We start from the raw sequence: 115,343 nt of genomic DNA on the forward strand, positions 1-115,343 counted from the left end.
GGCGTCGCCGCGCCGCGTGTCCCCCTCGGCCACGGGGACGGGGTTCACCCGGCCTCCTCTGCGTCCAGCTGCAGGATGCGGCTCAGGACGTCGCGCTCGACGAGCTTGCGCTTCTTGCGCGCAGCGGCGCGGAGCGCGGCAGTGGCGAGTCGATCGGTGTCGCGCAGGCTGCCGGCGGCCGCCTCGTGCAGCATCGCGATGGCGTCCGAGGTGAAGAGCTCTTTCGTGCAGCCGACTCGGCCGAGACGTACACGCAGATAGTCGGCCGTATCGTCCGGCGTGAGCGGGTCGATGGTCAATCGGTAATGGAGGCGCGAATACAGGGAGCGATTGCGGCGCACGCGGAGCCGCTCGCCGAGCTCGGGCAAGCCAAGCAACACGAGCGAAAGCAATGCGCGGCTATCCCATGCGTAATTAAGGAGTATGTGAAGATGATCGAGTGTGTCCTGATGAAGCAGATGGGCCTCATCGAGGACGAAGACCGGAAATACGCGCTCCTTCGCGAGTTCCTCGACGTGCGTGCTGACCGCGTAGAAGACGTCTCCAGCGGTGCTGCAGCGAGCGAGACCGAGCGCCAGACAGAGCTGCCGATAGAAGTCCCGGCGTCCAAGCGTCACGTTGGCGCAGTAGGTCAGGCGAAACGTCTGCGGCGAAAGGGCATGACGGAGCGCGCGGAGCAGACACGTCTTGCCGACGCCGGGGTCACCGGCGAGCAGCACGCTCTTTCTGGCGTGCACCGCCTCGATGAGCGTCTCGAGTACCATCTGCTTGGACGGGGGGAGCCAGAGCTCGCCGTCTTCGACCTCCTTGGAAAATGGCTCTGCGGTGAAGCTGAAGTAGCTGCAGAAGTCCATGGTCATCCCTCCTCGTCATCGCGGGGCGTTCGTCCGAGAGCCTTGTCCAGGAGGGTCTTCGGCGGGTCAAAGGGGACGCGCGCCTCGTGAGCGACATCGAGGTTGCAGGCCGGTCGCGGCCGATGGGCGTTCTTCACCGGATCGACCCGGTGCAGGGCGAAGCGTTTGCCCTCGTGTTCAATCCAGGGCGGCTCGGTCGGCGTGACGAGGCACCTCGACACCGTGACGAGGCGGCCGGCGAGGAAGCCGAGATCGGTCTCCCAGTCCTCCCCATCCATCGAGAGCGTGCTGTCACGCCGCACGCGCCGGCGGGCCTGGGCCGTGAGCGCGTCGCGCAGCTTCCGCTCGTCGAGGTCGTCGGTGACGTGGGGATACTCCTCGTAGACCTGCGCGGGGGACTTGCCGAAGAGCGCCGCGTGCGGTGTGCGGTGATAGTGCTCGTCGACCCATGCGTAGAGCCGGACGTTGAGGTCGTGGAGCGACCCGAGCGCGCCGGTAAAGTCCAGGCACCTCTCGCGCAACGTCCTCCAGAAGCGCTCCATCTTGCCGCGCGCGGGGGCGTCGTACGGGCGGGCGTGGATCAGGGTGGTGCCGAGTCGCTCGCACGCAAGGTGCAAGGTGTGCCCGCGGTAGGTCGAGCCGTTGTCCAGGTAGAGGGCGTCGGGAGCGCCGTGCCTGCGCAGCGCCCGGATGAAGAGCGCCAGCATGTCGACCTCCCGCTCGGCGCTCATCGCCTCGAGCGCGAGGATGTACCGCGAGGCGTCGTCGAGCAGCGCGTGAATGCGCACCGGCGCCGGGCTGCCGTTGACGAGGATCGGCGACGCGTGACACACATCGCCGTGCCACAGGGCGCCGGGATGCTCGGCCTGCCAGCGCAGCCGCACCTTGCCGCCCGGGCGATCGCGCAGCGCGACGCGATCGAGGTGGTGTTCGGCATACAGCCGTCGCACCGTGGTGGCGGATATGGCGCCCTTGTCGATGCGGCCCGCCGCGATCAGGGTGTCGAGGATGAGCGAGACCGAGGCGCTCGGGTGCTCCTCTCGGATCTCGAGCAGCATCTGCCGTTGCTCGGGGGTGAGCTCGCGCGCCCGCCCCTTGTCCTTGCGGGGCTTGGGGCGTAAGCCCTCGAGACCTTCGGTCTTGTACGCGTAATACCAGCGCTCGAGCGTGGGGACGGAGTAGGTGCGCGGAGAATGGGCGCGTGGTGGGCGAAACCGCTGCTTGCTCAGGTCGGCGAGCGCTTCGGCGAGCTCTCCGCGGTCGAGCTCGCGGTGCATGAGCGAGCCGATGATCTCGCTGCGATAGAGCGCCACCGCTTCGGCGTGGTCCTTCGGCTGGAGGGGGTCTTGCACGTCGTGTCCTTTCCGCGCCGGTGACACCGCACCGGCCGCACAGCCATCCAAGCGCAAGGCGCTCCGCCGACCGAGGATCCAACCGGGTGGGGTCCGGCATGAGCTCGGCGAGCGGGCCGCTTGCCATCACGCGGCCCGCACGGCGCCTGCCATGACGGCGGCCTCGGGGACCTCGGCCGCAAAAGGCGCCATCGCGACGAGCGTCATCGCCGCCCGCTCGGCCCGCTGCCGCAGCGATGCAGCGAGGGGACTGGGGCGGACCGCCGCAAAGAGGCGCCTCTGGTCGATGGCGCGTAGCCAGCGCCGCACGGTCACCCAGCTGTCAGCATCGAAGCTGGCGGACCAAGGGCTGACGCGCCGCCGCACCTCGATGAGCGCTGCACCGGCGACGCCGACGAGCAGCAGGGCCAGACCGATCGCCGTCGCGGCGAAGTGCCGTCGCGGTGCGACGCCCCGCGGCACGACCGTGATCGCGGCGCTGCAGCGGCGGCATCGATAGCGGCGCGCCTCGATCGTGACGAGCCCGCCGCGCTCACCGGCAGCCAGCGGCCCGCGCACCTGCCGCGACCGCGTTCCGTGACCCCACAGCCCCAACCCGCCCCCCAGCGGGCACCCCGCCGCGCCGCAACGGGGGCAGCGGGCTGGCCGCGCGCGGTCTACGGTGGGCGGGGAACCAAGCCAGCCTTTGACATCGAGGTCCAAATGGACGATCTGTTGAGGGCTCCGCTCTTTCAAGCGATTCGGAGCACGACGGGAGGGGGCACGCGGCCAAACGAGCTCCTCCCGTCGCCTATTTTGTGGCCGGCGCCACGCCGATGCTCCACTCCTGCCGCTGACCTACTCCGTTCGTTACGCCGACGGGCGAGGAGTCGTGCTGGTAATTTTCGAGAGGAGAACGGAATGCGCGCTCCCTCTTTTCCTGTGCTCCTGGATTCGACCAGCGCGTTCGTGCTCGGGACGAGCTACAATGAGAATTTCATCGGACTCGGCGTAATGCATGGCCGGGGAGCGCTCCGGCAACTTGCTGCCCCCGGACACCTCTGTCATCGCGTCTGATCCGCCTCGACGATGGTGTTCTCCGGTGGGTCGAGCGCCCCGCCATCAAAGAGCTGGATCCACAGGCGCACCATGGGCATCAACGACGGTGCTCGGTAACACCCCGTCTGCGGCGCAGCGAGCTGTCCGCTGGGCGGCGCCATCCGGCTCCAAGGCCATGGCAGGCGCGAGCGACAGGTCTGGGGCCCCGCCAGCCCAGACCATCCCCCCGAGGTGCTCTCGGTGACGGCCCGCCGCTACCGCTGCCTCGGTTGCCGCGCTGTGCTGCTCGTCGTTCCTCGCGGAGTGCTCGGCCTTCGCGTGTACAGCGCCGCCGCGATCGGCTTCGCCCTCGCGCTCTGGGGTCTGGCGCTCGCGACGGCGGCCGAGGTCCGTCGGCGCGTTGGCCCGGCGAAGATCCTCGGCGACAGCGCCGTCGCCGGCTGGGCGATGCTGCGCCGGTGGGCGCGCGACGTCGCACAGCGACGTCTGTTTTCGGGTGCCCCCGACCCAGGCCCGTCTGTCTCGCTCCGAAAGAGCGCAGCCGCCGTCGCGACATCGCTCGCGGCAAGCGCGGACCCGACGACCCGGGCGCTGCCGATCGAGCAGCGCGCATTCTTTGGCGCCGCGCATGCGGCATGAGGGCCTTTGCCCCCGAGGAACCCCGATCGTACAGCCCACCTGAGAGGATCCCTGCCGAAAACGCCGCCGATCCCGGACAAGGACCGCGCGCCAACAAGGCGCAGAAAGGACCTGTCCGAATGGCCCTCGGCCCTGCCGACCACGCCGAGACCGTCGCGATCTATCGCGCCACGGTCATCGGCCCTCTCATGCACCGTGTACTCACCCACGGCCAGCTCGCCGCCGCGCTGCGTGCGCTGAGCGAGCAGCGGTTTCGACCGCCGGGCGCGCACAGCACCCGCACCTACTCGGTGCCCACGCTCGAGCGCTGGCTGTATGCGTATCGCTCCGCTGGCCTCGACGGCCTGCGCCCGCAGCCACGCAGCAATCGCGGCTTCGCGCAGGAGGTGTCGGAAGAGCTACGCACGTTGCTGCTCGACATCCGGCGCGAGCATCCCGACGCCTCGGTGCCGCTCATCCTCAAGACGCTCGTCGACGAGGGGCGACTCGAAGTGGGCAAGGTCTCCGAGCCCACCGTACGGCGCCTGTACGCCGCGCACGGCCTCCGCCGCCGCGCCGCGCGCGCAGAGGGAGAGCCGAGGACGCGACTGCGCTGGCAAGCCGAGCGCCCCGGCGCGCTCTGGCACGGTGACGTCTGCCACGTGACCGGCTGCACCGTCGGCGGCAAAGCGATGCCGCTCCGCATCCACGGGCTGCTCGACGACGCCTCTCGTTACGTCGTGGCGCTCGAGGCGCACACGACCGAGAAGGAGGTCGACATGCTCGCCATGACCGTCGACGCCCTGCGCCGCCACGGCAAGCCCGACGCGCTCTATCTCGACAACGGCTCCACCTAGCGCGGCGACGTCCTCAAAACCGCCTGCGCGAGGCTCGGCATCACGCTCCTGCATGCAAAACCGTACGACCCAGAGGCGCGCGGGAAGATGGAGCGTTTCTGGCGCACGCTGCGCGAAGGGTGCCTTACCTACCTCGGCGCCGTGGCGTCGCTCGCCGACATCAACACGACGCTCCGCGCCTTCCTCGACAGGCGTTACCACCCGGCGCCGCACGCGGGCCTGCTCGGCCACACGCCGGCGAAGGTCTATGCGGCCCGCCCCGCGGCCGAGGGGGTCGTCGACGAAAAGGCGCTACGCGTCGCGCTCACCGAGCGCACCCGGCGCCGCGTCTCGGGCGACAACATCGTTTCTGTCGACGGTGTCGCCTGGCAGCTCGATCAGGGCTACCTCGCTGGCCAGATCGTCTCCGTCGCCCGGTGCTTCGTCACCCCCGACGAGCCGCCGTGGGTCGAGCACGAGGGCAAGCGCCTGGTGCTGCATCCGGTCGACCCGCAGCGCAACGCGCGGCGCAAGCGGCTGCCGTGCGGCGGGCCTGCGGCGGACAAGCCGACACGCCCCGTGGACTTCAATCCCGCGCGGACGCTCGGCCGCGCCATGGGCTCCGGCGCCGACACGAGCGAGCGCGGAGGTGAAACGTGAGCGAGTCCTACGTCCGCTTCTTCACCCTCTCCGCCGCCCCCTTCTCCAAGGAGATCCAGGACGGCGACCTGTGGCTGCCGCCCTCCAAGGAGCAGCTCGTCGAGGAGGTGTGCGAGGCCGTGCACGAGCACGCCCAAGTGCTGCTGGTCGGCGAGCCGGGTGCCGGAAAGACGTGCGTGTTGCGGGCCGTGCGTCATCGGTTGCCGCAGGCAGGCTTCCGGCTGACCTACTGCCACAACGCCACGCTGGGCCGCCGCGACTTCTATCGCCAGCTCTGCCATGCTCTCGGCCTCAACCCCGCCGCAACCGCGGCGGCCGTCTTCTACGCTGTCAGCGCGCACATCGAGACCCTTGGCCGCGAGCGCATCCACCCCGTTTTCCTGCTGGACGAAGCGCACCTGCTCCACCAAGACACGCTCGATCATCTCCACATCCTGCTCAACTACGAATGGGACAGCCGCGCCCTGCTGTCGCTGATCCTGGTAGGGCTCTCTGACCTCCAAGACCGGCTTGAGCTGCGCAAAAACCGATCGCTGTACTCGCGCATCGAGCGGCGTCTCTCGATCGGTGCGATGGTCCCCGACGATACCGGAGAGTACGTGCGGCTCCGGATGAGCCGCGCCGGCGCCGACCGCGAGGTCTTCACCGCGGACGCTCTGACGCTGCTCCACGAGGCGGCTGGCTCGAGCCTGCGCGAGATCGACCGCATGGCCACCGCCGCGCTGCGCGAGGCGGCGCGACGGAAGAAGAAACTCGTCGAGCGTGACGTGATGGCGCGCATCGTCGGCGACCTGGGTGCAGACGGCAGCTGACGCTGACCGACACGACGAGCACCCCCCGGTGCTGGCGAAGGAACACCTCGCCGGCGTCGACGGCCACGAACGATGATGGCCATTGCTAACCGCCCTGCGGAACGCGTCCGAGCGATGGCCATCGCTCTCCTTGACCGCAACCGCGCACGCCTGCGATGGCCATCCAGCGGCCTGCTCGGCGGACCATCAGCCAGCCTGAGCGTCAACACCGTTCGGCGACCAGCATGCTGCCCTGGACGCATGTACCGTGTAGACACCCGCGCCGGAGCTGCCGATGGATCTGGCGCGACCGCGTAGCGCGCTGGGACCCGAGCGCGCAATCGGCCCGAGTATTCGCAGGCGAGGAGCCGCTGGCGCAGGCACACCCCCCGAAGCGTCGCCGACCGTTCCTAAATTCTCGCCATTGCCCCCATTGACGCGCCGCCGGTCCTCTGGTGACCTACGCCTCAGAAAGGAGCGTCCTAGATGCCGGAATCGGATCTTCTCTCGCGTCCCCACTCAGCGATACGGGGCGGGTGGCCGCACCAGATTCTTGACAATGTGGCTGGTACCATTGTGGACGTGTGGATTCGACTGGAAGGCCTGCAATGAAACATTCATTAGGAAAGACGCTAATCCGCCTCCATGAGGGGGGCGATGGACAGCCTGCTGGTGTCGCGGACACGGTGGATGATTCGAGCTTGAGTGCGCTCGGTGGAGCCACTGCAGTGCCTGCTCGTTCGGCAGAAGGCTCAGTCGCTGCACCGCTTTCGGGCGCAGGCGGTCCTATTCAGCGTGCGCCCATGGCTGGGACCATCGCGGCGAGGGCATTGACTCCTGCTCCTCCAGAGGTCCAGCCATCAGGTTCGGGCGTCGCTCGGACCGTCCCCGGCGCGCCTGTCCTCATCAACTTGTCGACGACCGGAATGCCCGCCGCAGGTGACGACGTTGGCGAGCAGTACAAGCTTGAAAGGAGTATCGGAGAAGGCTCCTTTGGCAAGGTATATCGTGCCCATCGCAAGGATTTCCCGAGTCATGTGGTTGCTCTGAAGATCGTGGCACTGGACGCCTACAAGAAGCGCGATGCCAGGAGAGAGCTTTCAATGCTCACGTCGGTGAACCATCCGCACGTTGTACAGCTTAAGGATCATGGTGTCGAGTCGAATTATGTCTGGTTCACGATGCCATTCTATAGTGGAAAGACTCTCGAGCAGATGTTGCGAGAACGCGATAGTTTGAGCCTTCGCGAGGCGTACGAGATATTTCTTCCTATCGCACGAGGGCTGAATGCCCTGCATGCAGTAGGTATTCGTCATCAGGATATTAAGCCGGAGAATATATTTATTGCAGAATTCGGAGGGCAGAAGCATCCAATCGTTCTTGATCTTGGTGCTGCGACGGAGAAGGCTGGCAGATTCGTGGCTTGTTCGCCAATTTTTGCAGCTCCCGAGCAGATCGATGCACTGCAGGGGAAGCGGGGCGCAGCTCAAAGGTTGAGTGAAAAGACGGATAGCTACTCATTCGGAACAACGTTGTTGTGCGCACTCATCGGAACCAAGGCATACTTCGGTGAAGATAGTGAGAGCACTGAGTTGAATTGGAAAGATGTTGTTGCCATGGTTACGGGCGTTATGGAGGATCGAGAGCGAAACCCTCTTCCTACAAAAATCCGAGGGCTTTGGGGGCCGACAAGGGCCAAGTTTACCGGAGCTCTCAAGCGTTGGCTTCATCAGGATCCAATGAAGCGCGCGTCCATGGACGAGATCATCAAGGAGCTCGAGATCCTCGTTGAGCCAGAGAAAACCAAGGCCTTCTGGATGAAGTTCGGCGCAGCGGCGCTCGCTGCTGCTGTTCCCGTGGCGGGTATAGTGGGATACTTTATCATGCAAAAAAATACAACGATAGACGTACAATCAGAACAAATTGCCAATCAGTCAATGCGACTGGTTGAGCAGTCAAAAGACCATGACGAATGCAAGTCGCGTGCGAAGGAGGCGGCTAAGCAATATGTGGAGGCGTTGGATACAAAGGATTTGCAGTTGTCAAAAGAAAAAACTGACTGTGCAAGGGACAAAGGGCTCTGTGCGAATGAAATAGATAGCTGTGAGTGGGGGAAAAATGTCTGCATAAAGGAGAGACTTGCGTGTAATGCAAATTACAGCAAATGTGCGGTGGACTTGGCAACATATAAGCCATTTGAGGCAAAGTACAACACGTGCGACGCCGATCTGCAGAGGTCTAAGCCATTTGAGGCAAAGTACAACACGTGCGACGCCGATCTGCAGAGGTCTAAGCCATTTGAGGCAAAGTACAACACGTGCGACGCCGATCTGCAGAGGTCTAAGCCATTTGAGGCAAAGTACAACACGTGCGACGCCGATCTGCAGAGGTCTAAGCCATTTGAGGCAAAGTACAACACGTGCGACGCCGATCTGCAGAGGTCTAAGCCATTTGAGGCAAAGTACAACACGTGCGACGCCGAGTTGAAGAAGTGTCAGCAGGCGCCTCCTTCCTCACCTCCTCCGCCTCCCGCACCTCCTACACCAGCCGCTGCTCCTACGTAAAGCGCGGCATCGATCGTGAACCGTGCCTGTCCATGAAGCCCTTACTTTGTGGGCAATATGCATTTCGATAGCGTTGGGCTGAACAGCGAGCCTTCGGAGATGTCCGGCTCTACCTTTTCCGCGCAGCAGACCTTTTCTGGGTCCCCTTCGAGCTCTTTTTTATCGCGGCTCTTGATGACTTCGATCACTTGCCCTGAACCATCACGTACCTCGCACCCCTCAGCATCCTGGACCGAATAGGACCTGACGCGCTCCCATAGCCGAGTCTTCGAGGCAACTGCAGGAATCAAGGCCACTGACACCACCACGATCCCCAGCAACGTGCCCGTCCGAGCGCCCCAGTGCTTGACGAGAGTCGCGCGCCACTTCGGGAACTGACCACGCGCCAGATCGAGTCCCCATCTCAGGAGAGCGAGGATACCGGCAACGCCGAACGCCGTAGCGAGTACATTCATGAACACGCGGAGGGGCAGCGCAGAGTGACAATAGTACCACACCCAATCAGCGAGGATCACCAGGGATGCCGACCAACTCATCAGTACGAGCGTTACAGCGTGGTGTTGCCATTCACGCGTGGGATTGCGTGTCCAAGCCTCGCGCAGCTCATCGATGTTTTTATAACGTTGAGCACTTCGCTCGGTCGATCCTAGCCAGGCGCGCCACAACCGGGCAAAGCGGTCGCGTAGCTCCGAAGAGGGGGCCCGAGAGCGCCTGCCGCTTTTTTTAGGGCCCAGCCCACCATAACACAACAGTGCGACGCGTTCGCGCAGCGCCGAAGACGACGCGCCGACAAGCTGACGGAACGCGTCCAGGCTGTCATCTGTTGGAAGTGTCGAGGGTGGGTCCACGAAGAGCTCGAAGACCACCATGCAAATTGAATACAGATCGTTCGCAGGATCTCGTATCAATTTCTTGAATTCGTCTGGTGACTGCGGCTTATGCAGTTCGGGAGGCGCATAATATGACAGCGGAAATCCCTCTGTTGTGGTTCTCTCAAGCGTGACATGTCTGAAGTATACCATGTCAAAATCTGCAAGGACGGCGCGATGTCGACCATGGTCTTTGCGAATGAGGATATTCTCCGGGCGAATGTCACGGTGAATGACGACTGGGTTGCGCTTGTGCGCTGCTTCAACCGCAGCGATGATATCGTCAATGATTTGCTCCCTGTCGTCGTCGGTTAAGTTTCTCGGGTTGTCAAGGAGATTTTTGAAGTTTCCCTCTGGAAAATAGTCCATCGCGAACCAGAGGTGGCCCAGGCTGAATGCTGGCGGGTGACGCAGCTTTGCGATCGATGGGCAGTCCTCGAGATTGCTCATGGCGGAAGCGCCATACCAGAATCGTTTGGCGGCCTTCGACCGGGCGTGCTGTGACGCTTCGCTCGTGTGAAACAGCTTGATTACGACCCTTGGACTGCCGAGGATTCCAGGGGTCTCCGCCAACCAGACCGTAATCTCCTGAGCCTGGCTGGGCTTCACGAAAAGAGGTTCCTTCAGGACATAAGGTCCCAGGCGGTCGCCGACGCTTAGGTTCCTCCACTGCACCCGGAGCGCCTGATCAATCTCCGCTTGGATCGCTAGCATCATGATGTATGGATAGCAAAATTAATGCCATAATGCAAGGCGAAAATGGCCCAGCCATGCGCAGCCGCTATTGACCATCAGCGCGGCTTCACCGGAGGTCATGGCAGCGGAGCTTTCCCTCTCGAGTCCCCCCCCCATCAAGCACCTTCGTGAGCAATGTCCTCGAATCCCATTGTGCGTCCTTCCGCGGCGGAGCACCGCTCGTCGCCCGCCACGCCCTCTACCAGCGGGCTTGCCGCAGGACGCCCTTGCGCTGGACCGGCCAGAATCGCCACTGGACGCACATCGGTCCGGTGACCCTCAACCCCGACGCTCACGAGGCTCAAGAACTCATGAGAATGCGACTAGTGCCGCCCGTCAGTTTTGACGATCCGTTTCGCTCGACTCGTGCGTCTAGGCGGTTGTGAGCGACAAACGAACGCAGCCGAGGCCCAGGTTCAAGGGGCTCCAACTCAACCAGGAGGACCAGCGGGCATTGCGCCAACGCGAGCGGGAGGGCCCCCTGGGCATGCTCGTCGCACGGCGAATCCAGGCGCTACGCCTGCTCGACAAGGGCTGGACGATCACCCAGGCAGCGGAGGCAACGGGAACGTACCGCCGCGAAGTGCGGCGTGTAGCCAACCGCTTCCTGGAGGGCGGCGTCGAGCACGCGCTGAGCGAGGAGCCCCGGCGACGCCGCTCCAAGCTGCTCGACAGCGCGCAGGCCGCTGCGCTCATCGCGATGGTCTGCGGTCCGCCGCCTGAGGGGCGGGCGCGATGGACCATCGCCTTGATTGTTGACGAAGTTGAGCGCAGAATAATCGTTCGCTCGGTCAGCCGAGAGACCATACGAAGACCCCTTGCCGACCAGGACATCAAGCCCTGGCGGGAAAGAATGTGGTGCGTTCCCAAGATCGACGAGCCGTTCGTCGAGCGGAAGTTCCGTGGCCAGTGGAGGGCGAGCTTGCCGTCCTACGCCGCTTGAGCTTTCGTGCGGTCCGATGTCGAAGCCGCACGCCTCCCCGGAGCACGCCGCCTCGGTCCGCACCTACCTCGAAGCCCAGGGACTGTCCCACCTGCGGGCCCGCAAGTACGGACAGCTGGTGATCATCGAGTCGGGTCCTGAAGCGGACCCAATCGCCCACGCCAGGCTGCGTCGCGACACCGTCCACCTCTGGACGCTCCAGTTCGCAACCCATACCGGCAGGTGGGAGAAGACGGGCTTCCGAGGTCTGTGGCAGGAACTGCTCAAGCTGTTAACGACGGCCTTCCCCTGGACGCTCCCGCCGCTCGAGTAACTCGTTCGGCAGCGTTGTCCTGCGACGAGCTCGCTCCGTTTCGGAGCCGGGCCAGCCCGGCTCGTGGCCGGGTGGCACAGCGCCGATCCACGGACGAACTTCGGGAACGCTGTACGAACAGGATCGCGCTGTCATCCGCCGGAGAGCCGCGACGCGAGCTTGCCCAGCGCCTCCGGGGTGCCGCGGACCGTGACGGAGACCTCGTCGCCGTACTCCTCCCGGACCACCTGGAGCCGATCGCGCAGCTCGGCGAGCACGCCGTGACGATCGTAGGGAATCGAGACGGTCTGCTCGACGAGGTGCTGCGCGAAGAAGGCGTCGATCCGCGCCCGGAGCGCGTCGCCGTCCCGGTGATCGAGGGCGCTCATCAGGAGCGCGCCCGGGTGCTCGCGGGCGAGCGCGTCGCGCTCCTCGCGACCCAGGCGGTCCGCCTTGTTGAGCAGGAGCAGCGCCGGCGTCTCCGCGGCGCCGATGTCCGCGAGGACCTGCTCCGTCACGCGGATCTGCGAGCGGAACGCCGGATCGGCGGCGTCGACCACGTGGAGCAGGAGCCACGCTTCCCGCGCCTCGGAGAGCGTGGAGTGGAACGAGGCGACCAGCGCATGGGGCAGCCGGTGGATGAACCCCACCGTGTCGGCGACGAGCACGGCCGGCGTCGCCGGCGGCGAGAGCTGGCGCACCGTCGTCCCGAGCGTGGCGAAGGGCCTGTCCTCGACGAGGACGTCGCTGCCCGTCAGCTGGCACATGATCGATGATTTGCCCGCGTTGGTGTAGCCGACGAGCGCCACCCGGAAGCTGTCTGCGCGGGCGAGGCGGCGCTGCTTGGCGCTCGCCTCGAGCTGCTCGAGCTCCCTGCGCGCCGCGGCCATCCGGTCCCGGGCGCGCTGCTTGGCGAGCTCGACGTTCGTGTGGCCGCGGGAGGCGCGGCCGCCGCCGCCTTCGCGATCGCCGAGCGTGTGATCGTCGCGGATCCGCGGGAGCTCGTACTCGATCCGGGCGAGCTTGCCTTCGTCCCTCCCGCTCGGTAGCGTCGGCCCCGGGTAGATTCTCGTGCCGGCCCCGATCGTCGTCGACATCGCGTCGGGCCCTGCCGTGCATGGCGAGCTCCCGGCGCTCCTCGTCGAGGCGTGCTCCCGCGCCGCCGGCGGCGGCGGGTGCGCGCTCGGCGACCCGACGCGCGCCGGGACCCCGGTCCGGGCGCTCGCCGTCGTCTGGCTGGACGGCCCGGACTACCGCCGCCTGCGGGTCGACGTCGCCTCCGTCGGCGCCCCGGAAGGCACGCTGTCGTCGCGCGAGATCGAGTTCCGCGAGGAGGATCCGCTGCCCGACCGCTACCGCACCGCGGGGCTCCTGGTCGCGGCCCTGGCGTCGGAGCGCGCCGGCGCCCCGGCGCCGCCCGAGCCGACCGGCGCGGCGGCGGCCGGCATCGAGCCGGCGGTCGCCGCCGCGCCGCCGCCGCGCCCGCTGGGCTGGTTCCTCGCCGCCGGCGGACTCGTCGGCAACGGGCTCGATAGCGGCCCCGCCGGCGCCGCGGGCCCCGCCCGCGCCGGCGCCTGGGTCATGGCCACAGCGCTCGACCGGCGCTCGGGGTTCTTCGGGACCCTCTCGGCGTCCTATGCCACGACCCTGCGCGAGCCGGCCCCGGGGCTGTCCGTCCAGTGGCTCGCGCTCGGGGGCGGCGGCGGCATCGCCGCGCCCATCGCGCCGCTCGACGCGCTCGTCCGGGCGAGGATCGAGGCCGCCGCCGACTGGGTGATGGCCTCCCCGGTCGATCCGAAGAAGCCCGAAGAGACAGGGCACGGGTGGAGCCTCGGGACGCGCACGGCGATCGACCTCGTATGGCCGGCCGAGGGCAGCGTGGCCCTGCTCGGGAGCGCCGAGGCGTTCGTGCGGATCCATCAGACCGACCTCCGCGTCCGCCCGAAGCCCGAGGCGGCGCTGCCGAAGGGCGGCGTCACGGGGATGCTGGGGGTGCAGCTGCGCCTGCGCTGATTCCGCGTGTCAGAAATCCCGCCAGAGAAATCGGTCGATGACGAGCGGTCGCCGAAAACGATAGCGATTTCCATAGCGTCCGCCTGTTTCGCCGCGGAGGGCGGGGCCGGAGTGGCCCAACGGGAAGCCCTTCGCCGCTGCATTGCCCGCGGTGAAGGGCCTATCAAGCGACAGTAACTTCTCTCCGGCGGAGATCCGCTCAGCCGCCCCCCTCGGCGCTGCCGTGCTTGCAAGAAACCGATCGCGTCAACACGCCGACGCTCACTCCACGGCGATATCGACCGCCCCTGCAGCGGGGAACGAGAACGTCTGCTGCTTGATCGCATGATCGATCCCCACACACATGCCGTTGGTGCAATCCTGGTCACCCCAGAAAGTTACATGCGCGGTCAAGGTGCCAGCATCGAGCGCGACGAGCTTGTCGCAGGCTGGGGGGAATTCGCGGCTGTCTTGACACTCGGCGGGCAGATCATGGTGCTCGAGGACCCGGCCATCCCAGGTGAGCTCGACGCTCTCGTTCGGCCCGAGGGTTTTCAGCTCGCTCGAGAGGCAATCGAGCGGGCCCTGGTCGTCATTGTCCATGTACCACCCGCAGGTGGGCCACCCGGTCAGGCCGGGCGATTGCGGCATCGCATCGCCCTCGCTGACCCTGAACGCCCTCGAACATTCGCCGTTGTCGTCGTAATAAATCGGCGTGGCGCGCTTGTTCGTGAGTTTGAAGACCACGTTCCCCGGCGACGCCTCGTCACGCAATGCGTCGCACTGGGATGAGGCCCCGCCATCGCCGCCACCGCCCTCACCGCCGCTGCAGCCAAGAAGCGCAATTCCCAAGAAGCTGAGCCAAACAACAGGATGATTTTTCACGGGGACGTACATAACCATGTTTCGTGCCATGTGTCACAATGAGCATCTAAGTGGCTGATTTTGCAGGGGTTCGCCCCTGGCGGCGACAAACACCCGTGTGCCAACGTGGGCCAGAACCGGCCGCGCTGCCCTCCTCAGACTTCTTGCTCGACGCGCGCACAGGTCTCGACGAAGTCTCGATTCCGCCACGAAGGATTTTTTCCAGACCTGGCGCAGCATCCATCGGGCACGATTGCGCGCATCGATGGCCAGCGGCAACGTCGCGAGCAGGCCGATCGCGCTCCCACGTCTGCCTGCAAGATCGAGTAGAAAAACCGGTCGATGACGAGCGGTCGCTGGAAACAGTAGCGATTCTCATGGCTTCCGCCTGATTCGCCGCCGAGGGCGGCTCCGGTGTGGCCCAACGCGGCGCCCTCTTCCGCCCCATCGCCCGCGGTGAAGGGCCCGCGGCATCACCGATCGGGGTCGGCGCCTGGCCTGGCGGCGCAGCGCCGAGGGATTCTCCTTCGCTCGCCGCCCTGTTGCCGGGCCCCTCGATGCGCTGCTGCCTGTTTCGGGATCGTGCCTGGGTGCCCGCACTCTGCCAGCCCAACGTTGAATTGACCTGCGGCGCGAAGCGCCGTCAGGTCCAATTCTGTGTTGGGCGGTGCCTGGTCGCGCATCATGGGATCAGACATCCCAGAGCCGCCTCTTGCCGGGCTGAGAGCCGCCGCTCGCCGGGCGCACGGACGGGCTCGGTCGGGTTCCCTCAGAGATTCGGCTCGAGCTTGAACGTTCACGTCCATTTTCACGCGATGGCAATCGACGGCGTTTTCGAGAAGACCGCCATGGGCGTGCGCTTCCAGGATGCGCCGCCGCCTTCAAAGGACGATGCCAGCGAGGTGGCGCGACGGGTGCGTGAGCGTGCGCTTCTTTGGCTACGGCGCCGCGGTTACCTCGACGAGCGCGCGGCCGAGGAGCGCAGCAACGAGACCATCGAGCCCCCCGCGCTCGATGCGTGTACCCAGCTCGCACTCGCAGGTGGAGCGTATCTTGCGCGGCCTTTCGAGCACAACGACAGTCCCGACGCGGCTTTCGAGCGCCGAGAGCGACGCTTCTCCGCGGCGTGCGACGGGTTCGACGTGCATTGCGCGGTGCGCATCGCAGCGGATGACGGCGGTCGACGACCCGCGCGCGAGAGGCTCGTGCGGTACTGCTCCCGCCCGGCCTTCGCGCTTGATCGAATCGAGCTCCTGCCCGACGGGCGACGCTCCGCCGGTGCTCTCAGCGAGGTCGCTCGCGCATGCCGAGCCCACGGTGCGAGTCGAGCCGACCCTGATCTCGGTCGTGCACTGGGGGCGGCTGCTCGAAGGGGAGTTGTTCGCAACGTCGCGCTACGTCGAGTGGGCCGTGCTCATGAAGCGTTCGTTCGGCTTCGATGCGCTCCGCTGCCCGAGATGCGAACGGAGGATGCGCGTGCTTTCCACGATCACCGACTCAGCGGTGGTGCGCTGCATCCTCGATCATCTGAACTTGCCCTCGCAGCCCCGAACGGCAGCACCCGCGCGCGATCCAACGTGGAACCGATGGCGTTCGGGTTCGACGCGGCGTAGGTGGGCACCCGGCCCGAGCCCGTCATGGCGAACGCACGTCGCGGTCCGTCGAGCCAGAGCTGCACCCAATGCACGGCGCGCGGGCCCTGCGACGGGGCGAGCGGGTGTTTGATGCGCGATAGACGGCTCGCCAGGCGCCGTTCCCGCGGCGCTTGAGACGCGCGAGAGCTCTATGGTTGCCTATCCGCTTAGATGGCTGTTCCGCAGGAGTAGCCGCTCCGCGGAGCGGCGACACGGCAACCCACAGCCAAGCGCATGTCAACCATCGCATGCAGCGTGGCTGTACGATTGGACGGCCGCTACGAGAGGAGCTTGACTTTCGGATCGAGTTTGGATTTCTTAGCCTATCGAGAGGATTGGAGGATGGCATGCAGCACGCAGGGGGCGCGGCCCCGGACATGGGCCCCGCGGCCCCGGACATGGGCGTCGCGATCCCGGACATCGGCGCCGCGACCCTGAAGCGGATCACCCGTGGCCTGATGCCGCTCTTCTGCCTGATGTACCTGATCGCGTACATCGACCGGCAGAACGTCTCCTATGCCAAGCTGGAGATGGTGGGCGCCCTGGGCCTCACCGAAGCCGCATACGGCCTCGGCGCCTCGCTGTTCTTCCTCGGCTACTTCCTGTTCGAGGCGCCGGCCAACCTGATCCTCGTCCGCGTCGGCGCCGGGGTCTGGTTCAGCCGGATCATGGGCACCTGGGGCCTCGTCACCATCGCGCTGGGGTTCACCCAGAGTCCGGCCATGTTCTTCGTCCTGCGCTTCCTGCTGGGCGTGACGGAGGCCGGCTTCTTCCCGGGCGTGCTCTACGTCCTGACCCTCTGGTACCCGCATGCGCACCGCGCCCGCATGATCGGCGCCTTCATGATGGCCAGCGCCGTGGCCAACGCGGTGGGCTCGGTCATCGGCGGCGCGCTGCTCGATCTCAACGGCCTCCTGGGACTGGCTGGCTGGCAGTGGGTGTTCGTGGCCACCGGCGCTCCCGCCGTCCTGCTCGCGCCCTACGTCCTCTGGCGCCTGCCGAGCCACCCCGAGCAGGCCCGCTTCCTCACCCCCGACCAGAAGGCCTGGCTCGCCAGGACCCTCGCCGCGGAGCCCCGCCAACAGGCGGAAGGCTCCCCCTGGCGGGCCTTGCTGGACATACGAGTGATGGCGCTCGCCGGCCTGTATGTCGGCTTGCCGCTCGGCGCTTACGGCCTCAGCTACTGGCTGCCCACCCTCGTGAAGGGCTTCGGCGCCTCGAACATCCAGAACGGCTTCATCAACGTCATCCCCTGGGTCTTCGTCGCCTTGGCGCTCTGGTGGGTGCCGCGCCATGCCGCCCGCAACGGCGTCAGCGCCTGGCACATCTCCGGCCCCATGCTGCTGGGCGCCGTCACCCTGGTGCTGAGCGTGGTCGTGCCGGGCGCAGCGCCCAAGTTCGCCCTGCTGTGCGTCGCCGCCGCCGCCATCTTCGCCGGCCAGCCGGTGTTCTGGAGCGTGCCCCAGAAGCTCCTCGCGGGCCCGCACGCCGCCGCTGGCATCGCCGCCATCAACTCGGTGGGCAACCTCGGCGGCTTCGTGGCCCAGAACGTGGTGCCGCGCATCTACGACGCGACCGGCAGCCAGCTCGCCCCCATGCTGTTTCTGGCCGGCTGCCTGCTCATCGCCGGCGTCAGCATCCGGGTGCTCGTCCCCCGGCTGGCAGGCTGGTAGGGCGCCGGCGGATCAGGCCTGGCGGCCGCAGGCCGCCGCCAGCATCCGCAACTTCTACCCAGCGTCCGCAAGGCCAGCGAGCGAATGTCGCGTGGCAGTGCAGTGGGCTCCGTCCGCGTGGCGGAGAGAGCGCTGACCTCGCCCGCGTCGCGCGGACGGTTCATGACGCAGTGATGGTGGTGCCGTGCGGCCTGGGCAGGCCAAGCCGATAACCACGGTCCTGCACCGCAAACTCGCCCGGAAGGAGCCTCGACCAACACGCGCCCTGCGCGGACGCGCGTGGCGAGGTGTCGCCTGGCCCTTTCCCGTTCGCTTCACGCGGTGCAGGACTTCTACGCACACCCGAACTGGGTCGAGCTCGGCGACGACGTCCTCGTGGACGAGTCGCTCACCGTCACGAGGAGCTCAACAAAGACAAGAGCACATTGCCCGGTCGCACGGCGCAGCATCGAGCGGAGAAGCCGCTCGCGATCCGACAGACACGCCATGAGTGGTGCCGACTCGATCAGCTCGCTCACGATGCGTGGGCGATGCCGGAGCTCGTGTCCGCGCAGGATCCGGAGCAGAAGATCTGCCCATCATCGCAAGCGGGCAAGCCGCCGCCCCCGCCGGACGTCCCCGTGCTCGTGGCGTCGGAGCTCGCTGTGAAGCGCGGAGACGTGGTCATTGTCGACGGCCTTGGCGCGCATCGCCTACGTGGCGTGCGCCAGGCGCTTCGTACCCGAGGCGTCCGCTACTGGATTCTGCCCGCCTACTCGCCGGACTTGTCGCCGGTGGAGAACTGCGGCTCCAAGGTCAAGGAGGCACTTCGCGCCGCCGCTCCGCGCACCGTGCCGGCGGTTTACGACGCGATGGTCCATGGGGTCGACAAGGTCTTCCGACAGGACGCGCAGGGCTGGTTCGCGCTGAAAGGCTACGTCCGGCAACCTCGTCGTCCTACTCGGCGGCGCCCAGTCCGGTCGCAGGCTCCTGCGCGCGTTGGTCGAGCCCGTCCCCCGCCGAATGCTGGGTGTACCGCACTCGAACGAAAACCGCTCTAACAACTTCTATGCGATCCGGCCCTCCTGGAAAGACGACGCTATATCAATAGTGTATCTATGAATCGAAGGCGCCACCTTCACTCCTCAGCCTGCGGGGCTCTTCACGGCCGCCTAGCTCGAGAACACCGGCTGTCAGTCGCAGGACCGGCCCATCGGCAGCGGTGAATCCAGCCCCGAAAACGAGGAATCCAGCGCGGCCGCGCTGTTCCTCGCGGGCTGGGAGGGATACGTCGGGAACTACAAATTCCCCTCGGGAACGGACGTGATCCAGATGAGTTCAGCTTCGATGTGGCCGTCGACGAGCAGGAGGCGAAGGGCAGCATCATGTTCGGGGGCAAACTCTACAGCGTCCAACGGACGCGCGACCCCTGACGGCGAGCTTGCTGGCACCTTGAGCCGCGCCGTCGCCCTCTGGTTGGCGCGATCGGACTGGTCGTGACGGCTCGACCTCGCTAGGTTCTTCGCGATGAACGGTGACGTCGTCCGCCTCTCGTCAGCGGTGCGCGCTCGGCTCGCGCGCCTCGGCGCGAACGTGCCCCACGCGACCGCCGCCGCGCGGGCGCCGTCCAGCGGCGAGCTGAGCACCGCGCAGTTTATCACCTTCTGGGAAGCGCTCGGCGCGTCGTCGCCGCACGACGTCGGGCTTCGTCTGGCGATCGAGACGCAGGTGCACGAGTACGACATCTCGTCGCTCGCGGCGCTGCACTCTCCCGACCTCGGCACCGCCTTGACCAAGCTCGCCCGCTACAAGCGGCTTTGCGGGCCGAAGGACATGGCCATCGACACGACGGGGAAAGAGGTGGTGATCCACACGACCTACCTGCACGCGCCAGGCCCCATGCCCCCGCGTCTGGTCGACGCATCGCTCGCCTCGCTCCTCGTGCTCTTGCAGCGAGGCAGCGGGCTCGCGCTCGCGCCGAAGCGCGTCGAGCTCTCTCGCGCGCGCAGCGACGAGCCGATGCTGCTGCGATTCTTCGGCTGTCCGCTGCGGTTCCGCGCGAAGCGCGACGCGCTCGTCCTCGAGGAGCGTCTCCTGACGACGCCGTTCATCACGCACAACGCCGACCTGTTGCAGGTGCTCGTCCCCAGCCTCGAGCAGCAGCTCGCGCCTCTCGAGCACGGTTCGTTCGTCGAGCAGGTCCGCGCGGTGGTCGCTCGCCGCATGGCGGGCGAGCGGCCGAGCATCGCGAAGGTGGCGCGCGAGCTGTCGCTCAGCACGCGCACGTTACAGCGGCGCCTGGGCGAGCTGGGGGTCAGCTATCAGCGCGTGCTCGACGAGGCCCGGCACCGCGCCGCGCTGCGCCTCCTGCGCACCGACGACATCGACGTCAACGAGATCGCCTTCCTGCTCGGCTTCGACGAGGTCAACTCCTTCACGCGGGCGTTCCGAGCCTGGGAGGGGACGACCCCGAACCGCTGGCGCGATTCGATTCATTTGTGGCGCGATCGGATTTGATCGCTGGCGCCTCGCGCACGATGTTTCGTGCATGACGGAGAACAACTCGCAAGTATGGTTCATCACCGGAAGCTCGCGGGGGCTCGGCCGCGCCCTCGCCCTCGCCGTGCTCGCCGCCGGGCACCGCGTCGTCGCCTCGGCGCGCAAGCCGGCCGATCTCGATGACCTCGTAAAACAGCACGGCGACCGCGTGAAGACGGTGGCGCTCGACGTCACGCAGCCCGAGCAGGCCGTGAGCGCGGTCAAGGAAGCGGTCGACGCCTTCGGTCGCATCGACGTGCTCGTCAACAATGCGGGCTACGCGAACGTCGACTCGGCTGAAGATATGCCGCTCGACGATTTCCGCGCGCAGATCGACACCAATTTCTACGGCGTAGTCCATGTCACGCGCGCGGTGCTGCCCGTGATGCGCGAGCAGCGCAGCGGGCGTATCCTGCAGATCAGATCCATCGGCGGACGGCGCGGCGGCACGCCGGGTCTGAGCGCGTATCAGGCGGCGAAGTTCGCCGTCGCGGGCTTCAGCGAGGTCGTCCTCAACGAGGTCGCGCCGCTCGGCATCCAGGTCACCATCGTCGAGCCGGGCGGCTTTGGCACCGACTGGGCTGGCAGCTCGATGACGATCTACCCGTCGCAGCTCGACTACGAAGCCACCGTGGGCGCGACCAACAAGCGGCTCCGGGGCAACCCCGGCGCGGCGCGCGGCGTGCCCGAGAAGGCCGCGAAGGCGCTGCTCGAGCTTGCGTCGATGGACAGGCAGCCGCGGCGCCTGCTGCTGGGGAGCGACGCGTACGTGCTCGCCAGGCTGACGCTGCAAGAGCTCGGTGCCAGCGATGATGCCCACCGGGCCCTCAGCGCGAGCACCGACGCCGACGGCATACCCGACTTCGCCGACACCGACGTGGGGCGAGCGATGCTGGAGCTGCACCACAACTGACGAGCGCGCAACGCGAGGACACCATGGACCTTCACTCACCCCCGGATGTCGCGAGGGGCTCTATCGAAGGACCGCGTTCCCTCCACAGCCTGTGGGGCAAGGCTATCCGGAGGCGCGCCGGGCGCCGCCGGGCGCTCTCGAGCGCGGGCGCGGGCCGCCCTTCGCAGCCCGCTTCGGCTTCGGCGCGTCCGCCCGCGGGAGGAGGTTCTCCCCTCCCCACGCCATCACCGCGTCGATGAAGGCGCGGAGCTGCGGCGGCATGAACTCCCGCTCCACGTAGACCACCGCGATGTGCGAGTCCGCCTGGATCGCGCCTGGCAGCACGTGCACGAGGGCGCCGCTCTCGAGGTGAGGGCGCACGACCTGCTCCGGCAAGAGCGCGATGCCGAGGCCCTGGAGCGCGGCGTCGCAGAGCAGGAGGAGGTCGTTCGTGAAGAGCGCGCCCTCGACCTGGAACTTGCCGCCGGAGGACGGCCAGTACGTCTGCGGCAGCTCCCCCCGGGCGAAGCCCATCATGCAGCGGTGGCTCCGCAGATCACGGCGCGTGCGCGGCGTGCCGCGGGCCTCGAGGTACGCGGGCGAGGCGACCGCGAGGAGCGGCATGCGCGCCAGCGTCCGGGCGACGAGGCCGGGCTCGAGCGCGCTGCTCGCGCGGAGCGCGACGTCGTAGCCGCCGCGCTGGAGGTCGACGTGCTGGGTCGCGCTGTAAACGTGGAGGCGGACCTCGGGGTAGCGCCGCGCGAAATCGCAGAGCATCGCGCTGAAGCTCGTGTCCACCATCGGCGGCACCGAGACGCGCAGCTCGCCGCGCACGGCGCCGTCGGCCTTGCGCACGCTCGCCTCGGCGTGGTGGACGGCGTCGAGCACGGCGCGGGCGTGGCGGTAGAGCGCCTCGCCCGCGTCGGTGGGGGCGAGGCTGCGCGTCGTCCGGCGGAGCAAGCGCACGCCGAGCCGCTCCTCCAGCCGCGCGAGGCGGCGGCTGATGGTGGCGCGAGGGACGCCGAGCTCGGCGGCGGCGCGGGACAGGGATCCGGCCTCCACGGTCTTCGAGAAGGCGAGGAGCTCGGAGGTCTCGAGGGGGTCGTCCATCTGGATCAAATCCTGGCAGGTGCTTCCAACTGTTGATGCATTGTTACAGGCGTGTCGAGGCCTCAGGATGCTCGCTCATGAACGACAAGGCACGCACCATCGGCTACTGGATCGCGACGGGCCTCCTCGGCTTCGCCTTCGCCGCAGGCGGGCTCGCCGATCTCTCTGGCTCCCCCCAGGTCCTCGAGGGCATGGCGCACCTCGGCTACCCGGCCTACTTCGCCACCCTCCTCGGCGCATGGAAGGTGCTCGGCGCCGTCGCCCTCTTCGCCCCGCGCTTCCCGCGCCTCAAGGAGTGGGCGTACGCCGGCATCTTCTTCGATCTCACCGGCGCCGCCGCCTCCCACGCCGCCGTGGGCGACGGCGCCGGCAAGGTGCTCACGCCCCTCTTCCTCGTCGCCATCGCCGCCGCCTCCTGGGCGCTGCGCCCAGAGAGCCGCAGGCTCGCGAGCTCCCCGAGGCCCGAGACCGAGGCCCGCGTCGGCGAGCACGCGCTCGCGACCTGAGGCGGGATCTCACGGCACGTTTCGCCCCACCTCACCCACGTACCACCGAGAAAGCATCATGAGCGACCAACTCCTCCAGCAAGTCCTCCTCGAAGCCCGCACGCACAATGGCTGGCTCGCCGAGTCCATCGACGACGCGACCCTGCACCGCCTCTACGAGGCCCTGCGCCTCGGCCCGACCGCGGCCAATAGCGTGCCGGCGCGGCTCGTCTTCGTGAAGAGCCCTGAGGCCAAGGAGCGCCTGCGCCCCTGCCTCGCGGAGGGCAACGTCGAGAAGACCATGAGCGCGCCCGTCACCGCGATCATCGCCTACGACACGCGCTTTCACGAGAAGATGCCGAAGCTCTTCCCGGCGCGCCCGACGATGGGCGAGGCCCTCGCCGGGATGCCGCCGGAGCAGCGCGACTTCTTTCTCCTCCAGAACGCCTCGCTCCAGGCCGGCTACCTGATCCTCGCGGCCCGCGCGCTCGGGCTCGACTGCGGGCCGATGGGCGGCTTCGACCGGGAGAAGGTCGACGCCGCGTTCTTCGCCGACGTGCCGTGGAGATCGATCCTCCTCATCAACCTGGGCCACGGCGATCCGGCGAAGCTCTACCCGCGCAACCCCCGCCTCGATTTCGAAGAGGCCTGCCGTATCGCGTAGTCGACGAGGATCTCGCGGCGCTCGGGGTCGAGGTCCTTCACGCGGAGCTCGGCGCATTCAAGCAGACGGAGGCCGGCACATCCCCGGATCAAGCCGCGCCCCTCCGGACCAGGGCCCGCAGGCGCGGCGAGAGGGCGCGGCCCGAGAAGAAGAGGTCGCGGAACCAGCGCTGCGCCGGGTCGTCGTCGTGGCGCTGCGACCACACGGCGACGACCTGGGCGGCGGGCAGCTCGAAGGGGGGCGCGAACACCCGAAGCCCGAAGAGCTCGCGGGCGCGGTGGGCGACGCTGCTCGGGATCGTGCAGAGGAGGTCGGAGCTGCGCACGGCGAGCGGCGCGGACATGAAGTGAGGCAGGCGCAGGGCCACGCGCCTGGTCTTGCCGAGGCGGGCCAGGGCGCGGTCGACGGCGCCGTCGCGGTGGCCCTCGACGCTGACGAGGACGTGGCCGAGGGCGACATAGGTGTCGAGATCGAGGCGGCGCTTGATCGCCGGGTGGCCTTTACGGGCCATGACGGCGAAGGGATCCTGGTAGAGCGGGGCGCGGCGGAGGCCGGCGGCCGGCACAGGCTGCGAGGCGCCGACCAGGGCCAGATCGATGTCGCCGAGGACCAGCGCGGGGGTGACGTCAGGGGAGAAGCGCTCGATCTCCAGGCGGACGAAGGGGGCGTGTTCGCCCAGGTGGTCGAGCACGTCGGGCAGCGTCGTGAGCTCGAAGTAGTCGACGGTGGCGACGCGGAAGGTGCGCGCCGAGGTGCGCGGATCGAAGGGCTCGGGGGAAGCGAGGGCGCGGCGGAGCTGCTCGAAGGCGGCGGGCAGGGCCGCGCGGAGCTGGAGCGCGCGCGGGGTGGGGGTGAGACCGCGGCCGAGCGGGACGAGGAGGGGATCGCCGAAGAGCTCGCGCAGGCGCGCGAGGGAGTGGCTCATCGCCGACTGGCTGACGTGGGCGCGGCGCGCCGCGGCGCTGACGCTGCCCTCGACGAGCAGCGCCTCGAGGGCGGGGAGGAGGTTCAGGTTGATGCTCCGGACATCGATCTCGCTCATGCCTGGCATGAGATACATCCCATTTTCCTCATGGGTCCAGCGGGGCATGCTGGGCGCCTATGAGAGCGTGCGATGTCGAGGTCATGGTGACGGGGGGTACGGGGTTCATCGGGCGCTGGCTGCTGGCCGAGCTGACCCGGACGAAGGCCGTGGCAGCGCCGGTGCGCCGGGCGCGGCAGCGGGCCGCCGAGCTTTCCGCGTTCGTCGACGCGCACGGCGGCGATTCGCGGCGGCTCCTGGTGGTCGAGGGCGATGTCGAGGCGGCGTCGCTCGGTCTGTCGGAGCGCTTCGAGCAGGTGCGCGACGTCTATCACCTGGCGGCGCGCTTCGCCTTCGGGCTCGGCGTGCAGGAGGCGCGGCGCTGCAATGTCGAGGGCTCGCTGCACGCGGCCGAGTGGGCGCTCGGGCGGCCCCACCTGCGGCGCTTCGTCTACCTCGGCGGCTACCGCATGATGCACGCGAGCGCCCGGCCGGGCGCGGAGAGCGTGCTGACGGAGCGAGCGCGGGACCGGCTCTACCGCCATCACGGCGCGTACGAGGGGTCGAAGCACGAGTCGTTCCTCGCCGTACGCCGCTTCGCGGCCGAGCGCGGGCTGCGCTGGACGGCCGTGCATCCGAGCAGCGTCATCGGCGACTCGCGCACCGGCGAGACCACGCAGCTCACGGGCGTCGGCGAGATGGTCGAGCAGCTCTGGCGGGGCCGCCTGCCGGCCCTTGTCGGCAGCGAGCGCACCTTCCTGCCGCTGGTGACCGTCGACTACCTGGCGCGCTTCCTGGCGAGCGTGCCCGAGCGCCCGGAGACCGCGGAACAGGACCTCTGCGTCCTCGACCAGGCGACTCCGCGGCTGCCCGCGCTGGTCCGCGGCATCGCCGCCCACCTGAGGCGCAGCCCCCCGGCGTGGGTGCTGCCCCTCGGCCTGGTGCGCCTGCTGCCGGAGGCGCTCACCGGGGTGAAGCGAGAGAGCCTGTCGTTCCTCGCCGAGGATGCGTATGACACGAGCGCGGCCGAAGCCCACGCCCGCGCGGTCGGTCTGGTGATGCCGCCGATCCACACCAGCGTGGAGCGCTGGTGCGACTACCTGGTGGCGACGCGCTTCGACGCCACACCCGGGAATGCGCCCGGCCGCCGGCCGGCGTCCTCCGTCGCCTGATCCGCGATCGGGGCTGCCGCCGGCGGCTCGGCGCCGCTCGCGCCCGGCCGCCGCTCCTCGGTCGAGGCGGGCGACGCGCGCCCGCGCTCGGGACGCCGATCAAGCACGCTTGCGTCGCCTGAAGGCGAGTCCGCCCGCGACCGTCATGAGGAGTAGACCTGGGCGCCCAGGTGCCTGGCCACCCGGCATCGAGCATTCGCACCCACCGTCCTCCTCGGGCGTGCCAGCGCCGCCGGCACCGGCACCGGCGCTGGATGCGCTCGTCTCACCGCCTGATCCCTGGCCGCCGTCGCCGCCGCCGTCGCCGCCCGCGCCGCCGTCGCCGCCCGCGCCGCCGTCGCCGCCCGCGCCGCCGTCGCCGCCGCCGTCGCCGCCCGCGCCGCCGTCGCCGCCCGCGCCGCCGTCGCCGCCCGCGCCGTCGCCGCCGCCCGCGCCGTCGCCGCCGCCCGCGCCTCCGTCGCTGCTTTTGACAAACGCCACGAACGTCTGCGAGCGCCCCAAGGAGAACGTGGTCACGCTGCTCAGCGTCTCGTCGGTCTGAATGACACCGCTGAGTCGACTGCCCACGACGATCTTCCCGTCATCGTTGAGATCGAGATCCGAGAGGCTACCGAGGTCCGCGATGATGCTTGCCACCAGCGCCCCCTCCGGATCGAAATGATAAATGCTCCCGTCCCAGGAGGCGCCGAAGACGTCTCCGGTGGCATTGACGGCGATCCCGCGGCAGGGGAAGGCCAGGTCGAAGGTCCGCACGCGCATGAGCGTGGACGGCGCATAGACCTCGACCCTGCGCTCCCCCGCGAGGACGTACAGCAGGCCGTCCAGCCCGAGCGTCAGATCGATGGGTGCGCTCCCGCTCGCGAAGCTGGTTGCGGTCCCGGTGGCCAGCTCGAACCGGACGACCCCTGTTGCGGGATCCCCCGCCGTCGACATGTTGGTGACGAAGGTGTAGCCGCGGAAGGTGGCGATTCCGCCGTAGGAGACATTGTTGGCCGTGCTCCACTCCGGGTCGGTCAATGCGGACCAGGTCGCGCCCACGGGGTCGAGGATGCTCAGGAACGGATCGAACGTCCCATCATAGGTGTGGACCAGCCCGGTCGCGTCCACCACGAGATCGCGGACCCACTCGGTTCCCGGCCGCGCGCCGCCGCCGCCGTAGGGCACCGCGAACGTTTGAACCACGTCGCCTGCCGTGGTGCACTCGATGATCATGTTGTCCTGCGATACGAGCAGGTTCCCCTCCGTGAGCGGGGCCGCGCCGGCGCTCGCGGAGGAGACGGAGAAGACAAGCGCAGTGACTGCGGCGTGCAGCGTGGGAAGGCCTCGGCGAAGATGCATCACTTTCATCCTACCGGACCTCGTGCCTCACGTCCGCAGGTTCGCCATGTCGTCGCCATGCAGCATCGCGGCGAGAGGGGCGTCGCCTGCGCACGCCGCCGCGCTTGCCTCCCGGCACAGGGGATCACGCGTCCGGTCGTCGGCCGTCGCCGATGTAGAGCGGCTCGTCGCCGGGTCGAAGCTCGATCGGCCGCGGCGACGCGCGATGGCCGTCCCGCTCGTCGTTCGCGTCGAGCCCGATCGAGGCGGCGGCGGTGCCCGCGACGAGCACGGGCTGCCCCACCTCGATGACCGTCTCCCGATAGCGAACCGCGCCGTGAAAGCCGGCGAAGAACGACGCGCGCTCGTGGCCGTAGCGCTTGCGAAAGGTGTCGACGTGGCCGGCGGCGTCCGGGGGCGGTTCGGCGTCCGCGAGGTCGAAGCGCACGTGGCCGCTCGGGCGGACGAGCGCCTGGCCCGTGCCGTCGTCGAGGGCGAAGTCGGGGGCCCACTCGGCGTCGTCGTCGACGACCCAGACGAAGCCCATGCCGTTGGGGCCGAAGCCGCCCTTGCGCTCCTGCCGCCAGCGCACGACCCGGAAGGCGACGCACGGGCGCCCGCTGAAGGGCGAAACGAGCGGCTCGCCGACGGGCACCGCTCGGCCCCTCGCGGCGGCAAAGCGGGCTGGCCGCAGCTGCGCGATCGATTCGACCCGCGCCCGGCGCAGGCGCTCTCGCTCGGCGCGCCCCAGCGCCCATCGAAGCCCGACCCCGCCGAGGCAGAGCGTCAGCGCGACACCCAGCGCGGAGAGGAGCAGGGCTTCCACGAGGGCATGATCGCTCAGAGGGCCCCGCCTGGCCAGGGCGAGAACCTTCGCGCCGGCACGGGTGGGCTCAAGGCCGCGGGCGGTGCGACAGAAAGCCCTGCCAATCGGATCGAAACCCCCGCCATGTCGAGGCTGCACGAGGGGTGATACTCCTCTGCTGGAGACGGTCCGGGCGACCGTCCGCCGAGGAGAAGGCGTGATGAAGACGGACGAGCACGGGAAACACGCAGTGAACTTCGGGCGCGAGCGAGCCTTGAGCTACGACGACCAGGTGCGCCGCTTCTGGCCGGGTTATGGCGTCATGCAGCAGGTCATCGCCGAGGTGATCGCCGCTGCGCTCCCCGACGAGGAAGCCGCGTCGCTGCTGATCGTCGGCGTCGGCACCGCGAGCGAGGTGAAGCCGCTCGCGCGCTACGCGGGGGCCGGCGTTCGTTTCACGGGCGTCGACCCCTCGCCGGAGATGGTCGCCGTCGCGAGCGAGAAGCTCGCGGCGGAAGGCCTCCTCGAGCGGACGAGCCTGCATGCCTGCGAGCTGCGCGATCTCGCGCGCGGGCCCTTGTTCGACGGCGCCCAGATGATCGGCGTCCTGCACCACGTCCCGGGCGATGAGGCGCGCCTCGAGCTCCTGCGGGAGGTCGCCGGGCGTCTGAAGCCGGGGGCGCCCTTCGTGATCGGCTGTCGGACGGGAGACGATCCGCTGCTGAGCGCCGTCGAGGACCGGCGGGCCCTCGCGGAGGGGCGGCCACCCGAGGCGGCGGAGCAACGACGGAAGGCCATGGCGTCGTTGAAGATGCCGGCCTCGGACGCCGAGGTCTTCGCGCTCCTGGCCCAGGCAGGCTTCATTGCGCCTCGCCTGATCTTCTGCGAGCTGCAAATCAAGACCTGGGTGACGCGCTACGAGCCATCCACGCTCGGCGCGTGACGCGGCGACACGCGGGGCCGCGGCTCCGCCCGATGTTGCTCCTGGTCAACCCGGCAGGGCTCGGCGCTGCGGTAAGGGAGAAGGGGAAGCGTGTGGCGGAATGCCGCAGTGAGGCACGCGTGCGGTTCGCGCGTGGAAGGGAATGACAGGCGATGAGGTGCGCTCATCGGGCGCGAGCGCGTTCACGCAAGCTCCTTCCGCGTGTCTCTCAATGAACGCTCAGCCCGCACGCCTGGACCGCGCTTTGCAGTCATACAAGGCATGCTGCAAGACATACATCAGCACGCTGCGTTCATCGTGGGAGTCATGGGGTTCTCGCTGACGCTCGGCTGCGCCGGCGAGCCTGGGACAGAAGAGGCGCTCCAGGAGAGCCGCGACGCGTTTTCAACGGCGCCGGGTGAGCCGAACCACGAAGAGATCACCAGCACCGCGCTGTCGTTCCTGAAGCCTGCGGTGATCAGCGCGCTGAAGATCGGCAATGTGTCGACGGACGCCGAGTTCCACTTCAGCAATGCTGCGCACTTCGATGACTGCAACTTCAGCGGAGGAGCCGCCTTCATCGCCGAGAAGCAAGCCGAGGCGGTGGCGGCGCTGGGCCCGGGCATCGCGCAGCTAAGTGGCGATGCGCTGGCATTGCTGGCGTTCTCCCGTTCGCTTCACGCGGTGCAGGACTTCTACGCACACACGAACTGGGTCGAGCTCGGCGGCGACGTCCTCGTGGACCAGTCGCTCACGGCGTTCCCCGCGCTCGCGCCGTACTCCGCGGTGCCGTCGACGGGCTTCATCGTCGTGCAGGGCCGACAGCCGAGGGGGGCGGCGGTGACTCGCGACGACGATGCGCCGTACCCGGAGTACGCGATCGTGACCTTCCGCCAGCGGCGGACGACCGCCCATGGCCTTGTCTCGGGCACGGTCGACTACGAGCCAGGCGACTACTGTCCGCCCCCGGTGGCGATGACCCACGACGAGCTCAGCAAGGACAAGACCTCCTTGACCGATCGCGTCGAGCAGCACCTCGCGGCGAAGTCGCTCGCCATCCAGCAGACGCGTCATGAGTGGTGCCGGCTCAATCAGCTCGCGCACGATGCGTGGGGCGACGCCGGGACCGCGCGCCTCGCGGCGTGGGTGGCCGACCCGAGCTCGGCGCCCGACTGCGCCACCGAATGAGGCGGAGGCGTTCTGACGCGCCCTCGCCCTTCTCTGGGGGGAGCCTCAGGCGAGCGCTTCGGCGATAAGGCCCGAAGCCATCACTCGACGACGATGGCGGAGATCTTGTCGTTCATGGCGCCCAGGGTCGGCGCATCGGAGGTATACTGCACCGAGGTGCCGGTGTACCCCGCGTCGTAGTACGCCGTGACCGTGTAGCCGGGGGGCACCTGGATCGAGGAGATCCAGTCGTTTGCGATCGCGCGGGCGCGCATGTCGAGAACGTCGTACTGCCCGCGGTCGAGCACGACAGCCCTGCCGCCGAAGCCGTCGTGCTCGTACACGGTGATGCCCGAGGTGGCAGGCGGCGGGGCGTTGTAGTTCGAGTACTGTTGCCACAGAGTCTCCAGATCGTAGCCCGTCAAGTCGACCCACGTCTCGCTCGAGTACGCCCCTTGACGCAGGATGTCGTCGAGCGCGTCGACCACTGGCGGCAGGCCCACGCGGTGCGTCGCGTCCATCCATTTGAAGAAGGCGGCCGCGTCACCGTAGCCGAAGAGGTAATGCGACCCGTACGTCCAGCCGCTCGGGATGGACCAGCCGGCCTCCTCGTTCTTGAGGCCGTAGGCGTCACGCACATAGTCGGCGCCCCCCTCGATGATCCAGCCGGGGACCTCGCCCCAGTACCCGAGCTGGACGACGTGCATCGTCTCGTGCACGACCACGTCCGCGCCCAGCGGGTTGTCGAGCATGAACTGCCTGTTATAGAACGTGTTGGTGCCGCTCGCCCAGGCGATGCCGGGCTGGTCGGTGATGTGCAGCCCCACCGTGGTGGCCGCGGCCGGGTTGAAGCGCTGCGCGAGCTGCGGGTACACGGTGTAGAACGTGCAAATCATGTCCTCGAGGATGACGTCATCGAAGTCCGGGACGGTGGTGACGTCGAGCGTGTAGGGGCTGCCGTCGCCGCAAGCCGGCGTTGGCGTGCCCCCCTCGAAGCGGAGGTTGTCGAGCACGGTGGCCGTGCTGGAGTACGGCACGTTCAGCGCCAGCGTGAACCGGAGATCCGAAACTTGCTGCTGAAACGCGCTCTCGAGGTGAGCCGGCACCGCAAACGAGAGCGTGCTCCACGTGTTTGACGGCACGTTCTCCAGCGAGGCCAGGCCCACCCAGGCCCTGTTCAAGCCGAGCGTCGGGCTGCTCACGTACATGTGCACCTGACCCCAGACCGAGCTCACGGGGACCCGGATGTCGAGCGCGAGCTCGTCCGTGACGCCCGAGAGGGTGGAGAGCGCCGAGGAGGTCAGCTCCGCGTACGAGAAGTCGCGCAGCCCGAGCGCGGCCGCGCCCTCCGTGTGGTGCGTCGAGGATTCTAGGATCCCGTCCGACGCCGTCCAGTCGGCCACGTTCTCGAACCCGAAGACCGAGTCCTGCTGCGTCAGCGCGAGCTCGGCTGTCTCGACCGGGGCCTCTTCATGAGGCTCCCCGGCGACGGCGCAGGCGCTCAGCGCCCAGCACGTCAGCAGCAGACTCGCTCGGCGCAGCAGCTTGCGTGTACTGTGATGAATCGATGATGTCATATTCCTCGTTGTGCGCGTCTAGAGGGCATACCCGCGCGAGCGAATCGTCGAATTCATGCGCTCGCCGCGAGCACGCCAGGACGGGATCCATCGCGATAGGCTCCCGCCAGCTCATCAATGCTGCCGGGGTTCATTGATTCAAGCGCCCTTTACATTACTTCACATTGCGCGCATCGCGAATCGCGACAGCTTTGTTACTCCCGCGGCGCTGCGGCGAAGCGTACGTTCTGAGCGAGCCCGAGGCTCGGCGAAAGGAAGGCACCCATGGCTCAGCACGAAATCACGAACCGCACCGCCTGGATCGAGAGACGCAAGGCGCTGCTCGATCAGGAGAAGGCTTTGAAGCGGGCGCAGGATGAGCTCGCTGCGGCTCGGCGCGCGCTGCCCTGGGTTCGGGTCGAGAAGAGTTATCTCTTCGATGGCCCCAACGGCACGGAGTCGCTCGCCGAGCTGTTCGGCCCGCGCTCGCAGCTGATCGTCTATCACTTCATGTTCGCGCCGACGTGGGAGGCGGGCTGCAAGAGTTGCTCGTTCTGGGCGGACAACTGGGGCGCCGCCGTGCAGCACCTCGAGGCCCGGGATGTGACGTTGCTCGCGGTTTCGCGGGCGCCGCTGGCCAAGCTGGACGCGTTCAAGCGGCGCCTGGGCTGGACGTTCAAGTGGGTCTCCTCGGGTCAGAGCGACTTCAACTACGACTTCCAGGCCTCGTCCCGGGACGACGAGCGCGAAGCGGGCCAGGCCGTCTACAATTTCGCGACCCTGCCACCGGGCAGTCCGCCCGACATGCCGGGGTTCAGCGTCTTCTACAAGGACGCTGACGGCACCGTGTTCCACACGTACTCGACTTTCGGGCGAGGCATCGAGGTCGCGAACACGACGTACCAGTTGCTCGACCTGGTGCCGAACGGCCGTGGCGAAGCCGGGCAGCGCGCTCCGGCCAGCATGTCGTGGGTGCGGTACCATGACGAGTATCCGAAGAGCGCCTGAGCGGGGGATCTCGACGTAGCTGCAGGCAGCCAGGGCGGCGGGGAGAGCAACGACATAGAGCACGTCGAGCGCGGATTGAGCGAGCGCCCGCGCAGTTGCGCAGCCGCGCGCGCAACGGCGCTCCACGGCTGGCGCGATGCCCAGGCTTTTCGGCCCGATCGCGCTGGTACACCCGTTGCTCATGGTGGGGACGGCGCCCGACGTAGAGGAGGGCAGAGCAGCTGTCGTCTGGACAGCGGAGCTCCGCCCTCGGGTCGTGCGGCCAGAGAAGGCCGCGATGGCAGCCATGGAGAAACACATGAAGACGAATCTCAAGATCGAGTCGCTCCGCCGTGGTCCCCGGTCCGTTCTCGCGCTGCTCCTCGCGGCGGCCGTGCCGGCGTGCGCCGCCGCGCCGGCGGAGGAGCCCATGGTGGAAGATCGCGCGGACGAGAGCGTTGATGCGAGCGAAGAAGCGCTGCGCTCGGGCGACGCCGCCGGCTGGGCTTTCTACAACGGATCCGGGCTCGTCCCGGTGCGATCGTTCAACTCGTCCGGGGGCGCGACGCGTGTCGTGAGCTCCGGCGTCGGGGTGTACACGGCCACGTTCGATGGCCTGAGCGGAAGCGGCGGCAACGTCCAGGTGAACGCGGCGGGGGGAGACGGCCAGCGGTGCAAGGTGGCCTCGTGGGGGACCGCCGGGGCGGCGCTCCAGGTCAACATCCGTTGCCACACGGCGGCTGGCCAGGCGGCGAACTCTCCCTTCATCGTCTCGTATGCTCGCTTCGCGGGGGGCACGGCGGTCTCAAGCGACGGAGCCTATGTGTGGGTAGACCGGCCCAGCACCGATGTGTTCACCCCCTCGCCGACGTATCAGTGGGGCGCGCCGTCGACCGTCAACCGGACCCGCACGGGCCGCTACATCGTCACGCTCGCCGGGCAGGCGTCGGACGGCGGATCCATGCTCGTGACGGCGTATGGGACCGGGGCCGAGTACTGCAAGACGGCGGAATGGCAGCGGGTGGGGACGGACACGGACGTCGAGGTGCGCTGCTTCGGTCCGGGCGGCGCGCCGGCGGACTCGCGCTTCTCGCTCAGGTACATCCGCGACGTGCGTGACGCGGCGACCGAGAGCGGCGGCTTCGTGTGGGCGCACGACCCGACCGCGGCGAGCTACACGCCCTCGCTCACGTTCCAGCACCACCGCATCACGTCCGAGTGCAACGACATCACGGAGGTCCTCACCGCGCAGCGGCTCTCGACCGGGCGCTATTTGATCAAATATCCGGAGATGGGCAGCGGCACGGCGGTCCCGAGCGGGGCGGCCCTGGCCACCGCGTACGGCACGGGTCCCGAATACTGCAACGTGACCGGCTGGAGCACTCCCGCCTCGGATCCGGACCTGCTCGACGTCGGTGTCCGGTGCTTCAACGCGAGCGGGTCTCTCGTGGACACGCAGTTCACGCAGACCTACTTCGCGAACCTGTTCCACGCCTGCTGACCTGCCGGGAGGCGGCCGTCCCGCGGCCGCCTCCCGGAGAGCGGACGCATGACTCGGATCCATCAGGCCGACGTGCTCTCCGGTACTGGCCGTGGGGCGCCGGGACGCCGTCGACTCCACGCTGTTCAGCTTCGGCTCGACGGGGCACAATGCTCGTCATGAGGATGGTCTTCCGAGGCGGCGCGGCGTACGGCCCGAACGGGCGGTTCGGCGCGTGGGTGGTGAGCGTCGACGCCGGGGGGAGCGTGACGCTCGCGGGCCAGGCGCTCGGGGAGGAGATCCACCGGGGACCGGAGCCCCTGTCGGAGTCGGAGCTGGCGGCGCTCGACGGATTGCTGGCCTCTGCCGCGACGGTCGACGCGGCGTCGAAGCGAATGGGCGTCCCCGGGGAGACGCAGGTTGATTTCGACATCGAGACGCCTTCCGGGCGCCGCGAGATCCAACGATGGCACCGGGAGGCGCAGGAGCAGCCGCCGCTGGCGGGTCTGCTGCGCTGGCTCGACGAGGTGATCCAGGCGCGGACGGGGCGGTTCGCGGCCTTCGGGAGCTGACAGGCAGCGGGGCGCACCATGGCGTCGTGAACGGCGGCAGACGGGCTCACGACGGCGCCGCCATGACAGCGGCCGACGTCTCCGTCGGCCACGCAGGGTCGACGTTGCGGACGCCACGTTCCCCCTCCGTCGGTCGGCAGCGCAACACCGCAGGTGGCATACTCGATGCCTGCTCCTTGCGAGCGTGACCAATTTTAACGACTCACGAGGAGGCCTGGTGCAAGGCGATGATGCCGGCCGAGGCTCGGCCGCAAAGGGACGGTCGCCGGCAACCGCCTACATCAACCGCATTGCCACGGCCGTGCCGCCGCATGACGTGCACTCCTCTTTTGTCCGCTTCGCGAGCACGCTGTTCAGCGACGAGCGCAGCCGCGTGCTGTTCGGGCGGATGGCGGACAAGGCGCAGATTTCACACCGGTTCTCCGTGCTGGCCCCGAGCGTCGAGGTGGGCGGCGCCTCGATCGACGCGGGGCGGTTCTACCTGCGCGGCAGCTTCCCGACGACCGCGGACCGCATGCGTTTGTACGAGCAGCACGCGCCGGAGCTCGCCGCGCAGGCCGTCTCCGGCCTCGACCTCGGGAGCACGGCGCGCCGGATCACCCATGTCATCGTGACGTCGTGCACCGGCTTTTCCGCGCCGGGCATCGACCTCGAGCTCGTCGAGCGCTTCGGCCTCGATCCATCGGTCGAGCGCACGATGATCGGCTTCATGGGGTGTTATGCGGCGATCAACGCGCTGAAGCTCGCGCGGCATATCGTGCGGTCGGCGCCCGAGGCGCGCGTGCTCGTGGTGAACGTCGAGCTGTGCACGCTGCACCTGCAGGAGGCCATCGCCATGGATCAGATGCTGTCGTTCCTCCTGTTCGGCGACGGCTGCGCCGCGGCCGTGGTCAGCGCCGAGCCGACAGGGCTCGCGCTCGACCGGCTCCACGCCGTCGTGGTGCCCGGGACGCGCGAGCTCATCACGTGGAACATCCGCGACCTCGGCTTCGAGATGTTCCTGTCCGGCCGCGTGCCGGGCGCGATCGACCGGGGGCTCAAGGCCGCCGCGGGCGCGATCCTCGACGGCGCCGCGCCAGGCGAGATCGACCTCTGGGCGGTGCACCCCGGCGGGCGGTCGGTGCTCGACGCGGTCGAGCACGCGCTCGAGCTCGGGCCGGTCGCGCTCGCGGCGTCGCGCGACGTGCTCGCGCGCTTCGGCAACATGTCCTCGGCGACCCTCATGTTCGTGCTCCAGTCGATCGTCGCTCACGCGCAACCGGGCATGCGCGGATGCGCCATGTCGTTCGGTCCAGGTTTGACCGCCGAGACCATGCTGTTCCATACGGCCTAGACCGATGAGCGCCCTCGACTTCTCGCGTCGATCCACGCTCGACGAGCTGATGGATACCCAGGCCGTGGGCTTCGAGGAATTCCGCGCTTGCCTCGTCGATCTGGCGCAGGTCAACCGGCTGACGCTCGCTTACCGGCCGACGTTCGCGTTCCTCGAGCGCCTCGTCGCGCGCGGCCTGCGCGGCCTGCCCGAGAACCGGCCGCTGGAGGTGATCGACGTCGGCAGCGGCCACGGCGACATGCTGCGGCGGATCGACGCGTGGGCCAGAGAGCGCGGCATCGCCGTCTCGCTCACCGGCGTCGACCTCAACCCGTGGTCGCGGCGGTCGGCCTCCGAGGCGACTCCGCCGGGCCGGCCGATCACCTGGGTCACCGCCGACGCCTTCGCGTACGAGCCGCCCGGCGGCATCGATGTCGTGTTGAGCTCGCTCTTCACGCATCATCTCCCCGATCCGGGGGTCGTCCGTTTCCTCGCCTGGATGGAGGCGAAGGCGCGGCTCGGCTGGTTCGTCAACGATCTGCACCGCCACCCGCTGCCGTATCACGTCTTCCGCCACCTCTCGCGCCTCGCGGGCTGGCACCGCTTCGTGCAGCACGATGGGCCGGTGTCGATCGCCCGCGCATTCTCGGCGAGCGACTGGCGGCGTCTCCTCGCCGAGGCCGGGCTCGATCCGCGCGCCGTCGAGGTTCGATGGTGGATGCCGTTCCGGCTCACCGTCGGGAGGCTCAAGATCCCGTGAACGACGCTGTCGTCGTCGGAGGAGGCCTGGCCGGGGCGGCGGTCGCGCTGCTCCTCTCGCAGGCGGGGCGCGAGGTCGCGCTGATCGAGCGCGAGGCCGGCCCGGTGGACAAGGTCTGCGGCGAGTTCCTGTCGCGCGAGGCCGCGCTCTACCTTGCCTCGTTCGGGCTCGATCTGCGGGCGCTCGGCGCGGTGCCTATCGAGGCTGTGCGCCTGGTCGAGCGCGATCGGGTCGCGGCCGCCGCGCTGCCGTTCCCCGCGCTCAGCCTGTCGCGCCGCGTGCTCGACGAGGCGCTGCTCGCGCGCGCCGCGGCGGCGGGCGCGTCGATCCGGCGGGGCGTCCGGGTCCAGGCGCTCACGCGGGCGGGCGCGGGCTGGGGCGCGCGGCTCGAGGACGGCAGCGCCATCGAGGCGCGCGCCGCGTTCCTCGCGACCGGCAAGCACGACGTCCGGGGCCTGAGGCGGCCTTCCGGGCTGCAGGACGATCTCGTCGCCTTCAAGCTGCACTGGCGGCTGTCGCCGCGGCAGGCGGCGGAGCTCGACAGGCACGTGGAGCTCGTGCTGTTCGAAGGCGGTTATGCCGGTCTGCAGCCGGTCGAGGGGGGGCGGGCGAATCTCTGTCTCCTCGTCCGCAAGAGCCGCTTCGCCGCGCTCGGGCAGCGCTGGGACCGCCTCCTTTGCGCGATGCGCGAGGGGTCGCCGCACCTCGACGCGCGGCTCGCGGGCGCGGAGCCGTGCCGGGAGCGGCCGCTCGCGCTCTCGGCGATCCCGTACGGCCATGTCCAGCGCCGCGCGGACGGGAGTTGGCGCCTCGGCGATCAGGCGGCGGTCATCCCCTCCTTCTCTGGAGACGGCATGTCGATCGCGCTGCACAGCGCGCGGCTCGCGACCACGGCGTACCTCGAAGGGGCGAGCGCGGAGGCGTTCCAGCGCCGGCTCTCGCGCGACGTGCTCGCGCAGGTGCTGCTCGCGACCGGCCTCTCTCACGGCCTCGTGCGGCGGCCCGGCCAGGCGGCGCTCGGCGCGGCGGCGCGCCTTTGCCCGGGCCTCATGGCGGCCGTGGCCGGGCGCACGCGCGTGTCCGAGGCGGCGCTCGTGCGCGGAGGGCTGCCGGTCGCCGCGTTGCAGGGCGGGCTCGGGCCGCTCTGCGCGACACGCTAGCACCAGACGCCGGATCTCGGCGCTCGAGGACAAGCTCGTAAAGCGCCCTGCGCGAGGTGCTGGAGGCCGTCCACGAGCGAGCGACGGCCGTTCTGCGCCGGTGCTGCGCCCTCACGGACGACCGCCGGGTCGGCTATCCTCCGCTTCGGACATGCTGCTTCCGCGACGTCCTTCATCATCCAGCCACGCTCCCTCGGCGCGGTCGCCGGCGCGCCTGTGCCGGGCCGCGCTCACCGCGCTCGCGCTCGCCGCGTGCGCTGCGCCGCCTGGACCTCGCGACCCGCCGCGGAGCGCGCTCCGCGCTGCCGGTGCGGCGCCGGCGGCGCGCCCGCCCCTCGCCGCTCCCGATGCGCGGACGCCTGTCGCACACGGCGAGACGGGCCCGCGGCCGCCTCGGCTGTCGCTGGTCCTCACATCCACCGTCGGCCAGGTGGAGGTGGCGCCGTTCCCCGGAGGAGCGGTGCTGTTGGATCGCTCGCTGATCGCCATCGTTCGTGGGCGCGAGGCGCGCCAGGATCCCGCCTGGCTCGCCGGCCTGCCGGAATACATCAACTGGTGGAACCTGCGCGGGGACGCCCGGTATAGAACTGACGCCGACCTCCGGCTGCCGCCCGATCCGCCGACGCCGACAGCCGACGCGCTTCCCCGCGGTGCCATCCTGGACGTCCAGGCAGGGCTCTCGGCCGCGGGTCGGTCCTGGGAGATGCCGCGCCATTTCTTCACATGGAACGGCGCTCGCTGGTCGCGCGCCGCCGCGAATGCCGCCGGCGGTCCGCCGACGGATCCCCGGCTGGGGAACGTCGCGCAGCGCTGGGAGCGCCATGAAGCGGCGGCGGTGACGGCTGGGCAGCTCCTGGTGATAAGCGACCCCAGCGTCGACGACAGGGCGGCGTTCTTGCTCGGTCCGGGGCGCGGGCCGGCGGTGCCGCTGTCGCTTCCGCTCGACGACGAGTCGCCGTGGAGCCTCGTGCAGCTCGCAGGCACGGAGGCGGGTGAGGCGTACCTGTGCACCCACGACGCGCTGTTCCGGTGGGGCGACGGTCGCTGGGAAGAGCAGGATCTCCCGGAAGGACGCATCGCGTCCTGCGCGGGCACCGCCGACGGGACGCAGTGGCTCGTCGTGACAAGAGAGGTGGCGGACGCCGCGCCGCCTCGCCGCAGGCCGGAGCTGCTTCACCGCCCGCGGGGAGGAGCGTGGAGCGCCGTGCCGCTGCCGGGCGGCGCCTGGCCGGTGCGCGTCGCAGCGTCCGGCGAGCGGCTCTGGATCAATGCGTCGGCGGGAGAGACGCGGTCGCCCTCTCGCTTCGAGGTTTACTCGAACGCGCCCGTCGAGGTCCCCCTGACGCTCGGCGAGGTGCAGATTCCATGGTGGCACGATCCGGAAGGGCGCGAGCGCGATCCGCCGGCCGTCGGCGACTGGCCCCCGGGTCCGGCCACGAGCGCGTGCACGTCGCCCGTCGTGTACCTCGGCAGATCACTCACGCCGGCGCTGCAGAGCGCGCTCCGCAAGCACACCGAGACCGAAGGCTTGCCGCTCGTCGAGGTCGAGGGGACCGCGGGCGGCAAGACATCCGAGGTCTGGAGCGGCCCCGACGAGCCTCGCGGCCTGCGTTACCACCCCACGCGCGCGCGGGTCCGGGGCGTCGTGATCCTCCCTGCGACGGCATCCGACGGGATCCGCATCGCCGAGCTGCTGGCGCCCGACCTTCCTGACCTGCCGCCGAGGGTCGTGTGCGCCAGGCCGCGCATTCGCTCATGACCAGGCCACAACCGCCTCGGCGCCGATGGGCCCCGCGCGGCTGAGGGCTGTCGCCCTGCCTCGGGCGAGGTGCTGCCCCGGAGCTGCTGACCTACCGCGTCAGGTCGACGTTGTAGTTACCGTCGCCGCTCGTGGCGGTGCCCGTGATGTGCGTCGTCCCCGGCTTTCGCTCGACCTCGGTCTCATCGACGGGCGACGGCTGCAGCTCACCCGTGAAGGTGAGCGAGAGGGTGAGGTCGCCCTCGAGAGCGCCCGCCATCGTGAAGCGACCGTTGAGGCTCCCTTCGAGCGTACCGGTCGGGACCTTGCTGAGCTTCATCGAGAGCACAGGCAGCGTTTCGCTCGTGTTGTAGGTGATCTCGCCGTCATCGGAGTAGTCTTTGAGCTCCTCGATGAGGTTCATTGTCTTGTTGGTCGAGGCGCCCTGATCGACCTGCCCGCTGATGGTGATCGTGCCCGTTTTCGCGCCATTCGCCGTCTGCGGCGCGACGTTCGCGCTCGTGGCGGCGTTGAAGCCTTGAAAGCCGAGCGTGATCGCCTTGTCAATCGAGTCATCAAGCCCCTCATAGGCGCGCCGGGCGTCCTCGTCCGAGCTGACGCCGCTCGAGCCGCAGCCGACAAGCACGAGGGAAAGTGCGATGACGAGCTGTGCTGTTCGAAACATTTGAGCCTCCTCCGCTGATAAATACCACGCCGACGCGCGGTGTCTCCGGAGTTGCTCGGCGGGTATCGTCTCGGCCCTCGGTTCGCTCGATACGAGCGAGCGGCCGCGGAGCAGCGCTACGGCCGACCGCGGCGGGGGGGGCCGCCCTCGAGAGGCGGCCAAGGAGCTGCGCCGGCGGCATCTCCGGCGGGCTCCCGGGAGCACGCACGCTGCGAAGCGCATGCAGGCCGGCTCGCGGAGCAGCGCAAAGCCGAGCCCGCGCGGCGGTGGACAGCGGCCGGGCGGCGGCTTAGGGGAAGATATGGAGAAGAGGAAGAGCGAGCGCGCGAGATGGCTGTGGGCGGCGTGGGCGCTCACGGCGGGCGGGTGTGCCACGTTGGCGGGGCTGGAGGACAGCTATCGTGTGCCGGAAGGAGGTAGTGGTGGGAGCGGGACCGGCGGCGAGGCGGGCGGCGGAGCCGGCAGCGGCGCGGGTAGCGGGACCGGCGGGGAGGGGGGCGGCGGGACCGGCAGCGGGACCGGCAGCGGCGCGGGCACCGGCGGGCGCGGGGGAGACGGAGGCGGCGCAGAGTGCACTCCGGGCGGGACGGAGTGCGAGGGGCAGGCATGCGTGGAGGGGACGTGCATCGGGGAGTGCCGCCCGGAGGTCGTTCGCTGCTGGGGGAACCGGCCGCAGCAGTGCGATGAGCGCGGGCAGTGGGAGGACGCGGCGCCGTGCCCAGAGGCAGCGCCCGTTTGCAGCAGAGGGATGTGCAGGACGACACCGCCGAGCTGTGTCGGGACGGCGATGGCGTGCGGGCTAGAGGGCAAGGAGGACTGCTGCGCGAGCGCGGCGGTGCCTGGTGGCACCTTCAACCGGGACAACCATCCGGCGTATCCAGCGACGGTGAGCGGGTTCTTGCTGGATCGGTTCGAGGTGACGGTGGGGCGTTTCCGGAGGTTCGTGGAGGCGTATCCCGGGAGCCGTCCTGTGGCGGGAGAGGGGGTGCACCCGCACATCGAGGGGATCGCCTGGGATGCGGCCTGGGACAGCAATCTGCCTGCAGATGCGACGGCGTTGAAGGCCGCCATCGCGGGGTGCAAGTCGCCCTACCAGACCTGGACGGATGAGGCCGGCGGGAACGAGCACCTCCCGATGAACTGCCTGAACTGGTTCGAGGCGTTCGCGTTCTGCGCGTGGGATGGGGGCAGGCTGCCGACGGAGGCGGAGTGGAACTACGCGGCGGCCGGAGGGAGCGAGCAGCGGCAGTACCCGTGGTCGACGCCGGCAAGCTCGACGCCGCCCGATCCGAGCCATGCGGTCTATGACTGCACTGGGGACGGGTCAGCGCCCGGCGATTGTACGCCCGGCGATATCCAGCCGGCCGGGTCGCGGTCGCCGGCGGGAGATGGGAAGTGGGGGCAGGCGGACCTGAGCGGAAACCTGTGGGAGGTGGTACTGGACTCGTACGCACTTTACCCCAGCCAATGCGATGATTGTGCCAGTTTGGCCGACCCCTCGACCCGGGCGGTCCGGGGCGGGGGCTGTTACGACAAAGCGTCGTTCCTGCTCTCTTCCAGCCGCATCATCGGGGACCCGTTCAACCGCCACTACTTCGTCGGGGCCCGGTGCGTGAAGACGCGGTAGCGATCGCCTCCTCCACGCCTGCTTTGACAGCGAGCATGGCGGCTCGCTGGCGGAGACGCCCGCGCCGCCTGGCTCCTTGACGCCGCCCGGCCGGCGCGAGAGCCTCCCGCCGTGTCGGTCATACTTGCGGAGGGGACCGTCTTCGCGCGCCGCTACCGCGTCGTGCGACTCATCGCCGCCGGCGGCATGGGGGCCGTCCACGAGGTGGTTCACCTCGAGACCGATCGCCACCGGGCGCTCAAGGTCATGCACCCGCACCTCTTCCAGAGCGAGGAGATGCGCGAGCGCTTCAAGCGCGAGGCGCGCATCACGGCGAAGGTCGAGAGCGAGTACATCGTCGACGTCTTCGACGCGGGCGTCGACGACGCGACCGGGATGCCGTTCCTGGTCATGGAGCTGCTCCGCGGCGAAGAGCTCGGTGAGCGCCTCACGCGCGCCTGTCGCCTGCCGCCCGCCGAGGTGATGACCTATCTCTACCAGACGGCGCTGGCCCTCGAGCGCACGCACGCCGCGTCCATCGTGCACCGCGACCTCAAGCCCGCGAACCTCTTCCTGACGCAGCGGGAGGACGGATCGGTCCGCGTGAAGATCCTCGATTTCGGCATCGCCAAGCTCGTCGCCGACGGCGCGACCAGGGCCGGCGCCACCGGCAGCATCGGCACGCCGATCTACATGCCTCCCGAGCAGTTCCACGGCGATACGAAGCTCACCGCCGCCGCGGACATCTTTGCGCTCGCCATGATCGCCTACACGCTGCTCGTGGGCACCGCGTACTGGACGCCAGAGGCGAGCAGCGCCGACGGCGTGTTCGCGTTCGCGATGGTGGCCGCCCGCGGCCCGCAGGAGCCGGCGGTGCAGCGGGCGCGCTCGCAAGGCGTGGTGTTGCCGCCGGGCTTCGACGCGTGGTTCGCCCGCGCAACGGCGCCCGATCCGGCGGCCCGGTTCGGCCGGGCCATGGAGGCGGTGCAGGCCCTCGGCGAGGTGCTCGGCGTTCCGGTGGCCGGGAACCGGGGGACCTTCCCGAGCGCGCCGTCCTCGCCCGGTGTCTACCCCGCCACCACCGTGCCGATGCCTCCCATCGCCGCCCTGATGACGACCGAGCCTGCGCCGGCGAGGAGCCCGGGCCAGGAGCCTGACGCGCGCTCCTCCGGCCTGGGGCTCGCGGGGACGTCGACGGGCGCCGCGGTGTCCGCCGCCGCGCCGGCGCGACCGCGACGACCCGGCCGCGGGCCGCTCACGGTGCTGGGGCTCGGCGTGCTGGGGCTCGGCGTGCTTGGCGCCGGGCTCGCGCTGCGCGCCGGCCGCGGGGACGAGCCGGCGGCAGCGACGGACGCCGCCTCCGCGAGCGCGAAGGCGGCAGCGCCTGAGCCAGGACGGGCGACGCCGGAAAAGAACGCACCAGCAGAGCCGACGCCCGCCACGCCGGCATCCAGCGCTGCCGCGCCGGACCCGAGCGCCGCCGTGCAGGAGTCGAGCGCCACAGCACCGGCGCCGCCCTCCGCGGCGGCGGCACCGAGCGCCGCGGCGCCGCGTGTGCCGCCTCCGGCGGTGGTGCCGGCGTCCACGACCCCCGCTCCCACCGCGCTCCGGCCGAAGGCGCCGCCCGGAGCCAGGCCACCTCCGAGCGACAAGAAGCAGCCTCCGTCGAAGCCGGCATCGACTTCCCCCTACGGGCGGTATTGACCTGCATCTCCGCCCGCACCTCTAGGTCTCCTTACCTGCCGAGTGCCAGAGCATGCCCCGTTGGTTCCGCCGCTCCACGCATCTCCTCGCCGCCGTCGGCCTGCTCTCCCTCTCTGTTCCCGCGACGGCGCAGGACATCTCCGCAGCGGCGCGGGACATCGCGGCCGCCGAGGAGCTCTTCAATCGAGGGCTGGCCGACATGCAGGCAGGCCGCTACGAGGCGGGCTGCGGTGCCCTCGCCGAGAGCGAGCGCCTCGATCCTCAGCCAGGCACGCTCTTCACGCTGGCGGCGTGCGAGGCCGACTGGGGCCGCATCGCCACCGCGGTGACGCGCTTCGGGGAGTACCTCGCGCTGTTCGAGCGGATGACGCCCGCGCAGGGGGCCCGTCAGGGCGAGCGGCCGAAGCTCGCGAGACGGCGCCGCGACCAGCTGTCGCCGCGCGTCCCGCGGCTCGCGCTCTCGCTGCCGCCGGGAGCACCGGCCGGGACCGTGGTGAGGCGCGACGGCCTCGTGCTTGGCGAGGCCGCGCTCGGCATCCCCTTGCCCGTGGACCCGGGAGAGCATGTGCTGTCGATCGAGGCCCCGGGAGGGCCCGCCCGGGAACAACGCATCAAGATCGCCGAGGGCGAGACAAGGGAGCTGACGCTGGAGCTGAAGGGAACGCCGGCTCCCGGAGCCCCCGCGCCGCCGCCGGCCGCTCCGCCGCCGGCCGCGCCCCGAGCCGCGCCGGCGTCTGCCACGGCCAGGATCGCGCCGGCGCCTGCCCCGGTCGGGCCGGACGCGCCGGCGGCCCCGGCAGCCCACCGGACGGCCGTCTACGTGGCGGGCGGGCTCGGGGCGGCGGGGCTCGTGCTCGGCGGCGTCATGGGCGCGCTCGTGTTCGGCGAGAAAGGTGTGATCGCCGAGCACTGTGGCAGCAAAATCGGGTTCAGGGACCCGGGCGACTGCGACGCGACAGGGGTCGACGCCGGGAACAGCGCGATCACGATGGCCCAGGTCAGCACCGTCGCCTTCGGGGTGGGGCTGGCCGGGCTCGGGACGGCGGCGGTGCTGTACTTGACCGAGCCGAAGCACACCGGCGCGGCGTCCAGCGGGCGCCGGAGGTGGGTCAGCGCAGGGGTGCTGGAGGCAGGGCCGGCGGGGGCAGTCCTCGGCGCGAGAGGGGGCTTCTGACGCTGGCCGCAGCGCCTCGGCGGCGGGAGCGAGGAAGATCCTCCGCCGTTCAGCCTGCTTTCGGGCGGACCGGCTACTGTCATTGAGCATGGGAACCGCCGAGCCCCACCCCGCCAGCCGCCGGCTCAGGCTCGTCTCCAGCCAGGGCGCCGGGGGCCAGCCCGCGCCCGCGCCCGCCAGCGACGAGGAGATCCTGCTCGCCTTCCAGCGGGGTGAACGAGGGATCGGCCTGCGGCTCTACGAGCACCTGCTGCCGGCCGTCGACCGGACCCTGTACCGGATCCTGGGTTGCCGCGAGCAGGACCACGCCGACCTCGTGCAGGGCGCGTTCGAGCAGATCGTGAGCACACTTACCAAACAGCGGTTCGCGGGGGAGTGCAGCCTGGCGGGCTGGGCGTCCGTCATCGCCTGCCACGTCGGGCTGAGCGCGCTGCGCGCCCGCCGGCGCGAGCGGAAGGTCATCGATCGCACGCCGGGGTCGCCGGAGCCTGGCGCCGGACCCGAGCCGCCCGCGCAGGGCGCCGATCCCGAGCGCGAGGTGAGCGCGCAGCGCGATCTCGAGGCCCTGCGCCGGCACCTCGCGGCGATGGACGGCGACCGCGCGACCGCGCTGCTGCTCCACGCCATGGGCTATTCTCTCAAGGAAATCGCTGACTTGACCGGTGTTTCCGTGGCCGCGGCCCAGTCGCGGCTGTCGCGGGGGCGGCGGGAGCTCCAGGCGCGCTTTGAACCCGAGGCGGCGGCGCGACGCGACCCCGCTGGACCCGAGGAGCCACGATGAAGCAGGACGACGTTGACACCACCCCGGAGGATCGCGCCGCGGCGGCTGGCGTGGACGGCGTGGAGGCCTCGCTGCGGGCGCTGGTAGAGCAGCCGGTGCCGCCGCTGCCCAGGATCCAGGCGAGGTACCTCCAGCAGCGGATCGCCGGCCGCATCGACCAGCTCGTCGCCGACGCGGCGGAGCAGCGCGCCCGCGCCGCCCGGCGGAAGCGGGCCGCCCTGGGCGCGGCGGCGCTGGCGGCCGCCCTGACCGCGGCGGCCGCCGGCGTCTTCGTCGTCGTCCGGCCGCGCGACGCCCCGCCCGCCGCGGCGCAGGTGACGGCGCTCCAGGGCTCGGTCGAGATCGCGGCCGGGGGCGCGACCCGCTCGCCGCCGTCGCTCGCCCTCGTGCCGCTCGCGAGCGACGAGGAGCTCCGGACCGGCGAGGGCGCGCGGGCGAAGGCGTCGCTCGCGACCGGCGCCACCGTCGAGGTCGGGCCCTCGACGCGCGTGAGGTTCGCGCCGGTGGGCGCCGGGCGCGACCGCGCAGGTGACGTCGTCGCCCTCGAGCAGGGCAGGATCGCCGTCGACGTGCCGCCGCTGCCGGCAGGCACGAGCCTGTCGGTGCGCACGTCGGACGCCGTGGTCACGGTGCACGGGACGCGCTTCTCCGTCGAGCGGCGGCCCGATACCGCGGGAGAGCCGGCCGAGACGCGCGTGTCGGTCGTGGAAGGGCGGGTCGCCGTGCACCGCGGCGAGGTCGAGCGCTTCCTGAGCCCAGGCGACACGTGGTCGTCCCGCGACGAGGAGCGCCGGTCGGACCGGGCCGCCGAGGGACGCCCGGGCGACGCGCCGGCGCCGCCTCGCGACCCCGGACAGGACAGCGCCGCCGGCGAGGGCGGCAGGGGCGACGGGGCAGGCGAGGGCGGCGCGGGGGAGCCGCGCGCGCCGCGCGACGCGCGCCAGGCCCCGTCGCGCGCCTCGCTCACGGCCGAGAACGAGCTGCTCCAGGGCGCGATGGCGGCGCGGCGGCGCGGGCAGCCGAGGCGGGCGATCGAGCGGCTCGATCTCCTCCTCGGCCGCTACCCGGACTCGCCGCTCGCCGAGATCGCCCGCGTGGAGCGCCTGCGCGCGATCGAGATGCTCGGCGACAAGGACCGGACGGCGGCCGAGGCGCGCCGGTACCTCAAGGACTACCCGCAGGGCTTCGGGCGCGAGGAGGCCACGTCCTCCTCCCGCCCCGGCGGCGCTCGCCCCTGAGCGCCCGCGCGCGGGGCCGTCTCGATTTTTTTTGACGAGCCCTGCCTGCTCCCGGCGCCTCCGGCGACCTTCACTTCATCGAGGAGATCATCGCGCCGGCGATCGGGTTCGCCGGCTGCGCTCCAGGTCGTGCTTGCTTTCCAATTGGGAGGATCCCGATGCGTTCATTCGCGTTGACAGGGTGGTTCTGTGGTGGGCTGTTGTCGCTCGCGGCCTTCGGCGTGGGCTGTTCCCTATCGGGCACAGGAGATGCTGACGGCCGCATCGTCTCCGGGGAAGACTGCGTCCCGTCGGACGGCGAGGGCAGCGCGCCGGCGCCGAGCTTCCCGGGATCCGGCATGTCGGGCGCCGGCGATTCCATCACCGCGGACCTCGATCCGCTGTCGTGCGGCGCGAGCGCGCGGGGCGTCCCCGTGGACGGGACCGCGCAGGTCGACTGTTATTACACGAACAACGACCCGACGACCCCGATGGCCTTCGTCGAGCGGGTCGTCGAGATCGCCGAGAGCGAGGAGCTCGTGCACGTGCGGCTGACGCTCAACCCCGCGTTCGTCGACAACACGTATGGCGAGACGGCCATCGGGTGGGGCGGCGGCGAGGAGCCCGGCGGCGCGCAGCCTGGCGGCCCGCAGCCCGGCGGCCCGAAGCCCGGTGACGCGCCGAAGCCGAAGGGGCACGGGGGCCACACGTTCAAGGATCTCGTGGGCAGCGACAAGGCCCAGTTCCAGCTGACGAACGGGAAGGGAGAGCTCGTGCTCGACTTCTACGTCGACTACATCTCGGTCGACGAGGCGAGCCCCTCCGGTTATGCGTCGCTCGGCGTGCTCGGCGGAGAGGGCAAGATGCTCCTCGGAGACGCCGGCGCCGTCGTCGCGGCGACCACCTCGCTCGACCGCGATCTCAACGCGTGCGGGTACGGCGCGTACCTCGAAGACTCCCCGGAGACGGACGAGAACTTCACCCCCAATTCGGAGACGCCGAACTGGGATTACCGCGTTGTCTACGACGTGTGGGTGAGCGCCTCGGCGTTCGGCGCGGCGGGCTTCGGCGACGCGACCATCAGCTATGTGCATGCCTCTCCGAGCAAGTACCCGTCGGACACGGTCACCGTGACGCCGGGGCCGTGCCCCACGCCGACGTGTGAGGGCGACGACCCGCCCGCCGGCGGCGGCGGGGGCAGCGATGCAGGTGAGGATCCGGGTGGAGGCGGGGAATGCAAGGAGTCGGGTGAGGCGTGCACGACCAGCACGGACTGCTGCTCGGACAGCGACGTGTGCGCTAGCGGGGTGTGCCAGCAGATCGTGATCCCGCAGTGAGCCGGTGATCCCTGGCTCCGGCGCGCCGGCGCGCCGGCGCCAGGGAGGTGCTGACGAGCGAGGTCATGGTCCTCGCATCCAGCCGCGGCAGGGGCCCGCAGCGCGAGAGGCTCGGGCTCCTGGCGTGACGGGGAGGCGTGAGACGCTCGACGCTCAGCGCGCGGCCAGCGCGAGCAGGCAAGCGCGCAGCTCCTCGGCGCACTCGGGGCACAGGTCGAGGTGCTGCGCGGCCTCGCGCAGCGCCTCCGGCACCGGCGCGCCCTCCGCGACGAGCTCGGCGTACCGCGGCGCGTGTTCCAGCCATTCGTCGCAGGTCAGCTCGTCGGGCTTCGTCGCGAGGACGGCCGTGGCCAGATCGCGGATCTCGTCCTGGGACAGGCGCTTCATGGCGCTCCTCTCGGGGGCATCCCTCCCTGGGAGGGGAGTTCGAACGCTTCTCTCACGTCGTCCTCGCTGAAGCCGCCTGCGGCGAGGCCTTGTCGCAGCTTGCGGCGAGCGTCGTGGGTCAATTTGTACAGGGCATTCCGGTTCATTCCGAGCTGCGCGGCGACCTCGGCCTGGGGCATGCCCTTGAGCTCGGCGATCAACGCCCGGCGCTGCCGCTCGGTCAGCTCGGTATCGAGCACCTGGTACAGGGCGGCGATCATCCGTTCCCTGGCCACATGGGCGTTCGCGTCGGGCGTCGCGACAGCGCTCGGCTCGCCCGTGCTCTCGGTGAGCTGATCCAGCGACACGTCCTTCCAGCGGGCTCGCCGCAGCTCGGTGAGCGCCACGCGGATCGAGATGGTGATCGCCCACGTGGTGAAGCGGCTGGCGCCGCGGAAGGAATCGAGCGCGCCGAGCACCTTCAGCGTGGCGTCCTGGGTCAGGTCGTCGATCTGGGCGTCCCCTACGCTGGCGCGTCCGGCGAGCGCCCGCTGCAAGCCTCCCCGCACGACGTGTCGCAGATCGGCGATGGCGGCGCTCGCCTGCGCGCCAGGTTCGCGGAGGAGCCGCAACCACTCCTCGTTCTCCCGCTCGTTCATCCGGCCGCCTCGAGAAGGTTCTCCCTCCGGAGGTAAGAGCCGGATCCCCCGTGGCGTCTCAGGGACGGAGACGGGGCCGCCGACGAGGCAGCCCCGAGCGACCGAATCCACGAGGGAGAGGCCACCATGTCGACCACCGATCGTACCGTCCAGCTCGCCAACATCCAGGTTACGAACCGCACCGAGCCCAGCCTAGCCGAGTGGGGCGTCCGGATCGAGGCCGTCGGCGGCCGCCTGCTCCGCGCGGGTCTGGCGCTCACGCTGCTGTGGATCGGGGGCATGAAGTTCACGGGGATCGAGGCGCAGGCGATCCGCCCGTTCATCGAGAACAGCCCGCTGTTCTCGTGGACGTATCCTGTGCTGGGTGTCCAGGGGATGTCCAACCTGCTCGGCGTCACGGAGATCGCGATCGGGCTCGCGATCCTGTCCCGGCCGTGGTTCGCCCGGATCGCGGCCGCCGGCAGCCTGCTTGGTGTGCTCACGTTCCTGAGCACGCTGAGCTTCCTGATCACGACGCCCGGGGTGTGGGCGGATGAGCTCGGCGGGTTCCCCGCGATCGGCGCGCTCGGTCAGTTCCTGATCAAGGACGTGGCCTTGCTGGCGATCTCGGTCTGGTCCCTCGGGGAGGCGCTGCGCGCTGCAGGTCGCGAGGCGTAGGGCTCGATCCCCCCGAGTTGTTCGGGGAGATTCACAGCGAGGCGGGGAGACGGGGAGTAAAATCCCATCAATCTCCCCGTCTCCCTGTTCAATTTTTCTCTGACAATGTGACCTGGTGGCCCCCGGCGCCGTGGCCGCCGCGCTCGCGGACGACGCTACTTGCCCAGCAGGGCGTTCATCACCCTGTTGTAGGTCTCCTTCTTCCCGTACTGGTCGTTGAAGAGCAGCGACTGCGAGCTTTGCCCGTTGCACAGCGCCCCGCTCCAGCTGTTGAGCCACGACCTGCCGTCGTTGATCCCCCAGAAGGTGATGGCGGTGCACTTGGGCTCCTTGAAGCAGGCCGCGACAATGTCGTGGTAGTACGTGAGCTGCTCGTCCGCCGTGACCACGCCGCCGCAGCGGTTGATGTCCATCTCGGAGATCAGCACCTCCAGGCCCAGGTCGGTGAAGCGCTTGAAGTTCGCCGCCACATCCGCGCCAGTGGCCTCGTTGTTCGGCGGACCGATGTGCATCTGGAACCCGACGCCATCGATCGGGACCCCCCGATCGACCATGCCCTTGATCATGTTGTAGACGAACTCGACCTTGTCGTTGCGCGCGTCGATGCTGTAATCGTTGTAATAGAGCTTGGCCTTCGGATCCTGCTCTCTCGCGATCCGGAAGGCGAGGTCGATGTAGTCCGCCCCGATCTGGTTGTAGAACACCGTGGGCCTCATGCGGGGATTGCCGACCCCGGTGTCGCTGTCGGTCTGGACGGCCTCGTTGACGACGTCCCAGTGGTCGAGCCGGTCCTTGAAGTGCCCCATGACCTGGGTGATGTGCCTGCGCATGGCCGCCTCGACGTTGGCCTTCCCGGTCATCGAGCTCATCCAGCCAGGCAGCTGGCTGTGCCACACCAGGGTGTGGCCCTTGACCTTCATGTTGTTCTGGCGCGCCCAGTTCACGATGGTGTCCGCGTTGCCCCAGCTGAAATTCCCCGAGCTGGGCTCGAGCGCGTCCCACTTCATCTCGTTCTCCGCCGTCACGTAGTTGTGCTCGGCGGCAGCGACGCGCTTGTAGTCGTTGTTACCGAGACCACCGCCGGAGATGGCCGCTCCGATCAGCAGCGGAGGGTTCGCCTTCTCACCGGCCTCCCTCAGCGTGCTGGCGCTCGCCGCGGGGACTCTGGCGCTGGCGCCGCCGCCCGTACCATCGCTGCCGCCCGTGCCCTCGCCGCCGGCGCCGCCGCCGGTGGTCGCGCCGCCGCCGGTGCCGCTCGTCGCGCCGTTGCTGGCGCTCGTCGTGTCGCCGCTGCCGGTCGTCGCGCCGCTGCTGGCGCTCGTCGTGTCGCCGCTGCCGGTCGTCGCGCCGCTGGGGGTGCCGCTCGTCGTGCCGCCGCTGGTGGTGCCGCCCGTCGCGCCGCCGCTGCCGGTCGTCTCCCCTCCATCGCCGTCACCGCCGTCCGAGCAGCCGGCCGCACACAGGATTGCCGAGAGGAGAAGTGTAAAGGGTGCTGATCTCATGCTCGCATGCTCCAAAGTAAAATGTATTTACTAACTCACGCGACCTGGTGCCTTGATCATCCGCGGGGCCACGTCGCGCGCGGGCGGCACCCGAGGTGGTGCCGAACCGGCAGTATATCGGCCGCTGTCTCCCAAGCATACAGCTTCACGAGGCGGACCCGAAGGATAAGGGGCTCCGGAAGGGAATTCCAGGGCCGTTTGAGAATTTTGACATGGGGATAATGTGCGCCCGAGACCGAGTCGGTGGGGCGCCCTACACGCGGCTCGCCGTGCTCCTGGGGTGCACCTGCTGCTGGGGCGCACCTGCTCCCCGGAACGAGCAGGAGGTCGCCGCATACCTCGACGATCGCGCGACGAAACGTCCTTTGGCGCCGGCGTTCAGAGGCAGCGGGGAGAGGGGAAAGTGATCTTCACATTCCGGGTCTCCTGGCGCGCGGTGGCGTCTCCCGTGCCGGGCTCGCCCACGGCCGTCTCTCCTGTCGTCTGGAGCATGAACCCCATCCCGTCGCCGTCGCCAAGGCGGAACTCGAACGTCGCGGTGAAGGCGTCGGCGGCGAGGGGACGCCGGTAGATGATGGTGCCAGCCTGTTCGTGTCTGGCGTCGGTGAGCACGCCAGACAGCCTGTCGGCATCCCAGGAGGCGTCTCCATTGAAGATCCACTTGTCCGGCGGTGAGACCATGTCCGCGGCGACGCTCACGCCGCGGGCTGTCCCAGCGGGGCACGGCGTCCGACCGGCGTGCACCTCGACGAGCGGCGCCGGTCCATGGCATGGATGGGCCTCATGGCCGAGCGATCCATCTCGATCCCGATCGTCGATAGCAGCCCTGTCTCGGGCGTGATCCACGTCCCGAGGACGCGGGCGAAGCGCTCCGGCGTGGCCGTCGTCCTTGGCCATGGCGCCGGCAACGACATGAACGCGCCGCTCGTCGTCGACGTCGCCGGGCGGCTTCTGGCGCGCGGGCACACCGTGCTCCGCTTCAATTTCGTCTACAAGGAGCTCGGCCGGAAGGCGCCCGATCGGCAGCCGCTCCTCGAGAAGGCGTTCGAGGCGGCGATCGAGAGGGTGCTCGAGGACGGGCCGGAGCGCCTCGTGATCGGCGGCAAATCGATGGGCGGGCGGATCGCGTCGCTCCTCGCGGCCCGCGGCGTCCGCGCGGACGGGCTGCTGTTCCTCGGCTATCCGCTCCACCCCGCGGGCAAGCGCTCCCCGCTCCGGGACGCGCACCTGCCCGCGATCGCCGCGCCGCTCCTGTTCCTTCAGGGCACGCGCGACCCGCTGTGTGATCTCGCGCTCCTCCGGCCCGTCCTGAAGCGCCTCGGGCAGCGGGCCAGCCTGCACGTGATCGAGGGCGGCGACCACTCGCTCGATCTCCTCAAGTCCGCGGGGCGGACCAGGGAGAGCGTGCTCGAGGAGATCGACCTGGCGATCGACGGTTGGCTGAAGGCGCGGGTCCTCGCCGCGCGCCCGAAGGCGCCGTGACGGCGAGGGCCCGCCGCACGGCGCGCCGGCCACGACCACGTAAACGTTCGGATGCAGGAGAACGCGGCCAGAAGCGTGGTGAACGCCTATGGCGGCCGCGCCATGGGCTCAAGAGGACGCTCCACGCCGTGGGATCGGGCCGTCCGCGACGAGCGGCGCGCTCGATGAGCCGCCGTCGTCGCGCTCGCGGCGCGGCGTCAATTGATGATCGCCGGGTCCTCGATCGTGAAGCACTCGACCGACGACGCCGCGTACTTGATCGCGTTGTACCAGAACTGCGAGATCTGGAAGACCTGCGCCGCGGATCTCTCGTAGCAGGGGCTGTTCGGGTCCGTGTACATCTGCGGATTGAGGCACGCGGCCGTCCCGCGCCACTGGCCCGAGTAGGTCACCCACTCGTCGCCGAACGCGACGACATGGCCCTTGCCGATCTCCTCGTGCACCGCGAAATTGTTCCTGCCGTCGGTGCTGTCGACGGTCGCGGTCGTCGATTTGATCGAGCGCGCGATGTAGGCGCCCACGCTCTGGATGTTCCTGCCGAGCGGCGTGTCCTGGTTCCAGGTGCCCACGGCTACGGGGAGATCGCCTCCGAGCGGCAGCGAGCCGCCCCAGCAGTTGCAGTTCGCGCAGCCGCTCTGCGCAGGGTCGATCAGACCGTCGGCATTGAACTGGATGTCGGTGAACGAGAGGAGCTGGTTGGTCGCCGTGATGTCGTGGATGGTGCATCCCTGTCCATTGCACTGATAACCGCTCAGCGCGATGAGGCCGCCGCCGTTGTTGACCCAGTCCTTGAGCGCGTTCACCTCGTCCGGCGAGAACTGCCACGGCTCCCCGTCGTCGTTCTGGGCGCCCTTCGTCACCATCCACTGGAGGAGGATCACGTCGTACTTGGCGAGAAACTCCGCCGTGAGCGTGGGCTTCTCCCGGTTGTAGTTGTCGACCTGGGCCGTGCTCTGCGTGTTGAGCCAATCCTGGAGCGCCGTGGTGCTGTCGCTGCTGCACGGGCCCCAGACGCCTTCGCGGCCGATCGACGCGATGTTGATGCAGGTGCAGTTGCCCGCGTCGTCGCAGGTCGTCTGGTGACCGGCGTCGGGCGGCGGGTCGCCGCCCGGCCCCGTGCTCGTCAGCCCGATCTCGCCGCCGATATCGTCGCCGGTGCTGGTGCTGCTGACGCTGCTGACGCTGCCGGCGCCGCCGCCGCCCTGGGCGACCGCGCCATTCCCCGTGGTGTTGCCGTTGCCGCCCGATGAACAGGCGATGACGGGCAGCCAGAGCGCTGCGAGCACAGCGCAGCAACGCGTCGCGAAATGAAGTCTTGTCATGATCGATGAGACTACCACTCCCCGCGCCTGGCCGGAGAGCCAAAATGGGGGAGGCTCTCCACCCGAAGCGCTACAGGCTGCTTGATTTCCTGCTCCAGCCGCGCGAGCTCCCTGCGCGACAGCTCCGGCGTGAGCGTCGCCCCATGCTCAACCGGCCGGACAGGCGCGAGCAACGATACGAGCTACGAGCGGGGTGATCGACCCTCGCGGTGTCTTTGGCGCAGCTATGCGCACGTGTGGCTGCGGGTGCGTGTGGTGTGGGCGAAAGAAAGCGGTGCTAGGGGAACGGTCGGGAGTGCGGGCGCCGGAAGCGTGCTACGCGGTTTCGTGAGCTCTCGCAGGGCTTGCGTTTGGCACACAGCGTCAGACGTCGACGCGCCGGGTCTGCCGGGAGGATTGAAGCTCTCCCCGGAGGGTGTCGACTCCTTGCCGGAGAGTTGAACTTCGATCTGGAGGGGGTCGACAAGGCGGTGGCCGGGTCAGGTCGGAACGGGCGGCCGGATACACCGGAATGCGCAATGCAGGATTCCATCTTGGCGAAATTCTTGAGACGAGCGGCTGTGATGCACGACCCCCGTCTGCGCTTCACAGGCTGCGAGTAGGGCGGCGCTGCCGAGAGCGTGGCGGCGGACGCGGCGGCGCGTGACGGCGCGAGCTCGTCCCGAAACGTGCCTCGGTTTCGACAGCAATGTCACTGCGGAGCTCGACGAGACCTGCCGCAAACGTTGCCTCGACCGAGCCAGTCGTTTATGTCTGGGAGGGGCCTTTCTGGGGGGCCGGCGCTCGCCGGATGCGTTGAAAGGTCCTTCGCGACGTACGCCAAGGTCCAAAGTGTCGTCCCCTCGAGGAGATTTTCTCATGTGGCTCCATGAATTGAGGAACTGGGTGACTGCCTGCGTCACCCGGACGGCGGTTCGACCGGCATCCATGGTCATCGCCGCTTTTGCCGCGGCGCACGCCGTTGCGGGCTGCACGTTTGGCGATGATCCGCAGAGAGCTCAGCCCATCGTCAGGAACTGGTTCGATCAGCACTGCATCCCCGTGGAGTGCTTGTTCGAATGCTGCCAGGGGTGGGATTACACTACGAGGCCGCTCCTCCACGGAAGAGGTTGGTATGGCCCTCAGTGCGACGAAGTTCGGACAAGAAATGCTGCCTATTCGGAGTATGTTGTTCTGATGTTGGAGCCCCAGAATTGGTGCACTGAGGATTTTACCTTCTTCGAATCGGGGTTCTGTGCGATCGTTGAACCCCCCGACGTCATCAAAGAGTTCGGGTCCGATGGACAGCCCGTGTATGCGGGGCTGAGCTTCGTGGTCTGCCCGCCGAGGGGGCAGCCAGCGGCTCACCCCCTGGAGGATGTGGAGCTCATCCCCGAGGAGTGAGGGGGATAATGATGGTCATGCCTGCGCGCATCCTCGCGATCGCCATTCTCGTAGCCTCCGCCTCCGTCCGACCCTCGAAGGTCTTCGCCCACGAGGGCCCCTGCACGGCCCCCGAGCCCTTCAACGGGTTCTGGGGCGGTGGGCAGGTCCAGCTGAGAGAACGCGTGGCGGGAATTCCGCTCTTCGCCACGACACGCTTTTCGTACAGGCAGATACGATACTCTCCTTGCGCCAGCAGGATGCGCGTGTTCCCTCTCGGGGTCGGCGAAGCGAGCATCAGCGTGGGGGTACCTCTCATCGACAACCGGCGCGGCGGGTGGCTTCTACAAATGGCCGCCAAGGGGCAGGGCTCGCAGAGGCCGAACGAACCCGTGAACGGTGTCATCACCGGCGCGCCCGCCACCGCGGGCCATGTAAATTTCTGGGGAACCTCGCTGCCGCTGATCCAGCTCACGGGGGCGGCGTCGGCGGCCATCATGCCGCAGTCCTCAGACGTTCCCCTGTCGATCGCGTATCTCGGAGGTGTGCGGCTCTATGCTCTTCATGACAAGCACGCGCAAGCGAACTTGGGGATTATGGTCGGCGGCAAGAATGCTGTCGTGAACGCCGTTCCCTCTCTTTCGGTCCGGGGCAGCGATTTGGCGATATGGAATCATAAAGTCGCGATCGGATTAGAGCTCCGCTCACCCATCGAGTTTTCTGGTGGTCCGGCGCCCGTCCGGTGGCGGCTCTGGGGCGCCTTGACCTTCGCGCTCGACAAGCTGGACGACCACGCGCGCGACACGCAAACGCACCGGCCTTCCTTCGACTTGGTCCGTTCACCCGTCGAAGCCGCCCCACCCACCCAGACGGCCTGGGAGATGACGTTATGAACACGTCCGTTCATTCATCGGGCAGCCCGAATCGTTTGCGGCACCTGCGGTGCATCTCTTGCACGTCCCGGATCAAGCTGTTCCTCGTCCTGACTTCGCGGTTAAGTTTTGATTCGTAGATGCTAAACTTCTCTTCTTGCGTTAGATCGTCTTCGCTCAGGTGTGCTGGAGTATCTGTGAATTCGGCGCACTTCTCGAAGCTGTTCACCATGAGCTCGCCAACTCCGCCCTCGTCCACGCATGACGCGCTGTATGTCAAGACGAACAGGAAGTTCAGGTGGTCGCCGATCGCGCCGCAAACGTAGGCATTGGCCAAGGTCTCTCGTACTCTGCACTCTTTTACCTCTTTTTGTAGTGCCTCGACCTTGGCTGCTTGCTCCAATCCGGCGTCGTCCGTTTCTCCCGGAGGAGACGCCGCCGTGGCCGGCGGGATGGCTGTCGGTTTCGCGCGCGCTCTCAACTCTCGCCGGCACGCGCCGAACTCTCGCTTCACCTCCGCATCAGGGATGGACGCCGCGCTCTTGTCCATGGCCGGAGGTCTGGGCTTCCGCGTCGCCCAGCCGACCAGCACGCCACCGCCAAAGACGAGGCCGAGCACGGCCACCGCGATAAGGAGACGAACCATGAGGCCAGCGCTCTCGGGGCGTTCGCTCATGCGTCAATCTCCCTGAGGCTTCGGTGCCTGCTTCGGCATCGGAGGCAGCTTCGGGGGCGTCTCCGTGCACGTCCAGACGAACTCTTTCAGGCTGCGGAGCAGATCGTCTTCGGTGAGCGTCTCACGAACCCGGATCGCGTCCGCGATGAGGCTCGATTCTTCCTTGGTGAGATCGTTCGAGCGAAGATCCGCGGGAACGTCCGAAAGCGCGGCGCAGCTCTCGAAGTTCTTCTCGATGAGATCGGCAGACCTGGACTTCGGCCCGCACATCAACCCATCCTTGGGCAAAGCCATCAGCGCTTTGAACTGGCGAGCCGCGGCGATGCAAAGCTCAGCGTCGACAAGGATCTCGCTTTTTCTGCACCGTTTCAGCTCCACCTCGAGCTCATCCACGGTGGCCGCTCGTTCGGGAGTGTCTTGTCTCTCTTCCCCCGGAGGATCCTCGGCCGCCGAGGCGGTCGCTCGCGGCTCCGAACGGGCTGCCAGTTCTTCTCGACAAGCAGCGAGCGCTCTCCGGTCTCTCCGCACCGAGGGATCCGAAGCAGGATCCGCTCCCTTCTCCTTCGCTGGCGGCCTCCGGTCCAGGAGGGACCTGCCGACCAGTACGCCAGCGCCAAAGGCAGGGACGAGCAGAAGCGTGGCTCCGAGAACACGAATGGCATTCCCCGTTTTCTTGGCGTTCTCCGTCACGACCGGCCCTCTGCTCCAGCCTGCTTCTCCTCCATGGCGCGCGCCTCGTTCAGCGCGAACAGCCGGTCGATCAGCGCGTCCTCGAACGCGCTCCGCGCCTGCCGCTCTCCCGGGGTCGCGGGCTCCGCGTACGGGGGGACCTCCACGTCGTCGAAGCCGTAGGCCGCCAGGACGGCCCGGTCCATCTCCTCGTGGAGGGCGCGCAGCTCGACGATGCTCGGCTCCTTGCACCTTGGGTCCTTGATGAGGTTGTACGTCTCCGTCAGCCCCAGCCGCGACGCCAGCATCCACCGCGCGCGGGCCGCGTAGAGGCGCTCGCCGGCGGCCTCGACGCGGCCGCCCTCGGCGAGGTGGTCCGGGCGAGGGAAGGGGAACGTCTCCACGCAGTCCGACGGCGCGTACCGGAGGCCCTCTCCCATCGTCGAGGAGAGCAGCCGCGCCCACGTCTCGTGCGCGCGCGACTGGAGGACGGCGAAGCGCGCATGGTCGTCGATCGCGAACACACACAGCTGGTCCGAGAACGTCCGGCCCGCGGGCTGGAATGCGAAGCACAGGTGCTTCGTCACCCGCGCCGCGACGAGGCACCGCTCGAGCGGGGCGATCTTGCGCCGGAGCTCAGGCCGCGTGTTGGCGAACTGCCACCAGCGCGCCCGGTGGCCCGCGTCGATCCCGGTGCCCTTCAGGCGATCCCGCGCCGGCTTCACCCGGGTCCGCACGATCGAGAGCAGCGCGGGCCACCGGCCGGCCTCCTCGAGCCCGCGCTCGCCGAAGTCGATCACGTGACGGTGCGGGCTGTGCGAAGGGGACGAGTTGACCTCCTCGCCGCCGAGGAACGGGCGGAGCACCTCGCCGGCCGCAGGATCGCCCGCGAGGAGCGCCCGCGCCTCGCCGTCGGTCAGGACGAAGCCGTCGCCCCGGAGGAAGCAGCCGATGAAGCACAGATCCCGGCTGGCCCCGAGCGGGAGCGGGTCGGGGCGCTCGGGCATCGCGCGCAGGTGCGAGTTGATGTGGCCCACGGGCACGCCGTCGAGCCGCGGCGGCGGCACGCCGTCGCCCGGCGACATGCCCAGCGCGAGGTGCACGACGGCGACGTGGACCGCGGCGTCTCCTGGCCACGGGACGCTGCGCACGGCGTGGTAGATGACCGCGCCCCCCGCCTCGACGAGCGGCCTGAGGCCCGAACGCCGGGTGTCGCCCTGAGCTATCGTGTTCGTGGCGATGAGCCCCACCGTCCCGCGGCGCCCGAGCAGCGCGGCCGCGCGGCGGAAGAAGTGGGCGGCCAGATCGGTGTTCTTCGTGGCGCCGTGCAGCTGCTCGAGCCACGCGGCGTAGAGCTCGCCGTGATCCGTCGAGATCCGCTTCCCGCCCAGGAACGGCGGGTTCCCGACGAACGCGCCGAGCCGCGCCGGCCACGGCTCGCGGGCGCTGCCGGGCTCGTCCGGACGCGGCCCCTGGAACACCTCCGGGAGCTCCAGCGGCCAGTGGAACGCAGGCAATGGCGGCGGCCCCCCGGGCGCCTCCTCGCGGAGCGCCCGCTGCATCGACAGGAGCTCTTCCGAAGGCGGACCGCCGCCTCGGAGCCATGCGATCGCGAGCTCGGCCCGCCGATCGCGCTCCTTCAGCCGGTCACGGTCCTTGTCGTGCGCGAAGAACGCCCCCACGACGAGGTCGCCGAGCAGCCGCGCCCGGGCGATCGCCTCGTCCGCCTCCTCGGCGAGCCGCGCTCGCCGGTGCGCGGCTCCGGCGTCGTCGCCTTCCGGGACGTCCGGCCCCCCCGGGTATCGCAGGCTCGCCGGGAGCTGCGCGTCGTCGCCTTCCGGGACGTCCGGCCCTCCCGGGTATCGCAGGCTCGCCGGATGCTCCGCCTCCTCGGCGAGCCGCCGCCGCAGCTCGAGCGCCCGCGCCACCGCGGCGTCGATCGCCTCGCACAACGGCGGCGCCGGCGCCGCGGGCTTCCAGTGGAAGCCGCGCAGCTGGGCAAGGTCGAGCCCTACGAGCGAGTCGCCGTGCCGGAGGGCGTGATCGACGAACGTGAACGGCTCGTCCTGCGCGCGCGTCACGAGCCAGAGCGACAGCCTCGCCAGGCTCACCGCGAAGGGGTTCTTGTCGGCGCCGTAGAGGCAGCGCCGCGCGACGAGCCGCCGCGCGTGGCTCACGGCGCCCTCGCCCGGCAGGGCGAGCCGCGCCGCCGCCGCCCCGTCGCCGCGCGCGGCCTCGCGCGTCCAGGCGGCCACCACCTCGTCGGCCAGGTACCGGCACGCCTCCATGAGGAACGCGCCGGAGCCCATCGCCGGATCGCAGATCGCGAGCCGGAGGAGCGCCTCGGACGCCGGCTCCTCGCCCAGCTGCCGGAGCAGCGGCTCGAGCGTCCGCGCGACGATCGGCGCGGACAGGCTCCTCGGGGTGTAATGCGAGCTCGTCCGCCGCCGCTCGGCGATCGGCTGGAGGAACAGCCGCCCCGCCCCGAGCACGTCGGTCTCCCTGGCGCGCAGCGGTCCGAGCGCCTCGAGGACGCTGGCCGCGGTCTCGGCGGCGACGAGCGCCCCCCCGAGCCTCGCCGCCTCCCGCCGCGAGATGCCCGCCCGCTCGGCGAGCCACGCCGCCCGCCGCGCCGTCGGCTGCGCGAGCGCCTCGGCCGCGCCCACCCAGACCCTGTCGGGCCGGAGGCACACCGTCGGCCCGGCCGCGCGCTCGACCCGGTAGCCCATGAGCGCCTCGTAGAGGCCACCGAGCTGCTCGACGTCGATCGCCCGGTACGACAGCGGGCGCCCATCGAGCACGAGGAGCCGATCGAGCACCGCGTGCACCGTGCCGTCGTCCACCGACGGCGCGCGCGGCGCCGCGGGGTCGTCCGGGGCCGCGTGCTCCAGGAACGGGTATCGCCCGGGGTCGAAGAGCTGCCCTCCCCGCGCCGGCAGGGTCAGCTCGGGGCGGCGGAGCCCGTGGAACATGGCGCGGAACAGCGCGACGAGCCGCAGCCACGCCCCGAAGCGCCGCCGCAGCGCGCCCGGGCGCGCGCCGCGCTCCGCCGTGAGCTGCTGGAACAGCGGGCGCACGCCGAGGTGCGCCGCGTAGTACGGGTCCGAGGCCGGCAGGAGCCCGCGGTCCTCCGCGTGCAGCAGGAACACGAGCCGGAGGATCGCGGTGAGCAGGCCGCCGTGGAGGTGCTCCGGGCCGCGGGCGAGCGCGTCCTCGAGCGCGCCCGTCTCGTCGCGCTCGGCCGCGTCCTCGAAGCCGCGGAGCAGGACGCCGAGCGCGTCGAAGGCCCGATCCGCGAGCGCGCCCGCGACGTCTGCCTGCTGCGCCCTGCTGTCCCCGGGGACGGGCTGATCCATGCCGAGCGCCCGGAGTGTACGCGAGCGGGGCGCGCTTTGCTGCAGGTTCTACCTGCGCGCGGCCTTCAGGGCTTGATCTTCGCCGCGAGCGCTCGTGCGACCGCCGGCCTCGCCTTGATCGCCTGCTCCCAGCGCGCGAGGTTCGGATACGGCTCGAGCGCGACCCCCATGCGCGCGGCCCCGGAGATCCACGGAAACGTAGCGATGTCCGCGATCGAGTACTCGTCGGCCAGGTGCTCGGACTCGGCGAGGCGGCCGTCGAGCACCTTGTAGATGCGGTCCTGCTCCTGCTGATAGCGCTCGATCGCGTAGGGGATCTTCTCGGGGGCGGCGCTGCGAAAATGGCCGAGCTGGCCGAGCATCGGCCCCACCGCGCCCATCTGGAACATCAGCCACTCGATGACGCGCGACCGGCCCGGCTCGCTCGCGGGCAAGAGCTTGCCCGTCTTCTCGGCGAGGTAGATGAGGATCGCCCCCGACTCGAAGACGGTGACTGGCCCGTTCGGGTGGTCGTGATCCTGCAGCGCGGGGATCTTCCCGTTGGGGTTGATGCGCAGGTACTCCGGCGTCTTCTGCGCGCCGGACCCGATGTCGATGGGCTTGATCTGGTACGCGAGCCCGAGCTCCTCGAGGAGAATGACGGGCTTGTAGCCGTTCGGCGTGGTCCACGTGTACAGGTCGATCATCTGGTGCTCCCTCCCATCCGCGGGGCCCCCGGCACCCGTCCCGGTAGCTGCGGGGATGCTCCCCGGGTGACCCGCGAAGGTCAAGCGAGGGCTGAACGGTCCGCGCGCAGCACGTCGATTTCACCCAAACGAAACCGCGCGAGCGAGGCGCCGTGCGCGCCCAGCACGCCGCCGATGTCGCGGCTGGCGCCGTCTGGGTGGCCCTCGCCGACGCCCAGGACCAGGTGTCCGGAAACTCCTGATGAGGCGGCTGCGGTATCAGCCTGGCGCGATGCCTCCGGCTGCGCGCCCGCCGGGCGCCCCCCGGCCCGCCGGAAAGGCGGCGACTGCGCCCGGTGTCAGACGGATCTACCCTGCGGCGCCGCACAGCATTTGGGCCTTGCGGCGCAGAGCCGGTCTGTGAGATTTTTCGCGGGGGACGCCTCAAAAGGCGACGCGCTAGACAGACCTGGTTCCGCGGCTTCGGTTGACCGATCGACGGATAGTTGGGCAGGCAAGACGGCCGCGCCAGAGCAACATGACCATCTCCACCGGAATGCTCCTTTTGACCGTTCGAGAGCGAAGATGCTGAGTCTCACGAGTGCTCGATGGTCAGAGCTGGAGCACGCATACGGTGCTGCTTCAGATGTTCCAGAGTTGTTGCGCAAACTCGATGGCTTGCCCGTTGCGGAGGGAGAGCAAGAACCCTGGTTCTCACTCTGGAGCTCCCTGGCGCACCAAGGGGACGTTTACTCGGCTTCTTTTGCTGCAGTCCCCTACGTGGTGAAAGCGTTGGCATCCGCTCCGGCCTCTGCCGATTTCACGTACTTTCAGTTTCCGGCTTGGGTGGAGATCTGTCGAGCCAAGAAGAGTATTGTAGTTCCAGAGGATCTTGCCCCGGCTTACTTCGACGCGTTGTCACAGTTGCCATCTCTTGTCGCGGCGGCGGCATCAAGACCTTGGGACGCTAACTTCCTTTTGTGTGCATTGAGCGCCCTCGCCGCTTCGAAGAACCAGCCGGCCGTCGCGGAAGCGGTGCTCGAACTGTCCCCGGAAACGGCAAACGAGTTCATGGAATGGTTGGGCAGCCGCTGATCGACCAAACAACGCGCTGCAGCCGACGCGCGAAGTCGGACGGCGAGAAGCCGGCGAACCAGGTCGTTGCTGCTGATGTGGCACTCGCTCCGCTCGGGACCACGCAGAAGAACGCCAGTCGCCAGGCAGACACGGCAACCCCGCAGGAGGTCCCCGCATGCCCTTCGAAATCCCGCCGCCGCTGCTCGAACGCCTGCGCGCTCGACGTCTTGAGCAACGTCGGCTGCGGGCGACCCGCAGTGCTGCCGGCGCGCCGCGCGAGCAGGCGGGCGGCAACTTCATCGATTCCATTCGACACCTCTTCTCTGGAGCTTCTTCTGTCGATCAGGCGGCCGGGCGGTACGTCGCGGCCATGGACTCCTGGCAGGACGAGGTTGAAGACAAGTACGACGCGTTCCTGCTCGACCCCGGTATGGGACCGATGACCTACCTGACCTCCGACGGCCGCGTCCTCGAGGACCTCCGTGGCTGGGACGGCGATGAGATCGTCGAGGTCGGCGGTTTGCACGCACATTCCGCGCTGATCGCCGGCGCCCGGAAGACGGGCATCGTCGAGCTCCTCGAGCTGATCCCGCAGCCACCTCCGGGGTCGTCGGTCTGCTCGAAGTGCAACGGCAAACGCATCGCTGAACCGGCCCCCGGATCCGGAATCGAGCTCCCCTGCAACGAGTGCGACGCGCGCGGCTGGATCGATGCTGGCTGACTCCCGGATGAACCCGTCGTGGCTCCGCGCTCCACGCCTCGCGCGCAGGTCGAGTCGAGCGCCTCAGCGGCGAAACACGCGTGACGCCCTGGACGCCCTTGACCAGAGGGCCGGCCCGGCCGCCCTGCCGGCGCTCGCGGCCCCCGGAGAGGCGGCGATCGCCGCCGGTGTCAGGCGCATCTGCGCCACCGCGCTGGACACCATTTGCGCCTTGCGGCGCAGAGCCGGTCTGTGAGATTTTGTGTGGGCGAGGTCCCAAGAGGTGACGAACTGGACAGCGCTGGTCCCGCGGCTTCGGTCGAATCTGCTGACCTTTGCAACGCTTGTCCGAGGGCAGAGAAATGAGGCTGACAATCTTTCTGGAGGAGTACGCGAAGCACACGGCGCTCAACATCGGGCAAGTGATGCAAGGCGTCCGGTACTTCTACTCTCATCCGGACTGTGATGATGTCGCGCCGCGAGGGACGTTCAAGCACTGTTTCTTGTCGATGTCCCTTCGAGCGAGGCGAATCGCGAACGACCTCTTCTTCTCGGCCATTCCACCTCACTGGCATCACACGCCAGAGGAGCTCCGCGGGATGCGACCGATCCCGATCAAGAAGTGGTTCTTCTATGGATATTCAGCCTGGCAATTCGACGAGTCCGGAGAGGTCAGAGCGGACCTCGACGGGAGAGAGGATCGAAGATGGGATCCGCGATGCCAGAAGCCACAGACTTGACGGGTCGAGCGCCTGACGACGGCATGCTGTCGGCGGGATCCCGGTCGAGCACGTCCACGTGAGCGCCCCGGCGGTGCTCGATGGAGGCCGTTCGCCATGAAGGTGCAACCCTACAAGCTCGGTTCGCTGGCACCCGATGACCGCTGGGTCGAGCATCGATACCCGGACGCGTGGGATCTCCAGCGCACCACGGGCCCCGATCGCCTGGTGCTCGCGCCGGCCGAACGCCAGATCGACCTCATCCTCGATCTCCTGCGACCGTTGCCGGCGCCGTTCGGTGTTCTCCACGTGCTCGTGGTGTCCCGCTGCGGCAACGCGGCTGCGCGGCGACAGGAACCAGCCCCGATGCAATTGCGAGATGTGGCTGACTTTCTTCGCGAATTCGAAGAGTTCTTCGAGCGCGATGGCCGCCATCACGTCTGGGTCACGTCGTTGCCCTCGCAGAGCACGATCGTTTACGACAACCACAACCTTGTCTACGCGTACGGCCCGCTCGAGCAGTTTGTCGGCCATGCTGAGGCGCGCGGCCTGGCGCGGCGCGCGATCGAGATCCCTGTCCCGCACCATCACTGCTTCAATCTCGAGTATGACGACGCGGAGGCAGCGCTGCTCGATCGCTTCGATTGGATCGAGTTTCCGCTCCAGCCCGGAGACGACCCGTGATCGCGGTGGCTCTCGGTGTCGCCGACGCTGGCCGACCTGGGCCTGCTGCCGATGAGAGGGTGAGCGCGCGTCCCCGCTCGCGGCAGAGGCCCCGTTCGACAGGGAAGGGGAGGCGATGCTTTCATGGGCTGAAGTGAAGCGGCTGATCTCGCAGATCGTCGGCCCGCGGCTGGTCGATCTCGGGTTCCACAACCCGGGCCGTGCCATGTGGCGGCTTCGCCCGTACTTCGTCGACGTCGTCTGGTTTCATTGCCCTCGCGCCGGCATCTTCCAGGTCGAGTTTGGCTGTGGGCTGCGCAAAGCCGTCCGGAACAATCCGGCTCCGTGGCATTGCCAGTTCCGCGCGCAGCCGGGGCATTCGTTCAACTGGGAGGAACTACCCTGGTCGTTTCGCCTGTCGGAATCGGAGCAGGTCGAGGTCCTTCGGCTGCTCGCCCCTCGGGTCGTGGCAGCCGCACGGCGGTGGTTCGCTCACTTCGACACGATCGACAGCGCCATCCGCGCGCTGGAGAGCAATCCGTTGTCGGGGCCGCGGAATGTAGCTCCCTGCGCCCCAGGTAGCCCCGCCTACAACGAAGCGATGTCCGAGCTGCGCGCCGCGGCGGCCGGCGTGGCCGGACAACCCGCCGCGGCGGACGAGACCGGGGCTCTGCACCGCCCTCGCCGCTGAGCGCGAACGTTGTCGCTCGCGATGAGCGGCGCGCGTGCCACCGCGTCGTGAAGTGAGCAGCTGCGGCTGCTCTCCCCCCTGGCGGCGGACGGCTACGGGGAAGGCCGCGGCCTGCCCTCGCCGGCGCCGAGCGCGCCGGCCCCCGCGGGCTCGCCCTGCGGCGCGAGCTCGTCGCCGCCCACGAAGAACGAGATGTACTGCGACGATCGAGGCTCCGGCGCGGCGCTCACGGGACCTCCGCGCGCGCGGAGGTAGCCCGATCCGCGCCCCGCGCCGGAAAGCGCTCGAGCTCGGCGTCCTCGTGCAGCGCCGCGGGGGAGCGCAGGGCCCCGTTCGTCCTGGCCCGGGCGAGCGTCGCGAGCACGGCGGCGCCGTTCGAGGCGCCCGGCGAGGCCGCGGAGCCCTCCCGGGAAGGCGGCGGGAGGCGCCGCGCGCCGCCCGCGCCGGGGGCGCGCGGCACGCGGGGGCGCTCGGGGAACGCGAGCTCGTCGCCCACCTGGAAGAAGCGCAGCATGCCCGAGAGCGCGTCCGCCTGCGCCGCGAGCTCCTCGGCCGTGCTGGCGAGCTCCTCGCTGATCGCGGCGTTGCGCCGCGTCACCTCGTCGACGCGGCGCATGGCGCTGTTCACCTGGCCGACCGCGTCGGCCTGGCTGAGCGAAGCGATCGCCACCTCCTGCGTGAGCGCCGAGGTCCGCCGGATCGAGGGCGCCATCTCCTCGATCAGCTGCCCCGAGCGATCGGCGACCTGCACGCTCGCCGACGCGAGCGCGCCGATCTCCTTGGCGGCGGCCTGGCTCCGCTCCGCGAGGCGGCGGACCTCGCTCGCGACCACGGCGAAGCCGCGGCCGTGCTCGCCGGCCCGGGCCGCCTCGATCGACGCGTTCAGCGCGAGCAGGTTGGTCTGGTACGCGATCTCCTGCACGATCGAGACCTTCTCGGCGATGTCGCGCATCGCGGCCACGGTGCGCTGGACCGCGGCGAGGCTCTGCTCCGCGGAGGCCGCGGCGCCGGTGGCGAGCGCGTCGGTCTGCTGGCTGCTCTCGGCGTTCTTCTGGATCGAGCCGCTCACCTCCGAGAGGCTCGCCGACGTCTCCTCCACCGCGGCCGCCTGCTCGCTCGTGCCCTGCGACAGGTTCTGCGAGGTGGCCGAGATCTGCGTCGAGGCCGCGGCGAGCGACTCGGCGCCCGTGCGGATCTCCAGGAGGACGGTCGAGAGCTTGTCCGCCATCTCCGCCATCGCCTCCTCCAGCTGCCCGAGCTCGTCGCGGCCCGAGGCCACGCCCCGGTGCCGCAGATCGCCGTCGGCGATCCGCCTGGCGAGCCCCACGGCCGAGCTCAGCGGGCCCGTGATGCTGCGCGAGACGAGGACGCTGACGAGCACGCCGACCGCCAGCGCCACGAAGGCGATGAGGCCCATGTCCCGCGAGGCGCGCCGCGCGTCGCCGCTCAGCGACGCCTGCATCGTCTCCATGTGCCTCGTGCTCGCCTTGGCGAGGCCCTCGGCCGACTCCTCGAACCGGTGGATCTCGTCCTTGTAGCCGGTCATCACGGCGTTCGCCGCCTGGGCCGTGGGCAGCTGCCCGGCGAGCGTTTCCTGCATCACGCGGCGAAAGCCGACGACGTAGCTCGCCAGGTCGCGCCGCATCGCGGCGACCGACTCCCGCTCGTGGGGCAGCGTCACGAGGCGGTCGAGCTCGTCCAGCCGGCGCTCCATCTGCGCCTCGAGCTCGTTCCATTTCTCCTGATACCCCTGCTGGACGGGGCGATCGCCCATGCTGAGGAAGCAGTCTTTCTCGTAGCGGCGGAGCTCCATGAGGTCGCGCTCGATCTGCATCGCGATCGCGAGCTCCCGGACGTCCGACACCAGGATCTCGTGCGTCTTCTCCGCGACGGAGGTCAGGCCGAGGTGCCCCGAGATCGCGATGGCGAGCATGAGCATCGCCATGAACGCGAGCGAGAGCGAGAGACGCAGCGCGATCCTGAGCCGGTTCATCGTGTCCTCCCCTCCGGATCCATCGCCCTTTCCCGCGCCTCCGAGGGGGGAGCCCGCCATCGATCCCTGGGCGCGAGCCCGCCGCCGGCGCGGCCGCGGGTGAGGTCGTGCATCAGCGCGTCCACATCGAGGATCAGCGCGAGCCTGCCGTCGGCGAGGGCCGTGGATCCGGTGATGCCCCGGGTGCGGCGGAAGAGCCGGCCGAGCGGCTTGATGACCGCCCTGCCCTCGCCGTCGAGCGAGTCTACGACGAGGCCGGCCTGGCCCCCTCGTGGGCCACCACGACCACGCTCTCGCGGGCCGGCGCAGGCCGCGGCGAACATCTGCATGAGCGCGGCCCGCTCGGCATCCATCGCGATCACAGGGGCTGGATGGCGGCGCTGCCGTCGTCCGTGCGGAAGATGAGCTTCCGGCCCTGGCTGCCGCCCGTGTCCTGCTGGACGACCCGGATCCCGGCGGCGCGCAGCACCATGACCCCGACCGCCACGTTCTGGTGTCCGAGGTGCGAGTCCCGCTCCCGGAAGGCGGAGATCATGCAGGCGCCGCCGACGATCCGGGCCTGGAGCGAGCGGGGCGTGGCGCCGAGGGCCGCCAGACGATCGAGGAGCTGCTGAAAGGCGGTGTCTCCGAAGCGCCCGAGCGGCAGCTGGAGGTTGGGGCAGCTGGGGAGCACGTAGTGGTTCATGCCGCCCACGCCGAGCGCAGGCTCCCAGAGGCAGATCGCGACGCACGAGCCGACGATCGTGGTGATGATCGTCGGCTCGCCCGACGCGAAGACGTTGCCCGGCGTGAGGTAGTGGGGCTGCGGGCTGCTCGGAGGGGGCGCGCTCAGCCGCGCTCGTCCAGCGCCGTACCGCTGCGACGGGGGCTTGAGCATCGTCATCGCATCTCCAGGGCGCCGCAGCGCTCCCGCCCCGCGCAGAACGGCCCGGCCGCCAGCGTGCCGAGCGCCTCGAGAAGACACTTATCGATCGGCCCGAGCTCGGGTTTCTGCGAGAGCAGACGGAAGACGGCGATGACGCCGACCACGCGCTCGTCCATCGTGAGCGGGACACAGGCCATGACGTCGCCCTCGCCGCGCGCGCAGGGGGCCTGGGGGGCGGCCGGGTCGCTGCCGAGCGCGGCGCCCTGCCGGAAATACGGCTCGATCCGCCGCGCCACGCGCCCCACGATGCCCTCTTCCGGCGCTATCAGGACGGCGGACGACGGCGCGACGCCGTAGGCCGCGACGACCCTCGCCGCCCCGCTGCCGTCGATCTCGAAGACGGCGATCTCCTCGGAGCCGACGAGGTTCGCGATGATGTCCTGGAGGGCGCGGCACGCCTCCTCACGGGTCCGGAGCGGCAGGAGCCGGCGGCTCGCGACATAGAGATTCGCGAGCTGCGAGCGCTGCTGTTCCTCCTCGGCGCATCGATCGGCGGCGAGCGCGAGCGCCGCCTCGGCGCGGACGGCGCGGGCCTCGAGGCGCCCGCGGGCCCTCCGGACCCGGCCAAGCAGCCGGCCGAGCGCGCGGGCGCGCCGCGCGAGCCGCTTCTTCTGCCCTTCGAGCGCGCTCACGTGCGCTCGTGACGATCGCTCGCGGCGCACCGCGTGCTCCACCCCGCGTTCAGCTTGTCCATCACGCGACATGTCGGTCTTCACCTCATTCGCCTAGACAGCTCTTGACCTTCTCGAGGAGCTCGAGGGAATCGATGGGCTTCGTGATGTAGTCGGAGCAGCCACAGCGAAACCCCTCTTCCCTGTGCGAGACCTCGCCTCGGCTCGTGACGAGGACAATGGGCGTCTCCCGCGTCGCCTCCTCCGATCGCAGCCTCCGGCAGGCCTCGAATCCATCCATGGCAGGCATGATCACGTCGAGCAGGATCAGATCAGGTCGCTCGGCGAGCGCCCTGGCCACCGCCGCGCTGCCGTCCTTGGCAGTGACCACGTCATAGCTCTTCCGGAGGATCATCTGCTCCATCATCAGGACGGTCTCCGAGTCGTCCACCAGCAGGATCTTCTTTCGAGACACCACCGCCTCCCCTCGCAGGCAACGAAGGCCACTCGAGCGCTCGCCCGCGCGGCTCGCACGCCCCCTCTCCCCAAGGGGCGTCGCCTTTGCCCAAGGTACGCTCGGGTCACGCCTCAAGTAAACATCAATCGAGGCAGGAACACTCGGACATACAGCATCGTTCTATTGCGCTGGCGGGCCAACGGGCCGGCGGGTCGGCCCGCCGGCCCCGACCTCCTCGACAGTGTGGGTGCGAGGGCCGGACGCCACCGCGAGAGCGTCGGTGTCTGGCGGAGGCGCAAAGACCCTTTGGAAGAGGACGCAACAAAGCCATCGTGTTGTACGGCCGCTTACGATGTGGGCGGACACGGAGAGCTCCGGGCTCCCCTGGGTCGGGCGACGGTGTTCTCTGGTGAGCGCAGGCGCTCAGTTGAAGCGTTCGACGTGGACGTGCCCGCGCGGCGCACGTGCGCCGTGGTCAGATCGAAGCGCCGCGAGCCGTCAGGGGCGGAGGTGATGGAGCAGGCGCGCCTTGCGTCGCCTCAGGGCAGTGGCCTGGCAGCGTTGGCTCTCTCGACGAGATGTCGAGTCGCAGCGCCGACGTCTTCGATCGTCATGAATGAGCCCGCTTCATGGCGCGACCGGCTCCCAGCGGGCCAGTGGCCCTCCGGGAATGACGCCTCCCGAGAGGGGCACGCTCGATCTCACGGCGAACGCGCCGTCCAGCGTGTGAAGGACGCCCGGCCCTGGGCGGTGGAAGCGCGGATCGACGGCCAGCCCGCGCGCGGCCCACTCCGCTGGTGTGTAGACAACGATGTCGTCTCGATCCGGGCGCGTGAAGGCGGGAGCGTAGCCGCCCAGATGGATCAGGGGCGCCGCGCCGCCCGCGAATCCGTCCTCGATCTGCAGCTCGATCGGGTCGTCCGCCGCGTAGATGACGAGCGCCCGAAAGCGCGCCCCGGCCGCCACGCCGACCAGGGTCGCCTCCTCGAGGGCCAGGCAGAGGAACGCGTCGGGGTTGTCGGCGGTGATCTGCACGGTCCGCGGGGCGCTGTCGCCGCCTCGGCCCAGATAGCTTTGCACCTCCAGCTTGTCCGGCGTCGCGGCCGCGAGGGTCACCTGGTCCACGTCGGAGTCCGGCTGTACGAAGCGGCCGGTCGCGCCCGCGTAGCCGTCGAGACCGAGCGCGGCCGCGGTCGAGCGACAGGCTTGCACGCGGGCGGCGGCCTCGTCCGCGTCGGTCGCCGACAGCGCGAGGAGCGCGCCGTCGGCGCCGATCTCGATGCCCAGCGTGGCCGGGGGCAGCGGCGCGAGCTCGGTCACCGCGCCGTCGGCGAGGCTCACCGCGAACAACGTGTCGCGCAGCACGAGCACCCGCTGGTTCGCGGCGTCGAAGGCGAGATCCGCCGCCCCGGCCAGCCCCGTCTCGAACCGCGGCACCACCGTCTTCGCGGCGGGATCGATGCTGAGCAGAGAGAACGACCTCGGTCCACCGAGCGCGTAGAGCCGGTCCGTCGCCCCATCCCAGGTGAGCGGACCCACGGCGCCGCTGCCATCCACGGCGTCCTCGATGGCGCCGGTCGCGAGCGAGTACGACGAGATCGACCCGGCGCGGTTGACGAAGAGCGCCTGCGGGGTCGCGCCGCCCGACAGCCCCGTGACCTCGAGCTCCGCCAGCGGCAGCGCGCTGCCCGAGCCCGGATCGAGCGTGGCGAGCACCGAACGCCCCTCGAAGGAGCCCGCCATCACCAGCGTTTCGCTCGCCGTGGGCGTACGGCCGCACGTCCCGCCTTCGCGTTGCTCGAAGTTCGCGGCGCAGAGGTCACAGCGCTCCCCCGTGTATCCGAGGACGCAGACGCAGCGCGCGAAGCCGATCGAATCGTCGCAGCTGCCGTGCTCGCCGCAGCTGACGCCGGCCCCGTCGCAGGAGGGCAGGCAAGCGCCCGTCGTCGAATCCTGCAGGTAGCCTTCGGCGCAGCTCGCGCAGCCGATCCCGCCGTACCCCTCGGCGCACCCGCAGCGGGCGCCCGTCTCCGTGTCGACGCAGATCTGGTTCGTGCTGCAGGTGAAGCCGGAGGCCGCGCACGTGGGCACGCAGCCGGTCCCGCTGTCCCGATAGCCGAGCGCGCACCGCGAGCAGTCGTCCCCGGTGTGCCCCGTCGGACATTCGCACAGCGCCGTGCCGCCCGCGTCCGAGCAGCGGCTCGGCGCCTTGCAGTCGAGCTGGGCCTCCGCGCAGGTGGGGCGGCAGTCGCCGTTCGCGTCGTTGTCCTGGTAGCCGCTCTGGCATTGATCGCACAGCCGACCTTCGTACAGCGCCTCGCACGCGCATTCGTCCGCGCCGGCCGTCGCGACGCACGTGCCGTGCGGACCGCACCGCTCCGGGTTGACAGCGCAGTCGAGCGGGATGAGCGCGCAGCGGTTGTCGACCAGCTTGTAACCGGACGCGCACGTCGTGCACTCGGTGCCGACGAACCCCTCGGTGCACACGCAGGTCGGGCCCAGCGCCGCGCTGACGCACTCCTGCCGGGCGCTGCACATCTCGACGCCGCAGCTCAGAAAGCCAGAGACCGAGTCCTCGCACCCCAGAAGGGAGAGCAGCAGGAGAGGCCAGGAGACGCGCAGGACCCTCATGGCACCTCCGCTACCCACGCAAGCGCGTTGCCCGCAGGCTCGTGCGCGAGGCGAACCTCGAGGGTGGCCTGAGACGCCCAGTCCATCAGCGCGAGGGTGGCGGCGCGCCGTTCGGGGAAGTTCGTGATGCTGTCGAGGGCCAGCGCTTCCCACGAGGCCGTGTCGTGCTCGGTGATGCCTTCGATCGGCCCCGAGACGCTGAGTCCTTCGTCGGTGTGGACGATGAAGCTGTAGCTCGCGTCGGCGGGGCGCGCCGTCGCGTCGACGCTCACCGCTCGGCCCGGCGCGGCGACCAGGAGGAAGCCGGCCCGGAGGCTCGGGGACAGCGCGATCTCGAGCTCGGCCGCCCCGCCGCCGCCGTCGTCGACGACACACACGGCCGCGTCGGGGTGGTCGACGGCGATGGTCACCGCGTCGATCGGCTGGGTGCCCAGATCGGCGACGATCAGCGCCGGATCCGCGCCCTCGTACGCCAGCGTGAGCGGCGCCGTGCTTCCCTCGCTGGCGTCGACGACGCGCTTCGCGTGCCACGCGGGGACGGCGCCGAAGCGCGCGAGGGCCCCGGCGCAATACCGCAGGAGCCGGTCCTCACGGCTCTCCGCGTCGCTGCCGAGCAAGTAGGCGCGCGCGCTTCCGGGATCGAAGGCCATGGCGAGCCAGTCGGAGCCCTGCGTCCGACCGACGAGCTCCGGCGCGGAGTCAGCGAGCTCGAAGGTCGCGCCCGCCGCGTCCAGCCCGAGGATCCTCGCGCGGCTCGGGTCGTACTCGAGCGCGCGAGCGCCTGCCGCGGAGAGCTCCTCGGCCTGGAACGTCTCGAGATCGATCGCGTGAATGGCGTTCGCCGACGCGGAGAGCGCCCTGTTTCCGGCTGGATCCAGCGACAGCGCGCTCCCGAGATCGGCGTCCGCGCTCGTGAGATCCGTGACCGCACCGGACGCGAGATCGAGGGTCGCCAGGCGCCCGCCGTTCAGCGCGAACACGCGACCGGAGCCGGGGTCATACGCGACGTCGGTCACGGTGCTCGGCACGCTCGCGAGAGGGCGGAACGACCAGTCGGGCGGGACGAGCGCGCCGAGGACGCGCTCGGAGCCGACGACGGACAGCGTCAGCAGCGCTGGCGCCGAGAGCGCGGCGACGCACCGGCCGGCGTCGTTGGGCGTGAGCCCTGGCTCGCAGCGCTCGCAGCTTTCGCCCGTGTGCCCCGGATCGCAGCGACACGCAGCCCCGCTCGCCGTCTCCTCGCAGACCCCCGCCTCACCGCAGTCGACCTCCGGGGCGTTGCAGGTCGGGACACAGTCGGACCCGACCAGCGCGGGCCGGAAGCCCTCCTGGCATGGATTGCATTCAGGCCGGTCGTCTCCCGGCGCGCAGGTGCAGATGCGGCCTTCGCCGCAGCGGAGCGGCGGGGCCTCGCCGCCGTCGTCTGCACACCCGACGACCAGCGCCAGCGTCATCGCCCAGAGCCCGTAGCGCAACGTCATTTCCCTATCCCGACGGTGACCATGAGCCAGAACCTCCACGCGCTGTAGTCGTACGTCTGCTTCGCTCGCCAGCTCGGCCCCTCCGCGTCGATCCCGAACAGCCGATAATCGACATGCTGGACAAGGAGCTCGGCGCCGATGGTGTTGAGGCGCGACGTGCGGAAGACAGGGCCGGCCTGGAGTCCGTAGATCCAGCTGAAGCGGGTCGGATAGGTCACGTCGCACTCGCTGACTTGCCCGCTGGCCCGCAAGTCGTCACACAAGCTCTCGTAGGCCTCGCCGTCCCTGCCTTGCGCGCTGCCATCGTGCGCGAACAGGAACTCCGGACCGGCGAAGGCGCCCAGTCGGAGCGCGAGGGACTCCGTCACGGGGAGCGCGGCGCCGAGCATGAACGGGGTCGCGAACTCCCAGCCGATGCCCCGCTCCGGCACGGTGGGCTCTCGTCCTTCGAGGGTCGTGCCCGTTGTGAACCAGAAGCCAAACCCGAGGCTCACGGGCTCGGGCCCGAACATCAGATCGAAGCCGAGCAGCACGGGCGTGTGATCGTCGACGTCCTCCCTCCCGGCGCGCAAGGACAGCGGGCAGCTGCCGGCGCACTGGCCCTGAAAGTCCAGCGTGCCGCTCCCGTAGGCGCCGTAGCCGAAGCGAAACACGGACAAGGGCACGCTCCGCGGCTTCCTCTTCACCGGAGACGCTGGCTTCGACGGCGCGCCAGCGGTCGGGGCCGGCGGGGGAATGAACGGTGGTGGCCCGGGCGGGTAAGGCTGGGATGGTGGTGGCCCGGGCGGGTAAGGCTGGGATGGTGGTGGCCCAGGCGGGTAAGGCTGGGATGGTGGTGGCCCGGGCGGGTAAGGCTGGGATGGATAGGTATACGGATACGGGTACGGATACGGATAGGGATATGGGTACGGCTGGGCGGCGCTCGGAGGAGGCGGCCCGGGCTGTGCCGGCTCAGGCTGTGCGGGAGCGGGCGGCGGGGCTTCCGCGGGCCCGGACTGCGGCGGCGGAGGCGGCGCGGGCGCGGGCTGTACCGCTGCAGGGGGCGCGGGGGCGGGCTCCATGGCGCTCGAGTCGGGCGCCTGAGCGAACGACCGCGCGCTCATGATCAAGCCGAGGCACTGCAGGTGCCAGAAGACCCTCCTTCGCGAGGTGCTCCGCCGTCGGGTTTTCACCACGTCCTCATCCTAGAGCTCGGGCGCGAGCTGAAGCAAGCGCCAAGCCAGCGCCGTATCTGCTGCAAAACCCGCCTCGGGCCTCGCGAAGACCACGACATCCGTGTCGTTGGCTCTCTCGACGAGCTGTCGAGTCCCGGCTTCGACCTCTTCGATCGTCATGAAGGCCCGCGCACCCCTGTTCGACGCTGGAACCTCGGTATCCTGGGTGAGCTCGGCCTGGCGTGCTCTGTTCGGCGCCCCGCGTCGCGGCCCCGGAGCTTGGCCGAGCGAGCGGCCGGTGGTACCAGGACACGATGGACGTGAGAGCTCGGGCGCCCTCCCAGGATCCTGCGCGCACGGCGCTGCTGATCATCGACATGCAGAACGACTTCCTCGCGGAGGGAGGCGCGTTCTCGAAGCGCCACTGCGATCCGCACCAGCTCGCGCAGACCGTGGCCTGGCTCGCGCGCGCGGCGCGCGCGCAGGGGCGGGTCGTGGTGTGGGTGACGTCGGTCTACGGCGAGATCGACGCGGCGCCGGACGCGCTCCGCGGGCAGACGCACACCGGCAGCGCGTGCTGCGCCCGCGGCACGTGGGGCGCCGAGCTGTTCCCGGCGCTCGTCCCGGTGCGCGCCGAGCGCCCCGCGGGGACCGCGGAGTGGCACGTCGAGAAGCGCTGGTATTCGGCGTTCCGTGAGACCGAGCTGCACGCCCGGCTGGCGGAGGCGGGCGTGACCGGCGTGGTCCTGTGCGGCGTCGCGACCAACGTGTGTGTCCTCGCCGCCGCCCGCGACGCGCGCCGGCTCGGCTATGACGTCGATATCCTCGGGGACGCGACCGCGGCGGGGACCGCGGGCAAACACGCCGTGGCGCTGCGCGAGATCGAGGGCCTCGGCGGCCGGCGCCGCAGCTGGGCCGACCTGCTCTCCGACGGACCCGGGCCGGTGCACATCGCCGGCATCGGCGCGGGCGAGACGGCGCTGTGGTGCGGCGCCCTCGACGAGCGCCTCGCCGGGGACGCCGGCGCCTTCGCCGCTGTCGAGCGCGAGGTCGCCTGGACGACGATGCGCCACCGCGGAGGGGAGGTGCCCCGCCTGGTCGCGATCCAGGGCGAGCGCTCGCCCGACGGCGCCATGCCGCTCTATCGGCACCCGGTCGACGAGCAGCCCGAGCTCTGCCCCTTCACCCCCGCCGTCGACCGCATTCGCAGGGAGGTCGAGCGCCGCGTCGGACACCCGCTCAACCATTGCCTGCTCCAGCTCTACCGCACGGGACGCGACTGGATCAGCGAGCACTCCGACAAGACGCTCGACCTGGTGCGCCCGTCGTTCATCGTCAATGTCTCGCTCGGACGACAGCGCACCATGGTGCTCCGGCCCAAGCGCGCCGAGGACGGGAATGCTGTCCAGAAGGTCCCTCTGCCGCACGGCTCGCTGCTCGTCATGGACCTGGAGACGAACCGCCGATTTTACCACGCCATTCGCCAGGAGGGGGACACGGAGGGTGAGGGCGACGGCCATGTGTCGCCATCGCGCATCTCGCTCACGTTCCGGCACATCGGCACGTTTCACGATCCGGCGACCGGCGCTGTCTGGGGCGTCGGCGCGCCCGCGTCCGATCGCCCCGAGGCCGAGGCGCGCGCCCGAGCCCGATCCGCGGTCCCCGAGCCGGAGCGCGAGGCGGCGGAGCGCGGCGAGGCAGAGCGGATGTTGCAGCTCTTCCGCGCCGAGAACGTCGACCCCACCTTCGATGTCGCCGCGTACCGCCCGGGCTTCGAGGCGCTCAACTTTCGCACGCTCCGCGCGTCGCACGAGCCCGGGGGCGACCGATGAGCGCTCAGCGCACGGTGTACTTCGTGAACGGCTCGATCTCGAGCTGGCGCGTCCTGATGGCGGCTCACGAGAAGGGCCTCGCCTTCGAGGCGCGCCGCCTGCGCGTGATGCGGGAGCCCCGCGAGACGCGCACCCCGGAGTTCCTGGCTCTCAACCCGCGGGGCCAGGCCCCGGTGCTGGTGGAGCCCGACGGCGCCGCCATGAACGAGTCGCTGGCGATCCTGACGTACCTCGAGCTGCGGTATCCCGACCCGCCGCTCCTCCCGCCGCTCGCCGAGCCCGGCGCGCTCGCCCGCGCGCTCGCCTTCGCGCAGGAGTCCGAGGCCACGGCGTGTGTCTACGACCCGCTGGAGGGCCTCTTCGAGGCCGGCCCGGAGGCCGTGTCGCCGGACCGGCGAGCCGCCATCCTGGGCGCGCTCTCGGGGGTGGAGCGGGAGCTCGCGCTGTGGGACGCGCGGGCCCAGAAGACACGGTTCATCGCGTCGGACGCCTTCACGCTCGCGGACTGCGCGTTCTACCCGGTGCTCGCCTACATGCAGCGGCGCGGGCTGTCGCTCGCCGGTCATCCGGCGCTCGACGCCTACGAGCGCCGCGTGCGCGGTCGCCCCTCGGCGGTGGCCTCGTACCCCGAGGGCTGGTCCCACGACCGGGCGCGCCCCGACCTGTTCGCGCAGGCGCGGGCGCTCGCCGCCGCGACGTAGCGCGGCCGCCCCGCTGATCGTCGGGTGAAGGCGGCCCGCTCGATGCGCGGGCAGGTCGGCGATACGGCGTCACGTTCCCAGGAGGGCGGCGGGCTGCGGAGGGCACCTGCCGTCACCTGAGGTGAGCGCGACGAACCGCCATCTGTCGCTGGAACGACATGAAGAAGACGCCCTGCTGCGTGTCCCCGCGCGTCTCGAGCGTGACGAGCCCGCGGTCCGGCTTGTCGACGACGTCCTCCGCCGAGAGCACCTCGCTCCTCCCGTAGATCGTGTCGCCCTCGCGAACAGGCTCGAGCTCGCGAATCTGCGATTCGAGGTGATTGATCGCGTTCGTCGATATATCGTTCATCGATAGGCCCAGAAGGCGCACGCCCTCCTCGAACTCGCTTGAGAGCCGCGCGGCATCTCCTCGTCGAGAATATCGCCAAATTTTTGAAGCACGAGGGCGAGGCGCCCGGGGAGCTCGCACCGCCTCAGATAATCTGAAGTCGCCCACAGCCCGACCTGGGCGGCGCCCGGCTCCGCAAACGCGTGAGTCCGATGGATTCAGGGGGCTTGAGCCGGCGCGGTCGTCGCGAGGGGTGGCTCACCGGAGCGCGCCTGCGCTCTGACGCCGCTGTCATGCATCGTGCCGGAATGGCGCCTCGATGCGCGCCCGAACCAGACGAAGCGTGCGTCGCGGCGTTGGCACTGAAGCTGCACGGCGCGCGGCAGGACGCGGGGCGAGGACGTGTCGCGATCCTGCGCGAACCTGACCGCCCGGCGTTCGAAGGAGGGATGGCATGAACCGATTCTTTGGCTTCATCATGACGGTCGCGTCGGGCATCGTGATGGTCGGCTGCGCAGAAATCGGCGGGAGCGACATGGCTTCTTTCGGCGGCTCCGGCGAGTTCGGCGCGACGCCGGGGGGGGTGAAGGATATGGGCCTCGCACGGGGCCTCGTCGAGAACGGCAGGGTGCCGCCGGCCGAGGCGTTCGTCGTCGAGGCGATGTTCTCGGAGCATGATTTGCCGCTCGAGGGCGCGCCGTGCGCGACGCTCCTCTGCGTGCGCGCGGCGATGGGGATCGCCCCGAACGCGCAGGGCGAGAGCGCCGCGTGGGTGCAGGTCGGCATGTCGTCGACGATCGATCCCGAGACGTTCAAGCGGCCGTCGATGGCGATCGTCGCGACGGTCGACGTATCCGGCTCGATGTCGTGGGGCTACGGCGATGGCGAAGGCGGGATGCCCGCGGCGATCGCCCGCTCACTCCTCGGGAATGTGGCGAGCAGCCTCGACGCGGACGACCGCTTCGCGCTCGTCACGTATGGCTCGTCGGTCAGCACGCCGCTCGACTGGACGCAAGGGGACGACCCCGAGATCAAGGAGACCATCGACGAGCTCTCGGAGAACGGCTCCACCAACATGGAGGCAGGCCTCATCCGGGCGTACGCGCTCGCGCGCGAGGCGAAGGGCACGGCCGACGAGGTCCGCGTCATGCTCTTCACCGACGTTCAGCCGAACGTGGGAGCCATCGACGGCAGCGAGTTCGAGCGCCTGGTCGCGGAGGGCGCGGAAGACGGCATCGGGATCACCGTCTTCGGCCTGGGCCTGGGGCTGGGCGTCGAGGTCATGAACCGGATGTCGCACCTGCGCGGAGCCAACGCCTTCAGCCTGATGGACGCCGACGAGGTAGGGCTCTTCATGGAAGACAACTGGCCGTGGATGGCGACGCCGATCGCCCATGATCTCAGCCTCGTCGCGACCCCTTCGCCGGGCCTCTCTCTCACCCACGCGTATGGCTTCCCCACAGGGGAGGCCGGCGCGACGTCGATCGCCTCGCTCGACGTGGCGAGCGTGTTCCTCAGCAAGCGCAAGGGGGCCCTGCTCCTGTCCCTCACGCCGGCGTCGCCAGAGGAGGTCGCCGGGTCGGAGGTGGAGGTCGCGCTCAGTTACGTCGACCGCTCGGGAGAGCCGGTCACGAGCTCCCTCTCGGCGCGTTATGACGGCGAGGCGCTCGACGAGCGCGGCGTGGTGATGCCGCAGGCGAGCGTCGACAAGACGGTGGCGCTCGCGCTCCTCGTGCAAGCGATGCACGACGCGGCGCAAGCGTACGGCTCGGACCCAGCCGCGGCGATTGCCACCCTGGAGCCCGCGCTCGAGCGCTTCGCCGCCGACGCGGCGGCGATCGGAGACGCCGGCATCGACGCGGAGGCGGCGTTCTGGCCCGCGCTCCTGGACCTCATGAAGGCGGACGCCCCTCGAGGAGATCTTTATGGTGAGTTCAGCGACAACTGACGCTCTCCGTCGGCTCGCGATACGGCGCCTCGTGCCTGCATCTGCATCCACCGAGCGGTGATGACCGCGGCCACGAGCGCGACGATCGTCGTGACCAGGAGCGGCGCGGCGCCGTCGCCGGACATGTGCGCGCGGGAGACGTTGTCGAGGTGGATGCCGAGGTGCGCCGCCCACGCGACGAGCACGCTGCCGCCGGATCGGAGGTGCAGCGCCGTCATCAGCACGCTGAGCGACGTGATGAACACGAGGCTGAGCGCCCACGACCACCAGGGGACGCCCGGCAGGCACAGGGCGGGCAGGTGCCAGAAGGTCCACGCGACGCCGAGGACGAGGCTGGCGCGCACGGGTCCCTGCGCCGGAAGGAGCCGCCGGAGGGCATAGCCGCGCCATCCCAGCTCCTCCCCCAGCGGGGCGAGCACGGCGATACCGCGGTGTTCCGGTGTGACAGGCGTATATAGGAGCGTCGCCGGAAGGCTCCCGCCGGCGAGCGCCAGCAGCGCGAGGCCGAGGAGGTGCAGCGCCGCCGGCATGCACAGCGCGAGCGGCGCGTAGCCCCAGCCCGCCGGGGCGGGGTGGGGTGACAGGAGCCCCGAGAGCCCCGCTCGGCCACCCTCCTTCCAGGCGCACACCATGGCCGCGAGCGAGGGGCCGACAGCGCCGAGCACGAGCGGCGCCATGGCGACGCCGGGAGGGATGCCGGCGCCCCACTGCTGGAGCAGCAGGGGCAGCTGGCAGAGCCATGTGATGGCGTACGCGAGGACGAAGAACCGGGCCACGGAACGAGGCATGGATCGGCGGGACAGCGGCGCGCGCAGGATGTTCCGCGCGAGGCTCGCGACGGAGAAAGTCGCCCCGCTCGACACGAAGGCCGGGATCCGGTCGGGGGCCGGGCTCCGCTCGGAGCTCCCGTCCCGAGCGCGGGCCTCGCGCCTCCGCATGTGTAGTCCGCTGTCAACCCCGCAGCACGAAGTCGATATCGCCCGTGTCTGCGTAGGGCCCTGGAGGAGGTGATGCGCCGGCCGCGGTGCCCAGGGTGCGCCGTGGTCACGAATGTGCGGGACGGCCGTCAAGGCGCCTTTGCGACCCGCTGGCGTCGTCGACGGCTGTAATCGTTTGTCATCGTCGCTGTGACGGCACCTGTGATAGGCGTGTTTGCCGGGCGATCGGATCTGCACCTTGCCCCCGTGCGCTCCGGTGCGAGCGCCCCGAGACCCAGGAGGAACCATGCGCCGTCGCGGCAAAATTGGCTTCTTGTTATTCCGTACGCTTGGCTTGTTACTCGGCTGCGTGCTGCTGCCCGATGCGGCGCACGCGGCCACCACCGCGATCACGTACACCATCGGCCACGCGGACTGCGGCGTGAACAGCTTCGCGCTGTACATGAACGGCGCGCTGCTCGACACCGTACCCAGCTCGAACGACTGCTTCTGCAACGGCACGCCGCTCCGGGTGAGCATCACCGATCCGGCGTTGCTCGAGCTCTACAACCCCGCGAGCTGTAACGACTTCCAGGTCGAGACGGTCGGTGACGATGCCGTTGCGTGGGGCCACGTGCGCGTCGACGTCGCGTCGGACGAGGGGGCGGCGTCAGCGTGCCTGTTCGACGGCGACCCGGCCAACACCCGCCCGAGCTGCGCCGATCGGGAGCTCTGCGGCAGCTACACGTTCGACGTCGGCTCCGTGGGGAGCGCGGACGCGGATGGCGACGGCCTCGCGGTGGGCGCGGGCCAGGGATGCGACAACTGCGGCGCGACCGCCAACCCGGATCAGGGCGATGTGGATGGCGACGGGTTCGGCGACGCCTGCGACGACTGCGCGGGGCCGGGGGTGTCTGACAGCGACGGCGATGGGCTCTGCAATGGGAGCGACAACTGCTACTACGACTACAACCCGGACCAGAGCGACGCCGACGGCGATGGCGTGGGCGATGTCTGCGACGCCTGCGCGGGATCGGGGGTGTCTGACAGCGACGGCGATGGGCTCTGCGATGGCGCGGACAACTGCTACCACGCCTACAACCCGGACCAGCGCGACGGCGACGGCGACCGGGTGGGCGACGTCTGCGACAACTGCGCGGAGGCGCCGAACCCCCGCCAGGAAGACCGCGACGGGAACGGCCGCGGTGATGCATGCGACACCTGCTACGCCGCCGGGAGCACCGACTGGGACACCGACGGGGTCTGCGACACGGTCGACAACTGCGTGGGCTACACCAACCCCGACCAGGCCGACAGCGACGGTGACGGGACCGGCGACGTCTGCGACTACTGCGCAGGATCGGGTTCGTACGACAGCGACGGTGATGAAGTCTGCGATGGGGCAGACAATTGCTACTACTACAACCCGGACCAGAGCGACGCCGACGGCGACGGCGTGGGTGATGCCTGCGATTACTGCGCGGGGCCGGGGGCGTCTGACAGCGACGGCGATGGGCTCTGCGACGACGCGGACAACTGCTACTACGCCTACAACCCGGACCAGAGCGACGGCGACGGCGACGGGGTGGGCGACGTCTGCGACAACTGCGCGGAGACGCCGAACCCCGGTCAGGGAGATGGCGACTGGAACGGCCGAGGCGACGCGTGCGACGCCTGCTACGCCTCCGGGCACTCCGATTGGGATGCCGACGGGGTCTGCGACACGGTAGACAACTGCGCGAGCTACACCAACCCCGACCAGTCAGACAGCGACGGCGACGGGCTCGGCGACGCGTGCGACGCCTGCGCAGGCTCTGGGGCGTACGACAGCGACGGTGATGGCGCCTGCGATGGCGCGGACAACTGCTACACCTATTACAACCCTGACCAGAGCGACGGTGACAGCGACGGCGTGGGCGACGTCTGCGATTACTGCGCTGGGCCGGGGGTGTACGACAGCGACGGTGATGGCGCCTGCGATGGCGCGGACAACTGCTACTATGCGTACAACCCGGACCAGAGCGACAGCGACGGCGACGGGCTGGGCGACGTCTGCGATAACTGCGCGGAGACGCCGAACCCGGGCCAGGAAGACAGCGACTGGAACGGCCGAGGCGACGCGTGCGACGCCTGCTACGCCTCCGGGGGCTTCGACTCGGACGGCGACGGCGCCTGCGACTCGGCCGACAACTGCTATTATGCCTCCAACCCCGACCAGGCGGACAGCGACGGCGACGCGGTGGGCGACGTCTGCGATAACTGCGCGGAGACGCCGAACCCCGGCCAGGAAGACAGCGACTGGAACGGCCGAGGCGACGCGTGCGACGCCTGCTACGCCTCCGGGGTTTTCGACTCGGATGGCGACGGGGTCTGCGACACGGTGGACAACTGCGCGGGCTACACCAACCCCGACCAGGCGGACAGCGACGGCGACGGGGCCGGCGACGTCTGCGATTCCTGCGCGGGATCGGGGTGGTTCGACAGCGATGGTGATGGCGCCTGCGATGGCGCAGACAACTGCTTCACCTATTACAACCCTGACCAGAGCGACAGGGACAGCGATGGCATCGGCGACGTCTGCGATTACTGCGCAGGATCAGGGGCGTACGACAGCGACGGCGATGGCGCCTGCGATGGTGCGGACAACTGCTATTATTACAACCCTGACCAGCGCGACGCGGACGGCGACGGGATCGGGGACGCCTGCGACTACTGCGCAGGATCGGGGTCGTACGACAGCGACGGCGATGGGTCCTGCGATGGTGCAGACAACTGCTATTATTACAACCCTGACCAGCGCGACGCGGACGGCGACGGGATCGGGGACGCCTGCGACTACTGCGCGGGCCCGGGGGTGTACGACAGCGACGGCGATGGGCTCTGCGAAGAGGCGGACAACTGCTATTACGTCTCCAACCCCGACCAGAGCGACGCCGACGGCGACGGCCTGGGCGACGCCTGCGACAACTGCGCGGAGACGCCGAACCCCCGCCAGGAAGACAGCGACTGGAACGGCCGAGGCGACGCGTGCGACGCCTGCTACGCCGCCGGGAGCACCGACTCGGACGGCGATGGGGCCTGCGACTCGGCGGACAACTGCTACTATGCCGCCAACCCTGACCAGAGCGACGCCGACGGCGACGGCCTGGGCGACGCCTGCGACAACTGCGCGGCGACGCCGAACCCCGGCCAGGAAGACAGCGACTGGAACGGCCGAGGCGACGCGTGCGACGCCTGCTACGCCTCCGGAGATCCCGACTGGGATGCCGACGGGGTCTGCGACACGGTAGACAACTGCGCGGGCTACACCAACCCCGACCAGGCGGACAGCGACGGCGACGGGCGCGGCGACGTCTGCGACTACTGCGCAGGATCGGGGTCGTACGACAGCGACGGTGATGGCTCCTGCGATGGGACAGACAACTGCCACTACTACTACAACCCGGACCAGAGCGACGCGGACAGCGATGGCATCGGCGACGTCTGCGACTACTGCGCAGGATCGGGATTGTACGACAGCGACGGCGATGGTCTCTGCGACGGCGCGGACAACTGCTATTACTTCTTCAACCCGGATCAGAGCGACGCCGACGAGGACGGCGTGGGCGACGTCTGCGACAACTGCGCGGAGACGCCGAACCCCGGCCAGGAAGACAGCGACTGGAACGGCCGAGGCGACGCGTGCGACGCCTGCTACGCCGCCGGGGAATCCGACTGGGACTCCGACGGGACCTGCGACTCGGCGGACAACTGCGTGGACAACACCAACCCCGACCAGGCGGACAGCGACGGCGACGGCGTGGGCGACGCCTGCGACTCCTGCGCAGGATCGGGCGCGTACGACAGCGATGGAGATGGGCTCTGCGACGGGAATGACAGCTGCCCGTTCAGCTACAACCCCGACCAGGCGGACCGCGACGGTGACGGCCACGGCGACGCCTGCGATCCCTGCGGCGCGATCATCGACAACGGCAACGTCCAGCTCGGCGTCAACTGCGAGGGCCACCTGAACCACCCGTTCCCCGGGGATCCTCTGGGCCTCGGGTACCTGGGGCTGCGTTACCTGCCCACGACCAACCCGTCGGTCGAGCCGGGCGCGCAGGCCGAAGGGTGGGGCGTCGGCGACGCCACCTCCGGGGTGACCGGTTACGCGAACGTGTCCCAGGACGGCGGCGCCGTGAACATGACGGTCCTGAGCTTCTCGTCCACGGGGAGCACCGCGGTCTCCACGGTCCAGGTGGGCTCGACGTTCATCGTCACGCACGACTACCGCCCGTCGGCGCTGACCCCCTGGCTCTACGAGGTGGTCGTGACCATCGACAACATCAGCCCGGATCCGGTGGATCTGCGTTACCGGCGCGTCATGGACTGGGACACCTATCCCACGCCGTTCGACGAGTACGTGACCATCGACATGGGGACGGCCCCGGAGCTGTTCCGCACGGACACCAATGGATTCAACAGCGCCAACCCGTTCTCGTTCAGCAGCTATCAGCCTGGCCCGGTGACCGACGCGGGCCCGACCGATCACGGCGCGCTCTTCGACTTTGACTTCGGCGAGCTCGCGCCCGGCGAGAGCAAGGTCTTCAAGACGTTCTACGGCGCCGCGGGCACCGAGGACGACGCCCGGAGCGCCCTGGCCGCCGTCGCGGCCGAGGCCTACTCGTTCGGCCAGCCGAACACCCCCGGCGGACCGGAGCTCGGGGAGCCGAACACGTTCGTCTTCGCTTATGCGAGCGTCGCCGACGCGCCTGTCTGCGGCGACGGCATCGTCGACGACGGCGAGGAGTGCGACGACGGCAACACCGACGGCGGCGACGGCTGCGACGCCGACTGCGCCGTCGGCTGCCCCGACGCGGACGGCGACGGCTATTGCGACGTCACCTGCGTGACGATCCAGCGGGGCGTCCACGGCCAGGTGGCGGACTCGACGATCTGGGCGCTGTACCCGAGCTACAACGAGGGCAGCTCACCCTACCTCCACACGGGGCTGAGCAGCGGCGCGGAGAAGAACGCGCTGTATCGCTTCGCGCTCGACTCCATCCCGTACGGCGCCACGGTCGAGTCGGCCACGTTCAGCACGACGCTCTACAGCGCCGGCACGGGCGAGATCCGGGTGCACCGCATCAGCAGCGCCTGGGAGGAGTCCACGGTCACCTGGAGCAGCGTCGCCGACGGCTTCGAGCCGGCCGTCGAGGCGACGTTCGTCGGGGCGTCGTCGGGCGTCGCGACCGTCGACCTGACAGCGCTCGTGCAGGCGTGGGTCGACGGCGTGCACCCGAACCACGGTCTGCTCCTGGAGGAGGACCTGACGGCGCTCACCAGCTACCGTTCGAGCGAGCACGGCATTCTCACCAACCGCCCCTCGCTCGAGGTGTGCTTCTACTGACCGCCCTCTGACCCTGGCCGCTTCCGCCGCCGGCAGCGACCGCCACGGCGGCCAGGGTCATCTCCGATCGTCGCCAGGGGCTCACCGCCCGCGCGTGCGCCCGAGCAGCGAGCGCAGGATCTCCTCCGCATGCGTCCACAGCAGCGACCCTCCCGCCTCCGGGAGCACGCGCCGCTCTGCCGCGCGCAGCCGCCCGGCGAGCGACGCCCCGAAGTCCGGCGAGTGCACAGCGCTCGTGTCCCGCGCGCCGTACCACAGGTCGATCGGCGCGCGGATGCTCGCCGGATCGAACGGCCACGGGCTCATCGTGAGCACCGTGTCGCGCGCGTAGCCGGCCGGCCCCTGCGAGAACGCCTCATCCATCGCGCGCCGGTAAGCGCGCTCGAACACCGGGGCGGTGTACACCGCGCGGTCGACGTCCGCGAGCGTCGAGATGACGAAGCCCCACATCGCCTCGGCGCTGAACCCGCCGAAGAACGCCTCCGCGCGCCCAGCGTCGGTCGCCGCCAGCTCCACGAGCCGCCGCACGTCCGGCGCCAGCGCATCGGCGAACACCGGATTCGCCAGCTCATCGGTCCCCGCGACCACGGCCACGCCCGCCACGACGCCGGCCGCGGCGCAGGCCAGGGCGAACGGCGCGCCCGCCGAGAACCCGACGGCCGCCACGCCGGACAGCTGCCGCGCCTCGAGGAAGCGCCGTATGTCCTGCGCCCAGTCGCCGAGCGTGCGGCCCGGGGCCTGGTCCGACGCCCCGAGCCCCGGGCGATCCACGGAGATCAGCCGCACGCCGAGCCCATCGACGACGTCACCCCCGAACCCCATCGATCGGCTCGTGGCGCCGCCGGGGCAGAGCAGCACGGGAATGCCGTCCTCCGGTCCCCACTCCGCCCAGCCCAGCTGCCGGCCGTCTGGAAGCGCCGTCTTCCCGAGCCGGACGGGCTCCACCACGCCGCTGATCATAGGGCCCCAAGGTAGTTGACCTGCACCGAGGATGCCAGGCGCTCCGCGCCGCTCGACGGCGGCGGTGCGCGGTGCGCAGTGCGCGGTTACGGATGGATGTTGAGCTCGTAAACGCCGGATTCCTCGAACGCGCCGTCGACCGCGATGACGATGGTCTGCCCTGCGTCGAGCGACACCGTGACCTCCGACGTGAACAGGTGCAGGTCCTCCCCGTGCACGTCGTCGCTGCACGCGATCTCCTCGCCGTAGCAGTTCCCGTTGAAGACGGCGAGCACGGTGTCGTAGTCGGAGCCGGCCGTGTCGATCGTGTACGTCCCCGCCTCCGGCGCGGTGAACAGATAGACCACCTCAGGCGCGTCGATGCCGCCGCAGCTCGCGTCCACCTTGGCGAGGCTCCCCTTGGTCGTCCCCGTCGCGGTCTGGGAGGCGAGGGGCGCGAGCTCGATGGGCTTATCGCACGTGCCGGTGCCGTCGAAGAGGTCCACGTTGAGCATGTAGTCGCCCTCCGCGCCGTGGCTGTCGACGCTGATCAGGGCGGTCTGGCCGGCGTCGAGCCACACGAGCTTGCTCGAGTCCCTGCTGTCGTTGACGCAGGCCATCTCGTCGCCTTTGCACCCGCCGTCGCGCACGGACAGGATTGTATCGACCGTGGAACCCACGGTGTTCATGCGGTAGAAGCCATCTACAGGCGCGGTGAAGCTGTACGTCGCCTCGCCGCCGGGCACCGTGGCGCAGGAGGGCGCCAGGAGATCGGGATAGCCCTCGGTGCTGCCCGTGACCGTCTGCGGGACCACGGCGTCGAGCGCGAAGAGAGGGCACGGCGGCGTCTCGCGCTGGGTGATGTTGAGCGTGTAATCGCCGCTCGCCGACACGCTGTCCACGGAGACGATCACCGTCTGGCCGGCGGAGAGGAACAGGCTCGCCCGCGAGTGGGTGACGACCCCCGCGGGGTCCACGTTGTCATTGCACCTGAGCGAGGGGCCAGAGCACGAGCCCTTCAGCACGTCCAGGACCGTATCGAGCGCCGAGCCCTCCGTGTCGAAGATGTAGAGCGCGTCGGCCGGGGCGGTGAAGCGATAGGTCGCCTCGGGGGCCCCGCGAGAGGCGCAGTCCGGCGCGAGGTGATCGGCGAGATCCGCGGTCGTGCCCGTGACCGTCTGCGGCACCATCCGGCCGAGATCGATGAGCGGGCACGGCACCTCGTCGACCTCGAGCCGGTAGTCGCCCGTCGGGCCCGCGGTGTCCACCACGAGGATGACCGTCTCGCCGGCCGCGAGCGAGAGCGTGATGAGCGCCGGCTCGAACAGGCCGTCGGCGCACGCGATGAGATCGCCGTCGCACGAGGCGCGGCGCGCCTCCATGAGGACGGGGAAGCTCGAGCCGCTCGCGTCGAACGTGTAGATGCCCTCGCGCGGCGCGGTGAAGCCGTGGGTCGCCTCGCCCCCGGTCGAGAAGGTCGCGCAGGCCGAGATCACGTCGCGGAGGTGCTCGTTGTTCCCGGTCACCGTCTGCGGCAGGGTGGCGCCGATCTGGACGGCCGGGCACGGAGGGCCCTCGACGATCTCCAGCGTGAAGCTCGCCAGCGGGCCGGCCGGATCCGCCACGGCGACGAGCACCGTCTGACCGGCCTCGAGCGTCGCGGACGCGTTCGACCGGCCGGCGCCGTAGCGGCAGTGGAGCGAGCGGCCCGTGCACGTGCCGCCCTCGCGGACCTCGACGATCAGGTCCGACGGGGCGCGCCCGCTGAACACGTACGTGCCGTCCGACGGGGCCGTGAACGTGTACGTGGCGTCCGGGGTCGCGCTGATGTCGCACTCGGCGACCACCGTGTCCTCGCGCAGGACGGTCGTGCCCGTCACCGTCTGCGGGACGACGGGATCGAGGGCGGTCGGCGCGCACTGGACCGGCCCGAGCTCGGCCACGCGGAGCGTGAAGTCGCCCTGCGCGTCGCGCGCGCCGCTCACCACCACGAGGATGCGCTCGCCCTCGGCGAGATCGACGGAGATCTGCGACTGGACGCTCCCCGCGTTGTCGTTGCAGGCCAGCTCCTCGCACGTGTCCGCCCGCAGCGCGCCGAGCGCCGTGTCGTACGGGGCCTCGAAGGTGTCGAACAGGTATGTCCCCGCGTGAGGCGCCGTGAACAGGAACGCCTGATCGGCCGCGCCAGGCCCCGAGCAGGTCAGCCAGCGGCCGTCGTCGGCGCCGATCGTCGTGCCGCTCACCCGCTGCGGGACGGCGGAGCCGATGTCCTGGGAGGGCTCCGCGCTGCACGCGCAGGTGCCGCCCTCGCAGGGGCGCCCGGGGTCGCAGGCGCGATCGCACCGGCCGCAGTGCTGCGGATCTGCGGCGAGGTCCACGCAGCTGCCGGCGCAGTCGGTGAGGCCCGGGAGGCAGGCCTGCCGGCAGACGGATCCGGAGCACGCGCGCCCCGGCGGGCACGGCGCGCCGCACTTGCCGCAATGGTCCGGGTCGGTGCGCGTGTCGACGCACTCGTCGCCGCAGAGCTTCACGTAGCGGCCCTCGCGGCACTCGGATAGCCCGCCGCCGTTGCCGCCACCTCCGTCGCCGCCGCCGCCGCCGCCGCCGGTCCCCAGCGGCTCGCATGCGCCCTTCACGCACGCCTCCCCGGCCCGACATTCCTCGCCGCACGCGCCGCAGTGCTCCGGATCGGCGTGCAGCGCCACGCAGGCCCCGCCGCAGACCGAGTAGGGAGCCTCGCAGCGCGGCGCCGGGGCGTCGTCGCCGCCGCACGCGGACGCCGCCGCGAGGAGCGCGGCAGGCAGCCAGAGCGCGGCCCTCGAGAGCGCGCGCCCGAAGCGAAATCCGTGTCTGTTCATCGAGATCCCCCTGCGGCACGCGCCGTCGACGCGCGCGAGCCGGCGGAGAACGCGCGCGCCTCTCCGACGTTCGGCTCCCGGGCTCCGCGCTGGTGGTTGATGGCTGACGTGGCCGCTCCGCTCATCCGACCCTGTCGTCGAGGCCTCGCTGCGCCGGCCGGCGACCCGACGGCACCTCGGCCGGGTAGGCCGCTTCACGATCGTGCCTCACGTCGCGAAGCGAGGTCAAGGCGCGCCGTCCGGCGGGCTCTTCGGTAGGGCTGGCCCGCGCCAGGGAGCGACAAGAGCGACAACCGCGCCACCCCTTGCTAGAACCGCCCGCATGTCGCGGCCCGCGCGCCCTGAAGTCCTCGCTCCCGCCGGTGATCGCGCCGCCATGGAAGCCGCCGTGCGCGGCGGGGCCGATGCCGTCTACTTCGGCCTCCGGGGGGGCGCCGCGGGCGGCGGCGCGGCGTCGCCCTTCAACGCCCGCGCGCGGGCCGCGAACTTCGACGCGGCGGAGCTCGAGGAGGCGGTGCGCTTCCTCCACGCCCACGGCGTGAAGGGCTACGTCACCCTGAACACGCTGGTGTTCGACGACGAGCTCCCGGCGGTCCGCGGCGCGATCGAGGCGTGCGCCGCGGCCGGCGTCGACGCGGTCATCGTCCAGGACCTCGGGGTGATGCGCCTCGCGCGGGCGATCGCGCCCGGGCTCCCGATCCACGCCTCCACGCAGATGACCTGCACCGACGCGGCCGGCGTCGAGCTCGCGCGATCGCTCGGCGCCGCGCGCGTCATCCTCGCCCGGGAGCTCTCGCTCGACGACATCGCCGCCATCCGCCGGGCGACCGACGTCGAGCTCGAGGTCTTCGTCCACGGCGCGCTCTGCATCGCCTACTCGGGGCAGTGCCTGACGAGCGAGGCCATCGGCGGCCGCAGCGCCAACCGCGGCGCCTGCGCCCAGGCCTGCCGCCTGCCGTACCGCCTCGTCGTCGACGGCGCGCTGCGCGACCTCGGCGACGCGGCCTACCTCCTGTCGCCGGAGGATCTCGACGCCACCGACGTCATCCCCGACCTCGTCGCGCTCGGCGTCGCCTCGGTGAAGATCGAGGGGCGCCTCAAGGGCCCCGAGTACGTCGGCGCCACCGCGCGGCTCTACCGCGCCGCGATCGACGCGGCGCTGGGCGAGGGGGCGGGTCCGGGGCCCGGGGAGCGCGAGGCGGCGCTCCAGGCGTTCTCGCGGGGCTCGGGCCCCGGCTTCCTGCGCGGCGTCGACCACCAGCGCCTCGTCGACGGCCGCACCTGCGATCACCGCGGCATCGAGGTCGGCGAGGCGCGCGGCGCCGCGCGCCGGCGCGGCCACGAGGTGCTGGTCGTGCGCGCCGCCAGGCCGCTCGCGCGCGGCGAGGGGATCCTCGTGGAGGGCGGGTTCGCCGGCGAGGGCGAGATCGGCGGCCGCATCTGGGGCCTGTGGGCCGCCGGCCGCGAGGTCGAGCGCGCGCCGGCGGGCGGCGACGTCGAGGTCTGGCTCGGCCCGGACCGGCGGCTGCCGGAGGACGTGCTGAGCGGCGCGCGGGGGCTGCGCGGGCGCCGGGTCTTTCGCACGAGCGACCCCGTCGCCACGCGTGCGGTCCGCGAGGCGCTCGACCGCGCCCAGCGCCGGGTGGCGATCGACGTCCGCCTCGAGGGCCGCCTCGGCGAGCGCCCGCGGCTCTCGGCGGCGACGGAGGGCGGGGCGTCGGCCTCGGTCGAGCTCGACACCCCGCTCGGCCGCGCCGATCGATCGCCGCTCGACGAGGCCACGCTGCGGACGCAGCTGGATCGGCTGGGCGACACGCCGTTTTCCCTGCGCGGCGTCGGTCTGTCGCTCGACGGGCCCGCGCTCGTGCCGCCGTCGGCGCTCAACCGCGCCCGCCGGGCGCTCGTCGCGGCGCTGATCGAGGCGTCGCACCGCCCCCATCCGTCGGCGCCGCTCTCGGCCGAAGGGCTCGTCGCCGGGGTCGCTCCGCCGGACGCGCCGCCGCCGGCGCCGGGCCTCTTCGTGCTGTGCCGCAACGTGGCGCAGGCGCGGGCGGCGCTCGACGCCGGCGCGAGCGGCGTCTACCTCGATTTCCTGGAGATGGTCGGCCTCGGCGCCGCGGCGCGCGAGCTGATCGCGGCCGGGGCCTCCGTCGGGGTGGCGCCGCCGCGGATCCGCAAGCCGGGCGAGGAGAAGATCGACCGGTACCTGCTCTCGCTCGGGCCGGCGGCGATCCTGGTCCGCGGCCTCGGCGCGCTGCTCGACGAGACGCCGGGCGTGCCCCGGATCGGCGATTTCTCGCTGAACGTCACGAACAAGCTGGCCGCGCGCGAGGTGCTCTCGCGGGGGCTCGCCGCGTTCACGCCGTCGTTCGACCTCGACGCCGCCCAGCTCGAGTCGCTGCTGGACTCGCCGTTCGGGCCGTTCGCCGAGGTGGTTGTGCACCACCCGATGCCGCTCTTCCACATGGAGCACTGCGTGATCGCGGCGACGCTGTCCGAGGGCAAGGATCACCGCACCTGCGGCCGCCCGTGCGACCATCACGCGCTGTCGCTGCGGGACCGGGCGGGCATGGATCACCCGCTCGAGGCGGACGTGGGGTGTCGGAACACGGTGTTCCACGCGGCGCCGCAGAGCGCGGCGCACCTCGTGCCGAGGCTCGCGAGCTGCGGCGTGCGGCGGTTCCGGATCGAGCTGGTGCGGGAGGACGCCGAGGGGGCGCGGCGGGTGGTGGAGGCGTACCGGCGGCTGCTCGCCGGGGAGGTGGCGCCGGCCGAGGTCGCGCGCGGGCTGCGGGCCGAGGGCAGTTACGGGGTGGTGCGCGGGTCGCTCCGTGTGCTGCAGGCGTGAGAGGAACGGCCATGGGCCAGCGGGGGCGACGAGCGGCGGTCCGATCAGAACACGAGCACCTCGCCGCCTGACGCGAGCTGGCACGCGCCGTCCTGGGGATCACCGCCGGTGCGGAGGATCTCGGACGGCTCCGGCTCGCGGTACACGCCCGAGAGCGCGATGTCGACCATGCGCAGGATCGCGCGATCGAGCTTGGTGACGAAATAGCAGGGGATCGTCGGCTCCTTGTGCGCCCCGCCAACCCCCGAGTCGTCCGTCAGGAAGAGGTATCGGCCGCCCGTGACCTGCGCGGCAGAGCGCATGCTGAGCTCGGTGAGCTCATCCACGCCGCTCGACGCGACGGGATAGACAGCCACCCCGAGGTCCTTCAGGGCTCGTATCCCGCTCGCCATCGCTGCGGCGTTCTCCTCGTGGTGGGGCGCGTCCGCGACCCAGAAGGCGAGCCGCGCGGTGTCGCCGCCCGTGCGCCAGGAGAGGTCGGCCGTCTTGGAGAGCGCCATGTCCGGCGCCTCCGGGAAGTCGCCGCCGCCGCCGGCTGCCTGCTCGGCGAGCTTCTCCTGGAACTCGTCGGGATCGGAGCGGAAGTCGAACCACCGGACGATGTAGTCGTCCTCGGTGTCCTTGTACAGGACGAGCGACCAGCGCTGCTGGGCGTTCGGGTACCTGGCGAAGATGGAGTCGGAGAGCTCGATGAACTCCGTCTGGAGATACGTGATCTCGTCGCTCATGCTGCCGGTCGTGTCGATGACGAGCGAGACGTCGAGCGTCTCCTTTTCTCCTGGAGGCGCCGCGAAGAGGCTGTGCGCGGCCTGGTGATCGGCCTCCGTGAAGGGCAAGAGGCCCGGGAGCTGCTGCGAATAGAGCGTGCTCCGGTACGAGAGGAAGAAGTCGAAGTTGCGATTGTCGTCCCAGACGCCGGCGGTGAGCGTGCCAGGCTCGATGCTGGCTCCGCCGCCTGCGCCGCCTGCGCCGCCTGCGCCGCCTGCGCCGCCGCCTCCTCCTGTGCCCAGGCTTCCGCCGGGGGAGCCTTCGCTCGGAGGACCGCTTCCATCCGACACACCTCCCGAAGCGGCTGAGCCGACCGCGGCGCCTGTGCCGAAGCCCGTATCGGGACCGGCGTCGGGGTCGGCGCCGGTGCCCCTCCCGGGGATCTCCCCGTCACCGCCCTCTGCTGAGCTCGATCCGCCCGAGCACGCTCCCAGCGCGAGAAGGCCTCCCACCATGAAAGCGAAGCGGAAACGGGTGTGCATGTGGATCTCCTCGGCCGCCAGGGTCGTCACGCGCCGACGTCGGACGCGGCCGGGGATGCCTCGATGCACGGCGCGTACCGGGGCTAGAGACGAGTGATTTCATGTGCTTACGTGGCTGCGCGTGGTGCGTTCTGTGCCAAGGCGCGCCGGAGCGCGCCGAGGAGCAGCAGGCGCGTGCCCCTGGGATCGCCGCCGTCGACCTTCGGGGTTCGGCGTTCAGTTCTTCGGAGGTGCCGACTTGAGCGTCGCGTCGAACAGCGCGAGCAATGTCTGGTAGTGGCGCTCGGAGGCGGCCTGGTTGTACACCGCTGAATCGGAGGGGACCCAGCCGTGCTTCGCGCCCTCATACGTCTCGACCGCGTGCTGCACGCCCGCCTGCTGGAGGGCGTCGATCAAGCGCTGTTTCTGCTGGTCAGGGAACGAGGCGTCCTCGACCGCGCCCGCCACGTACACGCGCGCGCGGATCCGCGGCGCCAGGAGGTGCGGGCTGTCTGGATCGTCGGTCGCCAGGTTGCCCCCGTGGTAAGACGCCGCCGCGATCACGCGATCCGGAAAGTTGCCAGCCGCTGCGAGTGACAACCCACCTCCCATGCAATAGCCGGTCGTGCCGATCGACAGGGAGCGCACGTCGGGCTCGGCTGCCAGGAAGGCGAGGAACGCCTCCGTGTCCGAGCGCACGTTGGCCTTGGTGGCCGTGGCCATGTACTTCTGCTGCCACTGCTTGCGGAACTCCGGATCTCGGCTGAATGCCTCGGCGTCCGGCGCCTGGCAGGGGCCGCCGCGGTAAAAGAGGTCCGGCAACAGGACGAGATAGCCGCCCTGCGCGATGCGCTCCCCCAGCTCGAAGAGAGCGGGCCGTATGCCGCGGCCGTCCTGGTACACAAGCACCGCGGGCCACGGACCTTTGCCAGCGTCGGGACGGAAGACGGACGCTTCGGTCTGGCCATCCCGGGTCTTCAACGTGACTGTAGCTCGTGACAGCTGTTCCTCCTGCGTTTGGCTTGTGGATTACTCTCCTCCTCTCGCCTTGGCAAGCACCGTTGTCGTTCTGCGCCTCGAGCAGCGGAGTTGCTGATCCGCTGCTTCCCAGGCAGCAGCGTCGCGCCGCCGTGGTGGCGAAAATGCCGGCCTGACGCGGTCTCCGTCGTTGGTACGCAATCGGCAGGTGTGGTCACACAGCAGCAGGGGATCGTCGGCTCCTTGTGCGCCCCGCCAGCGGAGATGCAGAGCGCCTTCCACCGCCCTTCTCGGGAAGAGGCGAGAAAGGCGCCGCCGTCGCCGCGCCGCGCTCGGTCCTGGTCGCTCCGGCCTTCGACGCCATCACCAGACGGAGCGGCGGCGACCCCAGGAGGTCGCGCTCGATGGTGTCGCAGACGAGCGTGAGGGGCGGGTCGTCCGGCCCGTGGCCGAACGGGTCGAGGCCGTGCGCCGGAGACGGCATGTGAACGTTCACATTCTTGATGTCAACTTGAAACGGCCGCCAGCGACCGTCCTCGCGTCCCGGTGGCAGACAGGTCTCCTTCGGAGCGCCGCGTCAAGAGGGGCGGGCCTCGGGCCTCGTTCACACAGGCGCTGGAGCGCCACCACCGGCGCGCGGCGACGTCGAGCTGCCCATGCGGACGCCACACCCCGCGTCGCGCGCCCGCCGCCGATGCGCTGATCGGTTTCGCGTTCCTCGAGCGGTCCGGCGGCAACGCGCCCGCGCCTCTCGCCGCGGCGCTCCGGAGGAGCCCCGCCAGCCTCGCGCTCCCTCGGGCTCGGGCTGTTTGCGGACCGGTCGATTGGAATTGACGCTGCCCATGTGATCGTTCACATTGCTGCCGAGGAGCATCCTTGTTGCTGTGCCTTGCTCGGGCTTCCACGCGTACCGAGGCATTCTTCGTCTGATCGATTTTTGCACCAACTCCTCTGGGTCGGTCGTCGCGGAAGCGATCGCCGAACGATGGGGATTGGCATCGAGCCGAGGGGGCTTCACCAGAGAACACCGCATCCCGCCCTTGTTCGGCGGCTGTCGTGAAATCTCGAGTGCTGTTCACCGGAGATGATTCCTTCAAAGATCCGGCGGCGCTGGCGACGCTGCCGGAGGACAACCGTTGGGGCGGCGTGATCTATGTTGAAGAGCATGAACCCACAGAACCACGTGTCACGGAGGATGTTCCTGGCCATCCTGGGCTCGGCGTCCGTCGCCGCCGGCTGCTCCCGCGAGGAGAGCGACGCCGCGCGCGCCGGCCAGACGCCGGCGCCGGGCGCCGAGACCGCGCGGCGGAAGCCGAAGGCGCTGACCGAGATCGTCGTCGGCTTCTCGCAGACGGGCGCCGAGAGCTCCTGGAGGATCGCGCACAGCAAGTCGATCCAGGGGGAAGCGGAGAAGCGCCACGTGCAGCTCCTCTTCGCAGACGGTCAGAACGTGCACAACAACCAGGTGAACGCCGTCAACGGGTTCATCACCAAGGGCGTCGACGTCATCGTCATCGCGCCGCAAGAATCCGTGGGCTGGAAGCCGACGTTGAAGGAGGCCAAGCGCGCCGGGATCCCGGTGGTGCTCACGAGCCGGGGCGTGGACGCCGAGGAAGATCTGTACGAGACGGTGATGGTCGCGGATTTCGTCTGGGAGGGGCGGCGGGCAGGGGAGTGGCTCGCAAAGCAGACGAACGGCAAGGCGCGGATCATCGAGCTCGTGGGCACGCCGGCGGCGGACGTGGCGGTGATGCGCAAGACCGGCTTCGCCGAGGCCATCGCGAAGCATCCGGACATGAAGATCATCGCGAGCCAGAGCGGTGACTTCACGCGCACCAAGGGAAAGGCCGTGATGGAGACGCTGCTCTCGGCCCACAAGGGCGAGATCAACGCAGTCTACGCTCACAACGACGACATGGCGCTCGGGGCGATTCAGGCGATCCAGGCGGCAGGGTTGAAGCCCGGGCAGGATATCCAGGTGATATCGATCGACGCTGTGAAGCCGGCATTCGAGGCCATGATGGAGGGGAAGCTCAACGCGACGGTCGAGTGCAACCCCCTGCACGGCCCCCTGCTCTTCGACACGATCGACAAGATCGTGCGTGGCGAGAAGGTGCCGAAGCGCACGATCGTCCCTGGCCAGATCTTCGAACGCGAGCAGGCGGCGGCGGCCATCGGCTCGCGGCCCTACTGAGGAGAGATCGGCGCCGGCGCCCCGCTGGGGCGGCGCGGGCGCCATCACGCTCGTGAGCTCGCTCGTCCGCGGCGCTCACGTACGGAGCAGCAGCCGCATGCCTGTCTCGAAAGCCTTGCTCTCTGTCGAGGGCCTCAGCAAATCCTTCCCCGGAGTTCGCGCTCTGCACGACGTGCACGTCGAGGCGCGCGCCGGCGAGATCCAGGCGTTGATGGGGGAGAACGGGGCCGGCAAGTCGACGCTGATCAAGCTGCTCACCGGCGTCTATTCTCCCGACGCCGGGACCTTGCGCCTCGGCGGTACGGTGATCCGGCCGACCTCTCCCCGCCACGCAGAATCGCTGGGGATCAGTGCGGTGCACCAGGAAATCAGCCTGATCCCGCACCTCTCCATCGCGGACAACATCATGCTGGGCCGGCAGCCTCGGCGCTTCGGCCTGATCGACGGGCGCGCCGTCCGCGCGAAGGCGCGTGAGGCCCTCGCGCGCCTCTCGCTGGACCTCGACGTGTCGCGATCGGTGGCGGCGCTGCCCACCGCGCTGCAGCAGATGGTCGCGATCGCCCGTGCGCTCGCCGTGGACGCGCGGATCCTGATCCTGGATGAGCCCACCTCCAGCCTGGATGAAGCGGAGACGCTGCGGCTCTTCGACGTCATGCGGGGGCTGAAGGCGCAGGGGTTGGCGATCCTCTTCGTGACTCACTTCCTGGATCAGGTCTACGCGGTCAGCGATACGATCACGGTGCTCAGGAATGGCTGCCTGGTGGGGCAGTACGCGAGCAGCGAGCTGCCTCGCCTGGAGCTCGTCCAGGCGATGCTGGGCGTCAAGCTCGGCGCGAAAGACAGGGCCGCGCCAGCCGGCCCTGCCGGTCCGGGAGGGGGGGCGAGCGCCGCGGAGCCGGCGCTCGCCGCGCGCGGCCTCGAGAGAAAGGGGGTCATCGGACCCATCGAGCTCGCGCTGCGGCCCGGCGAGGTGGTGGGGCTGGCGGGGCTGCTCGGCTCTGGTCGAAGCGAGACCGCCAGGATGCTCTTCGGGATCGAGCCCGCCGATCGCGGCGAGCTCGCGGTGAACGGGCGTGCGACCGAGATCAAGACGCCACGGCACGCGATCCGGGCCGGCCTCGCGTACTGCCCGGAAGACCGCAAGGTGGATGGCATCATCCCGAACCTCTCCGTGCGAGAGAACCTCCTGCTCGCCTTGCAGGCCTCCCAGGGGGCGCTGCGGGTGCTCCCGCGCCACGAGCGGGAGCGTCTGGTCCAGCACTACATCAAGACCCTGAGCATCAAGACGCCGTCCCCGGAGACGCCCGTCAAGCTGCTCTCGGGCGGCAACCAGCAGAAGGTGCTGCTCGCGCGTTGGATGGCCATGCAGCCGCGGATCCTGCTGCTCGACGAGCCCACGCGCGGCGTGGACATCGGCGCCAAGCTGGAGATCGAGGCGCTGGTGAAGTCGCTCAGCGAGAAGGGGGTCGCCACGGTCTTGATCTCGTCGGAGCTCGAGGAGGTCGCGCGCAACTGCTACAGGGTGGTGGTCCTGAGAGACCGCAAGCAGCAGGGCGAGCTCGTGGGAGAGTCCGTGACGCCTTCGTCCATCATCCAGGCCATCGCCCATCAGAAGGAGGCGCCGCCCGATGCTTGAGAAGATCACGGAAGCGGCGCCCACCAACGCCAACCCCACGGGCATCGGGATCCTCCTCTTCACCGCGTGCGCGGGCGCCCTGCTGCTCCTGCGCAGGCGCCGCGAGGCCTGGCCTTTGCTCGGCCTCCTGGCGCTCCTTCTGTTCAACTCCGTCCTGTCCAAGAACTTCTTCTCCATCGTCGAGCGTGACGGGGCTTATTACGGGACGCCCATCAACCTGCTCAACCAGGGCTCGGAGGTGATGCTCCTCGCGATCGGCCTGACCCTGGTGATCGCCGTCAGGGGCATCGACCTGTCGGTCGGCTCGGTCATGGCGCTGTCCGGCGCCACCTGCGTGATCCTGATGAAGGAGGCCCACTTCGGGCCGCTCCTGGCTGCGTTCCTGTCCCTCGCCGTCGCCGCCGGCGTCGGTCTGTTCAACGGCGCGCTGGTGACGGGGCTGAACATCCAGCCCATCATCGTGACCTTGATCAGCATGGTCGGTGTCCGCGGCGTCGCCATGCTCATCACCCGCGCCGAGCCCGTGACGCACACGGACGCGACGTTTGCGTTCATCGGCAACGGTCACGTCGGCGGCTTGCCGTTCTCCATGGTGCTGGTGGCCGCCGTGTTCGTCGTCGCCGCGCTGCTCTGCCGGAGGACGGCGCTCGGTCTGTTCATGGAAGCGATCGGCGACAACGAGCGGGCGAGCCGGCTCGCTGGCGTCGGCGACCGCCGCATCAAGCTCTGGTTGTACGGCTTTTCCGGCCTGTGCGCCGGCATCGCCGGGCTCGTGGCCGCCTCCTACATCTCCACGGCCGATCCCGATCGCGTGGGGCGCCTGCGGGAGCTGGATGCCATCTTCGCCGCGGTGATCGGCGGTACGGCGCTCACCGGCGGGCGCTTCTATCTGGGGGGCACCCTGATAGGCGCGTTGTTGATACAAACGCTCTCCACAACGATGTACATCCAGCACGTCCCCTCCGAGATCGAGCCGATGCCCAAGGCCGGCGTGATGCTGCTCAGCTGCCTGCTGGTCTCGGAGGAGTCGCGCCGGCGGCTCGTCGAGCTGCTCGGGCTCAAGCGGGGGCAGTAGCGATGCTCAGCTGGGATCGGCGGGATCTGCCGCTCGTGGTGACCGCGGTCCTCCTGATCGCGCTCTACTCGGGGGTGCTGGTCTGTTACGACGCGGCGCGAAGCCTGCGTTTCCTTGTCGACCTGATCAAGGGGAACGCGGCGATGGGCCTCTGCGCGGTGGGCATGACGTTCGTCATCCTGTCGGGGGGGATCGACCTCTCGGTCGGCTCCGTCGTCGCGCTCACGACGGTCCTCGTGGGCACGCTGGTGGCCGGTGGTTGCCACCCGCTGCTGGCGTTCTGTATCGGCCTCGCGGTGTCGGTCGCGTTCGGCGCGGTGACGGGGCACCTGATCCATCGCTTCTCTCTGCCCCCGTTCCTCGTGACGCTCGCGGGCATGTTCTTCGCCCGCGGCGCGGCGTTCCTCGTCAGCATGCAGCCCATCGGCATCGATCACCCTGCGCTGGACTGGATCGTCGATGAGCTCGGCTTCGCGCTGGCGATCCCGGGCCTGGACCGGACCTGGGTCCCGGCGACGGCGCTCCTGTTCCTTGTCGTCCTCGCGCTCGGCGTGGTTGTCGGCCGCAGCACGAGCTTCGGCCGGAACGTCCTGGCCATCGGGGGGGACAGGCAGGCGGCGCTGCTCATGGGGGTGCCGCTGGGCGCCACGACGGTGTGTCTGTACGCGCTGTGCGGCCTGTGCGCGGGCCTCGGCGGGGTCACGACGGCGCTGATCGACAGCGCCGGAAAGCCGAACATCGGCGCCGGCCTGGAGCTCGAGGCCATCGCCTCGGTGGTGATCGGTGGAACGCTGCTGACCGGGGGGGCTGGCAGCGTCGTCGGCACCGTGATGGGCGTGATGATCACGGGCATGGTGCGGGCGGTGATCAACCTGGATGGACGGCTGCCGTCGCCCTGGCACCACATCAGCATCGGGCTGCTGTTGCTCGTCTTCATCGTCATGCAAGAGGTCCTGATCCGCTCGGCCCCCGCAGCCAGGGGGGTAGAGTACGGTCGTCGTGGATGATGCTCGAGAACGAGGAGCGATAGAATGATCGAGGCCAAGCGAATTCTGGTCACCGGGGCGGCGGGCAAGGTCGGCCAGGCGTTCATCCGCAAGTTCCTGTCGAACCCCGCGTTCGAGGGGTGGAAGGTCCGTGCGCTGTGCCATAACCGCATGCTGGAGCGGTCGGCGCGCGTGGAGGTGCTGCGTGGGGCCATCGAGGACAGGACCGTCGTCAACGAGGCGACCGAGGGGGTGAGCCACGTGCTGCACCTGGCGACCAGCAAGGAGACCCCCGAGAGCATCATGGACGTGGCCGTCAAAGGCATGTTCTGGCTGCTGGAGGCCTGCCGCGTCAGCCCTGCGTTCGAGCAATTCATCCTGGTCGGGGGCGACGCCGGGATGGGCCACTTCTTCTATCCGCACCCCGTCCCCGTCACGGAGGCGCAGCGGCACAGCGCCTACCCGGGCTGTTACGCGCTGTCCAAGGTGCTCGAGGAGGTCATGCTCGAGCAGTACTATATTCAATATGAGCTCAACGGATGCTGCCTGCGCGCGCCGTGGATCATGGAGAAGGACGACTTCAAGGCGCAGCTATCCTTCGGTGACGACGTGTTCGGAGGGCCGAGGTGGCGCGATCTGGTCGGCGCCGAGGCGGCGGAGGGGTACGTCCGCTCGGGCGCCGTGCCGGTGATGCTCGACCGCCGCGGCGAGCCGGTGAAGCGTAACTTCGTGCATGTGGACGATCTGGTCGCCGCGATCCTCAAGGCCATCAATCATGAGAAGGCTCGCCAGCAGACCTTCAACATCTGCATGGACGAGCCGGTGGACTACGGGGAGCTGGCGCGTTACCTGGAGGCGACGCGGGGCCTGCCGAGCGTGAGGGTGAAGACGCCCTTCCATTCGACGTGGCTGGACAACTCGAAGGCGAAATTTCTGCTCGGCTGGCGGCCGCAGTACGACCTGGCGCGGCTCACGGACGCCGCCTTCGACCACGTGCGCGCGCCCGATGACCCGCGCGTCACGTGGTACCCCGGTTGATGGGCCCTGCCTCCCCGCGGAGGCCCCTCCCCGTGGTGGACGAGCCTCACGCCGACACCGAGCTTCGCGGCTAGGGGACGGGCCCGCCTACAAGCACCTTCGCCCGGCGGCCCGGCGTGCGCGCGTAGGCCTCCACGACGGCCCGCCCAACGCTCGCCGCGCGCCCGCGCTTCACCAGGGCCACGATCGCGCCGCCGAAGCCGCCGCCGGTCAGCCGGGCGCCGAAGACGTCCGGCTGCGCCCGAGCGCTCTCCACCAGCTCGTCGACCGCCGGCACGGACACCTCGAAATCGTCGCGCATCGACCGGTGAGACGCGTCGAAGAGCTCGCCAAGGCGGCCCAGATCCCCGGCGCGGAGCGCGGCCACGGCGGCGAGCACCCGGGCGTTCTCGGTCACGACGTGGCGCGCGCGCCGGTCGAGCGGCGCCGGCAGCGAGGCGATGCGCGGCTCGATCGACGCGCGCATCGCGTCGACGTCCCGGAGCTCCGGGACGCCGAGCGCCGCGGCCGCGCGCTCGCACTCCGCGCGCCGCGTCTTGTAGTCGCCGCTCGCGTGCTGGTGAGTTACCCCGGAGTCGACGACGAGCAGCTCGGCCTCCGCGGGCAGCGGGATGCGCTCGAACGCGAGCGTCCTCGTGTCGATGAAGAGCGCCGTGCTCTCGTCGGCGAGGCTCGCGGCCATCTGATCCATCGTCCCGACCGGCGCGCCCACGAAGTCGTGCTCCGCGGCGTGCGCGATCCGGGCGATCTCGACGTCGTCGATGGACAGGCCGAGCATCGACCGCAGGGCGCGGGCGAGCGCCACGAGCAGCGAGGCGCTCGACGACAGGCCGCTTCCGAGCGGTACTGTCGACTCGATCCTCGCGTCGAAGCCGGGGATCGATGCGCCCCGGCCGCGGAGGACCGCGGTGATGCCCTGAATGTAGTCGAGCCACAGCCCGCGGCGCGCCTCCTCGCCGGCGCGGAACGAGAGCTGGGCGCCGCCGTGCACGTTCGTCGTCGCGACCTGGATGAGCCTGTCTTCCCGGGGCGCGAGCTCGACGCGCGTCTTCTGCGGGATCGCCGTCGGCAGCACGTACCCGCCGCTATAATCGGTGTGTTCGCCGATCAGGTTCACGCGCCCCGGCGCCTCTGCCAGCACCTTCGCCGGACGGCCGAACACGACCTCGAAGCCATTGCCCTTCACCGTCATCGCGGCTCACCCATGTTCACGGGGAGCAGGGAACCCAATTGCTTCGTAGACGTCAAGCCACAACTGCGGGAGGACGCCGTCCTGGGTTGCGCTCGATCGCTCATCGCTCTTCCATGCCGGGCGCGCCGCTCAGGCTCCCCGCAGCGCAGCGATCACAGGCGCTGTGTCGGGCCGCATGCCGCGCCACAGCGTGAAGCACTCGGCGCCCTGCTCGACCACCATGCCGAGGCCGTCGGCTGTCTGACCCACGCCGGCCGCGCGCGCGGCCTGCACGAACGCGGTCGGCTCCTTCTTGTAGGCCATGTCGTAGGCCAGCGATCGCTCGCTCCACACGCCGGCGGGCAGGGGCGGCACCTCGTTGGTCATGGAGGAGGCGGAGCCGTTGATGATCACGTCGAAGCGCCCGGCGATGTCGGCGAAGCCGCCGCCGGCGAGCTGGATGGCGCCGGCATGCGGGCCGAGCTCGGCGGCGAGCGCCACGGCCTTGCTGGCGGTGCGGTTGGCGATGAAGATCTCGGCCGGCTGCTCATCGAAGAGCGGCAGCAAGGTGCCGCGCACCGCGCCGCCCGCGCCGAGCAGCAGCACGCGCGCGCCCTTGAGCTCGCGGCCGAGGTTGTGGGTGATGTCGCGCAGGATGCCGAAGCCGTCGGTGTTGTCGCCGAGGATGGTGCCGTCCGCGCGCAAGGTGAACATGTTGATCGCTCCGGCGGCGCGGCCGCGCGGCGTCAGCTCGTCGGCCAGCGCAAAGGCCTCGAGCTTGAAGGGCATGGTGATGTTCATGCCCTTGCCGCCGCTCTCGTGGAACTCGCGCACGGCGGCGGCGAAGCCATCCAGCTCGCCGAGGATCGCGCCGTACACCATGTCCTGCCCGCACTGCCTGGCAAAGGCGGTCTGCAGCGCCGGCGACTTGGTCTGGGAGATGGGATTGCCGATGATGGCGTAGCGATCGGTCATGGGTGCGTCCAGGCCTCAGCGACGCGGGGGCACGCCCGCGATCGCGGCAGATCTACGATAGTGTCCAGCGACTTGCCAAGAGCGCGCGCTCAGTCCTGGTAGCTCTCGGCCTTCGACGCCATCACCAGATTGAGCGGCGACGACCCCAGGAGGTCGCGCTCGATGGTGTCGCAGATGCGCGTGAGGGGCAGGTCGTTCGGCTCGTGGCCGAACGGGTCGTCGAGCTCCCCGCCGAGCGCCTCGATCATCAGGACGGGATACGCCACCAGCATCGTCACGACGGGCGTCAGCACCCCGAGCGCCTCGACGAGGGCGAGGGGCAGCGTGGCCAGGTAGAGCGCCACGCCCCGCTGGAGCAGCAGGATGTAGCCGAGCGGCGTGGGGGTCTTGAGGATGCGCTCGCAGCCCCCGAGGCAGTTGACGAGGACGCTCAGCTGCTCCTCCGCGCACACCGCCATGTTGCGCTCGAGGCTCCCGGCCCGGACGAAGGCCGCGAGGCGCTCGGAGACCTCCTGCGCCGCGCGGAGCGGCGGGTGAGGGTGCGCGGAGAGGGCCTCGATCTGCTCCGCCGGGAGCAGCCGGTCGATCTCGGGGCGCTCGGCCTGCCCGCGCAGCGAGCGCCGCGCGGCGTGGACGAACACCACCACCCAGACGGCGACCTCGCGCGCCGCGCCCGGGTCCACCGCGGCGTGCGCGTTCACGATGCGCGTGATGTTGCGGCTCGCGTTCACGATCGAGCCCCAGAGGGTGCGACCCTCCCAGAAGCGGTTATAGGCCGTGTTCGTGCGGAACGCGAGGATGAGCGCGATCACCGCGCCGGCGACCTCGTGAACGCCGATCGAGAGCGACACGCGGGGGATGTGCCTGTGCGCGAGCCAGAGCGCGGCGGCGATGACCCCGAAGGCCAGCACGCGACGCATCACGCCCGGCGACAAGGAGCCCCGCGGCGAGACCAGCATCTGAAGCCAAGTGCGCCTGGTGTAGGGGATCATCGGGGCGACCCTCGTGGCGATGCCCCGCCGGAGCACCGGAAGGAGCCATGGACGTGAAGAGGCCTCAGCCTCTCATCGAACGTACCGATCCTCGTGTGGCCCTGTCAGGATCGCCGGCCTGATCGCCGAGATCCGGCGCGCGCAGCGTGTGGCTCACGCAGAGGAGCATCGCGCCTCCCTACCAGCGAGGTGCCTGTGCCGCAACGCCGCCGGGCGGCGCGGGCGCACGCGCGTCACACGCCGGGCGGCCTGCCTCCGGTGGCGCCTGGCGCGGACGCGCTGGACGCGGGACACTCCGCGTCCGTCCAGGCAGAGCAGACCGCGGTGGTCCTGTGCGCCTGGATCGCCTGGAGCCGTCGATTGAAGTTCGTGTCCCCCATCGTCCTGTTCTGGGCGGCCTCCGCCCTGGCCTGGCTCGTCGTCGTGGCAGCGGCGAGGCGCCGCCGGGGCGGGCTCTACGCGCGGTTCGTCGGCGTGCTGCTCGGCATCCACACCCTGATCTCGTGCGCGCTCTTCCGCCATGTCGGCCCGCTCGCGCCGGGGTTCGCGTACCTCCAGGGCGCGGTGTACCTGCACTTCCTCCTGCTCTCGCGCCCCCGGATGCGGCCGCTCGCCTACCGCGCGCTCGTGAGCATCCCCGCGTCCTACTTCGTGGCGGCCATCTTCCTGTCGTTCCCGTGGGCCATCGCGAGCGGGCTCGGGGCCACGCCGTACGGCCTCTGGGTGCCCTTCGCGCTCGCCGTCGTCGGCATCCTCCAGTCGCTCACCGCCCGCCGCGAGGAGATCGAGCTCGTCGTCGACCGCGCCCCGGTCGACGGGCTGCGCCGCCACCCGCTCCCGCGCGACGGGGCGTCCGGCGCGCGCCGGCCCCTCCGCATCGTCCAGATCACCGATCCTCACCTCGGTCCGTTCATGTCGGTCGCTCGGCTCCGCGGCATCTGCGAGCGCGCGGTGGAGCGCGATCCCGATCTCGTCGTGCTCACCGGCGATTACCTGACGATGGAATCGCAGGACACCGCGGATCACCTCGCCGAGGCGCTGTCCCCGCTCCGCGTCCTGGAGGGGCGTGTGTTCGCGTGCCACGGCAACCATGATCACGAGTCGCCCCGCCACGTCGCGACCGCGCTGGAGCGCGCTGGGGCGCGCCTGCTCGTGGACGACGCGGCGCTCGTCGAGACCGCCGCCGGGCCGGTCCAGGTCCTCGGGATGGACTTCCATTACCGCGATCGCGCCGAGCGCATGGCGGCGGTCTGCGCCCGTCACCCGCGCAGGAAGGGCGCGCTCCGGCTCGTCCTGCTCCACGATCCGGGCGCGTTCCGCCACCTCGGCGAGGGGGAGGGCGATCTCGTGCTCTCGGGCCACACCCACGGCGGGCAGCTCGGCCTGGTCAGCCTCGGAGGCTCCTGGACCGCCCTCCAGCTCTTCGTGAAGATGCCGGATCATGGCCTGTGGGCCCGCGGCCCCGATCGGCTCTACGTGCACCGCGGGACAGGACACTACGGGTTTCCCCTTCGGCTCGGCGTGCCGGCGGAAGAGAGCGTCCTCAAGGTCCACCTCGCCGGCGACGGCGTCTGACGGGCCAGGCGCCGTCCGCCTCCCCGCAGCAGCGCTAGACCGAGCGCGCTTCCCCTGCGTCGGCCGGAGCCGGAGCGGCGGCCTCGTCGACCACCGGCATCAGGGGCAAGTCCACGATGAACATCGCGCCCCGACCCTCACCGGCGCTCTCGGCGCGAACCTCTCCGCCGTGCATTCTCACCAGATCCTGCACGATCGAGAGCCCCAGGCCGAGCCCGCTGTGCCACCGGGTGGTCGAGCTGTTTGCACGGCGAAATTTGTCGAACACATGGGGGAGGAAATTCGCGCTTATCCCCTCGCCGGTATCGCTGATGCGGAGTTGGGTCTTTGCTCCCATCTCCTCCAGCGACACGGTCACGCGCCCGCCAGCGGGCGTGAATTTGACGGCGTTGCTCAGCAGATTGCTCACGATCTGCTCCAGGCGACCGCGATCGCCCCAGACCCGGCCGGTCGTCGAGCGGAGCGACAGCGAAATGCAAACTTCCTTCGCCTCCGAGGCTGGAGTTACAGAGTCGATGATCGCCTGGACGACCTCGGCCATGCTGACCAGCTGCCGCTTCAGCTCCACCTTGCCGCAGAGGATGGCGGAGACGTCGAGTAGCGTCTCGACGAGCTTCAGCTCGGCCATGCCGTTGCGCTCGATAACCTCGAGGCCGCGCTGCACCCTGGCTGCGTCGGGCTTGTCCGTGCGGAGAAGAATATGCGCCCAGCCGAGGATAGAGGTCAATGGCGTTCGCAGCTCATGGCCGAGCGTGCAGAGGAACTCGTCCTTCATCCGGTCGGCGGCCTCGGCCCTGGAGCGCGCCGCCTGCTCGCTGGCCAGCAGCTTCTCCCGCTCTTCCTCCGCCCGCTTGCGTTCGGTGATGTCCGTGGAGATGGCGCACACCGCATAGGGCTTGCCTTCCGCGTCGAACAGGGGGCACTTGACCGAGATATAGGTGTGCATCCCGTCGCCCTGCGGCACCACCTCCTCGGTCTCCAGGGGCTCCTGGGCCTCCAGCACCCGCCTGTCGAAAGAGCGGAATAGCTCGGCCTGCTCCGGGGGGAAGAGATCGTGGTCGGTCATGCCGACGATCGACTCGTTCGACGTGATCGACTCGTTCGACGCGTTCGACTCCACCGTCGCGCGGAACAGCTGCCTGAAACGGCGGTTGCTCAGCAGGTATCGGCCCTGCAGGTCCTTCACGTAGACCATGGCCGCCGAATTGTCGATGATTGCCTGCAGCATGCCCTGGCTTTCGCGCAATGTCTCCTCGGCCCGCTTGCGCTCGCCGTTCTCTTGTTTCAGGAGATCGTTGGCCGCCGCAAGCTCGGCCGTGCGCTCCTCCACTCTCCGCTCCAGCTTGTCGTGGGCGCACCGCAGCGCGGCCTCCAATCGCTCGCGCTCCTCGATTTCCCGCCGCAGCTTCACGTTCTGCGCCTCGAGCTCCGCGCGCATCGTGTACAGCTCCAGGTGTGTCTTGATCCGCACCAGGACCTCGTCGAGCTCCAGAGGCTTGATAACGTAATCGACGCCGCCGGCCTCGAACCCGGCCACCTTGTGGGACGTCTCTTCCAGCGCGGTCATGAAGATCACCGGAATGCCCTTGGTGCTTTCAGACGCTTTCAGGCGCCGGCACGTCTCGAAGCCGTTCATTCCCGGCATCAACACATCGAGCAGGATCAAATCGGGAGAAAGGAGCTCGGCCCGCTCCAGCGCGTCTTCACCATCTTGAGCGACCGCCACCCGAAAGCCTCGCTCTTCGAGCTGAGCGGCCGTCGCGGCCATGCTCTCCGGCACATCGTCGACCATCAGGATGGTATGCACGGGACACCAGGCTCTGAGGTTGTGTTCATTGGAGACGATGGCAACGTAGCGCCAGCGTGAACCGGTCGCGACAACCTTCTGACACATCCGCCCGCTATGGCTCTTCGCCTGGGCGCGCCCGCCATGGCCGGCGTTCGGGCTGCGCGGTCGGGGGAGCTGTCGTGATGCCGTACCGGAGCTGCGCCTGGAGCATACCGCGGAGCCGCTTGATCTGGAAGCTTCGCGCCACCGCGCGCACCTGCCCGCTCCACGCTCCGAGCTGCGGGTCGGCCTCCTCGAGCCGATCGAGCTCGTTCAGCACCTGGGAGACGAGCCCTCTGTCGGCCAGCTCGACGAGCCGAGCCAGCTCCTGGGCGGGTGGGGCGGGGAGCGCGCAGAGCTCCGCATCGGTCATGGCGGGCATGGGCACGGCCGCGCCCTGCCCCGCTCGGCGCCGCCACTCGAGCTGGAGCGTGCCTCGGAGCAGCTCCAGAAACGCGCCGGCCTGCACCGGCTTGGGCAGAAAGTCGTCGCATCCCGCGCTCAGGCTCTTGTGCCGCTCGGCCTCCGAGGTGCTGGCGGACGAGGCGATGATCGCGGTCCGGGCGAGCTCGGGCCTTTGCCGCAAGCGCCGTGTCGCCTCGTACCCGTCCATGCCTGGCATGGCCAGGTCCATCACGATGACGTCCGGCGTCCGGTCGAGGGCCAGCGCGAGCGCGCGCTCGCCGCCGTCGGCCTCCAGCAGCTCGAAGCCGAGCGGCTCCAGCAGGTCGCGCAGCAGCGCGCGGTTCTCGGCGTTGTCGTCCACCACGAGGATCGTGCGGCGCTCGCCCTCGTACCCGGTGATCGCCTCCCACGACAGCCCCGCGCGCCCCTCGGGCGCGGTCGCCTCGAGCAGCCGGAGCGTCGCCGTGAAGACCGTGCCTCGGCCGGGCTGGCTGTCGACCTCGATGCTGCCGCCCAGTCGCTCGATGAGCTTCTTCGTGATCGCCAGCCCCAGCCCTGTGCCCTCGGCGCGCCGCTCCTCGTCGCCGACCTGCTCGAAGGCCTCGAAGATGCGCCCGAGGTGCTCGGGGGCGATGCCCGGGCCGGTGTCCTCGATCTGGAAGCGCACCGTGCGCCATCGGTCCTCCGGCGGCTCCAGCACCTCGACGCGCAATGTCACCCCGCCCTGCTCGGTGAACTTGATGGCATTGCCCAGCAGGTTGAGCAGCACCTGCGTCAGCCGCTTCTCGTCGGCGCGCACCCCCAGCCGCTCGGGGCCGACACGCTCGTAAGCGAATGAGAGGCCCTTCTCCACGGCGCGCACCCGGCAGAGGTTGGCCACGGTCCGGAGGAGCGTGGGCAGGTCGACCTCGGTCGGGCGCACGTCCATCTTGCCGGCCTCGATCTTGGCCAGATCGAGCACGTCATTGATGAGGCCGAGCAGGTGCGTGCCGGCGGTGTGGATGACGCGGGCCGCGTCGGCGGCTTTGGGGGGCAGGTCGGGCAGCCGGCCGAGCAGCTGCGCATAGCCGAGGACGCTGTTGAGCGGCGTGCGCAGCTCGTGGCTCATGCTGGACAGGAACTCGCTCTTGGCGCGGCTGGCGAGGTCTGCCGCCTGCTTCGCGGCTGCCAGCTCGGCGGTGCGCTGCTCCACCTCGCGCGCCAGCCGCTCGCTGTAGGCCGAGAGCTCGGTGGAGAACGTGGCGTTCTCCACCGCCGTCGCCGCCAGCGCGCCGAGGAGCGTCACCAGCTCGACGCGGGCCTGGGGGAAGGCGTCCTCCACGCTCGGGTGCTCCAGGTACATCACCCCGGAGAGGCGCCCCTGGTGCACAAGCGGCACGGCGAGCACCGAGCCGGGCCGGCGGGCGAGCAGGTAAGGGTCCTCGTCGAAGCGGCTGTCGCACGCCGCCTGCCCGAGCACCACCGGCTCCTTGCCGCGCGCGACGTACTGCACGAGCGTCGCCGGCAGCCGCGTCGAGCCGGCGACAGGCTCGTCGAGCGCCAGCTCGACCTGCGGGGGATTGACGGTGAGCAGCGCGGCGATGACGAGCTCGCCGCCCTGCGTGAGGGCGAGCACGGCGCGCTCGGCGCCGGAGTACTCGGCGAGCAGGCGGAGCATGCGGCCGACGAGCGAGCCGAGGTTGCGGTCGCCGGAGAGCGCCTGCGCGGCGCGCAGCGCCGAGGCGATCTCCAGGTACGCGTGGAGCGCGCGATCGGTGATGGTCGTGCTCGTCGGCACGGACGCCCCATCCGGCGGCTCGTCCCCCGCGAGCGCCGGGCGGCCCGAAGCCGCGATGCTGTCCGGGTAGCGCCGGGCGAGCCGCGCGGCCGCCGCGCGTGCCCCCCAGCGCAGGTAGGCGTCGTGCGCGGCCGAGAGATAGGCGCGGGCCAGGGCGCGGTGCCCGCGGGCGAGGCGGTGCTCGCCGGCCAGGCGCAAGCCGAGCGCCTCCGTGTTGACCCGATCCTGGTCGCGGGCCTGCTCGATGGCCTGGTCGTACAGCCGCCCGGCCTCCTCGTGCTCTTCCCGGGCGCGAGCGCGGCCCGCCTCCATCAGCAGGCGCACGGCCTCGAAGCTCTCGGGGCAGCCCTGGGCCCAGAGGGCGAGGCGCGCGCCGTGAAAGGCCAGCCGATCCTCGAGCAGCGCGCGCCGCTCGGCGGTGGCGGTGGGGAGGGCGTGCGCTCCGGCGACGCAGAGCGCGAACGTCAGGGCGATGAGCATGGGAGTGCCCCACGAGACCTGCCACTCCGGCTCGACGACGAGGACCGCCTCGACCGCCCACGCGTCAGCGCCGAAATGGACCCCGGTCCACCCCGCCATGGCCATCGTGGCGGTCAGGAGCGCCATCGATTTCGCGTCCCGCGCGGGTCGCGCGATCTCCTCGAGCGTCCGGTCGACGGCGCGCGCGGCCTGGGCCTGTGAGAGCGCGGCGGCCGAGCGGGCAAGGATGTTCCGGAAGTCCATGGCCATCGGGTCGCGGTAGGCCATGCGGTCGAGGTCGCGGGTGACGCGATCGAGGTCATCTCCGGCGATCAGCTCGAACATCGCCCCCTGGATCTCGCTGAAGGCCTCGGCGACGAGGTCGCGCTCCTCGGCGGCGGTGCGCGCCGCGCGCGCGTACAGCTCCCTCATCTCCGGAGGCGGCGTCCAGTACATGGCGGCCACCGTGGCGTTGAAGCGCGCCGTGGCGCGCGCGACGTCGTACCGATCGACGAGCGCCAGCATGGGCTCGCTCAGCCGGCGCCCCAAAGGCAGCTTCCCCAGGAGGTAGGCCAGGAGCAACGCCGTGCACACGCAGCCCGCGAACGAGCTCTTCGTCAGCCCATACCGCAGCGTCTCCAGCGCGAGCATCGGCGAGCAGCACCGGCTCAGCGAGGGCATCCAGAACGAGGCGCAGGGCCCCAGCACCTCCAGGATCCTGCACCGCAGCGCGTGGGCGCGGTCGGTGCTCATTGGCAGCGCCTTCCAGTCCTCGACGGTCATGCGCTGCAGGGCGGGCTCGATCTCGGTGATGAGCGCGTCGAACAGCGCCTGCTGCTCCTCCTGGGTCGTCGGCAGCGGCCGCCCGAGCCACGCCATCGCCGAGAGGCCGAGCTCGATGCCCTGCGCGAAGCGGCCGGTGACATGAAGAAACACGATCAGGACGCTGGCCACGCGCGCGCGCTCGAGCGCGTCCCGCGATCGCTCCAGGCAGCGCTGAAAGAGCCGCTCCGCTTCGTCGACCCGCTCCGCGAGCCAGAGCGCCTCGGCCATGGCCAGGTGCACCTCGAAGGTCGTCTCCGGGGCCTCCGTCCACCCCTCCTCGCCCAGCTGCGACGCGGCCGTCCCGAGGAACGCCACGGCCTGCGCGTAGGCCGCGCTGGCCTTGGCCCGCTGCCCCGCGCGCAGGTTCTGCTCCGAAAGATCGCGCTTCTCCTGGGCGTCCGTCAGCCGCTCGGCGGCCCGGTTGCGGTGGTAGAGCGTCGCGAACAGCTCCCCATCGGCGCACGCGACGCCGTACCGAGCCCGCAGCGCTCGGCCGATCCACAGGTGCAGCGACAGCCGCTGCTCTGCCGTGAGCGCCTCGTAGGCGGCCTGCTGGACCCGGTCGTGCACGAAGGCGTAGGCCTCGTGCCCCCGATCGGCCTCGTGCACCAGGAGCCCCTCGCGCGCCGCCTCCGCCAGGAGGGCGCTGACCGTCTCCGCCTCTTGCCCCAAAAGGTGCGCCAAGAGCTCCGCGTCGAACCGGTCGCCGGCGCACGCCGCCGTCTGCAGCGCCCGCTGCAGCTCGGGCGACAGCCGCTCTAGCCTGCGGGTCAGCAGCGCGACGACGTTGTCCGTGATCCCCGCCCGCTCGATCGCCTCTCGCTGCCATTGCCACCGCCCCGTCTCCGCGTCGCGCGAAAGCAGCTTCCGCTCGTGCAAGAGCTGCAGAGACTGCCCGACGAAGAACGGGCTGCCGTCCGTCTTGTCCTTGACCAGCCGCGAGAGCTCCTCCACCTCGGCCTCGGGCCGATCGAGCATGTCCGCCACCATCGCCGCGACCGCTTCCGCGCCGAGCGGCGAAAGCGTGATCCGTCCGGTCACGGCGCCCGGGGCCGCGGAGGCCGAGAGCAGCGCGTTCAACGGGTGCTCCGGGCTCACCGCCTCGTCCCGGTAGGCCCCCACCACGAGCAGGTGCTGGCCCGCGGGCTCGTTCAGCAGCTCACCCAGGAGCGCCAGCGACGCCGCATCGGCCCACTGCAGGTCATCGATGAACAGCGCCAGCGGGTGCTCGGCCGTGGCCAGCGTCCGCACGAAGCGCAGCACCGTCGTCTGGAAGCGGAGCTTGGCCTCCATCGGCCCGAGCTCGACCAGCGGCTTCGGCTCGCCCAGGATGTGCACGAGCTCGGGCATGAGCTCGACGAGGATCTGCCCGTTCGGCCCCGCGGCTTCCTGAAAGGCCTGCCTCCAGCGCTCCAGCACCTCGGCCGGGTCCGCCAGCCGCCGCCGCACCACCGACCGCAGCGCCTGCGCCAGCGCCGCGTACGGCGTGCTGCGCTGCAGCTGGTCGAACTTGCCGGCGGCGAAGATCCCCCGCCGCGCGCGCACCTGGCCCTGCAGCGCCTGCACAAGCGCCGACTTGCCCACGCCCGACGGCCCTGCCACCAGCGCCAGGACCGTCGCGCCGCCGCACGCCTGGTCGAACAGCGCCGCGAGCGCGGCGCTCTCGCGCTCCCGACCGAACAGGCGCGAGGGGGCTCGGACCCGATCGTCCCAGTCGCGCTTCGCCAGCGGAAACGGCGCCACGGTCCCCGTCTCGACCCAGGCCCGCGCGGCCCGCTCCAGATCCCAGGCCGCGCCGCTCGCCGTCTGGTAGCGGTCCTCGGGCCTCTTGGCCATCAGCTTGAGCACGATCGCGCTCACGGCCTCGGGGATGCTCCGCTCCGGCGCCCGCTCGTGCGGGGGCACCGGCGCCCGGGCGATGTGCGCGTGGATCAGCTCGAGCGCGTCGGTCGCGTCGAAGGGCAGCGCGCCGGTCAGCAGCTGGTAGAGCGTGGCGCCCAGCGCGTACAGGTCCGCCCGGGCGTCCGGCGCTCGGTTCATTCGGCCCGTCTGCTCGGGCGCCATGTACGCCAGCGTTCCGGAGACCGCCTCCGGCGACCTCTGCGCGGCGAGCTGGGGCGTCCACCAGGTCGCGAGCCCGAAGCCGATCAAGCAGGCGCGCGTCTGCTCGGCGTCGACCAGGATGTTGTCCGGCTTGATGTCGCGGTGGAGGACGCCGCGCCGGTGCACCTCGCCCAGGCTGCGCGCAACCGCGGCGCCCAGGCGCAGCGCGCCCCCCACCGGCAGCGGGCCCTGGTCGAGCACGCGCGCCAGCGAGGCATCGACCCAGGGCTCCAGCACGGGGACCGGCTTCGCGAGCGCGCGCGGAGTCGGCGGCTCGCCGCAGGGAGCTTTCGGCATCGCTGGCGCGCCGCTCCTGGACTCGGCCGCTCGCGCGACGCACGTATCCGTGTGCAGGACCTCCCCCGTAACGTAGTCCATGTCGAATTCTCGACGACGCGAGGGCGCTTGTCACTCGTTATCGTGAATGAGCTCGATCGGACGCGCTGGTGTCGAGGGTCTGGTCGGGAATGGCTGCGCCGCACAAGAGAGTTGTGCCGGCCAGCGAGTCCATCAGCAGGGGGTGGTGGAGGAAATCCCCCACCCTGCCGGGATGATGAGCCGCCGAGCGCGCCAAGGACGCCAGGCGCTCCGAGAGGGCTCAGGCCGTCTCGAGGAACTTGCGCACCTGGGACTCGATCGCGCTGCCGGGCACGATGAAGGGCTTGTCCGTGATATCCACGGAGAAGCTCTGAGCCGAGACGGCATACGTCCCCTTCACCGTCCCCGCCGGCGTCGGCACCGAGAAGTCGCCCTTGCCCTCGTTGCCCGTGAACTTGCCGCCGGCCTTCTCGATCGCCGTCTTGGCCTTCGCGACGATGTCTTGAGAGGATCCGCTGAAGGGGACTGAGAAGCTGTGCTTTGCCATGTCGTCTCCTGGGGTGCTCGATCGCCATCCTGGTACGGCGCGAGTGCGGCGGAGGTTAGTGCGGCCTCGCCACGGGTACCAGCGCGAACTTGCTGGGCCTTCCGCGCGCAGCAGATCGCGCGGGAACGCCGCGCGCCGCAGGGCCGCGCGGGATGGCGGGTGATGGCGGGCTGCGCGCCGCTGGCTGGCGAAGGTCGACGGGACGGCCGCCGCGACGCCTCGAACCCGCGCGTCGGGAAGGATTGCGCTTGACAAGACGGACGGAATCGCCGCTTTCTATGCGCCGATTGCTCCCAGTCGTGAACCGAGGACTTATGAAGGACCTTTTTCTCAAGCAGTCGATCCTCCGCCGAGCGGGGCGGGTGTCCGCGCTCGCGCTCGCGCTCGGGCTGAGCGCTGGATGCGTGGTCACGCAGGGCCCCGGCGCGGGGGCCGCCCCTCCTGGCGGCGCGGGCCCCGGCGCGGGCGGTGACGCGAGCGCCGCGGGGGGCTCCACGCCCGCGCAGACCAACCTGCTCAAGGCATCCAACTTCGACGACAACAAGAGCCTGCCCTGGACCACCTCGTTCACCGCGCCTGGCGCGGGCAGCGCCGAGGTGAAGAAGGGGGCCTATTGCGTCACGGTGACGAACAAGGGGTCAAACAACTGGGACGCCCAGTTCCGCCACCGGGAGATGGTGATCCAGAAGGGGCACAGCTACACCCTCGAGTACAAGGCCTGGGCGTCCTCGCCCACGAAGGCGCGCCCGAAGGTCGGCATGTCGGGGCCGCCTTACGAGGAGTACTGGTCGGACACCGTGATCCTCGGGACCGAGCCGAAGACCTTCTCCGGCAAGTTCACGATGGGGAAGGCCGATGACGCCACGGCGGAGCTCGCGTTCCACATCGGCGGCGCCATGGCGTCGGCCAAGGAGCCGTTCGAGGTC

At 70.0% G+C, this 115,343-nt stretch carries 97 protein-coding genes and 1 pseudogene (2 of these 98 cut by a window edge); 52 read left to right on the top strand and 46 right to left on the bottom strand.

Annotated elements, in window-relative coordinates; translation table 11 throughout:
* The 5 genes from WME97_RS11410 to WME97_RS11430 all read right to left on the bottom strand — a co-directional run.
* On the bottom strand, positions 1–48 hold the beginning of the coding sequence (locus tag WME97_RS11410; RefSeq protein ID WP_437543650.1) for a hypothetical protein. It extends 210 nt beyond the left edge of the window; the window shows 48 of its 258 coding nt (coding positions 1–48); it begins with the start codon at positions 46–48; the stop codon falls past the left edge of the window.
* Positions 45–854 carry an ExeA family protein gene (locus WME97_RS11415; RefSeq protein WP_437543652.1) on the bottom strand — a complete coding sequence of 270 codons (810 nt, stop codon included), beginning with the start codon at positions 852–854 and terminating at the stop codon, positions 45–47. Before WME97_RS11415 ends, WME97_RS11410 begins: the two co-directional genes overlap by 4 nt.
* A 2-nt stretch (positions 855–856) precedes the next feature.
* Positions 857–2,206: a helix-turn-helix domain-containing protein gene (locus WME97_RS11420; RefSeq protein WP_437551928.1), complete on the bottom strand. Its 1,350-nt coding sequence runs from the start codon at positions 2,204–2,206 to the stop codon at positions 857–859.
* A 126-nt stretch (positions 2,207–2,332) separates the two neighbouring features.
* On the bottom strand, positions 2,333–2,764 hold the full coding sequence (locus WME97_RS11425) for a hypothetical protein (RefSeq protein ID WP_437545645.1): 432 nt from the start codon (positions 2,762–2,764) through the stop codon (positions 2,333–2,335).
* 485 nt (positions 2,765–3,249) lie between these two features.
* A complete protein-coding gene (locus WME97_RS11430; RefSeq protein WP_437551929.1) occupies positions 3,250–3,405 on the bottom strand; it encodes a hypothetical protein in 156 nt (51 codons plus the stop codon).
* A gap of 79 nt (positions 3,406–3,484) precedes the next feature.
* On the opposite strand from WME97_RS11430, the gene WME97_RS11435 reads away from it, so the two are divergent.
* The 4 genes and pseudogenes from WME97_RS11435 (at position 3,485) to WME97_RS11450 (ending at position 8,713) form a co-directional block, all read left to right on the top strand.
* Positions 3,485–3,883 carry a hypothetical protein gene (locus WME97_RS11435; RefSeq protein ID WP_437551930.1) on the top strand — a complete coding sequence of 133 codons (399 nt, stop codon included), beginning with the start codon at positions 3,485–3,487 and terminating at the stop codon, positions 3,881–3,883.
* 119 nt (positions 3,884–4,002) lie between these two features.
* Positions 4,003–5,358 (top strand): annotated as a pseudogene (locus WME97_RS11440) (DDE-type integrase/transposase/recombinase).
* Positions 5,355–6,170, top strand: a complete 816-nt coding sequence (locus WME97_RS11445; protein ID WP_437551931.1) for an ExeA family protein — start codon at positions 5,355–5,357, stop codon at positions 6,168–6,170. Before WME97_RS11440 ends, WME97_RS11445 begins: the two are co-directional and overlap by 4 nt.
* A 782-nt stretch (positions 6,171–6,952) precedes the next feature.
* Positions 6,953–8,713 (top strand): serine/threonine protein kinase, encoded by a 1,761-nt coding sequence (locus WME97_RS11450; protein WP_437551932.1) that lies wholly within the window; start codon positions 6,953–6,955, stop codon positions 8,711–8,713.
* A gap of 41 nt (positions 8,714–8,754) precedes the next feature.
* Here WME97_RS11450 and WME97_RS11455 read toward each other — a convergent pair whose 3' ends face one another.
* Positions 8,755–10,299 carry a protein kinase domain-containing protein gene (locus WME97_RS11455; RefSeq protein ID WP_437551933.1) on the bottom strand — a complete coding sequence of 515 codons (1,545 nt, stop codon included), beginning with the start codon at positions 10,297–10,299 and terminating at the stop codon, positions 8,755–8,757.
* 505 nt (positions 10,300–10,804) lie between these two features.
* On the opposite strand from WME97_RS11455, the gene WME97_RS11460 reads away from it, so the two are divergent.
* Positions 10,805–11,260 carry a helix-turn-helix domain-containing protein gene (locus WME97_RS11460; RefSeq protein WP_437551934.1) on the top strand — a complete coding sequence of 152 codons (456 nt, stop codon included), beginning with the start codon at positions 10,805–10,807 and terminating at the stop codon, positions 11,258–11,260.
* Between the two features lie 16 nt (positions 11,261–11,276).
* Complete coding sequence (locus WME97_RS11465; protein ID WP_437551935.1) at positions 11,277–11,573, top strand: hypothetical protein; 297 nt, start codon at positions 11,277–11,279, stop codon at positions 11,571–11,573.
* A 131-nt stretch (positions 11,574–11,704) separates the two neighbouring features.
* On the opposite strand, the gene hflX is transcribed toward WME97_RS11465, so the two are convergent.
* Complete coding sequence (hflX, locus tag WME97_RS11470; protein ID WP_437551936.1) at positions 11,705–12,649, bottom strand: GTPase HflX; 945 nt, start codon at positions 12,647–12,649, stop codon at positions 11,705–11,707.
* Here hflX and WME97_RS11475 point away from each other — a divergent pair.
* The gene (locus WME97_RS11475) at positions 12,624–13,565 is read left to right on the top strand and encodes a hypothetical protein (protein ID WP_437551937.1); all 942 of its coding nucleotides are present in this window, start codon (positions 12,624–12,626) and stop codon (positions 13,563–13,565) included. The two genes, hflX and WME97_RS11475, sit on opposite strands and share 26 nt — an antisense overlap.
* Positions 13,566–13,826: 261 nt before the next feature.
* Here the strand turns inward: WME97_RS11475 and WME97_RS11480 are convergent, their stop codons facing one another.
* Entirely contained in the window at positions 13,827–14,459 is a 633-nt protein-coding gene (locus tag WME97_RS11480; RefSeq protein ID WP_437551938.1) for a hypothetical protein, read from the bottom strand.
* 506 nt (positions 14,460–14,965) lie between these two features.
* Here WME97_RS11480 and WME97_RS11485 point away from each other — a divergent pair.
* The 6 genes from WME97_RS11485 to WME97_RS11510 all read left to right on the top strand — a co-directional run bounded on the left by WME97_RS11485 (position 14,966) and on the right by WME97_RS11510 (position 21,145).
* Positions 14,966–16,021, top strand: a complete 1,056-nt coding sequence (locus tag WME97_RS11485; RefSeq protein ID WP_437551939.1) for a transposase — start codon at positions 14,966–14,968, stop codon at positions 16,019–16,021.
* Between the two features lie 419 nt (positions 16,022–16,440).
* A complete protein-coding gene (locus tag WME97_RS11490; RefSeq protein WP_437555362.1) occupies positions 16,441–17,715 on the top strand; it encodes an MFS transporter in 1,275 nt (424 codons plus the stop codon).
* Positions 17,716–18,036: 321 nt separating this feature from the next.
* A complete protein-coding gene (locus tag WME97_RS11495) occupies positions 18,037–18,363 on the top strand; it encodes a hypothetical protein (RefSeq protein ID WP_437551940.1) in 327 nt (108 codons plus the stop codon).
* Positions 18,246–18,755: a transposase gene (locus WME97_RS11500; RefSeq protein WP_437551941.1), complete on the top strand. Its 510-nt coding sequence runs from the start codon at positions 18,246–18,248 to the stop codon at positions 18,753–18,755. The genes WME97_RS11495 and WME97_RS11500 overlap by 118 nt, the downstream gene beginning before the upstream one ends.
* Before the next feature lie 466 nt (positions 18,756–19,221).
* Entirely contained in the window at positions 19,222–20,211 is a 990-nt protein-coding gene (locus WME97_RS11505) for an AraC family transcriptional regulator ligand-binding domain-containing protein (protein WP_437551942.1), read from the top strand.
* A gap of 31 nt (positions 20,212–20,242) precedes the next feature.
* The gene (locus tag WME97_RS11510) at positions 20,243–21,145 is read left to right on the top strand and encodes an SDR family NAD(P)-dependent oxidoreductase (RefSeq protein WP_437551943.1); all 903 of its coding nucleotides are present in this window, start codon (positions 20,243–20,245) and stop codon (positions 21,143–21,145) included.
* Positions 21,146–21,247: 102 nt separating this feature from the next.
* Here the strand turns inward: WME97_RS11510 and WME97_RS11515 are convergent, their stop codons facing one another.
* Complete coding sequence (locus WME97_RS11515; RefSeq protein WP_437551944.1) at positions 21,248–22,234, bottom strand: LysR family transcriptional regulator; 987 nt, start codon at positions 22,232–22,234, stop codon at positions 21,248–21,250.
* Positions 22,235–22,311: 77 nt separating this feature from the next.
* Between WME97_RS11515 and WME97_RS11520 the strand changes: the two genes are divergently transcribed.
* Both WME97_RS11520 and WME97_RS11525 read left to right on the top strand, forming a co-directional pair.
* Positions 22,312–22,740 carry a DoxX family protein gene (locus tag WME97_RS11520; protein WP_437551945.1) on the top strand — a complete coding sequence of 143 codons (429 nt, stop codon included), beginning with the start codon at positions 22,312–22,314 and terminating at the stop codon, positions 22,738–22,740.
* A 58-nt stretch (positions 22,741–22,798) separates the two neighbouring features.
* Positions 22,799–23,383: a malonic semialdehyde reductase gene (locus tag WME97_RS11525; RefSeq protein WP_437551946.1), complete on the top strand. Its 585-nt coding sequence runs from the start codon at positions 22,799–22,801 to the stop codon at positions 23,381–23,383.
* 88 nt (positions 23,384–23,471) lie between these two features.
* Here WME97_RS11525 and WME97_RS11530 read toward each other — a convergent pair whose 3' ends face one another.
* Entirely contained in the window at positions 23,472–24,425 is a 954-nt protein-coding gene (locus tag WME97_RS11530; RefSeq protein WP_437551947.1) for a LysR family transcriptional regulator, read from the bottom strand.
* Positions 24,426–24,484: 59 nt separating this feature from the next.
* Here WME97_RS11530 and WME97_RS11535 point away from each other — a divergent pair, with 59 nt between their 5' ends.
* Positions 24,485–25,576, top strand: coding sequence for an SDR family oxidoreductase (locus WME97_RS11535; RefSeq protein ID WP_437551948.1), 1,092 nt, complete (start codon positions 24,485–24,487; stop codon positions 25,574–25,576).
* Between the two features lie 99 nt (positions 25,577–25,675).
* Here WME97_RS11535 and WME97_RS11540 read toward each other — a convergent pair whose 3' ends face one another.
* Positions 25,676–26,914 (bottom strand): hypothetical protein, encoded by a 1,239-nt coding sequence (locus WME97_RS11540; protein ID WP_437551949.1) that lies wholly within the window; start codon positions 26,912–26,914, stop codon positions 25,676–25,678.
* A 124-nt stretch (positions 26,915–27,038) separates the two neighbouring features.
* Positions 27,039–27,719, bottom strand: a complete 681-nt coding sequence (locus WME97_RS11545) for a hypothetical protein (RefSeq protein WP_437551950.1) — start codon at positions 27,717–27,719, stop codon at positions 27,039–27,041.
* 199 nt (positions 27,720–27,918) lie between these two features.
* Between WME97_RS11545 and WME97_RS11550 the strand changes: the two genes are divergently transcribed.
* Positions 27,919–28,641, top strand: coding sequence for an SAM-dependent methyltransferase (locus tag WME97_RS11550; RefSeq protein ID WP_437551951.1), 723 nt, complete (start codon positions 27,919–27,921; stop codon positions 28,639–28,641).
* 261 nt (positions 28,642–28,902) lie between these two features.
* Positions 28,903–29,808: a hypothetical protein gene (locus WME97_RS11555; protein ID WP_437551952.1), complete on the top strand. Its 906-nt coding sequence runs from the start codon at positions 28,903–28,905 to the stop codon at positions 29,806–29,808.
* A gap of 80 nt (positions 29,809–29,888) precedes the next feature.
* Here the strand turns inward: WME97_RS11555 and WME97_RS11560 are convergent, their stop codons facing one another.
* Positions 29,889–31,364 (bottom strand): basic secretory protein-like protein, encoded by a 1,476-nt coding sequence (locus WME97_RS11560; protein WP_437551953.1) that lies wholly within the window; start codon positions 31,362–31,364, stop codon positions 29,889–29,891.
* Positions 31,365–31,628: 264 nt separating this feature from the next.
* On the opposite strand from WME97_RS11560, the gene WME97_RS11565 reads away from it, so the two are divergent.
* The 7 genes from WME97_RS11565 (at position 31,629) to WME97_RS11595 (ending at position 39,373) form a co-directional block, all read left to right on the top strand.
* A complete protein-coding gene (locus WME97_RS11565) occupies positions 31,629–32,351 on the top strand; it encodes a DUF899 domain-containing protein (RefSeq protein ID WP_437551954.1) in 723 nt (240 codons plus the stop codon).
* Positions 32,352–32,649: 298 nt separating this feature from the next.
* A complete protein-coding gene (locus WME97_RS11570) occupies positions 32,650–33,831 on the top strand; it encodes a hypothetical protein (protein WP_437551955.1) in 1,182 nt (393 codons plus the stop codon).
* A gap of 158 nt (positions 33,832–33,989) precedes the next feature.
* Positions 33,990–34,382 (top strand): hypothetical protein, encoded by a 393-nt coding sequence (locus WME97_RS11575; RefSeq protein WP_437551956.1) that lies wholly within the window; start codon positions 33,990–33,992, stop codon positions 34,380–34,382.
* Positions 34,383–34,599: 217 nt separating this feature from the next.
* Positions 34,600–35,715 carry a type III polyketide synthase gene (locus WME97_RS11580; RefSeq protein WP_437551957.1) on the top strand — a complete coding sequence of 372 codons (1,116 nt, stop codon included), beginning with the start codon at positions 34,600–34,602 and terminating at the stop codon, positions 35,713–35,715.
* A gap of 4 nt (positions 35,716–35,719) precedes the next feature.
* The gene (locus WME97_RS11585; RefSeq protein ID WP_437551958.1) at positions 35,720–36,454 is read left to right on the top strand and encodes a methyltransferase domain-containing protein; all 735 of its coding nucleotides are present in this window, start codon (positions 35,720–35,722) and stop codon (positions 36,452–36,454) included.
* Positions 36,451–37,614 (top strand): NAD(P)/FAD-dependent oxidoreductase, encoded by a 1,164-nt coding sequence (locus WME97_RS11590; RefSeq protein WP_437551960.1) that lies wholly within the window; start codon positions 36,451–36,453, stop codon positions 37,612–37,614. Before WME97_RS11585 ends, WME97_RS11590 begins: the two co-directional genes overlap by 4 nt.
* 466 nt (positions 37,615–38,080) lie before the next feature.
* Positions 38,081–39,373 (top strand): hypothetical protein, encoded by a 1,293-nt coding sequence (locus tag WME97_RS11595; protein WP_437551961.1) that lies wholly within the window; start codon positions 38,081–38,083, stop codon positions 39,371–39,373.
* 91 nt (positions 39,374–39,464) lie between these two features.
* On the opposite strand, the gene WME97_RS11600 is transcribed toward WME97_RS11595, so the two are convergent.
* Positions 39,465–40,037, bottom strand: coding sequence for a hypothetical protein (locus tag WME97_RS11600; protein ID WP_437551962.1), 573 nt, complete (start codon positions 40,035–40,037; stop codon positions 39,465–39,467).
* Positions 40,038–40,338: 301 nt separating this feature from the next.
* Here WME97_RS11600 and WME97_RS11605 point away from each other — a divergent pair, with 301 nt between their 5' ends.
* The 6 genes from WME97_RS11605 to WME97_RS11630 all read left to right on the top strand — a co-directional run bounded on the left by WME97_RS11605 (position 40,339) and on the right by WME97_RS11630 (position 47,856).
* Complete coding sequence (locus WME97_RS11605) at positions 40,339–41,664, top strand: formylglycine-generating enzyme family protein (RefSeq protein ID WP_437551963.1); 1,326 nt, start codon at positions 40,339–40,341, stop codon at positions 41,662–41,664.
* Positions 41,665–41,775: 111 nt separating this feature from the next.
* The gene (locus WME97_RS11610; RefSeq protein ID WP_437551964.1) at positions 41,776–43,347 is read left to right on the top strand and encodes a serine/threonine-protein kinase; all 1,572 of its coding nucleotides are present in this window, start codon (positions 41,776–41,778) and stop codon (positions 43,345–43,347) included.
* A gap of 52 nt (positions 43,348–43,399) precedes the next feature.
* Positions 43,400–44,521: a hypothetical protein gene (locus tag WME97_RS11615; protein WP_437551965.1), complete on the top strand. Its 1,122-nt coding sequence runs from the start codon at positions 43,400–43,402 to the stop codon at positions 44,519–44,521.
* An 88-nt stretch (positions 44,522–44,609) separates the two neighbouring features.
* A complete protein-coding gene (locus WME97_RS11620) occupies positions 44,610–45,302 on the top strand; it encodes an RNA polymerase sigma factor (RefSeq protein WP_437551966.1) in 693 nt (230 codons plus the stop codon).
* Positions 45,299–46,540, top strand: a complete 1,242-nt coding sequence (locus WME97_RS11625) for a FecR domain-containing protein (protein ID WP_437551967.1) — start codon at positions 45,299–45,301, stop codon at positions 46,538–46,540. Before WME97_RS11620 ends, WME97_RS11625 begins: the two co-directional genes overlap by 4 nt.
* Positions 46,541–46,698: 158 nt before the next feature.
* A complete protein-coding gene (locus WME97_RS11630; RefSeq protein WP_437551968.1) occupies positions 46,699–47,856 on the top strand; it encodes a hypothetical protein in 1,158 nt (385 codons plus the stop codon).
* 153 nt (positions 47,857–48,009) lie between these two features.
* Here the strand turns inward: WME97_RS11630 and WME97_RS11635 are convergent, their stop codons facing one another.
* On the bottom strand, positions 48,010–48,243 hold the full coding sequence (locus WME97_RS11635) for a hypothetical protein (RefSeq protein ID WP_437551969.1): 234 nt from the start codon (positions 48,241–48,243) through the stop codon (positions 48,010–48,012).
* Positions 48,240–48,881 (bottom strand): sigma-70 family RNA polymerase sigma factor, encoded by a 642-nt coding sequence (locus WME97_RS11640; protein ID WP_437551970.1) that lies wholly within the window; start codon positions 48,879–48,881, stop codon positions 48,240–48,242. The genes WME97_RS11635 and WME97_RS11640 overlap by 4 nt, the downstream gene beginning before the upstream one ends.
* 126 nt (positions 48,882–49,007) lie before the next feature.
* Between WME97_RS11640 and WME97_RS11645 the strand changes: the two genes are divergently transcribed.
* Positions 49,008–49,538, top strand: coding sequence for a YkgB family protein (locus tag WME97_RS11645; RefSeq protein WP_437551971.1), 531 nt, complete (start codon positions 49,008–49,010; stop codon positions 49,536–49,538).
* Between the two features lie 155 nt (positions 49,539–49,693).
* Here the strand turns inward: WME97_RS11645 and WME97_RS11650 are convergent, their stop codons facing one another.
* Both WME97_RS11650 and WME97_RS11655 read right to left on the bottom strand, forming a co-directional pair.
* On the bottom strand, positions 49,694–51,040 hold the full coding sequence (locus WME97_RS11650) for an endo-1,4-beta-xylanase (protein ID WP_437551972.1): 1,347 nt from the start codon (positions 51,038–51,040) through the stop codon (positions 49,694–49,696).
* A gap of 378 nt (positions 51,041–51,418) precedes the next feature.
* A complete protein-coding gene (locus WME97_RS11655; RefSeq protein WP_437551973.1) occupies positions 51,419–51,739 on the bottom strand; it encodes a hypothetical protein in 321 nt (106 codons plus the stop codon).
* Between the two features lie 84 nt (positions 51,740–51,823).
* Here WME97_RS11655 and WME97_RS11660 point away from each other — a divergent pair, with 84 nt between their 5' ends.
* Positions 51,824–52,522 carry an alpha/beta hydrolase family protein gene (locus WME97_RS11660; RefSeq protein ID WP_437551974.1) on the top strand — a complete coding sequence of 233 codons (699 nt, stop codon included), beginning with the start codon at positions 51,824–51,826 and terminating at the stop codon, positions 52,520–52,522.
* 197 nt (positions 52,523–52,719) lie between these two features.
* Here the strand turns inward: WME97_RS11660 and WME97_RS11665 are convergent, their stop codons facing one another.
* Entirely contained in the window at positions 52,720–53,844 is a 1,125-nt protein-coding gene (locus WME97_RS11665) for a hypothetical protein (protein WP_437551975.1), read from the bottom strand.
* Positions 53,845–54,702: 858 nt separating this feature from the next.
* Between WME97_RS11665 and WME97_RS11670 the strand changes: the two genes are divergently transcribed.
* Both WME97_RS11670 and WME97_RS11675 read left to right on the top strand, forming a co-directional pair.
* Positions 54,703–55,227 carry a hypothetical protein gene (locus tag WME97_RS11670; RefSeq protein ID WP_437551976.1) on the top strand — a complete coding sequence of 175 codons (525 nt, stop codon included), beginning with the start codon at positions 54,703–54,705 and terminating at the stop codon, positions 55,225–55,227.
* A 371-nt stretch (positions 55,228–55,598) separates the two neighbouring features.
* Positions 55,599–56,099: a hypothetical protein gene (locus WME97_RS11675; protein ID WP_437551977.1), complete on the top strand. Its 501-nt coding sequence runs from the start codon at positions 55,599–55,601 to the stop codon at positions 56,097–56,099.
* 10 nt (positions 56,100–56,109) lie between these two features.
* On the opposite strand, the gene WME97_RS11680 is transcribed toward WME97_RS11675, so the two are convergent.
* The 4 genes from WME97_RS11680 to WME97_RS11695 form a co-directional block, all read right to left on the bottom strand.
* Positions 56,110–56,754: a hypothetical protein gene (locus WME97_RS11680; RefSeq protein ID WP_437551978.1), complete on the bottom strand. Its 645-nt coding sequence runs from the start codon at positions 56,752–56,754 to the stop codon at positions 56,110–56,112.
* A 3-nt stretch (positions 56,755–56,757) separates the two neighbouring features.
* Positions 56,758–57,444 carry a hypothetical protein gene (locus WME97_RS11685; RefSeq protein WP_437551979.1) on the bottom strand — a complete coding sequence of 229 codons (687 nt, stop codon included), beginning with the start codon at positions 57,442–57,444 and terminating at the stop codon, positions 56,758–56,760.
* Positions 57,441–60,779 (bottom strand): DNA methyltransferase, encoded by a 3,339-nt coding sequence (locus WME97_RS11690; RefSeq protein ID WP_437551980.1) that lies wholly within the window; start codon positions 60,777–60,779, stop codon positions 57,441–57,443. The genes WME97_RS11685 and WME97_RS11690 overlap by 4 nt, the downstream gene beginning before the upstream one ends.
* 65 nt (positions 60,780–60,844) lie before the next feature.
* Positions 60,845–61,465, bottom strand: coding sequence for a glutathione S-transferase family protein (locus WME97_RS11695; RefSeq protein WP_437551981.1), 621 nt, complete (start codon positions 61,463–61,465; stop codon positions 60,845–60,847).
* Between the two features lie 564 nt (positions 61,466–62,029).
* Here WME97_RS11695 and WME97_RS11700 point away from each other — a divergent pair.
* The 5 genes from WME97_RS11700 to WME97_RS11720 all read left to right on the top strand — a co-directional run bounded on the left by WME97_RS11700 (position 62,030) and on the right by WME97_RS11720 (position 65,294).
* Positions 62,030–62,539 (top strand): hypothetical protein, encoded by a 510-nt coding sequence (locus WME97_RS11700; RefSeq protein WP_437551982.1) that lies wholly within the window; start codon positions 62,030–62,032, stop codon positions 62,537–62,539.
* 157 nt (positions 62,540–62,696) lie between these two features.
* The gene (locus tag WME97_RS11705; protein WP_437551983.1) at positions 62,697–63,242 is read left to right on the top strand and encodes a hypothetical protein; all 546 of its coding nucleotides are present in this window, start codon (positions 62,697–62,699) and stop codon (positions 63,240–63,242) included.
* Positions 63,243–63,583: 341 nt separating this feature from the next.
* On the top strand, positions 63,584–63,961 hold the full coding sequence (locus WME97_RS11710; RefSeq protein WP_437551984.1) for a hypothetical protein: 378 nt from the start codon (positions 63,584–63,586) through the stop codon (positions 63,959–63,961).
* A 102-nt stretch (positions 63,962–64,063) separates the two neighbouring features.
* The gene (locus WME97_RS11715) at positions 64,064–64,624 is read left to right on the top strand and encodes a hypothetical protein (RefSeq protein ID WP_437551985.1); all 561 of its coding nucleotides are present in this window, start codon (positions 64,064–64,066) and stop codon (positions 64,622–64,624) included.
* Positions 64,625–64,739: 115 nt separating this feature from the next.
* Positions 64,740–65,294, top strand: a complete 555-nt coding sequence (locus WME97_RS11720) for a hypothetical protein (protein WP_437551986.1) — start codon at positions 64,740–64,742, stop codon at positions 65,292–65,294.
* Between the two features lie 92 nt (positions 65,295–65,386).
* Here the strand turns inward: WME97_RS11720 and WME97_RS11725 are convergent, their stop codons facing one another.
* The 10 genes from WME97_RS11725 to WME97_RS11770 form a co-directional block, all read right to left on the bottom strand.
* Positions 65,387–65,524 (bottom strand): hypothetical protein, encoded by a 138-nt coding sequence (locus WME97_RS11725; protein WP_437551987.1) that lies wholly within the window; start codon positions 65,522–65,524, stop codon positions 65,387–65,389.
* The gene (locus WME97_RS11730) at positions 65,521–67,287 is read right to left on the bottom strand and encodes a methyl-accepting chemotaxis protein (RefSeq protein ID WP_437551988.1); all 1,767 of its coding nucleotides are present in this window, start codon (positions 67,285–67,287) and stop codon (positions 65,521–65,523) included. Before WME97_RS11730 ends, WME97_RS11725 begins: the two co-directional genes overlap by 4 nt.
* Positions 67,284–67,640, bottom strand: coding sequence for a chemotaxis protein CheW (locus tag WME97_RS11735; RefSeq protein WP_437551989.1), 357 nt, complete (start codon positions 67,638–67,640; stop codon positions 67,284–67,286). The genes WME97_RS11730 and WME97_RS11735 overlap by 4 nt, the downstream gene beginning before the upstream one ends.
* Before the next feature lie 5 nt (positions 67,641–67,645).
* Positions 67,646–68,170, bottom strand: a complete 525-nt coding sequence (locus WME97_RS11740) for a chemotaxis protein CheD (protein ID WP_437551990.1) — start codon at positions 68,168–68,170, stop codon at positions 67,646–67,648.
* Positions 68,167–68,844, bottom strand: coding sequence for a GAF domain-containing protein (locus WME97_RS11745; protein ID WP_437551991.1), 678 nt, complete (start codon positions 68,842–68,844; stop codon positions 68,167–68,169). Before WME97_RS11745 ends, WME97_RS11740 begins: the two co-directional genes overlap by 4 nt.
* A gap of 85 nt (positions 68,845–68,929) precedes the next feature.
* Positions 68,930–69,298, bottom strand: coding sequence for a response regulator (locus WME97_RS11750; RefSeq protein ID WP_437299247.1), 369 nt, complete (start codon positions 69,296–69,298; stop codon positions 68,930–68,932).
* Between the two features lie 609 nt (positions 69,299–69,907).
* A complete protein-coding gene (locus tag WME97_RS11755) occupies positions 69,908–71,911 on the bottom strand; it encodes a hypothetical protein (RefSeq protein WP_437551992.1) in 2,004 nt (667 codons plus the stop codon).
* Positions 71,908–73,392 (bottom strand): calcium-binding EGF-like domain-containing protein, encoded by a 1,485-nt coding sequence (locus tag WME97_RS11760; RefSeq protein ID WP_437551993.1) that lies wholly within the window; start codon positions 73,390–73,392, stop codon positions 71,908–71,910. The genes WME97_RS11755 and WME97_RS11760 overlap by 4 nt, the downstream gene beginning before the upstream one ends.
* Complete coding sequence (locus WME97_RS11765; RefSeq protein WP_437551994.1) at positions 73,389–74,057, bottom strand: hypothetical protein; 669 nt, start codon at positions 74,055–74,057, stop codon at positions 73,389–73,391. Before WME97_RS11765 ends, WME97_RS11760 begins: the two co-directional genes overlap by 4 nt.
* A gap of 519 nt (positions 74,058–74,576) precedes the next feature.
* Entirely contained in the window at positions 74,577–74,726 is a 150-nt protein-coding gene (locus WME97_RS11770) for a hypothetical protein (RefSeq protein WP_437551995.1), read from the bottom strand.
* Positions 74,727–74,860: 134 nt separating this feature from the next.
* On the opposite strand from WME97_RS11770, the gene WME97_RS11775 reads away from it, so the two are divergent.
* Positions 74,861–76,378, top strand: a complete 1,518-nt coding sequence (locus tag WME97_RS11775; protein ID WP_437551996.1) for an isochorismatase family protein — start codon at positions 74,861–74,863, stop codon at positions 76,376–76,378.
* Positions 76,375–77,079, top strand: coding sequence for a glutathione S-transferase family protein (locus WME97_RS11780; RefSeq protein ID WP_437551997.1), 705 nt, complete (start codon positions 76,375–76,377; stop codon positions 77,077–77,079). The genes WME97_RS11775 and WME97_RS11780 overlap by 4 nt, the downstream gene beginning before the upstream one ends.
* Positions 77,080–77,191: 112 nt before the next feature.
* Here WME97_RS11780 and WME97_RS11785 read toward each other — a convergent pair whose 3' ends face one another.
* Positions 77,192–77,428, bottom strand: coding sequence for a hypothetical protein (locus WME97_RS11785; protein ID WP_437551998.1), 237 nt, complete (start codon positions 77,426–77,428; stop codon positions 77,192–77,194).
* Between the two features lie 433 nt (positions 77,429–77,861).
* Here WME97_RS11785 and WME97_RS11790 point away from each other — a divergent pair, with 433 nt between their 5' ends.
* On the top strand, positions 77,862–79,355 hold the full coding sequence (locus tag WME97_RS11790) for a vWA domain-containing protein (protein ID WP_437551999.1): 1,494 nt from the start codon (positions 77,862–77,864) through the stop codon (positions 79,353–79,355).
* Here the strand turns inward: WME97_RS11790 and WME97_RS11795 are convergent.
* Positions 79,331–80,143: a CPBP family intramembrane glutamic endopeptidase gene (locus WME97_RS11795; protein WP_437552000.1), complete on the bottom strand. Its 813-nt coding sequence runs from the start codon at positions 80,141–80,143 to the stop codon at positions 79,331–79,333. The genes WME97_RS11790 and WME97_RS11795 overlap by 25 nt on opposite strands.
* 484 nt (positions 80,144–80,627) lie before the next feature.
* Here WME97_RS11795 and WME97_RS11800 point away from each other — a divergent pair, with 484 nt between their 5' ends.
* Entirely contained in the window at positions 80,628–85,661 is a 5,034-nt protein-coding gene (locus tag WME97_RS11800) for a thrombospondin type 3 repeat-containing protein (RefSeq protein WP_437552001.1), read from the top strand.
* A gap of 81 nt (positions 85,662–85,742) precedes the next feature.
* Here WME97_RS11800 and WME97_RS11805 read toward each other — a convergent pair whose 3' ends face one another.
* Positions 85,743–86,621, bottom strand: a complete 879-nt coding sequence (locus tag WME97_RS11805; protein ID WP_437552002.1) for an alpha/beta fold hydrolase — start codon at positions 86,619–86,621, stop codon at positions 85,743–85,745.
* Between the two features lie 86 nt (positions 86,622–86,707).
* Entirely contained in the window at positions 86,708–89,458 is a 2,751-nt protein-coding gene (locus WME97_RS11810; protein ID WP_437552003.1) for an MXAN_6577-like cysteine-rich protein, read from the bottom strand.
* A 322-nt stretch (positions 89,459–89,780) separates the two neighbouring features.
* On the opposite strand from WME97_RS11810, the gene WME97_RS11815 reads away from it, so the two are divergent.
* The gene (locus WME97_RS11815; protein ID WP_437552004.1) at positions 89,781–92,306 is read left to right on the top strand and encodes a DUF3656 domain-containing U32 family peptidase; all 2,526 of its coding nucleotides are present in this window, start codon (positions 89,781–89,783) and stop codon (positions 92,304–92,306) included.
* A gap of 44 nt (positions 92,307–92,350) precedes the next feature.
* On the opposite strand, the gene WME97_RS11820 is transcribed toward WME97_RS11815, so the two are convergent.
* The 3 genes from WME97_RS11820 to WME97_RS11830 all read right to left on the bottom strand — a co-directional run bounded on the left by WME97_RS11820 (position 92,351) and on the right by WME97_RS11830 (position 94,997).
* Entirely contained in the window at positions 92,351–93,556 is a 1,206-nt protein-coding gene (locus WME97_RS11820; RefSeq protein WP_437552005.1) for a vWA domain-containing protein, read from the bottom strand.
* Positions 93,557–93,772: 216 nt separating this feature from the next.
* Positions 93,773–94,516, bottom strand: coding sequence for a dienelactone hydrolase family protein (locus WME97_RS11825; protein ID WP_437552006.1), 744 nt, complete (start codon positions 94,514–94,516; stop codon positions 93,773–93,775).
* Between the two features lie 211 nt (positions 94,517–94,727).
* Positions 94,728–94,997 carry a hypothetical protein gene (locus tag WME97_RS11830; RefSeq protein WP_437552007.1) on the bottom strand — a complete coding sequence of 90 codons (270 nt, stop codon included), beginning with the start codon at positions 94,995–94,997 and terminating at the stop codon, positions 94,728–94,730.
* 681 nt (positions 94,998–95,678) lie between these two features.
* Between WME97_RS11830 and WME97_RS11835 the strand changes: the two genes are divergently transcribed.
* From WME97_RS11835 to WME97_RS11855, 5 genes are all read left to right on the top strand, one after another.
* On the top strand, positions 95,679–96,707 hold the full coding sequence (locus tag WME97_RS11835; RefSeq protein ID WP_437552008.1) for an ABC transporter substrate-binding protein: 1,029 nt from the start codon (positions 95,679–95,681) through the stop codon (positions 96,705–96,707).
* A 97-nt stretch (positions 96,708–96,804) separates the two neighbouring features.
* Positions 96,805–98,343, top strand: a complete 1,539-nt coding sequence (locus tag WME97_RS11840) for a sugar ABC transporter ATP-binding protein (RefSeq protein WP_437552009.1) — start codon at positions 96,805–96,807, stop codon at positions 98,341–98,343.
* Positions 98,336–99,418, top strand: coding sequence for an ABC transporter permease (locus WME97_RS11845; RefSeq protein WP_437552010.1), 1,083 nt, complete (start codon positions 98,336–98,338; stop codon positions 99,416–99,418). Before WME97_RS11840 ends, WME97_RS11845 begins: the two co-directional genes overlap by 8 nt.
* A 2-nt stretch (positions 99,419–99,420) precedes the next feature.
* Complete coding sequence (locus WME97_RS11850) at positions 99,421–100,425, top strand: ABC transporter permease subunit (protein WP_437552011.1); 1,005 nt, start codon at positions 99,421–99,423, stop codon at positions 100,423–100,425.
* 24 nt (positions 100,426–100,449) lie between these two features.
* Positions 100,450–101,442: an NAD-dependent epimerase/dehydratase family protein gene (locus tag WME97_RS11855; protein ID WP_437552012.1), complete on the top strand. Its 993-nt coding sequence runs from the start codon at positions 100,450–100,452 to the stop codon at positions 101,440–101,442.
* Between the two features lie 70 nt (positions 101,443–101,512).
* On the opposite strand, the gene galK is transcribed toward WME97_RS11855, so the two are convergent.
* From galK to WME97_RS11870, 3 genes are all read right to left on the bottom strand, one after another.
* Positions 101,513–102,634 (bottom strand): galactokinase, encoded by a 1,122-nt coding sequence (gene galK, locus WME97_RS11860; protein ID WP_437552013.1) that lies wholly within the window; start codon positions 102,632–102,634, stop codon positions 101,513–101,515.
* 129 nt (positions 102,635–102,763) lie between these two features.
* Complete coding sequence (gene aroE / locus WME97_RS11865; RefSeq protein ID WP_437552014.1) at positions 102,764–103,588, bottom strand: shikimate dehydrogenase; 825 nt, start codon at positions 103,586–103,588, stop codon at positions 102,764–102,766.
* A gap of 89 nt (positions 103,589–103,677) precedes the next feature.
* Positions 103,678–104,580, bottom strand: coding sequence for a bestrophin family protein (locus WME97_RS11870; RefSeq protein WP_437552015.1), 903 nt, complete (start codon positions 104,578–104,580; stop codon positions 103,678–103,680).
* A 195-nt stretch (positions 104,581–104,775) separates the two neighbouring features.
* On the opposite strand from WME97_RS11870, the gene WME97_RS11875 reads away from it, so the two are divergent.
* Positions 104,776–106,155, top strand: a complete 1,380-nt coding sequence (locus tag WME97_RS11875) for a metallophosphoesterase (RefSeq protein ID WP_437552016.1) — start codon at positions 104,776–104,778, stop codon at positions 106,153–106,155.
* A 34-nt stretch (positions 106,156–106,189) separates the two neighbouring features.
* On the opposite strand, the gene WME97_RS11880 is transcribed toward WME97_RS11875, so the two are convergent.
* The 3 genes from WME97_RS11880 to WME97_RS11890 all read right to left on the bottom strand — a co-directional run bounded on the left by WME97_RS11880 (position 106,190) and on the right by WME97_RS11890 (position 114,417).
* Positions 106,190–107,962, bottom strand: coding sequence for an ATP-binding protein (locus WME97_RS11880; protein WP_437552017.1), 1,773 nt, complete (start codon positions 107,960–107,962; stop codon positions 106,190–106,192).
* 94 nt (positions 107,963–108,056) lie between these two features.
* Positions 108,057–113,930 (bottom strand): AAA family ATPase, encoded by a 5,874-nt coding sequence (locus tag WME97_RS11885; RefSeq protein WP_437552018.1) that lies wholly within the window; start codon positions 113,928–113,930, stop codon positions 108,057–108,059.
* A 220-nt stretch (positions 113,931–114,150) separates the two neighbouring features.
* A complete protein-coding gene (locus WME97_RS11890) occupies positions 114,151–114,417 on the bottom strand; it encodes a hypothetical protein (RefSeq protein WP_437552019.1) in 267 nt (88 codons plus the stop codon).
* Between the two features lie 314 nt (positions 114,418–114,731).
* Here WME97_RS11890 and WME97_RS11895 point away from each other — a divergent pair, with 314 nt between their 5' ends.
* On the top strand, positions 114,732–115,343 hold the beginning of the coding sequence (locus WME97_RS11895) for a glycoside hydrolase family 9 protein (RefSeq protein ID WP_437552020.1). 1,761 nt of this gene lie beyond the right edge of the window; only the first 612 of its 2,373 coding nucleotides appear in the window; its start codon is at positions 114,732–114,734; the stop codon falls past the right edge of the window.

The organism is Sorangium sp. So ce367, assembly GCF_051520455.1.
Taxonomy (GTDB): domain Bacteria; phylum Myxococcota_A; class Polyangia; order Polyangiales; family Polyangiaceae; genus Sorangium; species Sorangium cellulosum_B.

Bases quoted from the DNA above. Each gene is read 5' to 3' on its own strand.
- WME97_RS11625 (WP_437551967.1), top strand. From the start codon at position 45,299: ATGAAGCAGGACGACGTTGACACCACCCCGGAGGATCGCGCCGCGGCG.
- WME97_RS11450 (WP_437551932.1), top strand. From the start codon at position 6,953: ATGGCTGGGACCATCGCGGCGAGGGCATTGACTCCTGCTCCTCCAGAG.
- WME97_RS11720 (WP_437551986.1), top strand. From the start codon at position 64,740: ATGCTTTCATGGGCTGAAGTGAAGCGGCTGATCTCGCAGATCGTCGGC.
- WME97_RS11850 (WP_437552011.1), top strand. From the start codon at position 99,421: ATGCTCAGCTGGGATCGGCGGGATCTGCCGCTCGTGGTGACCGCGGTC.
- WME97_RS11575 (WP_437551956.1), top strand. From the start codon at position 33,990: ATGAGGATGGTCTTCCGAGGCGGCGCGGCGTACGGCCCGAACGGGCGG.
- WME97_RS11735 (WP_437551989.1), bottom strand. From the start codon at position 67,640: ATGGATGCCGAGCGGGCCGCGCTCATGCAGATGTTCGCCGCGGCCTGC.
- WME97_RS11835 (WP_437552008.1), top strand. From the start codon at position 95,679: ATGAACCCACAGAACCACGTGTCACGGAGGATGTTCCTGGCCATCCTG.
- WME97_RS11635 (WP_437551969.1), bottom strand. From the start codon at position 48,243: ATGAAGCGCCTGTCCCAGGACGAGATCCGCGATCTGGCCACGGCCGTC.
- WME97_RS11535 (WP_437551948.1), top strand. From the start codon at position 24,485: ATGAGAGCGTGCGATGTCGAGGTCATGGTGACGGGGGGTACGGGGTTC.
- WME97_RS11890 (WP_437552019.1), bottom strand. From the start codon at position 114,417: ATGGCAAAGCACAGCTTCTCAGTCCCCTTCAGCGGATCCTCTCAAGAC.
- WME97_RS11695 (WP_437551981.1), bottom strand. From the start codon at position 61,465: ATGATCGACCTGTACACGTGGACCACGCCGAACGGCTACAAGCCCGTC.
- WME97_RS11555 (WP_437551952.1), top strand. From the start codon at position 28,903: ATGCTGCAAGACATACATCAGCACGCTGCGTTCATCGTGGGAGTCATG.
- WME97_RS11650 (WP_437551972.1), bottom strand. From the start codon at position 51,040: ATGAGATCAGCACCCTTTACACTTCTCCTCTCGGCAATCCTGTGTGCG.
- WME97_RS11485 (WP_437551939.1), top strand. From the start codon at position 14,966: ATGCGCTGCTGCCTGTTTCGGGATCGTGCCTGGGTGCCCGCACTCTGC.
- WME97_RS11430 (WP_437551929.1), bottom strand. From the start codon at position 3,405: ATGGCGCCGCCCAGCGGACAGCTCGCTGCGCCGCAGACGGGGTGTTAC.
- WME97_RS11630 (WP_437551968.1), top strand. From the start codon at position 46,699: ATGCGTTCATTCGCGTTGACAGGGTGGTTCTGTGGTGGGCTGTTGTCG.
- WME97_RS11585 (WP_437551958.1), top strand. From the start codon at position 35,720: ATGAGCGCCCTCGACTTCTCGCGTCGATCCACGCTCGACGAGCTGATG.
- WME97_RS11515 (WP_437551944.1), bottom strand. From the start codon at position 22,234: ATGGACGACCCCCTCGAGACCTCCGAGCTCCTCGCCTTCTCGAAGACC.
- WME97_RS11465 (WP_437551935.1), top strand. From the start codon at position 11,277: ATGTCGAAGCCGCACGCCTCCCCGGAGCACGCCGCCTCGGTCCGCACC.
- WME97_RS11640 (WP_437551970.1), bottom strand. From the start codon at position 48,881: ATGAACGAGCGGGAGAACGAGGAGTGGTTGCGGCTCCTCCGCGAACCT.
- WME97_RS11730 (WP_437551988.1), bottom strand. From the start codon at position 67,287: ATGAACCGGCTCAGGATCGCGCTGCGTCTCTCGCTCTCGCTCGCGTTC.
- WME97_RS11795 (WP_437552000.1), bottom strand. From the start codon at position 80,143: ATGCCTCGTTCCGTGGCCCGGTTCTTCGTCCTCGCGTACGCCATCACA.
- WME97_RS11605 (WP_437551963.1), top strand. From the start codon at position 40,339: ATGGAGAAGAGGAAGAGCGAGCGCGCGAGATGGCTGTGGGCGGCGTGG.
- WME97_RS11830 (WP_437552007.1), bottom strand. From the start codon at position 94,997: ATGCCGTCTCCGGCGCACGGCCTCGACCCGTTCGGCCACGGGCCGGAC.
- WME97_RS11570 (WP_437551955.1), top strand. From the start codon at position 32,650: ATGAAGACGAATCTCAAGATCGAGTCGCTCCGCCGTGGTCCCCGGTCC.
- WME97_RS11810 (WP_437552003.1), bottom strand. From the start codon at position 89,458: ATGAACAGACACGGATTTCGCTTCGGGCGCGCGCTCTCGAGGGCCGCG.
- WME97_RS11700 (WP_437551982.1), top strand. From the start codon at position 62,030: ATGCTGAGTCTCACGAGTGCTCGATGGTCAGAGCTGGAGCACGCATAC.
- WME97_RS11460 (WP_437551934.1), top strand. From the start codon at position 10,805: ATGCTCGTCGCACGGCGAATCCAGGCGCTACGCCTGCTCGACAAGGGC.
- WME97_RS11530 (WP_437551947.1), bottom strand. From the start codon at position 24,425: ATGAGCGAGATCGATGTCCGGAGCATCAACCTGAACCTCCTCCCCGCC.
- WME97_RS11660 (WP_437551974.1), top strand. From the start codon at position 51,824: ATGGCCGAGCGATCCATCTCGATCCCGATCGTCGATAGCAGCCCTGTC.
- WME97_RS11690 (WP_437551980.1), bottom strand. From the start codon at position 60,779: ATGGATCAGCCCGTCCCCGGGGACAGCAGGGCGCAGCAGGCAGACGTC.
- aroE (WP_437552014.1), bottom strand. From the start codon at position 103,588: ATGACCGATCGCTACGCCATCATCGGCAATCCCATCTCCCAGACCAAG.
- WME97_RS11510 (WP_437551943.1), top strand. From the start codon at position 20,243: ATGACGGAGAACAACTCGCAAGTATGGTTCATCACCGGAAGCTCGCGG.
- WME97_RS11480 (WP_437551938.1), bottom strand. From the start codon at position 14,459: ATGGCACGAAACATGGTTATGTACGTCCCCGTGAAAAATCATCCTGTT.
- WME97_RS11780 (WP_437551997.1), top strand. From the start codon at position 76,375: ATGAGCGCTCAGCGCACGGTGTACTTCGTGAACGGCTCGATCTCGAGC.
- WME97_RS11600 (WP_437551962.1), bottom strand. From the start codon at position 40,037: ATGTTTCGAACAGCACAGCTCGTCATCGCACTTTCCCTCGTGCTTGTC.
- WME97_RS11820 (WP_437552005.1), bottom strand. From the start codon at position 93,556: ATGCACACCCGTTTCCGCTTCGCTTTCATGGTGGGAGGCCTTCTCGCG.
- WME97_RS11670 (WP_437551976.1), top strand. From the start codon at position 54,703: ATGTGGCTCCATGAATTGAGGAACTGGGTGACTGCCTGCGTCACCCGG.
- WME97_RS11490 (WP_437555362.1), top strand. From the start codon at position 16,441: ATGGGCGTCGCGATCCCGGACATCGGCGCCGCGACCCTGAAGCGGATC.
- WME97_RS11805 (WP_437552002.1), bottom strand. From the start codon at position 86,621: ATGATCAGCGGCGTGGTGGAGCCCGTCCGGCTCGGGAAGACGGCGCTT.
- WME97_RS11665 (WP_437551975.1), bottom strand. From the start codon at position 53,844: ATGACAAGACTTCATTTCGCGACGCGTTGCTGCGCTGTGCTCGCAGCG.
- WME97_RS11505 (WP_437551942.1), top strand. From the start codon at position 19,222: ATGAACGGTGACGTCGTCCGCCTCTCGTCAGCGGTGCGCGCTCGGCTC.
- WME97_RS11775 (WP_437551996.1), top strand. From the start codon at position 74,861: ATGGACGTGAGAGCTCGGGCGCCCTCCCAGGATCCTGCGCGCACGGCG.
- WME97_RS11740 (WP_437551990.1), bottom strand. From the start codon at position 68,170: ATGACGATGCTCAAGCCCCCGTCGCAGCGGTACGGCGCTGGACGAGCG.
- WME97_RS11415 (WP_437543652.1), bottom strand. From the start codon at position 854: ATGGACTTCTGCAGCTACTTCAGCTTCACCGCAGAGCCATTTTCCAAG.
- WME97_RS11615 (WP_437551965.1), top strand. From the start codon at position 43,400: ATGCCCCGTTGGTTCCGCCGCTCCACGCATCTCCTCGCCGCCGTCGGC.
- WME97_RS11565 (WP_437551954.1), top strand. From the start codon at position 31,629: ATGGCTCAGCACGAAATCACGAACCGCACCGCCTGGATCGAGAGACGC.
- WME97_RS11885 (WP_437552018.1), bottom strand. From the start codon at position 113,930: ATGGACTACGTTACGGGGGAGGTCCTGCACACGGATACGTGCGTCGCG.
- WME97_RS11790 (WP_437551999.1), top strand. From the start codon at position 77,862: ATGAACCGATTCTTTGGCTTCATCATGACGGTCGCGTCGGGCATCGTG.
- WME97_RS11870 (WP_437552015.1), bottom strand. From the start codon at position 104,580: ATGATCCCCTACACCAGGCGCACTTGGCTTCAGATGCTGGTCTCGCCG.
- WME97_RS11710 (WP_437551984.1), top strand. From the start codon at position 63,584: ATGAGGCTGACAATCTTTCTGGAGGAGTACGCGAAGCACACGGCGCTC.
- hflX (WP_437551936.1), bottom strand. From the start codon at position 12,649: ATGTCGACGACGATCGGGGCCGGCACGAGAATCTACCCGGGGCCGACG.
- WME97_RS11705 (WP_437551983.1), top strand. From the start codon at position 62,697: ATGCCCTTCGAAATCCCGCCGCCGCTGCTCGAACGCCTGCGCGCTCGA.
- WME97_RS11760 (WP_437551993.1), bottom strand. From the start codon at position 73,392: ATGACGTTGCGCTACGGGCTCTGGGCGATGACGCTGGCGCTGGTCGTC.
- WME97_RS11845 (WP_437552010.1), top strand. From the start codon at position 98,336: ATGCTTGAGAAGATCACGGAAGCGGCGCCCACCAACGCCAACCCCACG.
- WME97_RS11455 (WP_437551933.1), bottom strand. From the start codon at position 10,299: ATGATGCTAGCGATCCAAGCGGAGATTGATCAGGCGCTCCGGGTGCAG.
- WME97_RS11815 (WP_437552004.1), top strand. From the start codon at position 89,781: ATGTCGCGGCCCGCGCGCCCTGAAGTCCTCGCTCCCGCCGGTGATCGC.
- WME97_RS11520 (WP_437551945.1), top strand. From the start codon at position 22,312: ATGAACGACAAGGCACGCACCATCGGCTACTGGATCGCGACGGGCCTC.
- WME97_RS11500 (WP_437551941.1), top strand. From the start codon at position 18,246: ATGCCGGAGCTCGTGTCCGCGCAGGATCCGGAGCAGAAGATCTGCCCA.
- WME97_RS11680 (WP_437551978.1), bottom strand. From the start codon at position 56,754: ATGAGCGAACGCCCCGAGAGCGCTGGCCTCATGGTTCGTCTCCTTATC.
- WME97_RS11645 (WP_437551971.1), top strand. From the start codon at position 49,008: ATGTCGACCACCGATCGTACCGTCCAGCTCGCCAACATCCAGGTTACG.
- WME97_RS11550 (WP_437551951.1), top strand. From the start codon at position 27,919: ATGAAGACGGACGAGCACGGGAAACACGCAGTGAACTTCGGGCGCGAG.
- WME97_RS11540 (WP_437551949.1), bottom strand. From the start codon at position 26,914: ATGCATCTTCGCCGAGGCCTTCCCACGCTGCACGCCGCAGTCACTGCG.
- galK (WP_437552013.1), bottom strand. From the start codon at position 102,634: ATGACGGTGAAGGGCAATGGCTTCGAGGTCGTGTTCGGCCGTCCGGCG.
- WME97_RS11840 (WP_437552009.1), top strand. From the start codon at position 96,805: ATGCCTGTCTCGAAAGCCTTGCTCTCTGTCGAGGGCCTCAGCAAATCC.
- WME97_RS11560 (WP_437551953.1), bottom strand. From the start codon at position 31,364: ATGACATCATCGATTCATCACAGTACACGCAAGCTGCTGCGCCGAGCG.
- WME97_RS11755 (WP_437551992.1), bottom strand. From the start codon at position 71,911: ATGAGGGTCCTGCGCGTCTCCTGGCCTCTCCTGCTGCTCTCCCTTCTG.
- WME97_RS11525 (WP_437551946.1), top strand. From the start codon at position 22,799: ATGAGCGACCAACTCCTCCAGCAAGTCCTCCTCGAAGCCCGCACGCAC.
- WME97_RS11855 (WP_437552012.1), top strand. From the start codon at position 100,450: ATGATCGAGGCCAAGCGAATTCTGGTCACCGGGGCGGCGGGCAAGGTC.
- WME97_RS11770 (WP_437551995.1), bottom strand. From the start codon at position 74,726: ATGACGATCGAAGAGGTCGAAGCCGGGACTCGACAGCTCGTCGAGAGA.
- WME97_RS11785 (WP_437551998.1), bottom strand. From the start codon at position 77,428: ATGAACGATATATCGACGAACGCGATCAATCACCTCGAATCGCAGATT.
- WME97_RS11620 (WP_437551966.1), top strand. From the start codon at position 44,610: ATGGGAACCGCCGAGCCCCACCCCGCCAGCCGCCGGCTCAGGCTCGTC.